The organism is Pararobbsia silviterrae, assembly GCF_003628125.1.
Classification (GTDB): domain Bacteria; phylum Pseudomonadota; class Gammaproteobacteria; order Burkholderiales; family Burkholderiaceae; genus Pararobbsia; species Pararobbsia silviterrae.
This window is the reverse complement of the sequence record NZ_RBZU01000008.1, coordinates 174,949-290,291: the sequence shown is the minus strand read 5'-3', so window position 1 is coordinate 290,291 and position 115,343 is coordinate 174,949. Positions and strand designations below refer to the sequence as shown.

The 115,343-nt window shown below is 64.8% G+C and carries 98 protein-coding genes (2 of these 98 only partly in view); 39 read left to right on the top strand and 59 right to left on the bottom strand.

Annotation, left to right across the window (positions count from 1 at the left end; all coding sequences use genetic code 11):
- Positions 1-121, bottom strand: partial view of a LysR family transcriptional regulator gene (locus D7S86_RS18615; protein WP_121088354.1) — the 5' portion only. 815 nt of this gene lie to the left of the window's left edge; the window shows 121 of its 936 coding nt (coding positions 1-121); the start codon lies at positions 119-121; its stop codon lies beyond the left edge, outside the window.
- Between the two features lie 123 nt (positions 122-244).
- Here D7S86_RS18615 and D7S86_RS18610 point away from each other — a divergent pair, with 123 nt between their 5' ends.
- Complete coding sequence (locus D7S86_RS18610) at positions 245-664, top strand: hypothetical protein (RefSeq protein ID WP_121088353.1); 420 nt, start codon at positions 245-247, stop codon at positions 662-664.
- A gap of 119 nt (positions 665-783) precedes the next feature.
- Here D7S86_RS18610 and D7S86_RS18605 read toward each other — a convergent pair whose 3' ends face one another.
- From D7S86_RS18605 to D7S86_RS18555, 12 genes are all read right to left on the bottom strand, one after another.
- Positions 784-1,242 (bottom strand): HU family DNA-binding protein, encoded by a 459-nt coding sequence (locus D7S86_RS18605; RefSeq protein ID WP_121088352.1) that lies wholly within the window; start codon positions 1,240-1,242, stop codon positions 784-786.
- Positions 1,243-1,951: 709 nt separating this feature from the next.
- A complete protein-coding gene (locus D7S86_RS18600) occupies positions 1,952-2,206 on the bottom strand; it encodes a hypothetical protein (RefSeq protein WP_240648271.1) in 255 nt (84 codons plus the stop codon).
- Between the two features lie 116 nt (positions 2,207-2,322).
- Complete coding sequence (locus D7S86_RS18595) at positions 2,323-3,057, bottom strand: winged helix-turn-helix domain-containing protein (protein ID WP_121088351.1); 735 nt, start codon at positions 3,055-3,057, stop codon at positions 2,323-2,325.
- A 112-nt stretch (positions 3,058-3,169) separates the two neighbouring features.
- Positions 3,170-4,600, bottom strand: coding sequence for a sensor histidine kinase (locus tag D7S86_RS18590; RefSeq protein ID WP_240648270.1), 1,431 nt, complete (start codon positions 4,598-4,600; stop codon positions 3,170-3,172).
- On the bottom strand, positions 4,593-5,270 hold the full coding sequence (locus D7S86_RS18585; RefSeq protein ID WP_121088350.1) for a response regulator transcription factor: 678 nt from the start codon (positions 5,268-5,270) through the stop codon (positions 4,593-4,595). Before D7S86_RS18585 ends, D7S86_RS18590 begins: the two co-directional genes overlap by 8 nt.
- Before the next feature lie 200 nt (positions 5,271-5,470).
- Complete coding sequence (locus D7S86_RS30445; RefSeq protein ID WP_276313466.1) at positions 5,471-5,593, bottom strand: hypothetical protein; 123 nt, start codon at positions 5,591-5,593, stop codon at positions 5,471-5,473.
- Positions 5,590-7,107, bottom strand: a complete 1,518-nt coding sequence (locus D7S86_RS18580) for an efflux transporter outer membrane subunit (RefSeq protein WP_121088390.1) — start codon at positions 7,105-7,107, stop codon at positions 5,590-5,592. Before D7S86_RS18580 ends, D7S86_RS30445 begins: the two co-directional genes overlap by 4 nt.
- Before the next feature lie 40 nt (positions 7,108-7,147).
- Positions 7,148-8,326, bottom strand: coding sequence for an efflux RND transporter periplasmic adaptor subunit (locus tag D7S86_RS18575; protein ID WP_121088349.1), 1,179 nt, complete (start codon positions 8,324-8,326; stop codon positions 7,148-7,150).
- Positions 8,307-11,603, bottom strand: coding sequence for an efflux RND transporter permease subunit (locus D7S86_RS18570; protein ID WP_121088348.1), 3,297 nt, complete (start codon positions 11,601-11,603; stop codon positions 8,307-8,309). The genes D7S86_RS18575 and D7S86_RS18570 overlap by 20 nt, the downstream gene beginning before the upstream one ends.
- A 273-nt stretch (positions 11,604-11,876) precedes the next feature.
- Positions 11,877-13,289 carry a sensor histidine kinase gene (locus D7S86_RS18565; RefSeq protein ID WP_121088347.1) on the bottom strand — a complete coding sequence of 471 codons (1,413 nt, stop codon included), beginning with the start codon at positions 13,287-13,289 and terminating at the stop codon, positions 11,877-11,879.
- Entirely contained in the window at positions 13,282-13,959 is a 678-nt protein-coding gene (locus tag D7S86_RS18560; RefSeq protein ID WP_121088346.1) for a response regulator transcription factor, read from the bottom strand. Before D7S86_RS18560 ends, D7S86_RS18565 begins: the two co-directional genes overlap by 8 nt.
- An 18-nt stretch (positions 13,960-13,977) precedes the next feature.
- On the bottom strand, positions 13,978-14,292 hold the full coding sequence (locus D7S86_RS18555) for a hypothetical protein (RefSeq protein WP_147432384.1): 315 nt from the start codon (positions 14,290-14,292) through the stop codon (positions 13,978-13,980).
- A gap of 269 nt (positions 14,293-14,561) precedes the next feature.
- Between D7S86_RS18555 and D7S86_RS18550 the strand changes: the two genes are divergently transcribed.
- The 3 genes from D7S86_RS18550 (at position 14,562) to D7S86_RS18540 (ending at position 18,147) form a co-directional block, all read left to right on the top strand.
- Entirely contained in the window at positions 14,562-14,954 is a 393-nt protein-coding gene (locus D7S86_RS18550) for a hypothetical protein (RefSeq protein ID WP_121088344.1), read from the top strand.
- 42 nt (positions 14,955-14,996) lie between these two features.
- A complete protein-coding gene (locus D7S86_RS18545; protein ID WP_121088343.1) occupies positions 14,997-16,166 on the top strand; it encodes a porin in 1,170 nt (389 codons plus the stop codon).
- Between the two features lie 706 nt (positions 16,167-16,872).
- Entirely contained in the window at positions 16,873-18,147 is a 1,275-nt protein-coding gene (locus D7S86_RS18540) for a porin (RefSeq protein WP_158602022.1), read from the top strand.
- Between the two features lie 331 nt (positions 18,148-18,478).
- Here the strand turns inward: D7S86_RS18540 and D7S86_RS18535 are convergent, their stop codons facing one another.
- Entirely contained in the window at positions 18,479-18,739 is a 261-nt protein-coding gene (locus tag D7S86_RS18535) for a DUF4148 domain-containing protein (RefSeq protein ID WP_158602021.1), read from the bottom strand.
- Positions 18,740-19,045: 306 nt separating this feature from the next.
- Here D7S86_RS18535 and D7S86_RS18530 point away from each other — a divergent pair, with 306 nt between their 5' ends.
- Positions 19,046-19,483, top strand: coding sequence for a CHRD domain-containing protein (locus D7S86_RS18530; RefSeq protein WP_121088340.1), 438 nt, complete (start codon positions 19,046-19,048; stop codon positions 19,481-19,483).
- A gap of 16 nt (positions 19,484-19,499) precedes the next feature.
- On the opposite strand, the gene D7S86_RS18525 is transcribed toward D7S86_RS18530, so the two are convergent.
- Positions 19,500-20,411: a bestrophin family protein gene (locus D7S86_RS18525; protein WP_121088339.1), complete on the bottom strand. Its 912-nt coding sequence runs from the start codon at positions 20,409-20,411 to the stop codon at positions 19,500-19,502.
- A gap of 19 nt (positions 20,412-20,430) precedes the next feature.
- Positions 20,431-20,715 carry a hypothetical protein gene (locus D7S86_RS18520; protein WP_121088338.1) on the bottom strand — a complete coding sequence of 95 codons (285 nt, stop codon included), beginning with the start codon at positions 20,713-20,715 and terminating at the stop codon, positions 20,431-20,433.
- Between the two features lie 225 nt (positions 20,716-20,940).
- Here D7S86_RS18520 and D7S86_RS18515 point away from each other — a divergent pair, with 225 nt between their 5' ends.
- On the top strand, positions 20,941-21,213 hold the full coding sequence (locus D7S86_RS18515) for a hypothetical protein (protein ID WP_121088337.1): 273 nt from the start codon (positions 20,941-20,943) through the stop codon (positions 21,211-21,213).
- A gap of 76 nt (positions 21,214-21,289) precedes the next feature.
- Here the strand turns inward: D7S86_RS18515 and D7S86_RS18510 are convergent, their stop codons facing one another.
- The 4 genes from D7S86_RS18510 to D7S86_RS18495 all read right to left on the bottom strand — a co-directional run bounded on the left by D7S86_RS18510 (position 21,290) and on the right by D7S86_RS18495 (position 28,561).
- Positions 21,290-22,219, bottom strand: coding sequence for a DNA/RNA non-specific endonuclease (locus D7S86_RS18510; RefSeq protein ID WP_158602020.1), 930 nt, complete (start codon positions 22,217-22,219; stop codon positions 21,290-21,292).
- Between the two features lie 466 nt (positions 22,220-22,685).
- Complete coding sequence (locus D7S86_RS18505; RefSeq protein WP_240648268.1) at positions 22,686-25,553, bottom strand: GH92 family glycosyl hydrolase; 2,868 nt, start codon at positions 25,551-25,553, stop codon at positions 22,686-22,688.
- A gap of 49 nt (positions 25,554-25,602) precedes the next feature.
- Positions 25,603-27,306, bottom strand: coding sequence for a phospholipase C (locus D7S86_RS18500; RefSeq protein ID WP_121088334.1), 1,704 nt, complete (start codon positions 27,304-27,306; stop codon positions 25,603-25,605).
- Positions 27,307-27,970: 664 nt separating this feature from the next.
- Entirely contained in the window at positions 27,971-28,561 is a 591-nt protein-coding gene (locus tag D7S86_RS18495) for a Fur family transcriptional regulator (RefSeq protein ID WP_420813258.1), read from the bottom strand.
- Positions 28,562-28,930: 369 nt separating this feature from the next.
- Between D7S86_RS18495 and D7S86_RS18490 the strand changes: the two genes are divergently transcribed.
- From D7S86_RS18490 to D7S86_RS18480, 3 genes are all read left to right on the top strand, one after another.
- The gene (locus D7S86_RS18490; RefSeq protein ID WP_121088333.1) at positions 28,931-31,327 is read left to right on the top strand and encodes a glycoside hydrolase family 3 N-terminal domain-containing protein; all 2,397 of its coding nucleotides are present in this window, start codon (positions 28,931-28,933) and stop codon (positions 31,325-31,327) included.
- A gap of 303 nt (positions 31,328-31,630) precedes the next feature.
- Complete coding sequence (locus D7S86_RS18485) at positions 31,631-32,842, top strand: metallophosphoesterase (protein WP_121088332.1); 1,212 nt, start codon at positions 31,631-31,633, stop codon at positions 32,840-32,842.
- A 152-nt stretch (positions 32,843-32,994) separates the two neighbouring features.
- Positions 32,995-35,184, top strand: coding sequence for an amylo-alpha-1,6-glucosidase (locus D7S86_RS18480; protein WP_121088331.1), 2,190 nt, complete (start codon positions 32,995-32,997; stop codon positions 35,182-35,184).
- A 57-nt stretch (positions 35,185-35,241) separates the two neighbouring features.
- Here the strand turns inward: D7S86_RS18480 and D7S86_RS18475 are convergent, their stop codons facing one another.
- The 3 genes from D7S86_RS18475 to wrbA form a co-directional block, all read right to left on the bottom strand.
- Positions 35,242-37,035 (bottom strand): ArnT family glycosyltransferase, encoded by a 1,794-nt coding sequence (locus tag D7S86_RS18475; RefSeq protein WP_240648267.1) that lies wholly within the window; start codon positions 37,033-37,035, stop codon positions 35,242-35,244.
- 700 nt (positions 37,036-37,735) lie between these two features.
- A complete protein-coding gene (locus D7S86_RS18470; protein ID WP_121088330.1) occupies positions 37,736-39,514 on the bottom strand; it encodes a dihydroxyacetone kinase family protein in 1,779 nt (592 codons plus the stop codon).
- A 4-nt stretch (positions 39,515-39,518) separates the two neighbouring features.
- Positions 39,519-40,121 (bottom strand): NAD(P)H:quinone oxidoreductase, encoded by a 603-nt coding sequence (gene wrbA / locus D7S86_RS18465; protein ID WP_121088329.1) that lies wholly within the window; start codon positions 40,119-40,121, stop codon positions 39,519-39,521.
- Positions 40,122-40,328: 207 nt separating this feature from the next.
- Between wrbA and D7S86_RS18460 the strand changes: the two genes are divergently transcribed.
- Positions 40,329-41,807 carry an MFS transporter gene (locus D7S86_RS18460; protein WP_121088328.1) on the top strand — a complete coding sequence of 493 codons (1,479 nt, stop codon included), beginning with the start codon at positions 40,329-40,331 and terminating at the stop codon, positions 41,805-41,807.
- 73 nt (positions 41,808-41,880) lie between these two features.
- Here D7S86_RS18460 and D7S86_RS18455 read toward each other — a convergent pair whose 3' ends face one another.
- The 6 genes from D7S86_RS18455 to D7S86_RS18430 all read right to left on the bottom strand — a co-directional run bounded on the left by D7S86_RS18455 (position 41,881) and on the right by D7S86_RS18430 (position 46,572).
- Positions 41,881-42,606 (bottom strand): 3-ketoacyl-ACP reductase FabG2, encoded by a 726-nt coding sequence (locus D7S86_RS18455; protein WP_121088327.1) that lies wholly within the window; start codon positions 42,604-42,606, stop codon positions 41,881-41,883.
- A 232-nt stretch (positions 42,607-42,838) separates the two neighbouring features.
- Complete coding sequence (gene pcaC, locus D7S86_RS18450) at positions 42,839-43,231, bottom strand: 4-carboxymuconolactone decarboxylase (RefSeq protein ID WP_121088387.1); 393 nt, start codon at positions 43,229-43,231, stop codon at positions 42,839-42,841.
- A complete protein-coding gene (gene pcaD / locus D7S86_RS18445) occupies positions 43,231-44,019 on the bottom strand; it encodes a 3-oxoadipate enol-lactonase (RefSeq protein ID WP_121088326.1) in 789 nt (262 codons plus the stop codon). Before pcaD ends, pcaC begins: the two co-directional genes overlap by 1 nt.
- Positions 44,020-44,032: 13 nt before the next feature.
- Positions 44,033-45,409: a 3-carboxy-cis,cis-muconate cycloisomerase gene (locus tag D7S86_RS18440; protein WP_276313444.1), complete on the bottom strand. Its 1,377-nt coding sequence runs from the start codon at positions 45,407-45,409 to the stop codon at positions 44,033-44,035.
- Between the two features lie 171 nt (positions 45,410-45,580).
- Positions 45,581-46,078, bottom strand: a complete 498-nt coding sequence (locus D7S86_RS18435) for a hypothetical protein (RefSeq protein ID WP_121088324.1) — start codon at positions 46,076-46,078, stop codon at positions 45,581-45,583.
- A complete protein-coding gene (locus D7S86_RS18430; protein ID WP_240648274.1) occupies positions 46,075-46,572 on the bottom strand; it encodes a hypothetical protein in 498 nt (165 codons plus the stop codon). The genes D7S86_RS18435 and D7S86_RS18430 overlap by 4 nt, the downstream gene beginning before the upstream one ends.
- Before the next feature lie 561 nt (positions 46,573-47,133).
- Between D7S86_RS18430 and D7S86_RS18425 the strand changes: the two genes are divergently transcribed.
- Complete coding sequence (locus tag D7S86_RS18425) at positions 47,134-47,370, top strand: DUF1272 domain-containing protein (protein WP_121088323.1); 237 nt, start codon at positions 47,134-47,136, stop codon at positions 47,368-47,370.
- Positions 47,371-47,552: 182 nt separating this feature from the next.
- Here D7S86_RS18425 and D7S86_RS18420 read toward each other — a convergent pair whose 3' ends face one another.
- On the bottom strand, positions 47,553-49,775 hold the full coding sequence (locus D7S86_RS18420; protein ID WP_121088322.1) for a hypothetical protein: 2,223 nt from the start codon (positions 49,773-49,775) through the stop codon (positions 47,553-47,555).
- Between the two features lie 235 nt (positions 49,776-50,010).
- A complete protein-coding gene (locus D7S86_RS18415; RefSeq protein ID WP_121088321.1) occupies positions 50,011-50,718 on the bottom strand; it encodes an aspartate/glutamate racemase family protein in 708 nt (235 codons plus the stop codon).
- Positions 50,719-50,966: 248 nt separating this feature from the next.
- Between D7S86_RS18415 and D7S86_RS29590 the strand changes: the two genes are divergently transcribed.
- Positions 50,967-51,140, top strand: coding sequence for a hypothetical protein (locus D7S86_RS29590; protein WP_158602019.1), 174 nt, complete (start codon positions 50,967-50,969; stop codon positions 51,138-51,140).
- Between the two features lie 336 nt (positions 51,141-51,476).
- Here D7S86_RS29590 and D7S86_RS18410 read toward each other — a convergent pair whose 3' ends face one another.
- Positions 51,477-52,718: an MFS transporter gene (locus D7S86_RS18410; RefSeq protein WP_121088320.1), complete on the bottom strand. Its 1,242-nt coding sequence runs from the start codon at positions 52,716-52,718 to the stop codon at positions 51,477-51,479.
- A gap of 159 nt (positions 52,719-52,877) precedes the next feature.
- On the opposite strand from D7S86_RS18410, the gene D7S86_RS18405 reads away from it, so the two are divergent.
- Positions 52,878-53,753 carry a LysR family transcriptional regulator gene (locus D7S86_RS18405; RefSeq protein WP_121088319.1) on the top strand — a complete coding sequence of 292 codons (876 nt, stop codon included), beginning with the start codon at positions 52,878-52,880 and terminating at the stop codon, positions 53,751-53,753.
- A gap of 4 nt (positions 53,754-53,757) precedes the next feature.
- Here D7S86_RS18405 and mmsB read toward each other — a convergent pair whose 3' ends face one another.
- The 5 genes from mmsB to D7S86_RS18380 form a co-directional block, all read right to left on the bottom strand.
- Positions 53,758-54,642 (bottom strand): 3-hydroxyisobutyrate dehydrogenase, encoded by an 885-nt coding sequence (gene mmsB / locus D7S86_RS18400; protein ID WP_121088386.1) that lies wholly within the window; start codon positions 54,640-54,642, stop codon positions 53,758-53,760.
- Positions 54,643-54,667: 25 nt separating this feature from the next.
- Positions 54,668-56,398, bottom strand: a complete 1,731-nt coding sequence (locus D7S86_RS18395) for an AMP-binding protein (protein ID WP_121088318.1) — start codon at positions 56,396-56,398, stop codon at positions 54,668-54,670.
- A gap of 64 nt (positions 56,399-56,462) precedes the next feature.
- Positions 56,463-57,596 carry an acyl-CoA dehydrogenase family protein gene (locus D7S86_RS18390; protein ID WP_121088317.1) on the bottom strand — a complete coding sequence of 378 codons (1,134 nt, stop codon included), beginning with the start codon at positions 57,594-57,596 and terminating at the stop codon, positions 56,463-56,465.
- Between the two features lie 260 nt (positions 57,597-57,856).
- Positions 57,857-58,393, bottom strand: a complete 537-nt coding sequence (locus D7S86_RS18385) for a carboxymuconolactone decarboxylase family protein (RefSeq protein WP_121088316.1) — start codon at positions 58,391-58,393, stop codon at positions 57,857-57,859.
- A gap of 186 nt (positions 58,394-58,579) precedes the next feature.
- Entirely contained in the window at positions 58,580-58,822 is a 243-nt protein-coding gene (locus tag D7S86_RS18380) for a hypothetical protein (protein WP_121088385.1), read from the bottom strand.
- Positions 58,823-59,310: 488 nt separating this feature from the next.
- Here D7S86_RS18380 and D7S86_RS18375 point away from each other — a divergent pair, with 488 nt between their 5' ends.
- On the top strand, positions 59,311-60,951 hold the full coding sequence (locus tag D7S86_RS18375; RefSeq protein ID WP_121088315.1) for an NADP-dependent glyceraldehyde-3-phosphate dehydrogenase: 1,641 nt from the start codon (positions 59,311-59,313) through the stop codon (positions 60,949-60,951).
- A 52-nt stretch (positions 60,952-61,003) separates the two neighbouring features.
- Here D7S86_RS18375 and D7S86_RS18370 read toward each other — a convergent pair whose 3' ends face one another.
- A complete protein-coding gene (locus D7S86_RS18370; RefSeq protein ID WP_121088314.1) occupies positions 61,004-62,608 on the bottom strand; it encodes an MFS transporter in 1,605 nt (534 codons plus the stop codon).
- Between the two features lie 294 nt (positions 62,609-62,902).
- On the opposite strand from D7S86_RS18370, the gene D7S86_RS18365 reads away from it, so the two are divergent.
- Positions 62,903-63,820: a LysR family transcriptional regulator gene (locus D7S86_RS18365; protein WP_121088313.1), complete on the top strand. Its 918-nt coding sequence runs from the start codon at positions 62,903-62,905 to the stop codon at positions 63,818-63,820.
- A 213-nt stretch (positions 63,821-64,033) separates the two neighbouring features.
- Entirely contained in the window at positions 64,034-65,749 is a 1,716-nt protein-coding gene (locus D7S86_RS18360) for a Na+/H+ antiporter (RefSeq protein ID WP_121088312.1), read from the top strand.
- Here the strand turns inward: D7S86_RS18360 and D7S86_RS18355 are convergent, their stop codons facing one another.
- Entirely contained in the window at positions 65,750-67,888 is a 2,139-nt protein-coding gene (locus D7S86_RS18355; protein ID WP_205962843.1) for a hybrid sensor histidine kinase/response regulator, read from the bottom strand.
- Between the two features lie 348 nt (positions 67,889-68,236).
- Between D7S86_RS18355 and D7S86_RS18350 the strand changes: the two genes are divergently transcribed.
- Complete coding sequence (locus D7S86_RS18350) at positions 68,237-68,674, top strand: carboxymuconolactone decarboxylase family protein (RefSeq protein ID WP_121088310.1); 438 nt, start codon at positions 68,237-68,239, stop codon at positions 68,672-68,674.
- A gap of 133 nt (positions 68,675-68,807) precedes the next feature.
- Here D7S86_RS18350 and D7S86_RS18345 read toward each other — a convergent pair whose 3' ends face one another.
- Both D7S86_RS18345 and D7S86_RS18340 read right to left on the bottom strand, forming a co-directional pair.
- Positions 68,808-70,892, bottom strand: coding sequence for a tetratricopeptide repeat-containing sulfotransferase family protein (locus D7S86_RS18345; protein ID WP_121088309.1), 2,085 nt, complete (start codon positions 70,890-70,892; stop codon positions 68,808-68,810).
- A 143-nt stretch (positions 70,893-71,035) separates the two neighbouring features.
- Entirely contained in the window at positions 71,036-71,650 is a 615-nt protein-coding gene (locus D7S86_RS18340; RefSeq protein WP_121088308.1) for a glutathione S-transferase family protein, read from the bottom strand.
- A 154-nt stretch (positions 71,651-71,804) separates the two neighbouring features.
- Between D7S86_RS18340 and D7S86_RS18335 the strand changes: the two genes are divergently transcribed.
- The 5 genes from D7S86_RS18335 (at position 71,805) to D7S86_RS18315 (ending at position 75,661) form a co-directional block, all read left to right on the top strand.
- Positions 71,805-72,713 (top strand): LysR substrate-binding domain-containing protein, encoded by a 909-nt coding sequence (locus D7S86_RS18335; RefSeq protein ID WP_121088307.1) that lies wholly within the window; start codon positions 71,805-71,807, stop codon positions 72,711-72,713.
- A gap of 55 nt (positions 72,714-72,768) precedes the next feature.
- On the top strand, positions 72,769-73,815 hold the full coding sequence (locus D7S86_RS18330; protein ID WP_240648264.1) for a LacI family DNA-binding transcriptional regulator: 1,047 nt from the start codon (positions 72,769-72,771) through the stop codon (positions 73,813-73,815).
- A 66-nt stretch (positions 73,816-73,881) separates the two neighbouring features.
- Positions 73,882-74,814, top strand: a complete 933-nt coding sequence (locus D7S86_RS18325) for an AEC family transporter (protein ID WP_121088305.1) — start codon at positions 73,882-73,884, stop codon at positions 74,812-74,814.
- A 103-nt stretch (positions 74,815-74,917) separates the two neighbouring features.
- Entirely contained in the window at positions 74,918-75,187 is a 270-nt protein-coding gene (locus tag D7S86_RS18320; protein ID WP_121088304.1) for a cupin domain-containing protein, read from the top strand.
- 60 nt (positions 75,188-75,247) lie between these two features.
- On the top strand, positions 75,248-75,661 hold the full coding sequence (locus D7S86_RS18315; protein ID WP_240648263.1) for a DUF3224 domain-containing protein: 414 nt from the start codon (positions 75,248-75,250) through the stop codon (positions 75,659-75,661).
- 76 nt (positions 75,662-75,737) lie between these two features.
- On the opposite strand, the gene D7S86_RS18310 is transcribed toward D7S86_RS18315, so the two are convergent.
- Together D7S86_RS18310 and D7S86_RS18305 are read right to left on the bottom strand one after the other, a co-directional pair.
- A complete protein-coding gene (locus D7S86_RS18310) occupies positions 75,738-76,529 on the bottom strand; it encodes an enoyl-CoA hydratase/isomerase family protein (RefSeq protein WP_121088302.1) in 792 nt (263 codons plus the stop codon).
- Between the two features lie 162 nt (positions 76,530-76,691).
- Positions 76,692-77,621 (bottom strand): SDR family NAD(P)-dependent oxidoreductase, encoded by a 930-nt coding sequence (locus D7S86_RS18305; protein ID WP_121088384.1) that lies wholly within the window; start codon positions 77,619-77,621, stop codon positions 76,692-76,694.
- 239 nt (positions 77,622-77,860) lie between these two features.
- Here D7S86_RS18305 and D7S86_RS18300 point away from each other — a divergent pair, with 239 nt between their 5' ends.
- Complete coding sequence (locus D7S86_RS18300) at positions 77,861-79,849, top strand: helix-turn-helix domain-containing protein (RefSeq protein WP_121088301.1); 1,989 nt, start codon at positions 77,861-77,863, stop codon at positions 79,847-79,849.
- 9 nt (positions 79,850-79,858) lie between these two features.
- Here D7S86_RS18300 and D7S86_RS18295 read toward each other — a convergent pair whose 3' ends face one another.
- From D7S86_RS18295 to D7S86_RS18255, 9 genes are all read right to left on the bottom strand, one after another.
- Positions 79,859-80,584, bottom strand: a complete 726-nt coding sequence (locus tag D7S86_RS18295) for an ABC transporter ATP-binding protein (RefSeq protein ID WP_420813257.1) — start codon at positions 80,582-80,584, stop codon at positions 79,859-79,861.
- A complete protein-coding gene (locus tag D7S86_RS18290) occupies positions 80,581-81,366 on the bottom strand; it encodes an ABC transporter ATP-binding protein (protein ID WP_121088300.1) in 786 nt (261 codons plus the stop codon). The genes D7S86_RS18295 and D7S86_RS18290 overlap by 4 nt, the downstream gene beginning before the upstream one ends.
- On the bottom strand, positions 81,363-82,325 hold the full coding sequence (locus D7S86_RS18285; RefSeq protein WP_121088299.1) for a branched-chain amino acid ABC transporter permease: 963 nt from the start codon (positions 82,323-82,325) through the stop codon (positions 81,363-81,365). Before D7S86_RS18285 ends, D7S86_RS18290 begins: the two co-directional genes overlap by 4 nt.
- Before the next feature lie 42 nt (positions 82,326-82,367).
- Entirely contained in the window at positions 82,368-83,225 is an 858-nt protein-coding gene (locus D7S86_RS18280; protein ID WP_121088382.1) for a branched-chain amino acid ABC transporter permease, read from the bottom strand.
- A 117-nt stretch (positions 83,226-83,342) separates the two neighbouring features.
- Complete coding sequence (locus D7S86_RS18275; protein WP_121088298.1) at positions 83,343-84,539, bottom strand: ABC transporter substrate-binding protein; 1,197 nt, start codon at positions 84,537-84,539, stop codon at positions 83,343-83,345.
- Positions 84,540-84,647: 108 nt separating this feature from the next.
- The gene (locus D7S86_RS18270) at positions 84,648-86,600 is read right to left on the bottom strand and encodes an AMP-binding protein (RefSeq protein WP_240648262.1); all 1,953 of its coding nucleotides are present in this window, start codon (positions 86,598-86,600) and stop codon (positions 84,648-84,650) included.
- A 361-nt stretch (positions 86,601-86,961) separates the two neighbouring features.
- Complete coding sequence (locus tag D7S86_RS18265) at positions 86,962-87,873, bottom strand: NAD-dependent epimerase/dehydratase family protein (protein WP_121088296.1); 912 nt, start codon at positions 87,871-87,873, stop codon at positions 86,962-86,964.
- Positions 87,874-87,976: 103 nt separating this feature from the next.
- The gene (locus D7S86_RS18260) at positions 87,977-89,221 is read right to left on the bottom strand and encodes a PepSY-associated TM helix domain-containing protein (protein ID WP_121088295.1); all 1,245 of its coding nucleotides are present in this window, start codon (positions 89,219-89,221) and stop codon (positions 87,977-87,979) included.
- A gap of 137 nt (positions 89,222-89,358) precedes the next feature.
- Positions 89,359-90,261 (bottom strand): LysR family transcriptional regulator, encoded by a 903-nt coding sequence (locus D7S86_RS18255; protein WP_121088294.1) that lies wholly within the window; start codon positions 90,259-90,261, stop codon positions 89,359-89,361.
- 144 nt (positions 90,262-90,405) lie between these two features.
- On the opposite strand from D7S86_RS18255, the gene D7S86_RS18250 reads away from it, so the two are divergent.
- The 12 genes from D7S86_RS18250 (at position 90,406) to D7S86_RS18190 (ending at position 103,740) form a co-directional block, all read left to right on the top strand.
- A complete protein-coding gene (locus D7S86_RS18250; protein ID WP_121088293.1) occupies positions 90,406-91,515 on the top strand; it encodes an alkene reductase in 1,110 nt (369 codons plus the stop codon).
- Between the two features lie 142 nt (positions 91,516-91,657).
- Positions 91,658-92,326 (top strand): type 1 glutamine amidotransferase domain-containing protein, encoded by a 669-nt coding sequence (locus D7S86_RS18245; RefSeq protein WP_121088292.1) that lies wholly within the window; start codon positions 91,658-91,660, stop codon positions 92,324-92,326.
- Positions 92,327-92,612: 286 nt separating this feature from the next.
- Positions 92,613-93,824, top strand: coding sequence for an ABC transporter substrate-binding protein (locus tag D7S86_RS18240; RefSeq protein WP_121088291.1), 1,212 nt, complete (start codon positions 92,613-92,615; stop codon positions 93,822-93,824).
- A gap of 221 nt (positions 93,825-94,045) precedes the next feature.
- Positions 94,046-94,918: a branched-chain amino acid ABC transporter permease gene (locus D7S86_RS18235; protein ID WP_121088381.1), complete on the top strand. Its 873-nt coding sequence runs from the start codon at positions 94,046-94,048 to the stop codon at positions 94,916-94,918.
- 10 nt (positions 94,919-94,928) lie between these two features.
- Positions 94,929-96,713 (top strand): branched-chain amino acid ABC transporter ATP-binding protein/permease, encoded by a 1,785-nt coding sequence (locus tag D7S86_RS18230; RefSeq protein WP_121088290.1) that lies wholly within the window; start codon positions 94,929-94,931, stop codon positions 96,711-96,713.
- Positions 96,697-97,401 (top strand): ABC transporter ATP-binding protein, encoded by a 705-nt coding sequence (locus D7S86_RS18225; protein WP_121088289.1) that lies wholly within the window; start codon positions 96,697-96,699, stop codon positions 97,399-97,401. The genes D7S86_RS18230 and D7S86_RS18225 overlap by 17 nt, the downstream gene beginning before the upstream one ends.
- Before the next feature lie 232 nt (positions 97,402-97,633).
- Entirely contained in the window at positions 97,634-98,200 is a 567-nt protein-coding gene (locus D7S86_RS18220) for a 2,4'-dihydroxyacetophenone dioxygenase family protein (RefSeq protein ID WP_121088380.1), read from the top strand.
- 201 nt (positions 98,201-98,401) lie between these two features.
- Positions 98,402-99,418 carry an NAD(P)H-quinone oxidoreductase gene (locus D7S86_RS18210; RefSeq protein ID WP_121088287.1) on the top strand — a complete coding sequence of 339 codons (1,017 nt, stop codon included), beginning with the start codon at positions 98,402-98,404 and terminating at the stop codon, positions 99,416-99,418.
- 1 nt (position 99,419) lies between these two features.
- Positions 99,420-100,181: an SDR family oxidoreductase gene (locus D7S86_RS18205; protein ID WP_240648261.1), complete on the top strand. Its 762-nt coding sequence runs from the start codon at positions 99,420-99,422 to the stop codon at positions 100,179-100,181.
- 234 nt (positions 100,182-100,415) lie between these two features.
- Positions 100,416-101,426 (top strand): LacI family DNA-binding transcriptional regulator, encoded by a 1,011-nt coding sequence (locus tag D7S86_RS18200; protein ID WP_121088285.1) that lies wholly within the window; start codon positions 100,416-100,418, stop codon positions 101,424-101,426.
- 415 nt (positions 101,427-101,841) lie between these two features.
- On the top strand, positions 101,842-102,819 hold the full coding sequence (locus D7S86_RS18195) for a sugar ABC transporter substrate-binding protein (protein ID WP_121088284.1): 978 nt from the start codon (positions 101,842-101,844) through the stop codon (positions 102,817-102,819).
- Positions 102,820-102,927: 108 nt separating this feature from the next.
- Positions 102,928-103,740 carry an aldo/keto reductase gene (locus D7S86_RS18190; protein ID WP_121088283.1) on the top strand — a complete coding sequence of 271 codons (813 nt, stop codon included), beginning with the start codon at positions 102,928-102,930 and terminating at the stop codon, positions 103,738-103,740.
- Positions 103,741-103,876: 136 nt separating this feature from the next.
- Here D7S86_RS18190 and D7S86_RS18185 read toward each other — a convergent pair whose 3' ends face one another.
- The 6 genes from D7S86_RS18185 to D7S86_RS18160 all read right to left on the bottom strand — a co-directional run bounded on the left by D7S86_RS18185 (position 103,877) and on the right by D7S86_RS18160 (position 109,662).
- On the bottom strand, positions 103,877-104,575 hold the full coding sequence (locus tag D7S86_RS18185; RefSeq protein ID WP_121088282.1) for an HAD family hydrolase: 699 nt from the start codon (positions 104,573-104,575) through the stop codon (positions 103,877-103,879).
- Positions 104,572-106,074, bottom strand: coding sequence for a xylulokinase (locus tag D7S86_RS18180; protein ID WP_121088281.1), 1,503 nt, complete (start codon positions 106,072-106,074; stop codon positions 104,572-104,574). Before D7S86_RS18180 ends, D7S86_RS18185 begins: the two co-directional genes overlap by 4 nt.
- Positions 106,075-106,231: 157 nt before the next feature.
- Entirely contained in the window at positions 106,232-107,203 is a 972-nt protein-coding gene (locus tag D7S86_RS18175; RefSeq protein WP_121088280.1) for an MBL fold metallo-hydrolase, read from the bottom strand.
- Between the two features lie 2 nt (positions 107,204-107,205).
- Complete coding sequence (locus D7S86_RS18170) at positions 107,206-107,979, bottom strand: SDR family NAD(P)-dependent oxidoreductase (protein ID WP_121088279.1); 774 nt, start codon at positions 107,977-107,979, stop codon at positions 107,206-107,208.
- 37 nt (positions 107,980-108,016) lie between these two features.
- The gene (locus D7S86_RS18165) at positions 108,017-109,018 is read right to left on the bottom strand and encodes a shikimate dehydrogenase family protein (RefSeq protein WP_121088278.1); all 1,002 of its coding nucleotides are present in this window, start codon (positions 109,016-109,018) and stop codon (positions 108,017-108,019) included.
- Positions 109,015-109,662: a glucose-6-phosphate isomerase gene (locus tag D7S86_RS18160; RefSeq protein WP_121088277.1), complete on the bottom strand. Its 648-nt coding sequence runs from the start codon at positions 109,660-109,662 to the stop codon at positions 109,015-109,017. Before D7S86_RS18160 ends, D7S86_RS18165 begins: the two co-directional genes overlap by 4 nt.
- 246 nt (positions 109,663-109,908) lie before the next feature.
- On the opposite strand from D7S86_RS18160, the gene D7S86_RS18155 reads away from it, so the two are divergent.
- From D7S86_RS18155 to D7S86_RS18140, 4 genes are all read left to right on the top strand, one after another.
- Positions 109,909-111,312, top strand: a complete 1,404-nt coding sequence (locus D7S86_RS18155; protein ID WP_121088276.1) for an FAD-binding oxidoreductase — start codon at positions 109,909-109,911, stop codon at positions 111,310-111,312.
- Positions 111,313-111,424: 112 nt separating this feature from the next.
- Entirely contained in the window at positions 111,425-112,930 is a 1,506-nt protein-coding gene (locus D7S86_RS18150) for a sugar ABC transporter ATP-binding protein (RefSeq protein ID WP_121088275.1), read from the top strand.
- Between the two features lie 20 nt (positions 112,931-112,950).
- On the top strand, positions 112,951-113,949 hold the full coding sequence (locus tag D7S86_RS18145; protein WP_121088274.1) for an ABC transporter permease: 999 nt from the start codon (positions 112,951-112,953) through the stop codon (positions 113,947-113,949).
- Between the two features lie 99 nt (positions 113,950-114,048).
- Positions 114,049-114,906: an SIS domain-containing protein gene (locus D7S86_RS18140; protein WP_121088273.1), complete on the top strand. Its 858-nt coding sequence runs from the start codon at positions 114,049-114,051 to the stop codon at positions 114,904-114,906.
- 68 nt (positions 114,907-114,974) lie between these two features.
- Here D7S86_RS18140 and D7S86_RS18135 read toward each other — a convergent pair whose 3' ends face one another.
- Positions 114,975-115,343, bottom strand: the end of a protein-coding gene (locus tag D7S86_RS18135; RefSeq protein WP_240648260.1) for an MFS transporter. Its footprint extends 942 nt past the window's final position; only the last 369 of its 1,311 coding nucleotides appear in the window; the start codon falls outside the window, past its right edge; it ends in the stop codon at positions 114,975-114,977.

The following is a 115,343-nucleotide window of genomic DNA, read 5'->3' as shown; positions in this document are numbered from 1 at the left end:
CAAGTTCGGTCACGACACGACTCACGACCGACGGCGAGACCGCGAGCTTGCGCGCGGCCGATGCGAAACCGCCGGTCTCGGCGACCGCCACGAACGTCGTCATCGCCTGCAATCGATCCATGCTGAGCCCTGTCGAAAACGCGAGTCCGCGCGCGCACGCGACCCGTACATCCTGTTACGCAAGCGCGGCGGCGCATGCGGGTAGAATCGCGGACTTATGTCTCGTCGTACGGAACACGCTCATATGGATATTCAGTCGCAACTCGACGAACTCGCACAGCGCGTCAGCGACCTCTCGTCCGACGGCAAGCCCGCCGATGCGTCGCCGCCGCCGTCGACCCCACCGACGCTCGAACTTGCGCGTCCGCAACAAAACGTCATCACGATGACGATCGGCGGCCAGACCATCGCGCTCGGACCGCACGACGTCTCGGCGCTCATCGATCAACTCGCGCAAGTGCGCGCGACGATGACGCCCGAGGTTCCGCATCAGGTCGCGCCGGGCAAGACGTTTGCGGCGACACAGGATCCGATCATCGCATCGCAGTCCGGTCCGAACGGCACCAAGCTCATGATGCTGCGCCATACGGGCTTCGGTTGGGTCCCGTTTACGTGCTCGCCGCAATGGCTCGTCGAGATGCTCGCGATCCTCTCGCGCAAATAAACCGACGGCTTCATCGCAGATGCAATAAAAATGGCCGCCGGATTCGATTCGTGAATCCGGCGGCCATTCCAGCCTTTTGCCGCTGACTTCGGGCTTGGGCCTGCGTTACATCATGGCACTCAGGCTGCCGAGTCCTTGAGCTTCTTCAGCGGACGGACCTTGACCTTGACGCTCGCGGGCTTCGCCGGGAACCAGCGCTCTTGGCCCGTGAACGGATCCTTGCCGAAGCGCTTCTTCTTGGCCGGCACTTGCTGAACCGTGACCTTCAGCAGACCCGGCAGCGTGAACTCGCCCGCACCCTTCTTATGCACCGCGCCGAGCACCGTCGCTTCGAGATGCGCGAGCACCAGCTTCACGACCTTCGGCTCAAGTTGCGTTTGCTCGACGAGGTGGCTCGTGAGGCTCGACTTGTTGAACACATCCTTGAGCGGCTTCGGTGCTGCCGGAGCTGCAGCGGCAGCCTTCGGAGCAGCCGCCTTCGGAGCAGCAGCCTTCTTAGCGGGCACTGCCTTCTTGGCCGGAGCGGCCTTCTTGGCAGGAGCCTTCTTTGCAGCAGTCGCAGTAGATTTGGTCGCCATATGGAAATGAATTTGATGAGTTGAACGAGCGCGCTGTGTCGCCGAACCCCGGCCACGCGTTGCGCTGGGCAAAATAATAGCGGAAACGCTGCGCCGCGCATCATCTCTTGACCCCGAGACGACGCTTTTTTTATTCAAAGTGGGGTACAGGGTCCCACTTTTCAGCGCATACCGATCAAAACAGCGCTTTTTGCAGCTTTTTTATCCGCTCTGTCGTACGACGCATGCATCGCAACCCGCAGGCGTTGAATGCATGCCTGAAGGTCCAAACTGTTAACGGCAACGCGTTTTCGAACTTGAAGGGCACGTCGGCACACGCCGATCCGACTCGCGGCATGCGCATCCGTATGCATATCGTATGCATGCAGAACACGTTCCGGATACGTTCTCCAGATACGTGCGCTAACGCGATTCGGTGAGTCTTTGCGGGGAATATAGGACAGACGACGCACGGTGGGACATCGCGCATCGCGCGACGGTGCGGCACCTCATCGAGGCAGGCGTGGTGTGCATCCGCGCGAACGCATCGCGTCGGATCGGTTCCAGTCGCTTCGCGTGCAAAGCGAACGATAGTGAAAGCGGAGGGGAAAAAAGGACTTCGGGCCGGTATCACCGGGATGCGTCGAACGAGGCCGACTCGCGATCCGGTGCACGGCAGGATCGGCGCGCGACACTCGGCCGGGAACAGTGTCCGGCCGGTGCGCGGCGCTCAATGGTGCGCGTAAATCGTCGAATTGAGCTGCTTGATCTGCCCGTCGTGTTCCGAATGCACGAGATCCTGATAGACCTGTGCGCGCGTTTCGGGTTGGGCGACGCCTGCGTCGGCCACCATCGAGACCTGCGTCGTCGGCGCCGTTGCGCTCTGCGCCGGTGCCGCGCCTTGCGTCGAATCAGCGGCCTGAGCCATGGTCTGGCCCGCGGCCAACATACCGAATGCGATGCACGCGATCGTCAAGGTTTTCATATCGAGTCCTCTGTCTTCTATCGATGCCGTCGTCGTCGAAATGACAGGCGATGCGGTCAGTGAACAGGTTAAGGACCCCCGGCTAGCAGCCCGGCATATTCAGCATGAAGGATTGTTTAGCACGCGCGCTGCATTGCGCGCGACGTCACGAGCCGGTAACCGACGCCCGCGACCGTCTCGATACGGACATCGAAGCAGGCGGCATCGAGCTTTTTGCGCAAGTGCGAAATCACAAGATTGACGCCGGCCGGGTTGATCTCGTCCTTGTCGGGCCATGCATACCGCGTCATTTCAGCGCGTTCCATCGTCGCTTCGCGCGCGCGCAGCAAGCATTCGAGCACCATGAATTCGTGGCGCGAGAGTGCCGCGCGTCGGTCGCCCTGTACGGCCGCGCGAGCGGATGCATCGAGTTTGAGGGTGTCGTCGGTCGTGTCGCGCGACGTCTCTCCGGGTGCGCGCGGCGCGCCGTCGCGCCGTTTGATGCGCAATGCGTCGAGACGCCGCAGGCGTTCATGGAGCTCCATGAACGAGAACTGGCGCGTAAAGCAGGCATCCACGCCAAGCCAGAGCAATTCGGATCGGACGGCGGGATCGGGCAGATCCGCGATGACGGCCAGCGTCGCGCCGCGCGTGTGGCCCGCGAGTTCGCGCACGCTCGACACGATGTCGGCATTCGCGATGTCCTCGAACGCGTTCGCATGCAGCACGACGGCGTCAAAACGCTCGCTCGATGCGACGAATATCGCGTCGCGCCATTCAGTCTGGCATTCGAGGCTATGCGCCGCCTCGGTCAGCGCCTTGCTCAGATAGCGTGTCTGCACGCTATCGGCTGCGATCAGCAGAATTCGCATCGATCGTGTCCGGGTCGAATATCGTCGAGCGCGCACACTCGGCGCGGCGCGCTCGCATGAATGGAGCGAGAAACAGTCAGGCGGGTGTCGCCATGCGTGTTCGGGCGTGTCCCTAGACGAGCGCGCGCTTCCAGCAATCGAGCCGGATCCGCGTGCCGGGGTTCGCCGATTCGATCGCGAGTCCGAAGTCGTGGAGCCCGACGACCGCGGACACGATCGACAGACCGAGACCCGAGCCCGCGATATGCCGGCTGCCTTCGGAGCGATAGAAGCGCTGGAGCACCGCGTCGCGTTCGGATTCCGCGATGCCGATGCCCGTATCGCGCACCTCGATGCGCGGGCCCGCCTGCGTCGCGGACAGCTCGAGCTTGACGCCGCCCTGCTTAGTAAACTTGATCGCGTTGTCGAGCAGATTGCTCAATGCTTCGAACAGCAAGGCGCGATCGCCATGAATGACGAGGTCGTCCGTTTCGCCGATATCGCTCGAAAATGCGATGCCCTTGTCCTCGGCCAGCGGCCGATAGAGGTCTTCGAGATCCGCAAGCAAGGGACGCAAGGCGAACTGGTCGAATTCGCCGCGGCGGCGCATCGACTCGATTTCGGAAATCCGCAGCATCGCGCGAAAACGTTCGAGCAACGCGTCGGTATTCGCTTCGGCGTATTGGATCAGACCCGTGAGTTCCGCATCGGGCGGGTCCGACAATTGCGCGGCGCGATGCTGCGCCTGCGACAGCGTCTTGCGCACGTGCGCGAGCGGCGTGCGCAGATCGTGCGCGACGCCGTCGCACGCGCCCTTGACCTCGGCCATCAGCCGCCCGATGCGTTCGAGCATGTGATTGACGAGATGCGCGAGCATGTCGAGCTCGTCGCGCCCGCCCGTCGGCAATCGGCGATCGAGATTGCCGTTGACGATCTGCTCGATCACGCGCTGGGTTTCATGAATCCGCCGGAACTGGCGCACGCTCATGACGTACCCGCCGCCCATGCCGGCGACCAGCGCGAGCAGCCCGGTCCAAACGAGCGTATCGCGGATCGCGTCATGAAACTCCTTGATCGGGCCGACATCGCGCGCGACGACGACGACCCGCGAGTCCGGCAGCCGCACCGCGAGCGCGCGCGTGCGGGGACTCGATGCGTCGCTGACGTCGAGGCCCGGATCGACGCGATGCCCGACGCCGTCGATGCGCAGATTCTGCGGGAACGTGCGAATGTCGCCCGCGAGATGCGCGCCATGCGCATCGAACACGCCGAAGAAGCTCGACCGGTAGTGCTCCTGCTGCTGCGCGACGCGCCGGTTGATCGCCGACTCGATGTCGGACGCGTTGAGCCTCACGTAGTAATGCGCTTCCCAATAGAGCGTGCGATCGATCTGATCGGACATGACCGCGGTCGCGCGCCACATGAACACGCCGAGAATCGCGACGACGGTCAGGGAAAACAGCAGGGAATACGCGGTCAGCAGCCGGAATGTCGACGTGTGCCAGCGCTGCGGGAGCGCCGCGTCCGACGATGGCGGCGCGGCGGGTAGAGTCAGGCTATTCAAGAATGTACCCCGATCCTCGAACGGTACGAATCAGCGGACGCGCGTCGGGCACGTCGATCTTGCGGCGCAGGCGCCCCAGGTGCACATCGATCAGATTGCTGCCCGGGTCGAAGTGATACCCCCAGACCGCTTCGAACACCATGCCGCGCGTCACGAGCTGCCCCGCGTTACGCATCAGGAATTCGAGCAGCCGGTATTCGGTCGGCAGCAAGTCGATCGCGACGCCCGCGCGCCGCGCGGTCCGCGCGGCGAGGTCGAGTTCGAGCGTATCGACGCTCAGCGTGCGCGACGGCTCGGCGTCGATCTCCGATTGGCGCCGCAACAGCACATGCAGCCGCGCCGCCATCTCTTCGACGTCGAACGGCTTGGTCAGATAATCGTCGCCGCCCGCGCGCAGGCCCCGCACGCGTTCGTCGACATCGCCGAGCGCGCTGAGCATCAGCACAGGCGTCTCGATGCCGAGGCTGCGCAATGTCGCCACGATCGTCAGGCCGTCGACGCCCGGCAACAGGCGATCGAGCGTGATCGCATCATAGCCGCCGGTCATCGCGCGCACCATGCCGTCGCGTCCGTTATCGACCCACTCGGTCGCGAAACCGTGGCTGCCGAGCGTCGTCAGAATTTCCTCGGCTACCGCCGCATCGTCTTCGATCGTAAGAACTTTGGCCATGACACCGACCTGCTTGGATAAATCGGAAACGTCAAAGGCGCATCGACGAAACGCGCGGACCGCGCGGCGTTTCCGTTCTACGCGAGCCCCAAGCACAGTGTAAGGTGCGGCCCGCCCAGAACGTCTTTCGGTTTCATGAAGAAGAATTTAGGTATCGATCCCTGTCCCCGCCTCCAAGCGGCACGGCGCGAGGCCGTCCATCAATTGCCATAGAGATTGCAAAACGACGGCGGGCCCATGCAATCCTGGTGATCGGGATGCAGCCCGGCGCACCCGCCGAGCAACAACGCGCAGGCCACGACAAACGCAGTCATCCATTTCATCGCTGACTCACCTCCATACCTGTTTGCCCCGCCGTCGCGACGTCGGCGTCGTGCGTCATGCCTTGCCGCGTATCGTTCGGACGCGGCGACTGCGCCGCCTCGGGCGTCGCCGACCATCCTCCGCCGAGCGCACGCACGAGACCGACGCTCGCGTGCAGATAGCGTGTGCGTACGTCGATCGCCGAACGCGCCGTGTCGAGCGCGGCCGTCTGCGCGTCGAAGACGTCGAGATAGCTGACCGCGCCGGCCTGATACTGATCGAGCGCGAGTTCGAGCGTGCGGCGCGCATTGCTGACCGCGAGATCCTGCGACCGCGCCTCGTCGCGCAGCTTGCCGAGCAGCGCGAGATTGTCCTCGACCTGCTGGAATGCATGAAGCACGGTCGCGCGATAGATGGCTGCCGACTCGTCGAGCTTCGCGCGCGCGGCGGTCAGCTTCGCTTCATGTGCCCCCGCATCGAACAAGGTCTGCGTCAGCGCCGGACCGATGGTCCAGAACAGATTCGGCGCCGTGAGCCAGCTCGATGCTCCCGTGCTCTGAAAGCCGATGATCGGCGAAATCGTCAGGTCCGGGAAAAACGCCGCGCGTGCAATGCCGATCGCCGCATTCGAGGCCGCCACGCGCCGCTCGGCCGCCGCGATATCGGGCCGGCGTTCGAGCAGCGTCGACGGAACGTCGACCGGGATCGCGTCGAAGTTCAACGGCGCCGGGTCCGGCGAAATCGAGAAGTTCGACGCGGGCACGCCAACCAGACTCGCGATCGCGTGCTCGTTGAGCGCGCGTTGCCCCTCGACGTCCGAGATTTGCGCGCGCACCGTATAGAGGCTCGTGCTCGCGCGCGTCATGTCTTCGGCGGGCGCGATGCCGCCCTGGAAGCGATGCGTCGCGATCGCGAGCGCGCGCGAATACGCCGCTTCGCTGTCGCGCAGCAAACGCAACTGCGCGTCGTCACCGCGCAACGAGAAATACGCATCGGCCAGCCTGGCATGCAGGCTCAAGCGCACCGACTCCATATCGTCGGCGCTCGCTTGCGCGAGATCCTTGCTCGCGACGACCTCGTTGCGGATCTTGCCCCAGAGGTCGAAGTCGTAGTCGAGTTCGACGCCGAGCGTATCCGCGCCGTATTCGGACGGCTGCGTGCTGCTGCGCAACGGACGCGTGTCCGATTGCCGGTTGTTCGTGACGCTCGCGCCGAGCCCGACGTTCGGATACTGCCTGGCCTGCGTCTGCGCGAGATACGCACTCGATTCGTCGTATCGCGCGAGCGCGGCCGCGAGATCGGGGTTGGCCTTGTCGACCTGCGCTTCGAGCCCCGAGAGCACCGCGTCGTGCGCGAGCGCCCACCAGTCGCCGCGCGAGAGACGATCGGCCGGAGCGGCCTTACCCCACGGCGCCTGCTCCTTGAACTGCGTCGGCACATTGACGACCGGCGCCTGGTAGACCGGCGCGAGCGAGCATCCCGCGAGCAACGAGACGAGCGACGCGGCGACCGGCACGGTGAGCGCCGCGCCCATCGTGCCCATCGCGCTCACAGCCCGTTCGACGATCCCGTGCTTAACCTTGCGCATCGGCGGCCCCTGCATGCGCGGCGCGCGCGATACGCACTGGGTCGCCCTGTTCGAGCGAATCCGGCGGATTGTCGACGACGCGATCCTGCGGTCCGATGCCCGCGCCGATCTCGACGACCTGACCGAGATCGCGCGAGATCGTGACGGGCTTCATGACGACGCGCCCGTCGGCGCCGATCGTCGCGACGCGCACGCCATGATCGCCGAGCATCAGCGCGCTCGACGGGATCTGCAGCGCGCGTGCGCCGCCGCCGTCAAGCGTCAGATGCACCTGCGTATAAGCGCCCGGAATCAATTGTCCCTTCGCGTTGTCGCAGAGCAGCTCGATCGTGACCGCGCCGGTCGCCGTATTGACGGCGCTCGCGCTGCTCACGTATTGCGCGTCGAAGACCTTGCCCGGCCGTTCGGGCACCGTCAGCGTCGCCTGCAGCTTCGAACCGATCGCGGCCGCATCGTTTTGCGGGACGTCGACATAGACGCGCAACTGCCGTTCATCGGCGACGCGGAACAACTCCGGTCCCTGACCGCCGCCCGCGTTGATGAGGTCGCCGATATCGGTGTGGCGTTCCGTGACGATGCCGTCGAACGGCGCGGTGATCGTCTTGTACGCCTCGAGTGCCGCAAGCCGCTGCACATTCGCGCGCGCGGCCTCGACCGCGGCCTGCTTGACCTGCGCGTCGCTCGTCTTTTCATCGACGGCCTGCTGCGAGACCGAATCCGTATCGAGCATCTGCTGCCAGCGCTTGGCCGTGCTCTGCGCGAGCTGCGCCGCCGCGTTCGCGTTCGCGAGATCGGCCTGCGCCTGCGAGAGCTGCGCATTCAGATCGGGCGTTTCGATCTCGGCGAGCACCTGACCTTTATGAACATGCGTGCCGATATCGACGTCCCATGTCTTCAGATAACCGCTGACGCGCGCATAGATCGGCGCATCGTAGTTCGCGGCCAGGCGGCCCGGCAACACGAGTTGCTGCGCGCCCTGCGTGAATGCGGGCTGCACGACGTTGACCGTCGCGATCGCCTGCTGTTGGGTCCAGGTTTCGAGCCCCGCGCGCGCGTGGGCGCGGCTCCAGACGCCTTCGCCGACGATCGCGCCGACGATCAGCACTGCAACGATTGCGATGACGTGACGGCGCGCGCGCGGGCCGTCATGCTTCCGATCGACCATCTGCTTCTCCGGAATGTGTGGGATGAGCGCCGTCGCGCCGATGCACGAGGCTGAAAATGACAGGAACGAACAACAGCGTCGCGCACGTCGCGGCAAGCAGACCGCCGATCACGGCGCGGCCGAGCGGCGCGTTCTGCTCGCCGCCGTCGCCGAGACCGAGCGCCATCGGCGCCATGCCGATGATCATCGCGAGCGCCGTCATCAGCACGGGACGGAAGCGCGTGAAGCCGGCCTCGACGGCGGCCTGCATCGCGTTGCCCGTGGCTGCGAGACGTTCGCGCGCGAAGCTCACGACGAGAATCGAGTTCGCGGTCGCGACGCCCATGCACATGATCGCGCCCGTGAGCGCGGGCACCGACAGCGTCGTATGCGTGACGAACAACATCCAGACGATGCCCGCGAGCGCCGTCGGCAGCGCCGTGATGATGACGAACGGGTCGAGCCACGAATGGAAGTTCACGACGATCAGCAGATAGATCAGCACGATCGCGCCCACGAGGCCGAACAACAGCCCCGCGAAAGCGGTGTTCATCGTCTGCACCTGACCTTCGAGGTGCACCGACACGCCGGTCGGCGCGTTGTCCGCGTTGGCTTTGACGATCCGGTTGATCGCGCTCGCGACGCCGCCGAGATCGCGACCCTGCGTCGTCGCATAGATATCGATGACCGGCTCGATCGACTCGTGCGAGACCACGGCGTCGCTGCGATGCCGCGAGATCGTCGCGAGCGCGCCGAGGATCTGCGGCGGCCGCCCCGCCGCACCCGTGACCGGCAGGTCTTCGAGATCGGAGATGTTGTCGATGCTGTATTGCGGCGTCTGGGCCGAAATCGCATACGACACGCCGTTGCGCGGATTGAGCCAGTACGAAGGCGCGACCTGCGAACTGCCCGCGAGTGCGACCGTCAACGCGTTCGTGACGTCGCGCTCGGTGATGCCGAGTTCGCTTGCGCGCGTCCGATCGACATCGACACGAAGCTGCGGACGCTGAAGCGACTGCTGGATCCGCGCGTCGGCGACGCCCGGAATCTCGCGGACCTGACGCAGCAGGCGCGTCGCATACGCGGCGTCCGTCTGCAGATTCCGGCCCCGGACCTGCAGATCGATCGGCGCGGGCGAACCGAAGTTCAGGATCTGGCTCGTGATGTCGGCGGGCAGGAACGCGAACGTCACACCCGGGAACGCCTGCGGCAAGACCGCCCGAAGCTGCTTGACGTAGCCGGCCGTCGGCGCGTGATGTTCGTCGAGGCTCACGAGCAGATCGCCGTCCTGTTCGCCGATCGTGCCGGTGTTGTTATAGGCGATATTGAGGCCGCTGACGGGCAGCCCGAGATTGTCGACCATGGTCGACAGATCGTTCGGCGGAATCGTGTCGCGGATCTTCTGCTCGATCCGATCGAACAACGCGGCCGTGTCCTCGATGCGCATGCCGACGGGCGCGCGCACGTGAATCGCGATCTGCCCCGCGTCGACATCCGGGAAGAAATTGCGGCCCAACGTCGGCACGAGCGCGAACGACAGCAGCGTCACGCCGAGAAAACCCGCGATAAAGACGCCGCGACGTTCGAGCGCGCGTATCAGGATCTGCCGATAACCCGCGCGAATCGCCGAGAAACGCCGTTCGAATCCGCGCTGGAACAGCTTGAACGGATTACGCGTCGGAGGCAGGGTGTCCGCATGCTCGGCGCCGTGCGCGCCGTGTGCATCGTGGCCGCCTTGGTGGCCTTGTCCGTCGTGCGCGCCGTGCGGCTGCATCATCATTTCGAGTTCGGTCGACGCATGCGCGGTTCCCGCCTGATGCGGACGCAGCAAGTACTTCGCGAGCGTCGGCACGAGCGTACGCGACAGGATGAACGACGCGATCATCGCGAAGATCACCGCCTCGGCCATCGGCACGAACAGATAGCGCGCGACGCCGTCGAGCAACAGCATCGGCACGAACACGATACAGATGCAGAGCAGCGAGACGAACGCCGGACCGACGATCTGCTTTGCGCCGTCCATGATCGCCTGCTCGACGCCCTTGCCCTGTTCGAGGTGCCAGTTGATGTTCTCGATCGTGACCGTCGCATCGTCGACGAGAATCCCGACCGCGAGCGCGAGACCGCCGAGCGTCATGATGTTGAGCGTCTCGCCGAGCGCGGACAGCGCCGTGATCGAGGCGAGCACGGCGAGCGGGATCGACGCCGTGATGATCAGCGTCGAGCGCCAGCTCGCGAGGAACAGCAGGATCATCAGACTCGTGAGCGCCGCGGCGATGACCCCTTCGCGCGCCACGCCGCTGATCGCCCCCTTGACGAACACCGACTGGTCGGTGATCACATTGAGTTCCATGCCCGGCGGCAGCGTCTTGCGGATCTCGGGCAGCATGTCGCGCACGCCGTTGACGATGTCGAGCGTGGACGCCGAGCCGCTCTTGAGCACCGTGAGCAATACGGACCGGCCGCCGTCGACGCGCACGACATTGGTCTGCGGCGGATAGCCGTCGCGCACGTGCGCGACGTCGCGAATCAGCACGGGCGTGCCGTCGATCGTCTTGATCGGCAGATCGTTGAGCGCGTCGATGACGTCCGGACTGTTGTTGAGCTTGACCTCGTATTCGTCGGGGCCGATTTTTTCGGTCCCGACAGGCGTGATCTGATTGCCCGACGCAAGCGCATCGTCGACGTCCTGCGGCGAGAGTCCCTTCGAGCGCAACGCTTGCGGATCGACGTCGACCTGAACTTCACGGACCTTGCCGCCGTACGGCTGCGCGATCGACGCTCCCGCGATGCTCGCGAGTTTCGGCCGGATAAAGCTGTTCGCGTAGTCGAACAAGCGCGATTCGCCGACCGTCTTGCTCGACAGCGTGAGCTGCATGATCGGCACGGTCGACGCGCTGTAGTTGATGATCAGCGGCGGTGTGATGCCGGCCGGATACGACTTGAGCACGGTCTGCGAGATCGACGTGACCTGCGCCGTCGCCGTGCGGATATCGACGTTCGGCTGGAAGAAGATCTTGACAATGCCGAAGCCCGGCAACGATGTCGACTGAATCGACTTGATGTCGTTGACGGTCGAGCTCAGCGTGCGTTCGTACGAGAAGATGATCCGGCCCGCCATATCGTCGGGCGACAAACCGTTATACGTCCAGATGACGCTGATGACCGGAATCTTGATGTCCGGAAAAATATCGGTCGGCGTACGCAACGCCGCCAACGGGCCCGCGAGCAGAATCAGCAGCGCAAGCACAATGAAGGTATAGGGCCGCACGAGGGCAAGCCGTACGATCTTTAACATCTAGTGAGGCTCCCGCTGCATCTGAACGTGCTCCATTCGATCGAATAGGTCCGGCCTCATGATGACGATCGACGCGTAAATAAGCGCGCATCGGCACATGAAACAAACTTGAAAATGGGGTCGTCGCGCGCGGAAGAACGCCGCGCGGATCGGATCGGCGCGCGCCGATCCGTGCATCGAGAGCCCGCGTGCCGAGCGCACGACGGGCTTGCCGCGTCGGACGTCGCGTCGTGAGGCGCGTGAGACGTGGCGTGGCGCAAGGACCGGCGCCGTCTAGACGGCGTTGCCGATCACCAGATTCGGGCGTTCGAGCGGCGGCGCGACATACGCGTCGCAATGAATCGAGATCCGCGTAAGGCCGTCGCTCGCACCGATTTCGAGCCGGAATTCATGAAGCCGCGCCACGGCCGCGACGATGCTGAGTCCAAGGCCGTGCCCTTGCTCCGACTGATTGCGCCGCCCGCGATAGAAGCGCTTCTGCACGGCCTCGTGCTCCTCCTCGGGAATCCCCGGACCGTTATCGCACACATCGATCGCGATGCAACCCGCGCGCAGCTTGCGCACGCCGAGCGCGACTTTTCCGCCCTGCGGCGCGAACTTGATCGCGTTGTCGACGAGATTGCTGATGGCTTCGAACAGCAGTCCGCGATCGCCGTGAATCGCCGCCGCATGACGCAGATCGAGCTCGAACTCGACCTGCTTCGCGTCGGCGAGCGGTGCGTAAAGCTCGTGGATGTCGGTCAGCAAACCATCGAGGTCGAGTTCGCTGAAGCCGCTGCGGCGCTGAAGCTGCTCGATCTCCGAGACGCGCAGCAACGCGGCGAAACGTCCGAGCAGCGTGTCGGTCTGATCGATCGCCTGTTGCACGGTGTGACGTCGAGGCTCGTCATCCTCGAAGGTCGATTCGAGCCCGTGCAGCAGCGTATGCAGGCGCGCGAGCGGCGTGCGCAAATCATGCGCGATCGCATCGCAGACGCTCTTGACCTCGCCGACGAGTCCCTCGATATCGCCGAGCATGTGATTGATGATGCCGGACATCATATCGAGCTCGTCGTGCTGGCCCGTGACCGGCATGCGCTGCTTGAGATCGCCGCGCACGACGCGCTGCGCGATCCGCTGGACTTCGAGAATGCGGCGAATCGGCCGCACGCTCCAGACGAATACGCCGCCGACGCCGACCACGAGCATGACGACCCCGCCCGCGGCGAGCGCCTTGAGCAAGCCGTCGGTGATCTCGACCCAATCGCCGGCGTCGTAGGCGACGAGCAGAATGCGGCCGTCCGCGAGTCGCGTCGCGAGCGCGCGCGCATCGGGCCGCGCCTGGCCGTCGGTCAAGTCGAGCGACGCGACCGAATACGGCACGCTATTCGCGTGCATCGCGGCAGGCATGGTCCGGATATCACCCACGACCGCGACGCGCTCGGGCGTGAAGATCGCATAGTGGCTGTGCCCGAGGTGGTCGCGCGCGACGCGGCTCTCGATATGACGATCGATCTCGCTGACGGGAAACGACACGAAATACCGCCGCGCCCAGTTCAGTTCATCGTCGATCTGACGATACATATAGGCGTTGATCTGCAATTGGACAAAGCAGATCAACGCGCCGATCGAAACGCAGAACACCAGCGCATAAAGCGCGACGAGACGAAACGTCGACGTGCGCCAGATCGATGGCGCCTTAACCAAGGATGTATCCCGATCCGCGTACGGTCTGCAGCAGTTTCGACGCGGCTTCGACGCCTTCGAGCTTCTTGCGCAGACGGCCGACGTGCACGTCGATCAGGTTCGAACCCGGATCGAAGCGATATCCCCAAACCGCCTCGAAGATCATCGTGCGCGTGAGGACCTGGCTCGGGTTGCGCATCATGAATTCGAGGACGCGGAATTCGGTCGGCAGCAAGGGAATCTCGACGCCCATGCACGATGCGCGCCGCGACACGAGGTCGAGATCGAGCGGACCGACGTGCAGCGCCGTCTCGCGTTTGCTGCCGCGTTGATGTCGGCGCAGCAAAATCTCGAGCCGGGCCGACATCTCCTGCGATGCGAACGGCTTGGTCAAATAATCGTCGCCGCCCGCGCGCAGGCCGCGCACGCGCTCGTCCGCGTCGCTCAGCGCGCTGAGCATCAGCACCGGAGTCTCCATCCCGACGCCGCGCATCGTGCGCAGGATCGTGAGACCGTCGATATCGGGCAGCATGCGGTCGAGCATGACGGCGTCGTAATTGCCGATCATGACCTTCGACATGCCCTCGCGCCCCGAACTCGCCCAGTCCACCTGGAAACCGCATTCGGTCAATTCGCGGATGATTTCCTTCGCGGTGATTTCGTCGTCTTCAATCGTCAGCACGGTCGCCATGACGCTCATCGTCCTCTATCAGGGATGCGAATAAATGTCCTGCAAGCCCGCAAGTTCGCTGTCATGCACGGTCTGTCGAAGCTGGCCGACGACTTCCGCGCGCAGCGTATCGCGGCGCGACGGCAGTGCGCCTGCGGGCGCGATCGTCTCCACGTGCCCGGCGAGCGCATCGTTCGAGGGATTGCCCGCATAGGAAATCAGCGTGGCCGGTTTGTGCGCCGCGTCATTGTTCGATTGCGCGTAGGCGCACGGCATGGCCACCGCGCATGCGAGCGCGGCAAGGTGCACGCACGGTATGACACGGACTCGGATGCGGCTCTTAGACAATTTCATGCGGTCCTCGATTGGGATGCGCCAAAGCGTGCGGCAAGCATGCAGGACCGTGAATAAATTAGGCCGCAATCGAAGATTAAGGATTTTTTACTGTTTCAAAACGCCTTCATATCGGCGCATCTGAAACCATGGGCAGGTATATGTATTCGCATCGGGTACGGCCTCGCCCGCACGCGAAGTCTTAAAAAATGCTTCATGCACCGGATATCACTTATTAAGTTCGAGACACGGCGTGCATGCGACGATCCGCACATCTTCGGAGACCGCACATGTCGACTCACGCGCCCGCCAAAGCCGCGCTGCATATTGAACCCGTCAACGCATACGGCGACAAAGGCGTGCGTCTGTCGCTCGATACGGGCAGCCTCATCCTCGATACGCCGACGGTCGATGCCTTGATCGAGGAACTCGGTCGCCTGCGCTCGGAAATGCAACCGTGCGTCGATATGGAAGTCGATTCGAAGAAACCCTTCCTCGTCGAAGTCGACCCGAGCTGGCATCTCCAAAGCAATCCGCTGTTCGACGGGACCGTCATGCTGATGCGGCATCCGGGTCTCGGCTGGACGTGCTACGCGATTCCGCGCCCGAGCCTTGAACGTCTCGTTCAATCGCTCAACGAACAACTCGAACGCAGTGTGCCCATAGAAGGCCTCGCAAACTAAATCCGGGGACAGCCCACCTTCGCACACTCACAGGGAGCGCAGATGAAATACAAGCTCATTGCCGCGGCATGTCTCGCAGGCGTCGCATCGCTCGCGCAAGCGCAGAACAGCGTCACGCTGTACGGCGCGCTCGATACGTCGCTCGCGTACTTCAGCAATCAGAAGGGCACGGACGGACAAAGCGGCCGCACATTCGAAATGATGTCCGGCAATATGTCGCCGAACAACTTTGGCCTCAAAGGCAATGAAGATCTCGGCGGCGGTCTGTCAGCCATCTTCAAGCTCGAAAGCGGCTTCAATATCGACAACGGCAAGCAAGGCCAGGGCGGCCGCCTCTTCGGACGTCAGGCATGGGTCGGCCTCGACAGCACGCAATACGGTTCGGTGACGCTTGGCCGTCAATACGATCCGTTGATCGATCTGATCCAGCCGCTGACCAACGACGGCGCGTTCGGCTCGACGTTCGCGACGCCGGGCGACATGGACAACTACGACAACAGCTACCGGACCGATAACTCGGTCAAGTACACGAGCCCGAATCTCTCCGGACTCCAGATGTCGGCGATGTACGCATTCGGCGGCCAGGCGGGCGCGACGGGCAGCGGGCAGACGTATGCGATCGCGGCGGCCTATAACAACGGCCCGTTCGGCTTCGGCGCGGGCTATTTCCATGCGAACAGCAACGGGACGTCGGGCACTTTCGACGGCCTGAATCCGAACGCGAGCTTCGCGAACGATTCGGATGCGATCACGGGCGGCTTCGTGACGGCGAACTCGCTGCAAATCATCCGCGCCGCGGGCGATTACGTATTCGGACCGTTCACGGTCGGCATCGCGTACAGCAACGTCGAATACGACAACTACGCGGGTCCGTCGGCGAGCGACAACAATACGCACTTCAACACGGGGCAGTTCTTCATGAACTACCAGCTCACGCCTGCCGCACTGCTCGGCGTCGGCTACAACTACACGAAGGGCGACGGCAACGGCGTCGACGCCATTTATAACCAGGTCAGCCTCGGCGCCGATTACTTCCTGTCCAAGCGCACGGATCTCTATGCGCTGGCGGGTTATCAACACGCGTCGGGCCAGACGATCAGCGGCGAAACGGGCGAGATCGTCGCGGCGACGGCCTCGTTCGCCGACTTCGGCAACGATTCGTCGTCGAACTCGCAGAAGATGTTTATGGTCGGCATTCGCCACCATTTTTAAGGAAGACAGGCAGTGGATCAAACGCGCGCTCGACATGCCGTGCGCGTTTGATCCGCATGCCATCCATCTAGAGATTTCGTCCGGATCGATGATCCGGACACCCCGGGTTTGAGCGGCCTTGAGTCGGCTGCTCGAACGCGTTGGTCGGTTTGCCGGGCTCCGGGCCAAGACATGCCGGTACGCGATGCCTCTGAATTTAGAGTCAGTCTCTCCGCGACCGCTTCGCTTGTCGGCAGGTTCACGTGCATCGGGTCATGGTCGCCAGCCTGATTCCGTGCACGGTCCTGATCCGGCGCCGACCAACGGATCTAAGGTGATTGGGCGCGCTTTCCTCACGGTCAGCGCGCCATTTTTTTGCCCGTCGATCGCAAGCGCGACCGGACGCCTCGCCCTCCCGCGTACGCTCGTTGCTCGCGTGCAACTTTTCAATTCGGAGATCGATGCATCGGCGTGCGCTTCGCACGCCGCGTTCGTTCGTCGTGCGCCGCCTTGATGCTTGTTTTATTTAGCGTTTTGTCAGGTTGACTCCGATTTTCTGGATTTCCTCTAACGCAATTAAATTCGCTTAAATAATCATTCATCGGAGAGGCCCTGTTTGAGCGAATCGAGTCACACATTCTGCTTAGTCTTCGCTTGCTCGCACTGCATGCGAAACGCTTTTCGTCATGCCCGCGCGACACATCTTTCCTTAACAGAATCTGTCGACATGAAAAAACATCTGATCGCCGCCGCCACAATTCTGAGCTCCGCCGTAGGCGTAGCGCACGCGGACGACGGCAGCTCCATCCAGCTCTACGGGATCCTCGACGTCGCAGTGGGCACGATCGAACACAGCGCGAACGGCAGCTCCGAATTTCCGTCCACGGTCAATCCGGTCAACAAGACGAGCGTGAAGGACGGCAACTCGGTCACGGGGATGTTCAACGGCGGTATTTCCGACTCGCGTTGGGGTATCAAGGGCACGGAAGACCTCGGCGGCGGCATGTCGGCGTTCTTCGGCCTCGAGTCGGGTATCAACGTGCAAAGCGGTACGCTGAACAACGCGGCGGCTTCGCTCGCGGGCACCAACAACACGATGGCCGCGGCATCGGCACTCGACGGTCAGCTGTTCAATCGCGGCGCATTCGTCGGCCTGCGCGACAGCCGCTTCGGCTCGATCGCATTCGGCCGCACGACGACGCTCGGCTACGACACGATCACGAACTACGATCCGATGCACGCCGCGCAGCTGTTCTCGCCGCTCGGCTTCTCGGGTTCGTATTCGGCGGGCGGCATCACGGAAGGCTCGCGTACGGATAACAACATCAAGTACACGAACCGCTTCGACAACGTCAACTTCGGCTTGTCGTACAGCTTCGGCGGTCAGGCAGGCGACTTCCGCGCGGGATCGACGTTCGGCGCGAACCTCGGCTATGAGTCGGGCACGTTCGGCGTGCAAGCCACGTACTACGAAGCGACCGACGTCCTGCACGCGGGCGGCCTCACGGGCGCGAATGCCGCGACGAGCACGGCCGTCGGCACGAACGTCGGCGCGCTGACGCTCAACGACGACGAAGACTTCATGATCGCCGCGAAGTACGGTTGGGGCCCGCTGACGTTCAAGGGCGGCTTCGAGCACTATGAACTCAAGGCGCCGTCGGATCCGATCGTCAACGGTTCGTCGGTCAACTACTACGGCTACACGGGCACCGTCACGAACACGGTCCACCCGTCGAAGACGAATCTGTACTTCGCGGGCGGCGACTACAAGATCACGCCGGTGCTCGACGTCTCGATCGGCTTCTACGACACGCAAACGCTGCAATCGACGGGTGTGGCAAGCGGCAATCAGCTCCAGTACTCGGCACTGGCCGACTACAACCTGAGCAAGCGCACCGACGTCTACCTCGGCTACATGTTCTCGCACTACAACGGCGATGCGTTCATCGGCGACGAGCGTGCGAACTACATCCTGGCCACGGGGATTCGTACGGCGTTCTAAGCGCGCGCATCGCGACCTTGCCGGCGATCGAACGATCGGCGGCAGGGTCGGATCAACGATGCCGCGAAACATGGCGTTCGCGGCATCGACACGCTTGAATGCCGCATGCATGCAAAAGCGCGCGGCATAAAACATCAAGGGCATGTCATCGAACGATGACATGCCCTTGATTGCATTCGCGCACACCCGTCTTCGGATACGCCGAGACGGTCACACGAATCCATCCCGGCTGGCTCGCCGCATATCGCCGCGCCGTTCGCGTACTCGACACAGCGAGTCCGGCGGCGCGGCGATACGCGGCTTGTTCGGCCGCTCGGTGTTTGCCTGACGTTTAGTTCTTGTACAGCGTCGCGTTCAGTTGGCTCACCTGACCGCTGCGTTCGGCGTCGACGAGCTCTTGATACACCTGAGCGCGCGTCTTCGGTCCCGAATTCATTTGTTGCGACGTTTGTTGAATCTGAACCGGCGGTTCCGAACCGGCAAGCACGTGCGTCGCCTGCACTTCCTCGGGGCTCAGACTCCCCGCGAATGCCGATGCCGACGCAGCGACCGTTGCACCCATCAAGACCACGCAGAACATTGCCTTTTTCATCATCGACTCCTTCCCCGGTTGGGTATCTGAACAGATCCAGCGAAGTGCCGAATCGTTGGAGTCAAGAATAGAGTTGTGGGGCTATCGGATCCGTGTCGCGTATATGAACGATTCTTTAGGTCCGCGCGAACACGTCAGGAGCGACCCACCTTGGATGCGGACGCATGGAATAAGAACGCCCCGTGCTACGTTCTCGTCGAGGTACCGTGGCGATCCGGGTCCAACCCTACCCCGGTCGCGGGACTGTGATAGTGTCGGCCACGTTGTCCGATGGCGTTGTCGAATGTTCCATCCCTGGAGACAAATATGAAACTGATACGCGTATTCGGTGCGGTTGCGGTGTCGTTGAGTTTGTGCGCACCCGCACTCGTCCTGGCCAAGACCGTGAATTTCACGAGCGAGCTGCTTCCGTCGAGCGAAGTCCCGCCGAACGATACGACGGGCAAGGGCCATCTCTACGCGACGTACGACACGTCGACGAAGAGCTTCGGCTACAAGGTCACCTATGACGGCCTGTCCGGCGCCGCGACCGCCGCGCATTTCCACGGACCGGCAGCCGAAGGTCAGAACGCCGGGCCCGTGATCCCGATCCCGAAGGACGCCCTCGCGAGCCCGATTCAGGGCAAGCAAACGCTCAACGATCAACAGGAAGCGGATCTGCTCGCGGGCAAGTGGTATTTCAACGTCCACACTGCCGCGCATCCGGGCGGCGAAATCCGCGGCCAGTTGACGCCGGGCATGTAAGGACGCCTATCGGCACTCAGATCAACACATAGTCGACCGGCTCGGGCTTCGGCCCGAGATCGCGTTCGCCGAGCATCTCGCGCAGCGTCGCCTCGATGCCCGACGAGATCGCGCCGAGCGCCAGATCGTTGGGCTCGACGCCGAACGGATGCTCGATTTCCGCGCCGAGCGCTTCGAGCGCAAAGAACGTGTACGAGAGAAACGCGACGATGACGGGCGTCATGCCGTGAATCGAATCGAGCAATCCGAAAGGTAAGAGAAAGCAATACAGATAGATCGTCCGGTGCAGAATGACCGCGTATGTAAACGGGATCGGCGTGCTCGCGATGCGTTCGCAGCCGCCGAGCGCGTCGCTCAGGCGGCCGAGCGGGATCTCCATCGCGGGCACGAGCACCGGGGCGATTTGGCCGCGCGTGCGCATCTCGCGCAGACGTTCGCCGGCGATCAGCAGCAATACCGCCGGCTTGAATTGCGCGCGGCCGACGCGTTCGATTTCGTGCGGTTCGAGCAGGCGGGCCAGATCGCCGGAAGGATCGCTGTCGCGCAACTGATGCCGGAGCGCATGCGTGAACGCGATCAGCACGCGCACGAACGGCGGCGCATCGGAGGCGTCGTCGGTCAGCGTGAGCGCCTGACGCGCGAGCGAGCGCGTCTCGTTGAGTATCGAACCCCAGAGCACGCGCGCCTCCCAATAACGGGCGTAACTCGTGCTGTTGCGAAAGCCGAGGAAGATCGCGAGCGTCAAACCGATCAGCGAGAACGGCACGAAGGTCAGCGGGATCTTCCAGGCAAACAGCCGTCCATGACAGAGCGTGACGACGAGCGCGAACGCCGTAGTCACGCCGAGTTGCGGCAGGATGCTCGGGAGCACCGACCCGCGCCAGACGAACATCATGCGAAGCCAGTGCAGATTGGGGCGAACGATCATAAGCGGGGATTCAACCGGGTTACTTCATGCAGCGCACTTGCGCGCTGCCCTGGATCTCGACACGGTTCAACGAACAGTCCTTGTTCACGGGAGCGACCCAGCCGTGCTCGGTCATGCGGCCGGTCTCGGGATCGCCGGGCCGCGGCGCGCCCCAGCCGTGATGCGGATTGTCGGGGTCGGGCGGCGCATGCCATCCGTGGATATTCGATGCCGGCGCATCGTCCGAGGTTTGTGCGATGGCCAGCGAGACAAGGCCCGCGACCGCAATGGCCCCGACGGCCCCGATGACATACAAGCTTTTCATGATCTTTCCGTGCGCGCTGGTCTCGACTGCAACGGCCCCGGCTCTTTGTCCGCGGCTCGAAGGCGGCGCGGCACCCGGCGCCGCGCGTCCCACAGTGTAGCGTGACGCGACGATGACGCGCCCTCAAGTTCGCGCGCGATAGGCCGTTAGCCCTGAAAACAGGGCAACGTGTGGCATCTAATGGCACACGTGCCGGTTGTTATTTCCGTATGACGGTGTCGAGCCATGTCCGCGAATCTGCCGTACCTGCCCACGCAACTCCGAGCGTCCGTGTCGCTCGAGCTTCCGCGCGACTCGCGCGGCACCGTGACGCTCGTGCATCTCGATCCGCCGTTCTATACGTTCGCGGTCAACGAGGCCGTCGTCTATACGGGACCCGCGACAGGCGTCGAATTTCAAGTCGAGTATTTCCGGCGCTTCGGCAAGCGCTCGCTCGCCGCCGCGCTCGGCTTTCAATGGCCTGACGGTTCGCTCGGCATGACGCCCGTGCACGGCTGAAGCGCGCCCCATCGCGTTCCTTTACCGCGTTTTCTTACCGCGCCCCCCGCACTGCACCCTCTTTCCGCGCTTTTCGTTACCGCAACGCATCGCGCCACGCGCGGTCGAGCCATTGCCAGAGCATCTGTCCGGTCTGTTCGATCGCCGATTCCAGCGTCGCGAGGATATCGATCGGCACCCAGGTCCGCCGCCCGAGCGGCGCCGATGCGCGATCTTCACCATCGTCATGCGCCGTCTCGCGCCGGCGACGCCGCCCCTCGCGCTTGACCGCGCCGACGCCCGCGCCGTCGCGCGACGACGCGACATCGACCGTCTCGCCGCGTCCGAGCAATGACGCCACCGCGACGCGAACGTCCGCGTCTTCGCCGCGATGCGGCGTCGGCGACGGCAATCCATAGGGCGTCTGCCGCATCGACGCAGCAAGCGACGGAAACGGATCGATGCCCGTGAGCCGTGTCATGTCCGCGATCGAGACGATCGCGTAATCACGGCCCGCGTCGTTGCGCACGAGATACGCGCCCGCGCCCTGGTGCGGCACATAGACGGCTTTCCAGACGAGATCGGGAATGCGCACGCGCCCGTTGAGCCAGCTCGGCTTCGCACTCGTATAGCCGGGCCCCGTCACGACGTAGACCTCACCCGCCGATTTCGCGAGCGTGCGCGTGCTGGCCTCGATGTGTTCCCAGAGCCGGCGGTTGTTGCGCGGCGCCTGCGGAATCATGTTCGCGAGCGAGAACGATTCGGCCTGCGACTCCGCATCGGGCATGTCGCCCGACGGTGTCATATGACCGCGGTCCCATCCCGAGCGCACATAGTCGCCGAGTTCCGCGCGGTCGCTCGGCGCGATCGCGTCCTCGGCATGGAATACGTTGTCGCGGCGCAGTTCGCGCGCGGCGAGCACGTGATCGCGCGTCAGCGCCTCGGCCGACCAGACCGCCGTGCGCGTCGTGCCGGACTCGAGCACCGTAAAGGATCGGAAACACAGCAGATGAACGTCATCGGTCACGCGTGCCGGTGACGCGGATGACGATTGCGGCGCCATGCGATCGGCAAAATGATCGTCGCAATCCGCGAATGCAGGGAATGGCAGTACCGCGCAGAGCAGCGCGACGCGTGATGGGGTTCGAACTGTCTTACCGAAACCACTGCGCCACGAAGAAAAAAGCCGCGCGCTCAAGGTCGCCGGCTCATATCGAGGAAGACCGAATGACCGTGCGTGCCATCAGGCGCATCGGGTCGAAACACGTGCCCGATCGGCATCGTCGTTGCTATCGCGCTCGATTGCGTTCGAGCATCGGCAAACTTATTCAGGATTGCGATCACTTGAATCGTGGAGTCATCGTCACCATCGGTGACCGTCAAGGTCCGCGCATCATACCTGATGAAAAAACACGGGCCCGGCGCAATGACTTTCGCGCCAGGCCCGCGCCGAGACTCCCACGAGTCTCGGCTGATCCCACTCGACTCGCTGCTTACTTCGTCGCCAACCCGAAGATGTGCATCTTGCCGGCCGAAATAATCGTCGGCAATTTCACGCTGGCAAGCGTTTCGCCGGCCGTGAGCGGAATTTCTTCGTAGTAGATGTAGGCCGTGGTCGTGTCCGTGCTGCCCGCCGGCGTCAACCGGTGAGCCGACGTCAGCGCGACCCGATCGGCCACGAGATTGGTTGCCGAGATCGCGGCGCCCCCGTTGGTCCAGTCGGGCAACGTCAGCGTGGCGGTCGACGAGGTGCCGTCGGTGTAGTTCAGCGTGATGGTGCCGGAACTCGGACCGTTGTTCGCGGCACCCAGCACCACGAGCGTCGTACCCGTCGCACTCGGCATGTCGACCGTCTGCCCCATCGAGATCGCGTTGTCGAGACCCGTCGTAGTGCTGCCCCACGTGAACGTGGTGCCGTCGACACTCAACACCTGACCGTCGGTCACGGCCATCGCCGTCGACGAATACGCCGACAACTGCCCGTCGAAGTCCGCTCCCGTGCCGTCGGTGTTCGACGATCCGTCCGGTGCGGCGCTATGCAGATTGAACGCGGCCGCCATGTTCGCGTAGACCGGCAGACCATACGACGGCGGCGCATCGGCCACATCCGTGCCCCACGACGAAGCCGATCCGCTCATTCCGAAGTTCAACGTACCGCCGTTCTGCACGGCGCTGAACGGAAGCCACGTGCTCGTCTGCGCCGTACCGTTGACGCTGAGGCTCGACACATACGGCGAGGTCGGCGCACCGCTTGCGTTGATCTGGATCGTCTTGCCGCTCTCGAGCGTGATCGTGATGGCCGAGAACTGCGGGCTCGCCAACTCGAAGCCGGCCACACCCGGAATCCCCGGATACATCCCGAGCGAAGCCCAGACATACCAGCTCGACGTCGCGCCCATGTCGTCGTTGCCCGGCAGACCGCCCGGCGTCGTACTGAACTGCGTCGTCACGATCTTCTGGATCAGCGCCTGCGACGACGCCGGGGCACCGACGTAGTCATAGATCCAAGGCGTACCGAAGCCCGGTTCATTGCCGATATAGAGGTAAGCCGCGCTCGGCCCCGCGTTCAGCTCGGAGAAGAACGTGCCCAGTCGCGTTTGCACCGTCGTATTGCCGCCCAGCGCCGTGACCAGCCCGGCCATATTGAACGGCACCATATACGTGTACTGCTCGGCGCTGCCCTGATCGTAGTCGCCCGTGCTCGTCTGCGTTTCAGTGTTGAACGCGCCGGCCGTGGTCCGCCCCGAGATCAGCGGCGGCGTCTCCGTGCCCACTTCGTTCTGCCAATACGCCGAACGCGCGCCGATGATCGTCTGCATCGTCGTATTGCCCAATGCCCCCGCGAATTGCGAGATCGCAAAATCGCTGCCCGTGTATTCGAGCGTCGACGAAGCAATACCCGTATCGCCCGACGTGATGTAGCCATACTTCAGATACGTCTGGCGTCCGCCGTTCGTCAAGGTGCCGTTACACGTGTTGCCGTACACATTGGCCTGCTTGATCATGTGCGTCAGCGCGTCGGCGGAGTTGAAGTTCGTAGCGCCGTACGCGTAAGCGCCCGCCACCATCAGCGAACCGGCATCGCCAGGCATCACGCCCGCTTCATAGTCGTCGTTGACCCAGTGCGGAATCCCGCCGCACTGATCGGCGTCGTTCACGAGCGATTGCGCCATGTCACTCGTTTCCGTCGGGAACAGGAACGCGCGGAACGGCATCTCCGATCGATACACATCCCATCCCGAGAAGCCCGAGTATTGCGCCGTCTGACCGGTCGCGAGCGTATGCACGCCCTGGTCGAAGCCCATGTACTGGCCGTTGACGTCGCTCCAGACGCTCGGCGCCCACAACGTGTGATAGAAGGCCGTGTAGAACTTGGTCAGCGCGGTCGTGTCCGTGGACGTCACGCGGATCCGGTCGAGGCGTTGTTCCCACGCCGCATCGGCCGCTTTCTCCGTCGCGCTGAAATCCCACGCGGCGTTCTCGGTCTGCAGATTGAGCTTCGCGTTGGCGATGCTCACGTACGAGATCCCGACGCGCATCTGCACGGTCGCGCCCGGATTGAACGCGAGATCCGCCACGCCGTTCGTGATCGTCGACGACGAGAGGAACGGCTGATCGAACTCCGCATACATGTAGACGGGCACCTTGGTGGCGTTGCCTTCGAAGCCCCCGCCCGTCGTGATGCCTTCGATCGCGGTGTTACCCACCGCCGCGATCGAACCCGTGACCGATGTGCTCGTATTGGTCCGCGTCGCGTTGACGACCACGAGCGCCGGCGCGCCTGCCGGATAGGTGAAGCGGCCGTAGCCGCTGCGTACGGTCGCGGTCAATTCGACCTTCACGCCGTTGTCGAGCGTCACGGCGTAGTAGCCCGGATGCGCGACTTCGTTGCTGTGCGAGAAGGTCGGCACCGACACCGCCGGCCCCACCGTCGGCAGGATCGGGAATTCGCCGTCGTTACCCGTACCGCCCGTACCGCTCATGTGCGTCAGGCTGAAATCCTGAATCACGTTGTAGTCGTAGTAGTAGCCCGCGGGCGCGCCCGGCTCCAGGCTCTCTGCCGACGTGCTCGTATTGCTCGAGTCGGGACCCCATTGCACCATGCCCGAAGGCAAGCCTGCTGCCGGCAAGGTATTGCCGCCCGCGCCGTGCGCGGTCGGATTCGGCGACAAGCCCGGCGCCGTGCCGATCAGCGGATTGACGTACGCGGTCAAGCCCGTCGCGACGCCGCCGACCGCAGCGCCGCTCGTGGCGGCCGGCGTATTGACGCTACCGTCGCTGCCGCCGCCGCCGCACGCGGCCAGCGCGAGCGCCGTCATTGTCAGGATGCTGGCTGTCAGCACCCTAGTCCTGTTCAACATAAGATTCCTCGTGACTGTGTTCTGTGTGGTCTGTTTTGTCGGGACGCGATCAGCTCACCGGCAAGGTCGGCAGTGCGGGCGGCACCGTAAGCACCGTGCCCTCGCTCTGATCGAGATAGAGCTTCGGCGTGCTGCCGCCGTTGGTGAAATCGAACAGACCCATCAGGCTGCCCGTCGTCGCGTCATGCGAACCGTTGCCGATGCGCTTGCCGCCCAACCAGTTGTCTTCGATGAATTGGACGACCGAGGCCTGCGTAATCAGCGTGTGGTCGACGTAGTTGGACCGTGCATACGGCGAAATCACCATCAACGGAATGCGCGTACCCGGACCGCAACGACCGTTCACGACGGTGCCCTGCACGCCGATGCCCTGCTGCGCGCCCGAGCTCGTGCACTGACCGGCTCCGTTGAGCTGATCCGCGGTCGCGTCGAACGACGACGATGTCGGCGCCGTGTATTGGTGGTCGTACCAACCATCCGAGTCGTCATACGTGATGATCACGGCGGTGTTCTTCCAATCGGGCTGCTGTTGGAGGAAGTTCACGACCGTCGTCACGAAACGCTGCTCGTCGAGCGGATCCGAGTTGCCCGGATGGCCGTCGTCGATCGACGGCGCCTTCAGATAACTGACCGACGGGAAATTGCCCGACGAGACAGCCGAAAAGAAGTCGTTGACGTCGTACTGGTGATGCACGGGGGTGCCGGTCGAGTCGAGCGGATCGGTATAGCCGATCGTTGCCGGGGAACTCGGGCGCGTGTGCGCGTAGTTCGCCGTGCTTGCGTAGTACTGGAACCAGTTGTGATGCGGAACGTAATCGTTAGGCGACGAGTTCAGCACGGTGGAAAGCGTCGTGCGACTGCAGCCGACGGTACCGTTGGGGTTGACCTGCGTCAGATCGAAGCCGCCCGTAAACCCGCCCCACGTAATACCGGCTTCGCTGAGCAGATTCCCGATGTTCTTGTTGCTCGACGACATCGTGCTCGTGGTGCCCGTCGCGCACGTGTCTCCCGTCGGGTCGGCATCGCCGATCTGCGTGTAACCACCGGCGCCGTCGGCCAGTATCTCGCCGCTGACCGCGGCCTCCGTGCTGGGTTGTGCGCCGTTGGTCTGACCGGACACCACCTCGATCGCGCCCGGCGTCGAGGGACCGTACGTGTCCGTGTACATGTTGTCGCTCATCGCGAAGTTCTGAGCGTAGTTCCAGTAGGCCGTGACCGTATTGCCGTCGAAATAGCCCATCACAAGACCCGGCGTGCCGAATGCGCCCGTCGAACTGACGGTGTTCGTGCCCGTGTACTCGGGAAACAGATCCATCGCGCCGTTGTCGTACGCTTCCTGTTCAGGCGTGTAGGTGTGCGTCTGATCCAGCGTGTCGGCCTCCGTGCGATCGAGGCGGAACGGACCCTTCTGGTTCGCGCCGTTGCCCGCGGCCGTGCTGTTCGGATTGCTGTCGATCAGCGCGGTCGTCAACCCGTTGACGGCCGGCGTCCCTGCCTTGGCGGTAAATGCAGGCTCGCCGGACAGATTCGCCGCAACCGGATACACGCCGAAGTAGTGGTCGAACGAATTGTTCTCGCCGTAGATGACCACGAGATGCTTGATCGGCGTCGCGGTCGAAACTGCATCCTGCACGCTTACATTTGACGCCGTACTGGCGCCCGCACTCGCCGATGGCGACGAGCTACTGCTTCCGCATGCGCTCAGCGCGAGCGCCGAGGCCATGCAGATGGGTAAAACGCGATTCCAAGACATGAGTGTGCAAACTCCGATTCCGATGGTGGCTTAGGGGCGACCACGTATTCGGACGATCGTCATTTTTTAGGGACGAGCAAGGTCGGTCGGCGTCGAGCGAGCGTCCTTGGGGGACTCGCCTATCGAGCTGACAATCGCTTTTTTCGAATTCGTGGGTAGTGTTCAGAACTGCGGGCGTGATTCGACCAAACGGAAATTTCGCGTCAATGACACCGTCCTTACCGTTAGCCAACGCCTGCGCTCTCGCAGGACGCATGCATGACGTCACGCGAATTTGCGAAATATCAATGCGTTAAACGCGCAGGCGTGACGGCGCGTCTAAAGCCATCAATAAATTCGAATAGTGGGAAAGCACGTGGCTCGCGTGCCGGTAATCGCACATACGTTCGATACAAACGAGCGTATGAATCGGCATGTCGACACACTCGATGTGACTGTGCCGTCGACAGTTACAATTCATTTCAAAGCGGATCGCGTGTCGAATCGCAGGCGTGACATCCCGCCCGATCGCATCGTCGAAATGAAACAGGGAGTGGCACGAAACCGTGCTAGTGAGTGGACATGCGTCTTGACCTGACGCGCGTCGTGTCGCGCGTCATATCGCACCTCGTGTCGCACGTCTCACGGGTCATGTCGCGCGACTCATGCGGACCGCATGAACTTCTTACGCGGACTGTGCGTCCGTCGTATCGCTGTGGGATTCCTTACCGCGCTTGGCGGGTTTGCCTTCGGCGCGCGCCTGGCAATCGGGGCACAGCCCCTTGAGTTCGATTTCTTCGCCGCTGAGCCGATACCCCGACTGCTTGACCTGCGCGATCAGCGTCTTGCGCAGTTTCGGCTCGTGAAGCTCCTCGACCCGGCCGCAATCCTGGCAGACCATCAGAATCCCGTGCTGGCAATGCGTGAGGTCGTGGCAGACCGAAAACGCATTGATCGTCTCGATCCGGTGGATCAGGTTCGCCGACAACAGGAAGTCGAGTGCGCGATAAACGGTCGGCGGCGCCGACCCCGGATGCATATCGCGCATTTGATCGAGCAGCGCGTAGGCCTTCGTCGCGCGGCCGCTCGCGAGCAGCAGCCCGAGCACCTTGCGGCGGATCGGCGTCAGACGTTCGCCGCGTGCCTGGCAATACTCGTCGGCGATATCGAGCGAACGCTCGATCTGCTCGGGTGAAGGCACCGCAGCATCGCCCTCGGCCAACGCGTGCCGGTGCGTGCTGTCGTGCGCATGCGCGTGGGGGGAATCGTGCGGCAAGATCGGATCGCTCGGAAGACGGGATATGGCGGAATTATAAGGGCTGCCGCGCCCGGCGGGGCCGACGCGCGAGCCGGACCGGATTTCGCCCGCCGCGCCCCGCGCCGCGCGGGTCCGGGCGCATCGGAAACGCGCGTACCCGATGCACGATGATGCAGTGCAATAGACGGCGCGTAACGCTCGCTTTAACGCAAAAGAATGCCCGCGCGGATCGTCAATTTCACAAACGCATGCCACGGGCTTTTGGATATGCTTGCCCGCAACTCGGACGGGAGAAGGCCCGTGCGCCGCGCCACGCGGCGCGCTCGACGCCCTCGACGCCCGTTCGCCCTTTCCGGGGTCGCCCCCTCCCTTGACTGCCGCCTTGCCATGAGCCACCCGTATCAAGACCCGTCACGCCCGATTCCCGAACGCGTCGCCGATTTGCTCGCCCGCATGACGATCGAAGAAAAGATCGCCCAGATGCACGCGTTCTGGCTGTTTCTGTCCCAAGACGGCCTGCACCGCACGCGCGGCGATGCATTCACGGGCGAAAGCGACCAGTCGCAACTGCAGGCGCGCCTGAAGCTCGGTCTCGGCCAGATCACGCGGCCGCTCGGCAGCCATAGCGTCGATGCGCGCGAAGGCGTGCGCGCGCTCAATGCGCTGCAAAAATTCCTCCGCGAAGAAACGCGCCTCGGCATTCCCGCGCTCTCGCATGAAGAATGTCTCGTCGGCCTCATGACGCGCGGCGCGACGCTGTTCCCGGCCGCGATCAACTACGGCACGACGTGGAACCCCGAACTCATCGAGCAGATCGCCGCCGCGATCGGCGACGAAGCGCGCAGCATCGGCTGCCATCAGGGCCTCGCGCCCGTGCTCGACGTCTCGCGTGACGTGCGCTGGGGCCGCACCGAAGAGACCTTCGGCGAAGACCCCTATCTGATCGGCGTGCTGGCGACGCGCTACGTGCGCGGCCTCCAGGGCAAGCATCGCGACCTCCTCGCGACGCTCAAGCACTATGTCGGCCACTCGTTCAGCGAAGGCGCGCGCAACCACGCCCCCGTGCACCTCGGACCGCGCGAACTCAGCGACATCTTCCTGCTGCCGTTCGAAATGGCCGTCAAGCAGGCCAACGCGGGCTCGGTCATGCCCGCCTACCATGACGTCGACAACGAACCCGCGCACAGCTCGCACTATCTGCTGACCGAAGTACTGCGCAACCAATGGGGCTTCGACGGCCTCGTCGTGGCCGACTACGTCGGCGTGAGCCTGCTCTATCAACACCACGGCGTGGCCGCCGATCCGGCCGAGGCCGCGGCTCAATCGTTCAACGCGGGCCTCGACGTCGAGCTGCCCGGCGACGATTGCGCCGCGCATCTGCGCCAGGCGCTCGAACGCGGCCAGATCACGACGGCCAAGATCGACGAGATCGTGAGCCGCGTGCTGACCGAGAAATTCCGTCTCGGCCTCTTCGAGAATCCGTACACCGACGAAAACAAGATCGACCTGCAGAACGCGAACGCCAAGGCGCTCGCCGAGCAAGCCGCCGAGCAGTCGCTCGTGCTGCTCGAAAACAACGGCATCCTGCCGATCGCGCCGAACGCGGGCAAGAGGATCGCCGTGATCGGGCCGACCGCGAACGATCCGCTCGCGATGCTTGGCGGCTACAGCTTCCCGGTCCACCTGATCATCAACGACATGACGTCCGACGCGTCGGACATCGTGACGCCGCTCGCGGGCCTGCAGGCCGTCTACGGCGATGCGGTCCGGTACGCGCCGGGCTGCGTGATCCTCGGCGAACGCAAGGCCGGCGCGCCCGTGTTTCCGGGCGACGTGACCGACGGCTCGACGCTGAGCCTCGAATCGCCGGTGTCGCGCGACACGAGCCTCATCGACGCCGCCGTGCAGACCGCGCGCGACAGCGATCTCGCGATCGTGTTCGTCGGCGATCTCGCGGGCCTGTTCCAGACGGGCACCGTCGGCGAAGGCTCCGATACCGATTCGCTGAACCTGCCCGGCGTCCAGCAGCAACTGCTCGAAGCCGTCGTCGCGACGGGCAAGCCGACGATCGCCGTGCTCACGGGCGGCCGTCCTTATCTGCTCAACGGCGTCGAACACCAGCTCGCCGCGCTCGCGATGGCATTCGCGCCGGGCCAGCAGGCCGGCGTCGCGCTCGCGAACCTGATCTCGGGCAAGGCCACGCCGTCGGGCCGTCTCGTCGTCTCGGTACCCAAGAGCGTCGGCGCGATGCCGTACTTCTATAACCACAAGCTCAAGAGCGCGGGCACGCCGATCGCCTTCCACTTCGGCAGCCGCTATCCGTTCGGACATGGCCTGACCTATACGACGTTCGACTACGCGAATCTCTCGATCGAGAAGGACACGCTCGATATCGAGACGGGCGAGGTCGTCGCGAGTTTCGATCTGACGAATACCGGCGCGCGTGACGGCGTCGAGGTCGTGCAGCTTTACGTGCGCGACGAACTCGCGTCGGCAGTGCGTCCGGTCAAGGAGCTCAAGGCGTTCGCGCGCGTGGCGCTCAAGGCCGGCGAGACCGCGCGCGTGACGCTGCGCGTGCCCGTCGACATGCTGAATCTGACCAATGCCGCGCTCAAGCGCGTCGTCGAGCCGGGTGTCTTCGACATCCAGGTCGGTCCGTCGAGCGCGAACGTGCCGCTGCATGCGAAGGTCAATGTGGTCGGCCAGGTCCGTGAACTCGGCCGCGTGTGGCGCATGGAAAGCACGAGCAGCGTCGCGCGTCAGGAAGCCCACGCGGGCGCCTGAGGCCCGCTCCGGCGTGTTCGCGCGTCTCGCGCGCGGACACGCTCGGCGCCGGGTCGTCTCGGTCGTCTCGGTCGTCTCGGTCGTGTTGGTCGTGTTGGTCGTCTCGGTCGTCTTGATCACATCGGTCGCATCAGCGGCATCGATCGTCTCGGGCCGCGTCATATCATCTCGGGCCGTATCGGGCCGATGCGCTCGGCCCGGCGGACTGCGCGGGCAGGCTCACGCGCCGTCCGCCGGCCCTGCGGCTTCGATCCGTCCCCACCGGCAGTACAATCGAGCGATCCCCGTCCTGGCGTATCGTTCATGCCCCTGTCCTTCATCGTCCGCGCCCTCGCGATCGGCCTGCTGCTGCATCTCTATGTCGGCTACCGGATCGTGCCCGCCCTGACCCCGTGGCCCGCCGCCGAAATCGGCATGATCGTCTGGCTCGCCGCGTCGTATGTCCTGATTCCGCTCGGCATGATGGCGCGTCGCGCGCGCCGCGACGACGCGTCGACGACCGCATGGGCCGGCTTGCTGACGATGGGTCTGTTTTCCTCGCTCCTCGTGCTGTGCCTGCTGCGCGACGTGGTGCTCGTCGTCGCATTGAGCGTGGCGTTGCTCGCGCATACATCGGTGCCGGTGCTCTGGCGCGACCTGTCGGGTGTCGCGGTGCCGGTCCTCGCGCTCGTGTTCTCGGTCGTCGGTTTCGTCAACGCACGCCGCCGCGCGCGCATCAAACACGTGGACGTGCCGATCGACGATCTGCCGAGCGCCCTCGACGGCTTCCGGATCGCGCAGATCTCCGATATTCACGTCGGTCCGACGATCCGGCAGAAGTACGTCGATGCGATCGTCGACGCGGTCAACGATCTGCACGCCGATGTCATCGCGATCACGGGCGACGTCGTGGACGGCGGCGTCGAACAGCTCTCGGCCCATACGCGGCCGCTCGGCCGCCTGCATGCCGAGCACGGCGTCTACCTCGTGACGGGCAACCACGAGTACTACTCGGGCGCACATGCGTGGGTCGAGGAATTCCGGCGCATCGGCCTCAACGTACTGCTCAACGAGCACGTCGTGATCCGACATGGCGGCGTTCCCGTCGTCATCGCGGGCGTCACCGATTATTCGGGCGGTCATTTCGACCCCGCCCACGAAAGCGATCCGACGGCCGCGCTCGCGGGCGCGCCCGCGGACGCCACGGTCCGCCTGCTGCTCGCGCACCAACCGCGCAGCGCGCATGCCGCGGCCGACGCGGGCTACACGCTGCAACTCTCGGGCCATACGCACGGCGGGCAGTTCTTCCCTTGGAATTTCTTCGTCCGCGTGCAGCAGCCGTTCACAGCCGGACTGAACAAGGTGCGGTCTCTCTGGGTCTACACGAGTCGCGGCACCGGCTACTGGGGCCCGCCCAAACGCCTGTTCGCGCCGTCGGAGATCACGCTCGTGCGGCTCGTGCACGGCGCGTCGCGCGCGCACGGGACACGCGGCCCGGCGCCGTCGCCCGAGGCGCGCGTGCGCTCCGCCGCCTAGGCGCGGTGAACGCGGCAAGTGCGGTAAGCGCGATAGACACGGCAGGCGCGGAAATGAGGGAAAAATCGCGCGCTGCTCGTTTCATCGCGCATCACAAAGGTTGGCTACCCTCGAACGCTGTATTCACGAATCGAACTGGAGGCTGAATCACCATGAAGCAGGTCGACGACCTCGCGACGTTTGCCGACGAGGCACTCGCCGTCACCGAACGCACCGAACCCGCGATGTCGCAGACGTTCGCGCTCAAGCACGAAGACACGTTCATGGTCGCGGATGCGTACGGCGACGTGTACGGCAGCAAGGACGGGCTGTTTCGCGACGACACGCGCGTGCTCTCGCACTTCCGGCTGACCTTCGGACCGCGTGCGCCGTCGCTGCTGTCCGCTTCGATGGGCCGCGACAACGTCGTCTTCACCGCGCACATGACGAACCATCCGCTGCCCGAGCTCGGCGGCGCGGTCGCGCCCGAGGGCGTGATCCACGTCGAGCGCAGCCGGTTCCTCTGGCGCACGCGGCTCTACGAGCGCATCACGTGCCACAACTTCGGCAACCAGCCCGTCACGATGCCGCTGACCGTGACGTTTCGCGCCGATTTCTGCGACATGTTCGAAGTCCGCGGCTCGACGCGCGCGCGCCGCGGCGAACTCTCCGCGCCGGCCGTCCATGCGTCGAGCGTGCGGCTCGCGTACTGGGGCCTCGACGGTCTCGAACGCACATCGACGGTCGCGTTCTCGGTCGCGCCCGAGCGTCTGGGTCCCGATCGCGCCGACTACATCGTCAAGCTGCCCTCGGGCGGCGTGTTCACGCTCTTTATCGAAGCCGGCCCCGACTCGGCCAACGAAGAAGCGCCCGACGCGCGACGCCATCGCCGCGCGCGCGCGCAAGCGCGGCTCGCGATGCGCGCGCACCGGCTCAACGGCGCGGCGCTGCACAGCGCGACGCCGCTGTTCGGACAATGGCTCGCTCAATCGCGCGCCGACCTCGCGCTGCTGACGAGCGATCTCGCGACCGGGCCGTATCCGTACGCGGGCATCCCATGGTTCTCGACGCCGTTCGGCCGCGACGGCATCGTGACCGCGCTCGAGACGCTCTGGCTCGATCCGGGCCTTGCACGCGGCGTGCTGCGTTTCCTCGCGAGCCGCCAGGCCACCGAGACCTCGACCTTCCGCGATTCGGCGCCCGGCAAGATCATGCACGAGACGCGCAAGGGCGAGATGTGCGCGCTCAAGGAACTGCCGTTCGCGCTCTATTACGGCGGCGTCGACAGCACGCCGATGTTCGTCGTGCTCGCGGGCGCCTATGCGGCGCGCACCGGCGACACCGCGCTCATCGACGAACTCTGGCCCGCGCTCGAACGCGCGATGGGATGGATCGAAGGCGTCATCGACAAGAGTCCGTTCGGGCTGCTCGACTACGCGCGCGGCGAGAAGTCGGGTCTGTCGAACCAGGGCTGGAAGGACAGCGAAGATTCCGTCTTCCATGCGGACGGGACGTTCCCGACGGGGCCGATCGCGCTCGTCGAAGTCCAGGGATACGCGTATCGCGCGTTCCTCACGATGAGCGACCTCGCCGCGCGGCGCGGCAATCCGTGGCAGTCCGACACGTGGGCCGCGCGCGCCCGCGCGATCGCCGAAGTCGTCGAGTCGCGCTTCTGGATGGAGGACAAGGGCTTCTACGGCATCGCGCTCGACGGCCAGGGCAAGCTTTGCGCGGTCGAGGCATCGAACGCGGGCCATTTGCTGTTCGTGGGCCTGCCGAGCCACGAGCGTGCGGAACGCGTGATCGACCGGCTCGGCAACAACGGCTTCCGTTCGGGATGGGGCATCCGCACGCTCGCGCAAAACCAGCCGCGCTTCAATCCGATGTCGTATCACAACGGCTCGGTCTGGCCGCACGACACGGCGCTCTGCGCGCTCGGCATGCGCCGCTACGGCGAGCTCAATGGTCCGAGCGAGATCCTCGAGGAACTCTTTGACGCGGCGTTCACGTTCGGCATGCGAATGCCCGAGCTGTTCTGCGGCTTCGCGCGCCGTCCGGGCCTGCCGCCGATCGGATATCCGGTCGCGTGTCTGCCGCAGGCGTGGTCGGCGGGGTCCGCGCTGCTGTTGCTCCAGTCGTGTCTCGGCATCACGATCGACGGCTGGACGCAGAGCGTGACGATCGATCGGCCGCGGCTGCCGGCCGGCGTGCAGAACCTCACGGTGCGACGCCTGACGTTCGGCCCGTACAAGGTCGATCTGACCTTCGAACGGCTCGCGGACGGTATCGCGACGCGCGTCGAAGGCAGCGCTGAAGCGGTCTCGCGCGTGCACGGCGACTGGATCCGCCGCATCAGCGACTGATCGAAGACGGCCGGACTCGATGGCGCCCCGCCGTCGAGCCCGGCGCGCCCGATCGACTTAGCCGCTTGCGCGCGATCCGCGCGTATACACGCGCAGCACCTGCCGATCGTCGCCCGGACGCGCGCCCTGCCAGACGGGCCGCCAGCCCATCACGGACGGTTCGGCTCCGCCGCGCTCGATCTGCACGATCAGCCAGCGGCACGCGGTCGGTGCACCCGGTGCGATCGGATGCTGCGCGATCCCCGCGAAATACTCGAACATCGGCGCTTCCGACTCGCCGAGTCCGACGCTCGCCATGCAATCCCCGGACGTCCAATCGGCGCCGATCGTGGCCGCGAGATCCTCGAATACGCTTCGATAGCTTTTCGAATAGTCGATCCACGGCAGCAGCAGCGTGAACACGAGCCCCCAGATCGCGGCGACGCCCGCCGCCCATGTCACAACGCCGCGCCACGCGCCCGCCGTCGCCGCAACGCGCAGCGCGGCGGCCCATGCGACCGTGATCGCGACCGCCAGCGCGAGCACGCCGCTCGGCGTATAGAGCGCATAGTCGAGCGGAAGCCAGCGCGACAAAACCGCAAGCCATGCGTGATGCTCGCTCGGCCCGATCATGACGAGCCACACGGCCCACACCGCCACGATGACCGAGGCAAAAACGATCCGGCACGCGTAATCCCACGCGATCCGCACGCGCGACGGCAAACGCGGCACGGCGTCGCTCGCCAGCAGCGCGAGCATCGGTGTGAAGGGCAATAGATAGAGTTGGCGCGCGGTCGCGGACATCGAGAGCACCGACATGCCGATCGCGACGAGCAGCACCGTAATCGCATAGGCCGGATCGCGGAGTCCTTGCGCGCGCCGCGCGAGGATCGAAACGAGCGCGAGCGGCCCCACGGGCAGCGCCGAGGTCATCCATGCGCGCAAGACAAAACCGTGCTGGTCGTTTTCGGCGCCGAGCCTGGCGACCGAGAAGCCGAAAAAACGGCCGATGTTGTTGTCCCAAAACCAGAGCTTGAAGAGCTCGGGCGAACGCGCATAAAGCGCGGCGGGCCAGATCGTCGCGAACGGCGCGAACACGACGCACGCGACGAGCGCCGCGAACGCATAGCGACGATTGCGGCACGCGGGCATCACGACCGGCACGGCGAGCGCCGCGAGTCCGAACACGAGCGGGACGAACACGCCCTTGGACATCATCGCGACCCCGACGCCCGCGCCGGTCCAGGCCGCCGCGCGCCGCCGCGCGCGGTTGAGCGCCTGCGTCCGATCGGCGGCCGGCGTGTCGGCCTCGAACGTCCGCACGCACGCGAGCAGGCCGTACCAGGCCATCGACGTGCCCGCGAGCAAGGCGACGTCGGTCATCAGGTCATGGACGTGCTTGATCACGACGAACGTCGACGCGAGCAGCGCAACGGTTCCCACGACGCGCGCGTCACGCCATGACGACGCACGATGGAACACGCGCGCCGCGCGTGCCGTGAACCCGAGCGTCAGCGCGGTAAAGAAGGCGCTGGCGAGCCGCGCCGCATCGTGAGCGGGAAGCCAGGCGCCGAAGACCGACTCGAACGCGGCGGCGACCCAATCGTAGAGCGGCGGCTTTTCCATGAACGGCTGGCCGGCATTGGTCGGCACGATCCAATCGTGCGTCGCGACCATATGCGAGACGATGCCGAACGTATAGGTCTCGTCCTGTTTCCACGGATCGTGCCCGAGCGTGCCGATCATCAGATAAGCGCCGATCAGCAGCCCCACCCCGAGCGCGACGAGCCAGGCGCCGCGCTGGGTCTGCGCGTTCGACGCGGCGCCGACGGCCGGCGCGCGGGAATGCGATCGGATCGGCGAGATCGACACACGATCCGCTTCTCCGATAGGTCCAAGATCCGTGGGTTCGGCTCGACGATGGCCTGCCGCGCGGTCCATCGCTTGACCCTGCGCGCTATCGGACACGATGCTCGGCCTGAGCCCCGCGATTCGACGCGAAATTCCATTCCATGCAGCAAACAGCGACATGCACCGCCCCGTCGGTTCGATCTGAGTGTTCGGATGCTGGGCACGGGACACGCGCCGCGCGCAAAGGCCATGCCTGTCAGGCCCATCCGGATTTGCGGCGAATGTTACCGTTTATGAATCACAGAATCACGGCATTTATAGCACTATGATCGTTATTTGATGTTTCTTACTAAAAGTTAGCGTTTTTTAATACTTCTGAAGGAATGTCGATATACATTTTGTAATACTTTTACAAATATCAACATTCGATCGCGACCTCGATGAAAACGGGTCGGCTCGCCTACACGCAGTGCGGATCGAGGCGGTGGGTTTCGATGGATCCTTGAGCCGCGCCCGGCGTTGTCCGACGGCGCGTCGATCGGCCGTTCATTCGTACGCATGCGTCATGCATGCACACCACGCAGCACACCGCGCGGCGCCTGCACACGCAGGCCGGCGGCGCCAACCCTCGCGGAACGAAGGGTGTCGCGGCGGCAATCGAAGAAAAGCGATACGCGGCAGCCCGCGTTGGATCGAGCATCGGAGGCGCGGCCCCGACGTCTTACCGTTCGCGCCCCCGCGCAAGTGCGCGCCGGATAGCATCGAGCCAGAGGCCGACCGCATGCGCGCCCGGATCGACGAAACCGAGCGCGCGCTCGCCGACATAGCTCGATCGCCCGCGCTTGGGCGTCATGTTCGCCGTCTCGGCCGCGCCGCGACGGGCCGCCTCGATCGCGGCTTCGAGCCCGGTTTCAGGGGAAGTTTGAGGGGCGATTCCAGGCACGACTGCATGCCGTGCCGGTCCATCGGACGGCGCGGCGTCCGATGCATCAAGCGCGCCGCGCAATGCGCGCGCGGCCGGGTCGAGCGCATCGACCATCGTCCGATCGCCCGGCCGCGCGCCGCCGAGTTCCATGACGCCCTCGACGGCCGCGCTGAAGGCATGCGACCACGCACGCGCGTCCGGCATGCGGCCGGTCTTGCCGAGTTCCGACGCGGCCCGCAGCAGCATCACCGCATAGAGCGGCCCCGACGTGCCGCCCATGACCCTGCGCACCGTCGCCGACAGCGCGCGCAGCACGTCGGCCGGCGCCGATTCGGGCGGACATGTGTCGATCGTCGAACGCACCGCGCGTGCGACGCGCGCCGCGCTCGTGCCGAAATCGCCGTCGCCGACATGGTGGTCCATCTGCGTGAGCGTCGCCTCCGCGGCAATCAGGTCGTCGCAGATCGCCTCGATCACATGCCGCAGCGTCGACTCGACCGACAACCCCGGGCCCGTCTGCGCGGTCTCGTCACGCACGGGCGCATGACGCGTCGCCTCCGACGGATGACCGCCCACGAGCGGCCACGCGCTCGTGCGGGTCGCCGCGTCGAGCCAGCCGAGACGCGCCTCGTCGACACGCAAGAGCGTCAACGAGACGCCGGCCATGTCGAGCGCGCTGAGGAAGGTGCCCGACCATGCCCGCTCGATACGGACATTGCGCGCGCGCAAATAGCGGATCGCGTCGCCCGCGACGATCGCGAGCTCGCTCGCGGGCGTGCCGCCGAGATTGTTGACGAGCAGCGCGACACGATCGTGCGTCGCGAGCTTGAGATCGTCGATGATCGTCGAGAGCAGCGTCTCGACGATCGCGCCGGCGGGCTCGAGTGCGCCGCGCCGTACACCGGGCTCGCCGTGAATGCCGAGGCCCCATTCGATTTCGTCGTCGCCGAGCGTGAAGCCCGGTCTGCCCGCGGCGGGTACCGTGCACGGCGTCAGGGCAACGCCCATCGTGCCGAGCGCCGCAGCGGCCTCGCGCGCGATCTGCGCAACCTCCTTGAGCGGACGCCGTTCCGCGGCGGCCGCGCCCGCGATCTTGTGAACGAGCACGGTCCCCGCGAGCCCGCGGCGTCCCGCATGCTCGCCCGACGCCGACAACGCGACATCGTCGGCCACGATGACCATCTCGACCGGGATGCCTTCACTGCGCGCGATTTCGGCGGCGAGTCCGAAATTGAACCGGTCGCCCGTGTAGTTCTTGACGATCAGCAGCACCCCGGCGGCCCCGGCAACCGCGCGAATCGCATCGAGCACCGCATCCGTCGACGGCGAGGTGAAGACTTCGCCCGCAACGGCGGCGCTGAGCATGCCGGGTCCGACATATCCGGCATGCGCGGGCTCGTGACCCGAGCCGCCGCCCGAAATCAACGCAACCTCACCCTGCGCCGCCGCGCTTTGCGCATCCGCGCGGATCACGACGCCGCTGTGCGGGAGCCACGTGAGTTCGGGATTCAGCGCAACGAGTCCGTCGAGCATGTCGGGCACGACGGACGCCGGATCGTTGAGGAGTTTCTTCATCCGCTCAGCGCGTGAGCTTCGCCGCGATCTCGGCGACGTGCTTGCCCTGGAATTTCGCGATATCGAGCTCGTTCGCCGACGGCTTGCGGCTGCCGTCCGCGCCCGCGAGCGTCGTCGCGCCGTAAGGCGTGCCGCCCGTGATCTCGCCCATATTGGTCAGGCCCGCGCATGAATACGGCACGCCGACGATGATCATCCCGTGATGCAGCAGCGTCGTATGAAACGACGTGATCGTCGTCTCCTGTCCGCCGTGCTGCGTCGCGCTCGACGAGAACACGCTGCCGATCTTGCCGATCAACGCGCCTTTGGCCCAAAGCCCGCCGGTCTGATCGAGAAACGTGCGCATTTGCCCGGCCATATTGCCGAAGCGCGTCGGCGTGCCGAACAGGATCGCGTCGTAGTTCGGCAGTTCGTCGACGGTCGCGATCGGCGCGGCCTGATCGAGCTTTGCGCCGAATTTCGCGGCGACCTCGGGCGGAATCGTGTCCGGTACGCGCTTGACCGTGACTTCGGTCCCCGCGACGGATTGCGCGCCTTCGGCAATGGCGCCCGACATCGTTTCAATATGACCGTACATCGAGTAATAGAGCACCAGCACCTTCGCCATGGAAACCTCCGTAGTTGGCCAAGACGTCGATCCGCGTTCGAACCCGGCATCGCGTGCCGCGATGGACGCCCAGTATAGACGCGCGTCACGGGGCTCCGCAGTGCGTGCGCGGGTCCGCGCGCCGCGCCGTCATTGCGAACAAACCCCGATTCCGCTGAGGGACCCGCGATGGCTAAATGCGGGACGCAAAACACTTACGTGCTGATAATGAATACCCCCGATTTGCGCGGCGCGCCGGACCTGCGCGGCGCGCATGCCCCCGCCGCGGACCGTCCCGAGGCGGATACGGCGCGGTCGAGCGCCGCTTCGATCGGCGCGCGGCTCGACCGCCTGCCCGCGACACGCACCGTCTGGTGGCTCGTCGCCGCGATCGCGATGGGCGGCTGGTTCGAGTTCTACGACCTGTTCTTTACCGCCTATGTCGGGCCAGGTCTCGTCAAGAGCGGCATCTACTCGACGACGACCGCGTCGTTCTTCGGTTTTTCGGGTCTCGGGGCCTTTGTCGCGGCGTCGTTCGCGGGCCTGTTCATCGGCACGCTCGTCTTCAGTCCGCTCGCGGACCGCATGGGACGCCGAAGCATCTTCACGTTCTCGCTGCTCTGGTACTCGATCGCAACGGTCATCATGGCGTGTCAGTCGAGCGCGAGCGCGATCAACGCATGGCGCGTGATCGCGGGGATCGGGATCGGCGTCGAACTCGTCACGATCGACGCCTATACGAGCGAACTCGTCCCCAAGCATCTGCGCGGGCGCGCGTTCGCGTTGCTGCACGCCGTGACGTTCGCGGCGGTGCCCGCCGCCGCCTTCTTCGCCTGGTGGCTCGTGCCGAACAAGCCGTTCGGCGTCGACGGCTGGCGCTGGGTCGTCTGGATCGGCGCGCTCGGCGCGGTGCTCGTCTGGGTGATCCGGCGCCGCGTGCCCGAGAGCCCGCGATGGCTCGCGCAGCAAGGGCGGTTCGACGAGGCCGAGCGCGCGATGTCGGCGCTCGAACACCGTGTCGCCGCCGAATACGGACGCCCATTGCCCGCGCCCGAAGTCCGCCCGGCCCCTGCGACGTCATCGGCGTCATCCGCCGCGTCCAATTCGGACAACGGCGTCTGGTCGTCAGCCTATCGCGGCCGCACGATCATGATGATGGTCTTCAACGCGTTCCAGTCGATCGGGTACTACGGCTTCGCTGCCTGGGTGCCGACCCTGCTGATCCACAAAGGCATCACGATCACGCAAAGCCTGCTCTATTCGTTCGTGATCGCGATTTCGAATCCGATCGGCCCGATCCTCGCGATCCGCGTCGCCGACAAGATCGAGCGCAAGACGATGATCATGCTGTCGGCCCTCGGGATCCTGGTCTTCGGCTTGCTGTTCGCGACGCAGACCTCGCCCGCGGCGCTGATGGTGCTCGGCGTGCTGATCACGACGAGCAGCGCCTTGCTTTCGGTCGGCTATCACGCGTACCAGGCCGAACTGTTCCCGACGCGGATACGCGCTCGCGCGGTCGGCCTCGTCTATTCGGTCTCGCGCGTCAGCGCGATGTTCTCGGGCTTCATGATCGCATTCGCGCTGCGCCAATTCGGCGTGCACGGCGTATTCGGCTTGATCGGCGTGTCGATGGTCATCGTGATCGGATCGGTCGGCCTGTTCGGGCCGCGCACGAACGGACGCGACCTCGACGACGTCTCGGCTTGACGAGGTCCTGAGCTACTGAGCTTGCCGGCTTGCGGATCGAACGCTCGCTAGCCTAAAGATTCGATACCGACGCTCAGATCATGCCGCCGTTGACGCCGATGACCTGACGCGTCACGTACGACGCCGCATCGCTCATGAGAAAACCGACGACCGCCGCGACTTCCTCGGGCTTGCCGACCCGGTTCATCGGCACGATCTTGAGGGCTTCGTCGAGCGGCACATCGTCAAGCATGGCCGTATCGACGAGCCCGGGTGCGACGCAGTTGACCGTGATCGCCCGGCTCGCGAGTTCGGTCGCGAGCGCCTTCGTCGCGCCGATCAGACCCGCCTTCGCGGCGCTGTAGTTGACCTGGCCGCGATTGCCGATCACCCCCGACACGGACGCGATCGTCACGATGCGTCCGCCGTGTCGCGCGCGGACCATCGGCATCGTCAGCGGATGCACGACGTTATAAAAGCTGTTGAGTCCCGTGTCGACGACGACATCCCAATCCTCGCCGGTCAGCGCGGGAAACGCCGCGTCCCGCGTGACGCCCGCATTGCAGACGATGCCGTAGTACGCGCCGTGCGCGTCGACGTCCGCTTCGAGCGCGGTCTGGCATGCGGCGCGATCGCGCACATCGAACTGGATCACGCTGGCCGTGCCGCCTTGCGCGACGATCGACGAGACGATCGCATCGGCCTCCGTGCGTCCCTGCCGGCAATGGACGGTCACCGCGAATCCATCGGCCGCCAGCCGGTTCGCGATCACGCGGCCGATCCCGCCGCTCGCTCCCGTCACCAATACGCGTCGCGTCATCGATCCAACCCCTCGTTGTGCTTCGGAAAATAAAAACCGCCGGCGCACGATGATACGCGTGTTGCGCGGGCCGTTTGCGGATGCGGATGCGGCTGCGGGGCCGCATGCGGTGTCGCGATGGGGCAATGGGGTGAGCCCGTCGAACGCGGGCTCGAAGCGTCAGTGGCGCGGCGCGGATTCGATGCGGCACGCACACGCATGCGTGCGCGTGCCGCATGATCGCCGGTCGAGCTCAGGCCCCAGTGTCCGCGTCCATTTCGTCGAACACTTTCTGCGCGAGGTGAAACGCCGAATTGGCCGCCGGCACGCCTGCATAGATGGCCGTCTGCATCAGCACTTCCTTGATTTCATCGCGCGTGACGCCGTTGTTCTTCGCGGCGCGCAAATGCAATGCGAGCTCCTCGGAGCGATTCAGCGACACCATCATCGCGATCGTCAACAGGCTGCGCGTGTGACGCGGCAGACCGGGCCGCGTCCAGATCTCGCCCCATGCGTAGCGCGTGATCAGGTTCTGGAATTCGTCGGTCAGCGCCGTGCGATTGTCGAGCGAGCGATTGACATGCTTGTCGCCGAGCACCGCGCGTCGCACTTCGAGGCCGGCGGCATAGCGTTCGTCTTCGGTCATCATGCCTCCGCGAGAAAATCGAGCACCGTCGCGTTGAATGCGTCGGGCAGTTCAATGTTCGAGATATGCGACGCGTCGAATTCGACGTACCGCGCGCCCGCGATCGACGCCGCGAGTTCCTGGCCCTGGGCGGGCGTCGCCGCGACGTCGTGCGTGCCCGCGATCACGAGCGCGCGCGCGCGAATGTTATGCGTTTCGCCGCGCAGATCCGCGATGCGCAACGCATCGCAATTCGACGCATAGCCTTCGTTGTCGGTATGCACGAACACGTCGCGGATATGTGCGTACATGAGCGGTTCGCGTTCGACGAACGCGGGCGTGAACCAGCGCGGGAGGACCGCGTCCGCGAGCGAAGCCATCCCGCCTTGACGCGCCTTGTCGGCACGCGGCCCCCAGACTTCGTCGGAGCCGATTTTCGCGGCCGTATTCGCGAGCACGACGCGATCGATGCGGTCCGGATACCGTGCGGCGAGCGCGACGCCCGTGAGACCGCCCATCGAAATCCCGCAGAAATGCGCGCGCGAAATCGACAGCGTGTCGAACAGACCGAGCACGTCGCCCGTCAGTTGTTCGATCGTATAGCTGCCCTTGGGCGCATCGGAATGACCGTGACCGCGCGTGTCGTAACGCAGCACGCGATAGCGCGACGCGAAGGCGGCGAGCTGGGGCGTCCACATCGAGACGTCGGCGCCCAGCGAGTTCGAGAATACGATCCACGGTGCATCGGTGTTCGCGGCGCCATCGATCCGGTAGTGGATCTCGACGCCCTTGATGCTGGCATACGGCATGATTGGGTTCTCTTTACGGCTCAAAAGCCTGGTGAAGGGCCAGCGCCGCATCGACCAGCGCGTGCGCCTGGCCGACGTAGTGCGCCGGATCGAGAAGGTCCTTGAGTTGCTGCGCGTCGAGATGACGCGTGACCTCCGGGTTTTCGGACAACAATTCGAACAGCGTGCGGCCGTCGCGTATCGCAGCCTTCGAGCACTGTTCGACGAGATGATGGGCATCGAGGCGGCCGATCGCGTCGCCGAGCGCGAGCATCACGGCCTCGCCGAGAATCAGCCCGCGCGTGATGTCGAGGTTCGACGCGAGCCGTGCGGTATCGACTTCAAGTCCGCCGACCATATCGCGGATCTGCGCGAGCGCGCCGCCCGCGAGCCGCGCGAGATCGGGCAGCGCCTCCCACTCGGCCTGCCATCCGCCGAGCGCGCGCTCGTGTTCCTGGACCATGCCCGCGAGCACCGTCGCGACGAGCGCGGGCGCGCGCGTCGCGGCCGTCAGCACGGCCGCGCATCCGACCGGATTGCGCTTGTGCGGCATCGTCGACGAGCCGCCCTTGCCCGCACCTGCGGGTTCGGCGAGTTCGCCGATTTCCGTCTGCATCTGCAGCGAGATATCGCGCGCGATCTTGCCGAGCGTGCCGATCAGCATGCCGAAAAACGTCGCCGCCTCCGCGATGCGATCGCGCTGCGTGTGCCACGGCAGCGCGGGCAGCCGCAGGCCGAGGTCGTCCGCGAGCGACTGCGCGACCGCGGGCGCGGCATCGCGCAGACTCGCGAGCGTGCCTGCCGCGCCGCCGAATTGAAGGACGAGCACGCGTTCGCGCAGTGCATGCAGGCGCTCGCGGTGACGCGTGAGCGCGTCAAGCCATTGCGCGAACTTGAGACCGAGCGTGATCGGCAGGGCCTGCTGGAGCCAGGTGCGGCCGATCATCGGCGTCGCGCGATGCGCGCGCGCCTGCGTCGCGAGCGCGTCGCACGCGAGTCGCAGATCGATGTCGAGCTGAACCAGCGTCGCCTGGAGCTGGAGCACGCACCCCGTGTCGATGATGTCCTGGCTCGTCGCACCCCAATGCACGTACTTGGCCGCTTCGGCGTCCGCCTTGCGAACATGCGCGGTCAGTTGCTTGACGAGCGGAATCGCGAGATTGCCGCCCTGCGCGGCCCCGGCCATCAACGCCGGCGCGTCGATATGGCGCGCGTCGCACGCGGCGACGATCGCGGGGACGGCACTGTGGGGAATCACGCCGTGTTCGGCAGACGCACGCGCGAGCGCCGCTTCGACATCGAGCATGCGCTGCACGGTCGCGCCAGGCGACCAGACCGCGTTCATCGGTCCAGTTCCGCAGATGAGGTCGGTCAGTCGACCGGTCGCTTCGAACGTTGAATCGGCACTCAAGGACACATGTCTCCGTGGGATGGCTTCGCGCGGAGACACACGATACGCATGATTCGCGCCCGACTCAACGATTGCGACATTTCGTACGCGATACGCACAGATGCATGCGAAATCCCGCGCATACATCGGTGTTCAGACACGGGCGGCTTAGCGGCCGACCTTAGCGGCCGATCATTGCAGATTGCCCCAGCGCGGCACGGCGGGTTCGGCCGAGGCCCATTTCCAGCCGTCTTGCTGCTTGCATGCCGACGCGATGAACCAGGCTTGCTTTGCATCGGGCGCGTCGCCGTCGGCGACCGAGAACGCGAATTCGCGGCATGTCGCGAGCGCGCTGTCGAATTCGCGCAGCACGCGTACTTCGCCATGACCGTTCTCGACCGGCAGCGTGTGCTTGACGCGCCACGGCTGCAGATCGCCGATCGATTCGGTGCTTGCAGCGAGCACGATCGCATTTTGCTGATCCGCATGAAGCGTGCGCATGACGTGCGCGACGACCTCGTCGGTGCCGGCCTGGACCGCGATGCCGACACCAATGCCGATCGCCGGGTTGGTCGTGACGACGCCCGTCGCGACACCCGCCGCGGCGCCCGCCGCCGCGCCGATCGATGCGCATCCGCTGACGAGGCTCGCGGCCGATACGGCGGCGAGCACGAGCGCAAGGCGGATCATTGGAGCGCGCCCCAACGCGGCGTCGCGGGTTCGGCCGACGCCCATTGCCATTTGTCGCCGTCGCGGCAAACGGCCGCGACATAGAACGCGCTTTGCGCGGGATGGTCCTGGGTCGCATCGTGGTCGACCGAGAACACGATTTCCTTGCAATCGAGCTTGCCCGCGCTGATGACGCGGCTGACCGTCACGCGTCCCTTCTCGTCGTCTTCGATCGGCACGCTGTGCACCGCCGCATACGATGCGACGCCGCCGACCGGCAAGGGTCCGGCCGCCGCCGCGATGGCGTCCTGCGTATGCGTATGCACGACACGCTCGGAGTACTGAACACCCGCTTTCGCCGCCGCGACCGCGCCGAGACCGATCCCCGTCGCGACCGCCGCGTTGCTCGTGACGCCGCCTGCAATCGCCGCGCCGACGACGCCTGCTCCGGCCGTCGCGCCTTCGCTATACACCGAGGTACATCCCGTCAGACTTGCCGATGCGCAAGCCCCCATGCCGATCGCGATCCATGCGATCACTGTCGAACGACGCAATACGACCATCCTGGACACCCTGTTTTCTTCGTTTTCAGGAACGCCCGCGATTCTGAAGCACGCGCTTCAACGTGAACGAATTAAATTGCAAGAAATTGAAAAACACGAGGACAACGACGGATTTCTTAGCTTGCGATTTGTCTCGACGTCAGCAATTTTCGTGCATCGCCGAGGCTCAGCGATTCCATCGATCCGGGGGAATGGGCGCTCAATGGTCTCAATGGCTTAGCGGGCTTGGCGAAAGTGACGGGCTTAGCGCGCTCGACAGGCTTAGGCCCATCCGAAAGCGCGCCTTTCGCCGTGTACATGTCGACGCACTTAAGCCTTGGATGCGGCGCATCAACGCGCGCTACGCTTGATGGCCCGGACCTTCGCGATGCGGCATTCGATGCCAGCTCAAAATCGAGCCATGTTTTCGGGCAAGTGGAATTGGCTTGAAAATCCGCCGATTTGGCAGGACACATGTCGGACTCGCCTTAAGATCGAATACCGATCCACGAGAAAACCCTCAGGAGACCGACGATGCTGACACTCAGACCGAACTGCGAATGTTGCAACAAGGATCTTCCGCCCGATGCGCTCGATGCGCGCATCTGCACGTACGAATGCACGTTTTGCGCGACGTGTGTCGAGACGGTCCTGAAAGGGGTTTGCCCGAACTGTTCGGGAGAACTCGTACGCCGGCCGATCCGTCCGGCAGCCGCATTGCTCAAGCACCCGGCATCGACGGAACGCGTGTTGAGAAAGGACTGCCCTTAAGCAGACGGTCGACATCGTGGCGGCGCGATGTCGCGCAGTCGAGCCTTCGGTCAAGGACTCGACTGCGCCAAGCCGTCAGCGCCGATAAGCGGCTTCGATAAACGGCTTCGATAAATGGCCTCAATAAGTGGCTTCAACAAGCGGCGTCGATAAGCGGCTTCGATGCACGATCGCCGCTTCGATTAATGATGCCGGCCCGGATGCGTCATCCGGTGCCATGCGTGGCGCATGGCCTCCTTCATGTGCTGCCAGTCGGACGACGTGCCCGCGCCCCGTGCGCGATGCATGTCTCGCGTGTCGACGAAAACATCGTCGGGACCGAAGTCGCTGGCGTCCTGCGTTGCATAGCGACGATCGTCGTCATCGACATGCGTCGACGTGCGCGGTGCGCCATCGTCAAATTCCGTGTGCCGAACGCCGCTTGCATGTGCGGCCGCGGCGGCATTCGCCGCACGCATTTCGGCGCGTTCATCCATCGACGCGTAGTCGTGCAGCGTCTCATCGCGCAACAATGCCTCGCGTCTCGCGAATTCGGCCGCGCGCGCACTCGCATCGTCGCCGGGTTCATCAGGCACATCGCGCCACGATGGACTCGAACCCAGAGCTTCGAGACGCGCGGCATCGCTGAGCGCCGCTTCACGCAAGGCCGCTTCGTGTCGCGCGAGTTCATCGGCGCCCGTCGGACGCGTCAGGCGATGCATCGCGCTTGCATCGCCCGCACCGTACAAGGCGTCCGCTCGAGCCCGATCGTCAGCGCCACGCATCGCGTCCGCGTCGAGCCGATCGCGCGCCGACGCGATTTCGCCCATCGGGTCCATGTCGCGCAAGATATCGCGCTCGTGGCGCGCCTGACGCTCGCGCAGATCGTTGGAGATGCGCATCGCATCCGCGTCGCCTAGCGCAGCCGCACCGCGCATCGCAGCCTCGTCGCCGAGCCGATCGGCTTCGAGTTCGTCAGGCCCTGGCGAACGCATGGCCGCTTGCGATGCCGCGCGCTCCTGCCAGTCCGCGGCCCAATCGCCCGAGGCGGGGTCGGGACGCATCATCGCGTCGCGCATCGCGACATCGCGTGCGGTCGGCTCATCGGCATGGGGCATGAACGACTCGGTCTCGCGACCGTCGTCGACATCGCGCGCACGCAGCGACGCATCGGTCATGCGCCGGTCGCGCGCGGCCATCGACGCGGCATCGCGCGACGCGGTGCGCAGCGACTGACGAATACGTTCATCGTCCGCGAGATGCGTCAAGCTGTCGTCGCGCGCGCACGCGTCGCGCTGCGCCAGCGGATCGTCCGCGCGTCGCGAATACACGCGTACGTGGCGCGAAATCCTGGTCGGCGCATCCTCCTGCATCGGCTGAACGCGCCCGCCATGGCGCGTACGCGCAAAACCGCAGTCGTCGAGAAACACTTCGGCGCCCGACGCAAGCAGATGACGCGCTTCGGTATCGGAAACGGTGGGGTCCGACGCTCCCGTATCGGCAACGGCGGGACTCGACGCACGTGATGCGGCCTCATGCGTTTGCATCGTCTGAGGCTGCACGCGCTCTTCACCATATTGGCCCGACGTCACCGCCGGCGCGCTGCCCATATCGCCGACATGGCCGAAATCGCCGGGTACGCCGAAGTCGCCCTGGAATCGATCCCATGACGCCATCCCGGCTCCCGCCTGCACGCGCCTCAGATCCTCTTGTCTGACCGCGGGACTTGCATCCGTCGAAACCCGCGATCGAGCGTCATCGGCCGCGAGCGTCGTGCGCATGGCGGGTGCGGTCTCGCCGGTCGTGAAATCGGTGCGCGTCGCGCGATATCCGGTCGGATCGGACGGATCCATGCTCGTGACGTTCCCAGGCTGCGCCGCCGTACGCGCGGGCCGTCCCGATACGGCAAGGTCGGGTCCGAGGTCTGCGACCTCTTCGGGCGGCTCGACATGTCGCGCCGCATGCGCCCACTGCACGACACGCTCTTCGAGATCGTATGCGCCGGCGCGCACGAGGATGTCCGATGCGAGCGACCGTTCGATCTCGTCGTCGACATCGACCGCGACCAGCGCGCCACCGCGACGCATTGCGGCCTCATACCGAAGCATTTCCTCGCGCGCCGATTCCGGCGCGAACAAATCTTTGAAGAAATCCGTCAGGCGATCGAGCATGCCGTCCTTCTGCATCGTATGCATGACCGCCGCATCGTCTGAAACCGCCGGGCCCCGCGACGGGCGTACCGCATCGGCGCCCAAAGGCGCGCGTACGCCCGCGAGCGGATAGGCCATGCCTTCGTCGACGCCACGCGATGCGGCGCCCGCGCTCACGCGCACGTGCGGCTCCTGAAAACCTGCTTCGAGCAAGACCGAATGCGCGCGACGCGCTTCTTCGGATGTCTCGAACACACCTACGACCGTCTGTTTCATGTCGTCCTCCGAAACGAGTGCGTGCGCAACACGCGCGCAAGTCGTGTTCCCGCAGGCTTGCGTGCGCCCGCCGACACGATCCGGCACTTCACTTCAGTATAGGAAGCCGACGCGCGAGGACACAGGCGCATCGGGCGGCGGAATGCCGGGCCGTGCAGCGCGTGCGGCCAATGCGGCCAATGCGGCCAATGCGGCATTCATATCGCGTGTCCGACGACGCGTCGCGACAAACGACTTAGTCGATCGACGGCGTATCGAGCGAAAAATCGACGGCCGCTTTTGCATGCAGCGTCGTCGTATCGAGCAGCGGCACCGGACTGTCCTGCGCGCTCACGAGCAGCGTGATCTCCGTGCAGCCGAGCACGATCGCTTCGGCGCCTTCTTGCGCGAGCGCGTGCATGATCTCCCGATACTTCGCGCGCGACGTTTCGCTGATCTTGCCGAGGCAGAGTTCGTTGTAGATGATCTCGTGCACGCCGGCCTGGTCGTCGGGAGGCGGCACGATCATCGATACGCCGTGTCGTTCGTGAAGCCGATCCGCGAAGAAGCGCTCGCGCATCGAGAAGGCCGTGCCGATGAAGCCGACTTTATGCAGACCCGCGGCACGCACCGCCTCGCCGACGGGATCGACGATATGAAGAAACGGGACCGAAATCGCGTCGACGATGGATTGCGCCACGAGATGCATCGTGTTCGTGCAGAGCAGAATGCATTCGGCGCCGCCCGCTTCGAGCTTGCGCGCGACGGCCGCGAGTTGCGCGCCGGCCTGATGCCAGTGCCCTTCGCGCTGGAATGTGGCGATCGGCGCGAAGTCGACGCTGTAGAGCAGAAGCTGCGCCGAACTCAGGCCGCCGAGCCGATCGCGAACTTCGTGGTTGAGCAGGCGGTAATAGACGGCTGTCGATTCCCAGCTCATCCCGCCGATCAATCCGATCGTGCGCACGGGAGGATCCTCCGTTGAAGCAAGCAGTCATTTCGACCGATAACGCGGTTCGCCATGCTGTCTGCGGATTCTAGGCGAGATCGCTGCGACGATCGCCTCGACAGACGTCGATTCGCCGAACGTTGACGCGCCACGCATTCGGATTTGAGGCGAATCCGTCCCGTTAGTCCCCGACGAATGACCCTCCAAGCGTTTCTTGTTCTCGCCCGCAAGCGGTGACTAAGCGGACGCAAACATTCAACGATGCAATGGCGGAAGCCCTTCTCGAGGCCGGCAAGAATCCATTCGTCGCACTGCGCAAGACGCGCGCCGAAGTCAAACGCGACCGTTTCACTCTGAGCGCCTTCCGGTCGACCTGGTGCACCATTCGCCCAAGCCGCCTTAGGTCACAAATCGGTACAAATGACCGCATCGAGTTGTGACAACTGCGGAAAAAAATAGGCAGAGGTAAAAATGGGCGTTGCGTGAATTTTGCATCGATTGTGGACGACTCACTGTGAACCCTTGCCGGACGGGCCCCCGCAAAAAAACTTATCCACAGTTTCTGTGCGCAAATCTGTGAATAAGTCGATCGCCAACTCGCCAATGCCTTGATGAGTAACGGACTTTTTCCCGGCCACCCCGTCACGAGCAAACTTTGCTCAGTCGAGTCAGCCGTCCATACAAAGGCCTAAAGTCGATCGACTGCGTGCCGTTAACGGCCCGTCCCCGATCACGCGGCGTCCGCCTCACGCCATCCGATCCGTGTCATCGATACCTCAATGCGCAACCGTCGCCGATGCAGATTGCTTGACGAGATACACCGCAAGCGCGAGGCATACGACAAGCAGCGCGGACGTAAACGCGATCAGATGCGGCCAGCCGCCGTTCTGCCAGAACCAACCGCCGCACGAGCCGAGGATGCTCGACCCGAGGTAATACGCGAGCAAATAGAGCGACGACGCATGTCCTTTCGCGCCGCTCGCCATCTGCCCGACCCATCCGCTTGCGACCGAGTGCGAGATAAAGAAGCCGATCGTGATCGCCGAAATCCCCGCGATCACCGATAGCAAAGGCATGCACATCGTCAACGCAAGCCCGAGCGCCGTGACGACGATGCCGCCGATCAACACCGGCCCGCGTCCGAGCCGATCCGCGAGCGCGCCCGCCCCCGACGACGCGACAATGCCGAAGATATAAGCACTGAAGATCAAACCCGTCTGCGACGCATTGAGGTGATACGGCGCGGCCATGAGCCGGAAGCCCGCATAGTTGTACACCGTCACGAAGATCCCCATGACGAGCCCGCCGATCGCGAACACGGCCGGCAACCGTCCATGCGCAAGGTGCCCGCGCCACAGACGCAGATGCTGCGCCACGCTGACGCCCGCGCGCGGCACGAAATTCCTCGACGCAGGCAACATCGCGACGAACGCGAACGCCACGCACAAGTCGATCACGCCGATCGTGATCATCGCCGTACGCCACGAAAAGAAATCCGCGAGAAAACTCATGCCGACGCGCCCGATCATCCCGCCGAACGCGGTGCCGCCGACGTACAGTCCCATCGACAGTCCCAGCCCTTTCGGATGAATCTCTTCAGCGAGATACGCCATCGCGACCGCGGGCACACCGCCCAGCGTAAAGCCTTCGAGGCAGCGCATGAGCAGAATCGCATGCCATCCCGGCACGACCGCGACGAGCAGATTGCAGACCGACGCCACGGCCATCGATGCGAACATCAGACTCTTGCGTCCCGCGCGCTCCGAGACGCCGACCGCGCATACGATCGCAATCGCGAGCGCGCCCGTCGACACCGACAGCGCAAGCGAACTTTGCGCGGCGCCCATGCCGAATTCGGCCGCGAACGCCGGCAACAGAGGCTGCACGCAATAGAGCAAGGAAAACGTGGCGAACCCTGCGAGAAACAACGCAATGCTGATGCGCAAATACGCCGGCGAATCGCGCGTGACCCAACGTGGCTCGGCCGCGGAAAATTCGGAGGCGACGGCGGATTTCATTCAACGACCTCGATGACTTCATTCATGACGATGGACGCCATTCTCTTGCGCACGTGATCTCGTGTCCAATATATATAATTGGTCTACGCCATATCTTTTAGCACTATCTGTCGCGCGCACCACCGTGCAATGCGACGCGAGCCCCTCTGGAGCGCACGATTGGAACTCCGGCATCTTCGCTATTTCCTCGCCGTCGCCGAAGAATGCAATTTCACGCGCGCGGCGTCGAAGCTCGGCATCGGTCAGCCGCCGTTGAGCCAGCAGATCAAACAGCTCGAACGCGAAATGGGCGTTGAGCTGTTTAGACGCACCGCGCACGGCGTCGTCCTGACCGAAGCCGGTGAAGCATTCCGGATCGAAGCGCGTACCGTCATCGACAACGCGCATACCGCCGTGCGGGCAGCGCAACGCGCCGCGCGCGGCGAGACCGGTCATCTTCGTCTGGGCTTCACCGGATCGGCTGCGTTCAACCCGATCGTGCCGAGCTTGATCCGCGCGTTTCGCGATCGATATGTACGCGTCGAACTCACACTTGAAGAAGCGAACACGACGCAGCTTCTCGAAGGCCTCGAACAGCGCCGGCTTGACGCAGCCTTTATCCGTCCCGCGGAGAACCTGCCCGAGGGACTGCGCGTGACGCGCGTCGCCGACGAAGCGATGAAGGTCGTCGTGCCGTCGCGACATCCGCTCGCGCAGTCGCGGCGCGTGACGATGGCCGCGCTCGCGGGCGAACCGTTCGTCATCGTGCCGCGCGCCGCCGGCTCGACCCTGTTCGACGACGTCTATCACGCGTGCCGGCGCGCGGGCTTCGAGCCCAAGGTCGGACAGCTCGCGCCGCAGATGTCGTCGATGGTCAATCTCGTGGCCGCCGAACTCGGCATCGCGATCGTGCCGGCCGCGATCACGCAGGTCAAAGTGCACGGCGTACGCTACCTCGACATCACGGGCGACGCGCCGCGCGCGCGCCTCGGCCTCGCGACGCGCGTCGACGAAACCTCGATCGTCGTCACGAACCTGCTCAAGCTGCTCGGATAGGACGCTAATCCTTGCGGTAGAGCTTGATGACGGCCGAGAAATCGAGCTTGCCGTCGCCGTTCGCGCTCATCGCCTGATAGAGCTGCTGCGCGAGCGCGCCGAGAAACACGGGCTGTCGCGCGAGTTTTGCGGCATCGGACGCCAGACCGAGATCCTTGAGCATCAAATCGGTGCCGAAGCCTCCCGTATACCCGCGCGACGAAGGCGCCGCATCGACCAGGCCCGGAAACGGGTTATACGCTTCCGAACTCCAGCATCGTCCCGTCGACGTATTGACGATCCCGGCCAGCACGGCGGGATCGATGCCGAGCCGCTCGCCGAGCGACATCGCCTCGGCGACGCCGGCCATCGTGATGCCGAGGATCAGGTTGTTGCAGATCTTCGCGACCTGCCCCGTGCCCGTCTCGCCGCAATGCACGATGTTCTTGCCCATCGCGGAGAGCACCGGCTTCACATGCGCATACGATTCGGCGCTCGCACCGACCATGAACGTCAACGTCCCCGCGGCCGCGCCGCCCGTTCCGCCCGAAACGGGCGCGTCGACGAACGTGACGCCGCGCTCGGCCGCGAGTCCTGCGAATGCCTTCGCGCTCGCGGGATCGATCGTGCTCGAATCGATGATCGTGATGCCGCGCGCGATGCCCTCGAATACCCCGTTGTCCGCCGCGAGCACCGTGCGCACATGCTGCGCGGCCGGCAGCATCGTCATGACCACATCGACGCCCTGCACCGCGACCTTCGGCGACAACGCAGGCGCCGCGCCGGCCTTCACGGCTTCACTGACCGCATGCGCATCGAGGTCGTGCACCGCGACGTCGTGTCCCGCCTTGAGCAGATTGCGGACCATCGGTCCACCCATATTGCCGAGCCCGATAAACGCGACCTTCATCGATTCGTCTCCTTGCATGCATGGATCAACGGGCCGGCTTCGGATCTTCGACAAGGCTGTCCTGCGCGAAGTCCTCTTCCCAGAACTCGAACGCCGCGCGATCGAACGGCTCGCTGCGCGCGAGTTCGCGTTTGCGCAATTCGACGCGACGGATCTTGCCCGATATCGTCTTCGGCAATTCGGCGAATTCGATGCGCCGGATCCGCTTGTACGGCGCGAGCTTTTCACGCGAAAACTGAAACACGCTGCGCGCAAGATCCGCGCTCGCCTCGTATCCCGCGCGCGTCGTCACAAACGCTTTGGGCACCGACAATCGAAGCGCATCGGGACTTGGCACGACGGCCGCTTCCGCGATCGCCTCATGTTCGATAAGCACGCTTTCGAGTTCGAACGGACTCAATCGATAATCGGACGACTTGAACACATCGTCGGCGCGGCCCACATACGTCAAGTATCCATGCTCGTCGCGCATCGCGACGTCGGACGTCCGGTAGTAGCCGTTGCGCATCGCATGCGCGGTCGCGGCCACGTTGTTCGCATAGCCCGTCATGAGCCCCAGCGGACGCGCCGCGCCGCGCGCGGCGAGCCGGATCGCGATCTCGCCCTCGTCCGATGCGACGTCGTCGAGATCGACGAGATCGATCGTGTAGCCCGGCATCGGGCGTCCCATCGAACCGGGCACGACACGTTGTCCCGGCGAATTCGCGATCATGCACGTCGTTTCGGTCTGTCCGTAGCCATCCCGGATCGTGATGCCCCACGCGTGCCGCACACGCTCGATGATCTCGGGATTCAGCGGCTCGCCCGCGCCGACGATTTCGCGCAACGCCACCGCATACGCGCCGAGCGGCTCCTGAACGAGCATGCGCCACACGGTCGGCGGCGCGCAGAGCGTCGAGACGCGGCAACGGACGAGCACCTCGAGCGCAAGCTTCGGCACGAACCGCGCGAAGTTATAGACGAATACGCAGGCCTGCGCATTCCACGGCGCAAAAACGCAGCTCCATGCGTGTTTGGCCCAGCCCGGCGAGCTGATGTTCCAGTGCACGTCGCCCGGCTCGAGTCCGATCCAGTACATCGTCGACAACGATCCGACCGGATAGCTCTGGTGCGTATGTTCGACGAGCTTCGGCTTCGACGTCGTCCCCGATGTGAAGTAGTAGAGCATCGGATCCATGGCATCGGTCACACCGTCGGGTACAAATACCTCCGATGCGCGATATCCGGCCTCGAAGTCGAGCCACCCATCGGCGCGCGCACCCACGGCGATTCGGATCGCGGGTCCGTCGAGCGTCGCGAACTTCGTGGTTTCCCCCGCATCGACGATCGCGCAGCGCGCGCCGCCGAGCTCGACGCGGTCGTGTATATCGGCCGCGGACAACAGCGTCGTCGCGGGCGAGACGATCGCGCCGAGCTTGATCAATGCGAGCATCGCGTCCCAGAGTTCGACACGATTGGGCAACATCAACAGGACGGGATCGCCGCGCCGCACGCCGGCGTCGCGCAGAAAGTTCGCAATGCGAGACGAACGCTCGGACATCTGCGCATACGAATACCGCGTGCCGTCCGATGCCGGATCGTCCACGATCCAGAGCGCGGGCGCATCGTTGCCGCGCGCGACGACATCGAAGTAATCGAGCGCCCAGTTGAATCGATCGAGCACCGGCCATCGAAACTCGGCATACGCGCGTTCGTAGTCGGTCCTGTATCGCCAGAGCACGTCGCGTGCTTCGAGAAAAGGCTGAGCTGCGTCCATCGTCGTCTCCTGGATGCGCGCTGCGGTTTTCTTCGGGCTCGCGACTCGGATCGGACATCGACCCTCAGACGTTGCGAGCAATCACCATGCGTTGAACTTCGCTCGTCCCTTCGTAGATCTGCGTGATGCGTGCGTCGCGATAGTGGCGCTCGACCGGATAGTCGGTCAGGAATCCATAGCCGCCGTGAATCTGAATCGCGTGCGAACAGACGGTCTCGGCCATCTCGGACGCAAACAGCTTGGCCTGCGAGGCTTCAGACAGGCACGGCTCGCCGACGCTGCGCAAGCGCGCCGCATGATGCACGAGCAAACGCGCCGCATTGAGTTGCGTTGCCATGTCGGCAAGCATGTTCGCGACGGACTGATGTTCGACGAGCGGCTTGCCGAACTGCATGCGTTCGCGCGCATAGGCGCGCGCCGCATCGAACGCCGCGCGCGCGATACCGACGGCTTGCGCGGCGATGCCGATACGTCCGCCTTCGAGATTCGACAGCGCGATCTTGAGCCCTTCGCCGCGTTGGCCCAGCGCATACGCTTCGGGAATCGCGCAAGCGTCAAGCGTCACCGGACACGTATCGGATGCGCGAATGCCGAGTTTCTTTTCGGGCGGGCCCACATGGAAGCCGCGTGTATCGGTCGGCACGATGAACGCCGACAGACCGCGCTTACCCGCATCGGGATCGGTCACCGCGAAGACGATCGCCAGATTCGCGCGCGCCGCGTTCGTCACGAACTGCTTGCTCCCGTCGAGCACCCACATGCCGTCGCGCAACACGGCCCGCGTGCGCAGATTATGGGCTTCCGAACCGGCCTGCGGCTCGGTCAAACAGAACGCGCCGATCGCCTTGCCGCTCGCGAGATCGGGCAGCCATTGCGCTTTCTGCGCATCGGTGCCGAAGCGAAGAATCGGACCGCAGCCGACCGAGTTGTGCACGCTCACGAGCGTCGCGCACGATGCGCAGCCCGCCGCGATTTCCTCGATCGCAAGCGCATACGCAATGTAATCGGAGTACGTGCCGCCCCATTCCTCGGGGACCATCATGCCGAGAAAACCGAGCGCGCCGAGCGCGCGAACGACGTCGGGCGGAATCGCCGCCTCGCGGTCCCATTCGGCGGCATGGGGGGCCAGGGATTGCGCGGAGAAGTCGCGTGCCGCATCGCGAATCATCCGCTGCTCGTCAGTCAGGAAATCTTCCATGCGGTCGCGCGAGAAGGTCGGGAGAGCCGCACGCGATCTCGTGGACCCCATGCGCCTGAGCGGCCCAACATACGCGCGTCACCGACGCGGTGCAATCGGGACATACGCGCCGCGCGAGCGCGCATCGCACCCATCGAACCGCGCCCCTTGCCTTGCGCCGCGTCGCAAACGCAAGACAAGAGGCGGTCTCGACGTGGCCACTGATACGTCGTCAATCGAGCACGCGCGCCCGCGACGATGGCCCGCGCCCGTGAAGCGCACTAGTGCACCGCAGGGAAATCGACCGTCGTGTCGTTGATCCGATTGAACACGTTCGTGAACGTGATGATCGCGATCGCGAGGCTGATCTCGACGAGTTGCGTTTCGCTGTACCCGGCCGCGACGATCGCGTCGAAATCGTCCTGGCTCACCGTGCCGCGCGACTGCACGATGCCGCGCACGAACCGCACGAGCGCATCGCGTTTCGCGTCGCCGGTCGCTTCGCCCGCGCGAATCTGCTTCATCGTGTCCGGCGCGAGGCCCGCGATCTTGCCGACGAGCGTATGCGCGGCGACACAGTAGTCACATGCGGCCGCTTCGCTGACCGCGAGCTTGATGGTTTCCTGATCCTGCTTGCTCAGCGAGCTCTTGGCGAGCGCCGCGTCGGCCTGCAGCAGCGCCTGAAGCGCCGCGATATTGTGCGAACCGATCGTCGCGTAGGCGTTCGGCACTTTGCCGACCGCTTTCTTGATTTGACCGAAAACGTCTGCCGTGACGCCCGTTGCGTCGTCGGCCTTGATCATCGAAATGCGTGACATGGTGGGGCTCCTGAAGTGTGTTGTGCCAACTGGCTGGCATGGACATCACTGTATGCGTCGGAGGCGAGTCGTTGAATACTCGAAAACATCGCGAATATGCTCGTTCGTCTCACGCAATCGAGCGAGACGCATCGACGCTCTCGTCACATCCCTGCCCCGGCGCCCCCGCTGCCGGACGGGAAGGTTTCAGTTGTGCTGCTCGCCGGGCAGTTCCGCGCCATGCGCCCGGATCGCGGCGATGAGTTCGGCCGCCGTGATCTCGTGACGGACGTCGCGATGAATGCCGGGTTTGCGGTGATGCACGTCGACGAGCACGACCGCCTTGCCGTCTTCGGTGGCCTCGAGCCGCACGAGGCGGACTTCTTCGCCGCTCGCTTCGTCGTGCTCGGTCATCAGGGTCATGCTGCCCCTCGCGCCATTGCTGCTCATATGCCGCTCCCGGTCCGTACGCTGTCGATGCCACGATTCTAACGGGACGCGGCCCATCGGTGCGATGCGGATCGGATCGATCCGCGCATGACGCCGCATCGACAGCCCGTGCGCATGCGCGATCTGCACGATTGCGCGATCGGGCGCAGGATCGCGCATGCCAACACATTGAAAGGCACGCCACTCAAGGAGGCCGATCATGTCGCTCCATTCCGCTTGCCGCGCCGCGATCCGAGCCCTGATTGCACTGGCGCTTCCCGTGTCGGCCGCCGCGTTGCTCAGCGCATGCGTCGTACCGGGGCCAGGTCCCGGTTATGGCCCGGGGCCCGGATACGATGGCCGACCGGGGCCGAACTACGACCGGTCGGACGTCAATTGCCAGTTCGGTTCGCCGTGCGGCAATGCGCGCGGCGTCAGGCCTTAGCGTCGCGCGGAATACATGAATCCTGGGGTACGATGCGATATCGCTCACCGCCTGGAGAACCGACATGCCGGCCAACGCCTTCGACCGCCTCAAGCAGTTGTTCCCGTCGTCCGACGACATTCCGCCTGAGGCGCGCCTGGGTGCTCCGATCCATCAACGCGTCTCGCTCGTCGGCGGCGAATTGGTGCCGTGGGACGGCCCGTGCAAGACCGTGCTGTCGCCCGTCTGCGTGCGCGGCGCCGATGGCGAGGCCGAGCAGGTCGAGATCGGCAGCTACCCCGTCATGGGCGAAGTCGAAAGCGACAACGCGCTGGCCGCCGCCGTGCGCGCCTATGATTCGGGCCGCGGCGAATGGCCGACGATGACGGTCGCGCAACGCATCGCCTGCATGCAGGACTTCATCAAGCAGATGGTCGCGCAGCGTGAACACATCGTGACGCTCATCATGTGGGAGATCGGCAAGAGCCATACCGACGCGGCCAAGGAGTTCGACCGGACCGTCACGTACATGCTGCAGACGATCGAAGCGCTCAAGGAGCTCGACAACAACAACTCGCGCTTCGTGATCGCCGAAGGCTCGATCGGTCAGATTCGCCGCACGCCGCTCGGGGTCGTGCTCTGCATGGGGCCGTACAACTATCCGCTCAACGAGACGTTCGCGACGCTGATTCCCGCGCTGCTCATGGGCAACGCGGTCGTGTTCAAACCGCCGCAATACGGCACGCTGCTGTTTCATCCGCTGCTCGAAGCATTTCGCACGGCGTTTCCGAAGGGGGTGATCAATACGATCTATGCGCCGGGTGCGATCGTCGTGCCGCATCTGCTCGCGAGCGGCAAGATCGATGTGCTCGCGCTGATCGGATCGAGCAAGGTCGCCGATCACCTCAAGAAGCAGCATCCGAAATCGAATCGTCTGCGCGCGGTGCTCGGGCTCGATGCGAAGAACGCGGCGATCGTGCTGCCCGACGCCGACCTCGAACTGACCGTCAAGGAATGTCTGCTCGGCGCGCTGTCGTTCAACGGACAGCGCTGCACGGCGCTCAAGATGCTGCTCGTGCATCGCTCGATCGTCGATGCGTTTCTCGCGCGCTTCGCCGAGGAACTTGAAAAGCTCAAGATCGGCATGCCCTGGGAAAAAGGCGTCAACATCACGCCGTTGCCCGGCATGCACCGGACGCAATACATGACTGCCGCGATCGACGACGCGAAGGCGCATGGCGCGCGCGTCGTCAACGAGGCGCAAGGGGGCGGCGTGTTCTACAAGACGCTGTTCCATCCGGCCGTCGTCTATCCCGTCAGCGAAGGGATGATGCTCTATCGCGAAGAGCAGTTCGGTCCGATCATTCCGGTCGCGCCGTTCGACGACGTGCAGACCGCGCTCGACTACGTGACGACGTCCGATCACGGCCAGCAGGTCAGCATCTTCGGCAAGGACCCCGTGCAGATCGGCAAGCTTGTCGATCCGCTCGTCAATCAGGTCTGCCGCGTGAACCTCAACTGTCAGTGTCAGCGCGGCCCCGACGTGTTCCCGTTCGCGGGCCGCAAGGACTCGGCTGAAGGCACGCTGTCGGTGACAGACGCGCTGCGCGCGTTCTCGATTCGATCGATGGTTGCGGCGAAGCAGACTGAAGACAGCAAGGCATTGCTCGAATCGATGATCAACGATCACACGTCGAAGTTCGTCAACACGGGATTTATTCTCTGAGCGGATGACGATGTCGATGTGGCGCGTGAGGCTGCCGACGCATCCAAGATGCTCACTCGCGCGCCGCAATCCCCCATAGACATGCGGCAAGCACCAGGGCAACCGTGCCCGCGGCCCCCATTGCGTCGGAAAAGCCGCTCGCGAAGCTGCTGCGCGCAAGCGTGCTCAGCATCGCGTGCACGTGATCGGGTGCGTGCATGACGGCGCCCGCCGCATCGCCCGCCAGCACGCGCGAAACAAACGGCGCGTCGACGTAGGCCGCGATCGCGGGCTTGCCTGCGACGGCCAGATCAAACGCATCGCGCGTCCTTGCCGCAAGCACGCCGCCAAGCACGCCGACCGACATGACGATCGCCGTAAAGCGCGTCGTCGTGCTGATGCCCGACGCCATCCCGGTGCGCGATGGCGCGACCCGCGCAACGATCGCCTTCTGCGTATTGCCGTTCATGATCCCCGCGCCTAAACCCGTGACGACCATTCCGCATGCCACCCAGAGGTAGCGGCCCATTGGCGCGACGCCCGCGGTCAGCATATTGCCGGCCCCGATCAGCACCAGGCCGATCAACAACACCCGATCGATCGAACGACGACGCAGCAACGCGGCGCCGATGAACGGTCCGACAATCATCGCAAGCGCGAACGGCAGCATGCCAAGACCCGCGGCGACCGCCGGCAATCCGAACGCGTTCTGAAGATAAAGCGGCAGGAACGTCATCATGACTTGCGCGCAGGCCGCATAGCCGAACATCGCGAGCACAGCGCCGACAAACCGCCGGTCACGAAACAGCGCGAGATCGATCATCGCGTGACGTGTCCGGCGTTCGATGCCGACAAACAATGCGAACAGCAACAAGCTGCCTGCCAATCGGGTCAGCGTGGTCGTGCTCGTCCACCCTTGAATCCCGGCATCGATCAGCGCCCAGATTCCGCATGCAAGCGCCAGCCCAAACGTCAAGCTGCCGGGTTTGTCGATCGCGACGGCATGCGGATTCTTCGATTCGCTCATCGAGCTGAACGCGCACGCGGCGAGCACCGCGCAGATCGGCAGATTCATCAGGAAGATCCAGCGCCATCCGACGAACTGAGTGATCGCCCCGCCGACGAGCGGCGCGATGGTTGTCGCGATGCCCATGCACATGCCCCAGAACGCCCAGGCTCGTGCGCGTTCGTGTTCGTCCTGAAACGTATGCGCGATGATCGCGAGCGACGATGGAATCAGCATGCCCGCGCCCACGCCCTTGACGGCACGCGCGATGTTCAGCCACAGGACCGATGGCGCAAGGCCGCAGCCGAGCGATGCGGCGGCGAACACGGCAAGGCCGATCAGCAGCAGGCGTTTGCGGCCGATGCGATCGGCCAGCCCGCCGGCGGCGAGCAAACATGCCGCGAACGCGACCATATATGCACTGACGACCCACTCGACGTCGGCAAAGTCGGCATGAAACGTTCGTGCGATCGACGGCAGTGAAACGGCGACGACATTCGTGTCGAGCACGATCAGGGCGCAGATCGCCGATGCGGTCGTGAGGATGAAGTTCGTCGAACGTCGAGTGGTCGCTGTCGGCGCTGCGTGCGACTGCGCGCCGCTGACGGTCTCGCGCGCGGCTGACGATTGAGTGCTCACACGTGACGCGAAAGAACGAGGAGTCGAAGGCATGTCGGTCGGATATCGAATGTCGAAAGACGCGGACGCGATCGGCGCGCGAATCGCAGGCGATCCGCAGCGGATCGATCCGCAATGCGATGCCAGATCGTAACGACCTGTGAATTGCGTGTCATTGACGGATAAACTCGAAACTATTGATAAAAATGTGAATACAGTGAGGTGTCCATGAACCGAACGACGACCCTACGTGATGTGACCGGTGCGAGCGCGACGCACGGTCTATCGTCAGCCCGGCCCCAAGCCGGGCGTCTCGACTACGGGGCTTCGCCCAAGGACTCGGTCGATATGCGTCACCTGCGCTGCATTCTCGCGGTGGCCGAGCATCTGCATTTCTCGAGGGCCGCCGATGCGCTCGATATCGCCGCGCCGTCGCTGACGCGTACGGTCCAGGAGGCTGAGCGGCTGATCGGCGCGCGGCTCTTCTATCGAACCAAGCGAACGGTCGAGCTCACGGCGGCGGGTGCGGCCTACGTCGATCAAGCGCGGATCGCGCTGGACCACCTCACACGTGCAAGCGAGGTGGCGCGCGCCGCCGAGCGCGGCGAACTCGGTCGGCTGGAAATCGGCTATGTGTCGTCGGCCGCGTATTCAGGCGTGCTGCAACAGACGATCGGCGATTTCCGCGCGGGCCATCCGCGCGTCGATATCGCCGTGCGCGAGGTACTGATGGAACGCGCCGGCGTGATGCTCGAAGACGCGCAACTCGACTTTGCGTTCTTCAGGCCGCCGATGCCGCTGCCGGAGTCGATCGTCAGCACGACCGTCGCAAAGGACACGTTCGTGCTCGCCGTGCCCGACGATTCGCCGCTTGCGTTGTTCGATGAAGTGAGTCCGGCCCAATTGCGCCACGAATCGTTCGTGCTGCCCGAGCAACCGTATGGCGCGATGGAGGTCGGACGCAGGGGGCGGTTCGTGCCCGACGTCGTAGGTCAGCCCGGCACGCTGACGTCCGTGCTCGCGCGCGTGTCGCTCGGCGGATGCGTGGCCGTCGTGCCTGGCGCGCTCTCGCGATGTGTCGCGTTACCGCGCGTGGTTTACAAAACAATCAGCGGACGGCCCATCGCGACGGAAATCGCGCTCGCGAGCCGCAAACACGACCGCGCGCCGGCAGTCCGTGCATTCCTTGCGTGGTTCAGTACGCGTGCTGCACGACAAACCGTGCAACGGGAAACACGGTCTCGCCGAAGCATCCGGCCAGACTGAACGGATGGGTAAGACCCTACCGTTCGAAACACCGCATCCGTTATGCTTACGCGAGACGCTCAACGCTAAACGCTCGCAAAATCACGTGGGCCGAACCGTCGGACGTCGACCTAGGGTTTTCGTCTAGACTTCTGACGATCGAGGCGCTTTGCGTGCATCGCGCGGCGCCGCCAATCTTCACTGCCCAGCCTCCAAACCTGCTTGCCACGCGCCATGGACACGGTATTCACGATCCTGATCCTGCTGGTCGCGGTCGCGGCGTCCGGCATCGACCTGCGCATCCGCGCGCTGCCGTTCCGCGTGCCGTTGCCGCTCATTCAGATCGCGATCGGCGCGCTGCTGTCGTGGCCCACGCTCGGCCTTCACGTCGTGTTCGAGCCGAGCCTCTTCATGCTGCTGTTCGTACCGCCGCTCCTGTTCGCCGACGGCTGGCGCATTCCGAAGCGCGAACTCTTCCAGTATCGCCATGCGGTCGGCATGCTCGCGCTCGGGCTCGTCCTCATGACCGTGCTCGTCGTCGGATATGTCGCGCACGCGATCGTGCCCTCGATGTCGCTGCCCGTTGCGTTCGCATTGGCCGCGGTGCTGTCGCCGACCGATGCGGTCGCGCTCAACGGCATCGTCGGCAAGCGCCGCATGCCCGCGCAACTCATGCATATCCTCGAAGGCGAAGCGCTGACCAACGATGCATCGGGACTCGTCGCGCTCAAGTTCGCGATCGTCGCGGCCGTCACGGGCGTGTTCTCGCTGCGCGATGCCGCGCTGAGCTTCGTCATCATATCGATCGGCGGCGTCGTGACGGGCATCGCGATCAGCGGACTCTTCAGCGTGCTGTCCGCGCGCGTGATCGACGCATCGCAGTCGACGGACCCCGCCCCGGGCGTCGTGATGACGGTCATGATCCCGTTCGCCGCCTATCTGTTCGCCGAGCATTTCGGCTGGTCGGGCATTCTCGCGGCCGTCGCGGCGGGCATGGCGATGAACTTCACGGGCATCGCGCGCGCGACGTCCGCAGCGGCGCGCGTGCGCGCCGCGAGCACCTGGTCGATGATCGAATTCGTATTCAACGGCATGGTGTTTATCCTGCTCGGCCTTCAGTTGCCGCACATCATCGTGCGCGCGATCGAAGAGGGCCGCGCGGCCGGACACGATCAGGCCGGCGTGCTGATCGCGGATGTATTCGCCGTGCTCGTCGTCCTGTATGCGGTGCGCTTCGGATGGGTCTGGCTGCTGCGCTCGTTCACCGCGCGCCGCAGCGCGCAGCACGGCATGGCGAACGCCGTCCCCGGCACGCGCTTCGTCGCGATCACGACGATCGCGGGCGTGCGCGGCGCGGTTACGCTGGCGGGCGTGCTCTCGCTGCCGGTCATCGATGCGAACGGCGCACCGCTCGCGGGCCGCCATATCGCGATCTTCATCGCGGCCGGGGTCATCCTGCTGTCGTTGCTCATCGCCGTGGCCGGCTTGCCGCTGCTGCTGCGCGGCGCGCGTCGCTTCTCGGACCCGCACGCCGACGAAGAGCGCCGCGCGCGCCGCATCGCGTCGCACGCCGCGATCGAAGCGATCGTGAACGAACAGCACCGCGCAAAAACAGATCCCGTGTTCGCGCAGCTCGCCGCCTTCGACGACATCGGCATACGCGTGCTCGGCATGTACGAGCGGCGGCTTGCCGTGCTCGAAGAACCGCCGAACGAGGCCGGCGACGCATCGCATGACGAAGCGCTCGAATTGCGCCTGCGCATCGCGGGCATGCAAGCCCAGCGTCGCGCGGTGCTCGATCTCCACGCACGGCAAAAGATCAACGACGCGACGCTGAACAAACTCGTGCGCGAATCCGATCTGCTCGAAACCGCCTTGATCGCACGCGCTCGACCGCACGCGGACGCGCGTCAGATCGGCGACTACGAAGTGCTCAAGGACTATCGGTAATCAAGCCGCCTCGGGAATCAACGCGCGCAGTTCGTCGATATCGAACGGCTTGGGCAACACAGGGACGTGCAGATGCTTCGCGCGGCCGAGTTCGTCGGCGTAGCCGGTCATCAACGCGATCTTCTGCAGCGGATAGGTCGCCCGCACGCGCTCGGCAAGATCGATGCCGTTGAGCCGGCCCGGCATCTGGATATCGGACAACACGAGATCGAATGTCGCGCCGGCTTGAAGCGTCTGCCATGCTTCATCGCCGCTTGCGACCGTCTGTACCCGACATCCGAACATATCGAGCACGGCCGTGACGGCCGCGGCCACTTCGGCATTGTCCTCGGCGACCAGCACCGAACACGAGGTCGCGGGCGCGTCGGACGCGCATCGATCCGGCTCGACCGGAGGGACGGCTTTGTCGGGACCGACATAGCGCGCCAAATAGAGCCGCACCGTCGTCCCCGCGCCCGGCGCGCTCTCGATGCGCGCCGTGCCGCCTGCCTGCTCGCATGCGGCGAGCACTTGCGTGAGTCCGAGCCCGGTGCCCGAGCCGACGACCTTCGTCGTGAACAACGGCTCGAACACGCGCAAGCGCACCTCCTCGCTCATACCCTCCCCGCTATCTGTCAGCGAGATACGCACATATTCGCCCGCCGCGAGATGGCCGTCGGCGGCGTCGAGACGCACGTTCTCGCAAACAATCGAGAAGCGGCCACCGGGCTGCAGGACATCGCGCGCGTTGACCGCGATATTGATCAACGCGAGTTCGAGCTCGGTCGGATCGGTAAATACGGGCCAGATATCCGCGGGCACGTCGACACGCATCTCGATGCTGTGTCCGACCGACGTATGCAGCAGGCCCGAAGCGGCGAGCAGCCACGTCGCGAGATCGAGCGGCGCGGGCTTGAGCGGCTGCTTGCGCGCGACGCTGAGCAGACGCCGCGCGACGGTTTCGGCATTCGCGGCCGCGCGTTCGACGGCGAGCACTTCGGGCTCGGCATTGCGAAAGCCCTTGTGCCGCACGAGCGACATGTTCGCGTCGACGACCATCAGCAGATTGTTGAAATCATGCGCGACGTTGGCGACGAGATTGCCGAGCGCGCCCATGCGTTGCAGATGGCGGCTCGCGGCTTCGGCCGACAGCCGCAGGCCGACTTCGGATTGCCATCGTTCCCATGCGCGCTGCTCCTCGCGCAGCCGCCGCAGCGAGAATGCGATGAGCAGCCAGACGGCGACGCACGGCAACGCGGTCAGGCTCGCGACGATCATCAAATGCGGCCACCACTGCGCAAAGATCGCCGCATGCGCATATCCGACCGACACATAGAGCGGGTAGTCGCCGACACGCCGATACGACAGATACCGCTCGACGCCGTCGATCGTCGAGCGCATGCGCAAATGCCCGGCCTGTTGCCCGCTGGCGAGCGCCGCCACGAACGCCGTGTTGGGCGCGGGATTCGTGCCGGGTCTGACTTCGGGATAGCGTGCCAGCAGTCCGCCGTCATCGCGATACAGGCCGATCAGCAACGCGTCGTTGTTCGACACGAGGTCGGCGTAGAACGACCGGAAGTAGTCCTGGCGCAATGCGATCATGACGGCGCCGAGAAACGCGCCGTTCGGCGCGCTGCGGCCCATGCCCGTGTCGAAGATCACGAGCCCCGTGAGGCGCCCGAGCATCGGCAACGAGAAATTGGGCTTGGGACGGCGCGCGCGAATCTCGCGAAAGTCCTCGCGCTGCTTGATCGATTCGTTCGGCGCAGGATAGAAGCGGCTGCTCGCGAGCAGATCGCCGTCGACGCCGAGCACCGAGATCGCGGCGACCTGCGGATATCCGCCGCCGATTTCGGTCATCGCATCGTGCAACGTGCGCTCGCGCGCGCGAATCGCGCGGTCGTCGCCGTTGCCGAGCAGATCGATGATGCGGGTTCCGATCGCCTCATTGAGGTCCATGACCTTGACCGCCTGCTCGACGCCGACGCGCGCGAGCCGGTCGATGACGTCGTTCGCATCCGCGACGCGCCGCTGGAAATCGAAATACCCGTAGCCGCACAAGCACATGAACGGCACGAGCACCGACGCCGCGAACACGATCAGCAGGATCCGATGGGTCGCGGCAAAATTCCTCGCGGGCAGAGGCAGGTCGGGGGTCATGGGACCGGAAGGCTGCACGCTGGTGAGGCTCCCTTTCTGATCTCCGTGAGGGCGGTCGGCCATCGCGCGGGCGGCTGCCGCGCGCAAATCGAAGGCGGACCGCCAACCGGCCTTGTATGCGATCCCGCGCGGAACATCGTCATGGATGGGACGTGCCTTAGTGTATCCCGGCTCTGAGCATGAACGATGCCCGGTCACCCAGTGGTTACCCGGAATCGTCTGAAATCGGTCATTTATGTGCGCCGCGGGGCCGTTTAATCTCAAGCCATCGCATCATCCGCTTCAAACATTGTGTCCATGCGATAGACGGTGCGTCGGCACCCTCTTCAAAATCGGAGAACCCATTCCATGTCACAGCGCCTCAATTTCTACAAAGCCAGTCCCGCCGCCATCCAGGCCATGCGCGAGCTTGAAGCCGCGATTGAAAAATCGACGATTGAAAAACCGCTCGCCGAACTCGTGCGGCTGCGCGCGTCGCAGATCAACGGCTGCGCGTTCTGTGTCGACATGCATACGAGCGACGCGCGCAAGGGCGGCGAAACCGATCGCCGTCTCGCGACGGTCGTCACGTGGCGGGAAACGCCGTTTTTTACGGATCGCGAGCGCGCGGCGCTCGAATGGACCGAGGCATTGACGCTCGTGGCGAGCACGCATGTGCCGGATTCGGTCTGGGAAGCGGTCAAGCCGCATTTGACGGAAACCGAGCTCGTCGATCTGACGTTGTTGATTTCGGCGATCAACGGCTGGAATCGCTTTGCCATCGGATTCCGCTTGATGCCCGCCTAAGACCCGGCGATCTTAAGGCAAAAAAAGGCGACGCATCGCGCGTCGCCGGTCGGTGTATTCGGTCGGTCTGTTCGGTCGACTTGGCTAACCGGTTTGTTTAGCGACGCGCGCGCAACGTACGCGATCCATGCGTTTAAGGCGCCATACCCAGCGCCGCCAGCAAATCGCCGAGTTGATCGGCATGCGCGCGCCATCGGCCCTTCGCGCTCCGATAAATCGGCTGACGCACCTGATTGACGCTGGCGGTGCGCACCACGCGCTGATTCTCGTGAAACTTCAGGCACGCATCATCCCAAGGCAAACCCAGAAACGCGATGAGCCGGCGCGCCTCGCCTTCAAGATCATCGACCACGGCCTCGTAGTCGACCTCGATAAATCGGTCGGCAGGCAACACCACGCGCCAGTGTGTCATCAGACGTTCATAGTGCCCGTAAAACGTGCCGAGTTCAGTCAGGTTGTACGCGAACGACTGATCGCCGCCGAAGAGCTTCGTATAGCACGACAGGCATGTATCGACGGCGTTGCGCCGCGTGTGGATGATCCGCGCGCCCGGCAACATGAGCGCAATGAGCCCCGCGTAAAAAAAGTTCGCCGGCATCTTGTCGACGAGATGCGGCCGGCCTTTCGCGAGCGGCGTGACGCGTCTCAGGTATTCGCCGCCGAGCGCCGCGAGACGCTCGGGCGTCAGTTGGCCCACGATGTCCGGGAACGTCCCGTTGGCTTCGATCACATGCGCGAGCGCGGAGAGCTCCCCCGCCCCCGTCACGCTCGGATGCGACGACACGATCTGCTCGATCAGCGTCGTGCCCGAGCGCGGCATGCCGAGCACGAACACAGGCATGTCCGATGCCACGCCCAAGCCCTGCCACTGCGCGAAGCGCTCGGCGGGAAACGCTTCCGCGACCCGCGCCATCCATTCGCCCGCGGCCGCCACATCGTAGGCGAACGTCGAACGCTTGAGGCGATTGCCCTCGTTCAGATGAACGAACGCGCGCGCCGAATCCTTCGTGTCGAGATACGCCTTGCCGAGCGCGAAATGCACGGCGATGCGATCGGGCAACCCGCGGCGCTCGCCTTCGCCGAGCACGGCTTCGAGCGCGGCAAAATCGGGATCGCCTTCATGGAAGAGGTGCGCTTCGGCGCGGCCCGCGAGAATCGGCGCCGAATCGGGAAACGCCTGCCGCGCGTGATCGAACGCGGCCAGCGCCTCGTCCTTGCGGCCCGCTTCGAGCAGCAGCGTCGCGCGGCCGAGCAGCGCGTCCGCGGCGACCGCGCCGGGTAGCTGCGCAGCCTTCGCAAATTCGGCGAGCGCCTCCTCGGTATGCCCGAGCGATTGCAACACGGTCGCGAGCGTGCAGTGGCCATCCGCGCTCTGCGGCATCAGCGCCACCGCCTGGCGCGCGAACGTCAGCGCTTCCTCGTTACGCTCGACATGCCGCAGCGCTTTCGCGCATGAAATCAGCGCGGCGGGGTGCTCCGGCGCGAACGCGCGCAGTTCGTCGAGCACACGCAAGGCGGCCTCGTAATGGCGGCGCGAAATCTCGACGTCGACGAGGTTGAGGTAGGCGTCGATGAACTTCGGGTTCAGTTCGATCGCACGTCGCGCGAGCGCCGCGGCGGCTTCGGCGTGGCCTTGTGTCGACAACAGGTACGCGAGATTGCTGTGCGCCACGGCATAGCTCGGATTGAGCGCGATCGCGCGGCGATAGTGCGACTCGGCCAGATCGAAGCGCTCCATGCGCCGGCACGTGTTCGCGAGATTGTTCCAGGCATCGTGCGAGTCGGGCTGAAGCGCGACGACGCGTTCAAGGCATTCGCGGCTCGCGTCGTATTTGCCGGCTTCCTGCAACACGATGCCGAGATTGTTCCAGGCCGATACGAGCGTCCCGTCCGTCGCGACCGCGCGCCGGCCCGCTTCTTCGGCGTCGGCGAGCCATCCTCTCTGACGCAGCATCTCGGCGAGATTGCTCAAATACATGGCCGGCGCGTTCGGCGCGATGCAGGCCTCGCGCAGATACGCGATCGCGAGATCGAGGTTGCCGAATCGGTGCGCCATCAGTCCGAGCAAATGCAGCGCGTCGGCCTGTCCCGGCAACGCGGCGAGCACGCGTTGGCAATACTGCTCCGCCTGAGCGGCCTGTCCGGCATTCCAGTGCGCTTGCGCGCGTTGCAGCGCCTCGACGACGCTCATCGACTGCGGAGGGAATGGGGTCGACATCGGAAATACCGCATTCGGGAAAATTGAGACCGCACAGTGTGCCAGATCGTTCGGCAAACGGGGGCGATGACAGCACGGCGTAAGGCACAACGAAAGGCACAACGAAACGGGCCAATGGCTTGCCGATGCGATTCGCGCCCGCCTTACTCCGCCGGCGTTGCGACGAACGTCGGCTGCTGCTCCGCAAAGGCCGAGAATGCGCGCAGCGTCGGATACGCATCGGCCGGCACCGCGTCCGCGACGAACTGCGCGACGAAATACCAGACGACCGCGACCGTGATGCCCGCTACGCCGAAACGCCGCTCATCGAGCGCAAACGGCTGCGCTTCGAGTTCGCGTTCGAGTTCGTCGAACGCGGCATGCAATTGCCCGCGCACCCGGTCGACCCACGGCGCATGCTGCTTTTCCTCAGGCCGCAAATTGCGTTCGTAGACGATCTGAATCGCCTTTTCGCTCGCGGCCAGGGCGAGCCCGATCACGCGATTCGCGCGGAAACGCTCGGCCGGCGCATGCGGCAGCATCACCGAATCGGGTTTTTTGACCGACAGCACATAGTCGAGAATCAACGACGAATCCATCAATGTGCGCCCATCGTCTTCGATCAGCGTCGGCGCCTTGACGACCGGATTGATCTTGCCGAACGCGTCGAAATGCCGAAACACCGACAACGACTGATGCTCGAACTCGATGCCGAGCAACTTGAGCGCAATCGCGACGCGACGCACATAGGGCGAATCCAGCATGCCGATCAATTTCATACAAGTCCCGTTAGAATCTCTATCGTTCATTCGATCGCTTAGCGCGCCGCACGCCAAGCATTTTTGCTAAAAAATCCATTGGGCAAACAGATTAAGCAGAATTGAACGTCATGAGTAGCGATTTATTCCGACCGGTCTCGTTAGAAAAACTAACATGGATTTGATCCCGCCCCTCGCGGCGCTACGCTGCTTCGAATCGGTCGCGCGACTCGGCGCGGTCACGCTGGCCGCGCGCGAACTGCACGTCACGCATTCGGCCGTGAGCCAGCAAATCCGCATTCTCGAAGACACGATGGGCATGCCGCTGTTCGTGCGCGAAGCGCGCGGATTGCGTCTGACCGAAGAAGGCCGGATCTATGCGCTCGAGATTCGCATGGCGCTGCGCGATATCGCGCAAGCCACGCGCATCGCGCAAACACGGCCGCAACCGAGCGAACTCATCGTCGCGACCTTGCCTTCATTTGCCTTACATTGGCTCGTACCGCGTCTCGCACGTTTTCGCGAACGGCATCCGTATTACGGCGTGCGGCTCCAGACGAGCCTCGAAGTCCTCGATATCCGCGAGGCCCGCGCCGATCTCGGCATTCGCATGGGGCAAGGCAACTGGCCCGGACTCGGGCATCAGCATCTGTTCGACGACGAACTCGTCGTGGTGGCGTCGCCGCGGTTGAACGGCGGCTGTCTGCCCGACACCCCCGAAGCCGTCGTCGCCAGCCCGATCATTCAATGTCACGACGCACCGTGGACCGAATGGTGCCGCGCGGCCCACGTCGAAGAACCCGCTCAGATGCCCGTGCTCTGCGTCGCCGATTCGAATATCGCGCTCGGCGCGGTATTGCGCGGCGAAGGCGTCGCGCTCGATCGCCGCAGCCTCGTGGCCGGGTACCTCGAAACGGGTGAGCTCGTGCAGCTCACGTCGATCGCCGTGCCCTATCCGTATGCATATTGGCTCTGCTGGCCTCAACGCGATGCGCTGAGCGTCAAGCAGACGCATTTCATCGAGTGGATCCGCGAGGAGGTCGAACGCTATCGAACGCCGCACGCCGCGCCGCTCGCAGTATAGTGAGCGCCATTCATAAGCGGACACACAGGGAGTTCAGGTGGCGACGATCCGGGATGTGGCGAAACTTGCGGGCGTGGGCGTCGGTACCGCGTCGCGGGTGATTTCGGGCCGCGGCTCCGTCTCGACCGAAGCCGCCGAGCGCGTGCGCGCCGCGATCCGCGAACTCGAATTCCGGCCGTCGTCGATCGCGCGCTCGTTGTCGGGCCAATCGCTCGGCGCGATCGGCCTGTTCGTCCAGACGCTGCGCGGCGACTTCTATCGGTCGATTCTCGAAGCCGTCGACGACGAATTGCGCGCGGTCCATCGCCATATGGTCGTCGTGAGCGGCAGCAATCACGGCTCCGACTACGATGAGTCGATCCGCGCGCTCGACTTCCTAATGCAACGCGACTGCGACGGCATCGTCATCATCGGCCACCAGTTGCACGACGCCGATATCCTGCGCCTGCGCGATCGCAATCCGCGGCTCGCGATTCTGAACCGGCGTCTCGAAGGCATGGAAGACGCGTGCTTCTCCGTCGATCATCATCGTGCGGGCGCGCTCGCCGCGCGCACGCTGCTCGACCATGGACATCGGCGTTTCGGTGTGATGGGCGGCCCGTCGAGCGCCCCCGACAATACCGATCGCGTCCAGGGCTTTCTCGATACGCTCGCGGCCGAAGACATCGACGCCGCCTCGGTCCCCGTCATCGAAAGCAACTTCGCGAAGGACGGCGGCTTGCGGACGATGGGCCAACTGCTCCAACGCGATCCGTCGATCACGGGCGTGTTTTGCGGCAACGACGATATGGCCGTCGGCGCGCTCACGTGGCTGCGCGATCACGATATCTCGGTGCCGCGCGATATGTCGGTCATCGGCTATGACGACGTCTACACGTCGGCACATACGTTTCCCGCGCTCACGTCGATCCACATTCCGATGTACGAGGTCGCCGCGAACGCCGTGCGCTGGCTGATCGAGCAGTGCTATGGCGTGTCGCAGCCGATCGAACGGCAATTTCCGGTCACCGTGTCGATGCGCGACTCGGTCGCGATGGCGCCGGCCCAGCCCCGCAAACCCCTCCGAGACACCCGCTACTCAGCGTCCCGACCGAAGCTGTGATATACCGTCAACCCTCTATTAAGCGTTGGCTTACCTGAATCAGCGCTTCGTCACCGGGTTGTGGGCATGTCTGCTTTGTTTTCGATTGTTCTACCGATCTTCGCGTTGATCTTCGCGGGCTGGGGCATGCGGCGCTCCGGCATCTCGGGCCCGACGGCCACGCGCGAACTCAACCGCTTCGTGGTCTTTCTCGCGTTGCCGGCCCTGCTGTTCCGGATCGTCGCGAACGCCCACATGCACGATCTCTGGCAACCCGGCTTTATCGCGGCATTCGGCCTCGGCTCGCTCGCGATCTTCGCGATCACGCTCGTCTGGCAATGCCGTCGCGGCGCGCATCTCGCCGATGCCAGCATCGACGGCTTGAACAGCGCGTATGCGAATACGGGCTTTATCGGTTTCCCGCTCTGCGCGGCCGCGTTCGGACATACGAGCCTCGGCCCCGCGACCGTCGCGACGATTCTGACCGTCTGCGTGCTGTTCGGCCTTGCGCTCGCGCTCGTCGAAATCGCCTTGCAGCCGCAAGCTTCGATCGCGCGCGCGATCGGGCGCGTCACGTGGTCGCTCGCGAAGAACCCGCTGCTGCTCGCCCCCGTGCTCGGCGCAGTCGCCGCCGCATGCGGCGTCGTGATGCCCGAGGGCATCGAACGCTTCCTGAACTTGCTCGCCGATGCCGCCAGCCCCTGCGCGCTCGTCGCGCTCGGACTCTTCGTCGCCGAGAAACGCGGCCGCCCCGATTGGTCGGTCCTCACGCCGCTCGTCGTGCTCAAGCTCGTTGTGCAGCCCGCGGTCACCTGGCTGCTCGCCGCCTACGTGTTCCGGATCACGCCGGGACTCACCGCGATCGCGGTATTGCAATCCGCGTTGCCCACGGGCACGGGCGCATTCATGCTTGCCGAATACTACGGCCGCAGCTCGGACACGACGGCCAACAACGTGCTGATTTCAACGATCGTATCGATGGCGACGATTTCGATCCTGCTGACGTTCTGGGGACATTGAGACGCGCGTGCCCGCGCTTTTCCACGCATGGCCGCGTCGAAAAGCGCGCGGCGTATAGTGCAATTCGTCGAGATCGTGCGAATTCACGACATAGGAGGACGCCATGAGACCCGATGAATTTGAAGCCCTGCTTGCCGACGAAGGTTTTCCGGCGGGCGTACGCGTCGAGCGCCCCGCGAACGACACGATGGACGAGCACAGTCACCCGTTCGAAGCGAAAGCGCTGATTCTCGCGGGCGAGATTCGCTTGATGACCGCGGACGGCGAGCGCGTTTATCACACGGGACAAATCTTCCATCTGCGCGCGAACGAGCGGCACACCGAAAACTACGGCCCCGACGGCGTCACCTATCTCGTGGGCCGCAAGGCCTGACCCCAAGTGCGCAAGCACCCCGTCCACTCCACTGAAGACTGAAGAGGTTCCATGAGCGTGATGGCATCAGACAAGGTATCGCGGGTCGCCGAAGGCGAATTCGACGTGAAGATCGCTGCGCCCGAGCAGATCGACGTGGCGTCGAATACCGCGTCCATCGGACGGCACGCGATCGAGAAGACCTATCACGGCGGATTGACGGGCCGCGCATTCGGACAGATGTTGAGCGCCGGTCAGCCGCAGAAGGGCGAAGCCTCATACGTGGCGATCGAATCGTTCGAAGGCGCGCTCGACGGTCAGTCCGGCGGCTTCGCGCTCGCGCACTTCGGCGAAATGGATGCGGGATCGGAGGCCTTGCAGATCGGCATCGTGCCCGGCTCGGGCAGCGGCGCTTTGGCGGGCATCCGCGGTCATCTGCAGATACGGCGCGGCGGCGGCAAGCACACGTATACGCTGACCTACTGGATCGCGTAACGAACGGACGGCGATGACGATGCAGCCATCGCCATCGCCATCGTCATCGCAACCGCCGCGGCGGCGCGCGCGACGACTACTTCCCCGTAAAGACAGGCTTTCTCTTTTCGGCGAACGCGCTCAGCCCTTCGGCAATATCGTCGCTGCGCGCGTAGGTCTTGAAGGCTTCGATCTCGGCGTTCGCGGCCTGTGCCGACGTCGATGCCATGCTCGTGCGCAACAGGTCCTTGATCACGCGCATCCCCAGCGGACTGTGTCGGGCAATCGAGGCCGACAACTTGGCCGCGGCCTCCAGCAATTCGCCGTCGGGCGTCACGCGATTGACCAAACCCCATTGTTCGAGCGTCGTCGCCGGCACGAGCTCGGCACTCAGCAGCATGTAGTTCGCACGATTCGCCGCGATCTTGCGCGGCAGCCTCGCCGAGGATCCGCCGCCCGGAATGATGCCGTAGCGTGCATGTCCATCGCCGATGCGCGCCGATTCCGCGGCGAGAATCATGTCGCAACAGAGGATGAGTTCAAGGCCGCCGGCGACGGCATAGCCGTTCACGGCGGCGATGACGGGCATCGGCAACGCCTCGATCTTGTCGAACACGTCCTGCGCGAATTTGAGTTTGGCGAGGAAACGCTCGGTCGTCGGCTGGGCGAGATCGTCCTTGAAACCCAGCAAATCGCCGCCCGCGCAAAAGGCCCGCCCCGCGCCCGTGATGACCACGCATCGCACGTCCGCATCGCCATGCAGGCCGTCGACGACGCGATCGAGCTCTTCGAGCATCGGCCCGGACAGCGCGTTCATGCTCGCCGGATTGTTCAGCGTCACCCACGCGACGTCATCGTTCTTCTCGTAGCCGATCCACTGCGTGTCCACGTTCCGCTCCCCGATTGTCACGCGCTCATGCGCGTTCAAAGATGACGGCACACCGCTGGCCGCCGCCGATGCGCATCGTCTTGCCGCGCTTCACATCGCATTTCGCGCCGCATTTCAAACCCCATTTCGCACCGCCGCACGACGATGTCCCAAGGCGTCCGTTCAGGCGGTCGGCGCCAGATCCCGACGCGCCGCGCGCGCCCGGAGAATCTCGCGCTTGGATTGCTCGAAACCCGTGCTCGGCACCTGCTCGTCGCGACGGTCGATCAGCGCGCCGGCATCGCGCAGCAAGGTCTCGGCGGCCGCGGGGCCGTCGCCGGCGTAGATGCCTTCGGTGAGCGTCACGTGCGAACTCGCGAACGCGCCCGCGCCCGCGCAGAGAATGGTCTTGGTCGGCGCTTCGGGCGACACGAGGTAGATCACGCCGGGCGTGACGCTTTGCGGCGTCAGCAGCGCGAGATCCTCGGCCGGGAACAGTTCCTCGGTCATGCGCGTGGCGGCCGACGGCGCGAGGCAATTGACGCGAATGCCGTACTTGAGTCCTTCGATGGCCAGCGTCTGCATGAGCCCGACCAGTCCCATCTTGGCGGCGCTGTAGTTGGCCTGACCGAAATTGCCGAACAAACCCGATGACGAGGTGGTGAAGACGATGCGGCCGTATTTCTGGCTGCGCATGATGTCCCAGACGGCCTTCGTGCAGCGGACCGCGCCCATCAGATGGACATCGACGATAGCCTCGAAATCGTCGAGGCTCATATTGCTGAAGCTCTTGTCGCGCAGAAAGCCGGCGTTGTTGACGAGGATGTCGATACGGCCCCAGCGCGCCAGCGTCTCTTCGACCATGTGCCGCACGCTCGCGGTATCGGTGACCGACGTCGCGTTCGCGACGGCTTCGCCGCCCAAGGCCTCGATCTCGCGCACGACGGCTTCGGCCGCGTCCGACGTCTGCGTCAGCCCGTCGCGCGTCACGCCGAGATCGTTGACGACGACCTTCGCGCCGCGCCGCGCCAACTCCAGCGCATGACAACGTCCGAGGCCGCCGCCCGCACCGGTCACGATGGCGACCTGACCATCGAGGCGGATCGGGGCCATCTCGGCCGCGGCAGAAGAGTGACCGGTATGGATTTGCGGTGAGGCGTTCTGGACCATGTTCGTAAGGAAAGTGGGTAGGCACAGCGGATCGATCGTCACAGGTCCGACTTTATTGAGCGCGATCGCCGACTACAATGTGCCTTCATCACAGTTGCATAAGCCGCATCTGGGTCATGTAAACAGGTCCGCCGCCTCCAATCACCGCTACGCTATGCCCGTCCTGTCGTGAACGGCTCGCCATGAATCCCCTTCCCGCCGCGGCGTCGCTGGCCGCGCTCACCCATGAAAAGCTCCTGGTCCTGCTCGATCAGGACGAAGAACAACATGCGGCGCTCACCGATCTGCTCCGCGACATCGAGCAGTTGGGCGACGATCACCCCGAGCGCGCGACGCTGCTGAGCGCGGTGCATCGCGCTTTGTCGATCGGCAAGCGATTGGAGCGACTCCGCCAGAACGAACTGAGCCTGCGCGGCGTATTCGAAAGCGCGCAGGCGCTGACCGAATTGAAAGCGCTGAGCCAGGTCCTCTTCGATATCGTCGAGCGCGGCCGGCGTCTGCTGGGCAGCGATCTCGCGTGGCTGGCCGGCATGAACGAGACGAGCAACACGCTGGGCGTGCTCGCCGTCAGCGGCGTCTATTCGAACGAAACCAAGAATACGCATACGCCGCTGAACACCGGCGTGGCCGGGCACGTGATGCGCACGCGCAGTCCGTTCGCCACGAGCCACTACATGGACGACACCCATTTCGAACACACGGCCGAGAACGACCAGATGATCCGTCGCGAGGGCCTGCGTTCGCTCGTGGCGGCTCCGTTGCTGGCCGGCGCCGAAGTGGTCGGCATCCTGATCGTCGGCGATCGCTATGCGCGCACCTATCATCCGCGCGAAATCTCCCTGCTCGCGACGCTCGCCGCGCACGCCTCGGTCGCGGTACGCAACGCGCGCGCCTACGAGCTCACGCGCATGGCGCTGACGGAGGCCGAACAAGCCAACCAGCGCCTGCAGCAACAGACCGCCGCGCTCGAACTGGCCGCCGACGCGCACGAACAATTGACCCGGCTCGTCGCGCGCGGCGCGCCGCTCAAGGATCTGATCCATGCCGTGGCCGACATCCTCGACGGCCGCGTCATGTATCTCGACGCGGCGGGCATCGAGGTCTGCGTGGCCACGCCTGCCGACTACGCCGCGTCCGAGGTCATCCATTCGTATGCGCGCTTCTCGGGCATCGATGCACGCATCCAGTCCGCAGTCAGCGAAAGCCGCGCGACCGGGCGCGCCGCGTCGGCGACATCGGGCACGGCCCATTGCCACGTGGCCGCGGTGACGAGCCGCGACGAATTGTTCGGCGCGCTCGTGATCCAGACGCGCGCGCCGTTGACCGATTCGGCCGTGCGCATCTTCGAACGCAGCGCGACGGTCACCGCGGTCATGCAGTTGTCGGCGGAAAAAAGCTCGGCGTCGCTCGACCAGGATATCCACCTGACGCTGCGCGCCCTGCTCGAACCGGGCCGTCACCATGACGACGGCCTTGCGGCGCGCCTCGCTCGCCATGGCGTCGACGTCACGAAACCGTGCATGCTCGCGATGATCGAGATCGAGAAGATCAAGCTCGGTTACGCGGTGCGCAAGCTCTCGAGCCGCCTGCGCCACCTGCCGCATCTGGCCACCGAGATCGACGGCCGCATCGTGATGGCGGTCAATCAGATCGACGGACTGCGTCTGGGCCAGGAACTCCGCGAGATTCTGTTCGAGGAGTTGTCGTTTCCGGGCATCGCGACCCTATCCGGCCCGCACGATACGCTCGCGGGTCTGGCCGGCGCGGACGTCCACCTCAAACGCGCGCTCGGACTGCTGCGGGCGCTGCGCCGCGAGAACTGCGTGGTCCACGAATCGGCGCTGCGCATGTACGCCGTGCTGTTTCAGAATCAGGACGCGCAGACGCTGGACGCCGCCATCGACAGCGTGATCGGCCCCCTCGTCGAGCACGATACGCGGCGCCATACGCAGTTGACCGACACCCTGCACGCCTATCTCGACAGTATGCAGAACGCCCGCACCGCGGCACGCGTGCTCAACATCCACGTCAACACCTTGCACAACCGCCTCGAAGCGATCTCGACGCTGCTCGGGCCCTGGGACACCGACGGCCGTGTCGCGGACATCCACGTGATGCTCCGCCTCAAGCGACTGCGCGACGATCCGCCGCCTTTCGGCGGCAAGCCTTAGGCGCATCGCCTAGGCCGCCACGTTCACGCCGAGGTAACGGTCCTTGGCCGCGTGATCGTCGACGAACGCGGCGTTGTCCGCCGTATAGACCACACGTCCCTGTTCGAGGATGTAATGCCGGTCGGCCAGTTGGCAGCAGACTTCGAGATTCTGCTCGACGAGCACGATCGGCATGCCCGTCGCGCTGACCTGCTTGAGCTGATCGACGATCTCTTCGACGATCACGGGCGCCAGCCCTTCGACGGGCTCGTCGAGCATCAGCAGTTTCGGATCGTTGAGCAGCGCGCGCGCGATCGCCAGCATCTGCTGCTCGCCGCCCGACAGGCGCGCGCCACCGTTCTTGCGGCGCTCCTTGAGACGCGGAAAGATCCGGTACACATCGGCCAGTTGCCATGGCGAGCGCTTGCGCATTGCGATCGTCAGATTCTCTTCGACGGACAACAGGCTGAAGATCCCGCGATGCTCGGGCACGAGACACAGGCCGCCCGCGGCGATCCGATAAGCCTCGCTTCGCGCGACGTCGCGGCCCTCGAAAATCACCTTACCCTGCGGCGGCGTCAGACTGCCCGCGATACTCCTGAGCGTCGTGGTCTTGCCCGCGCCGTTGCGGCCCAGAAGCGTCACGACTTCCCCCGCGCGAACCTCCATCGACACGCCCTGCAGCACGTGGCTCTTGCCGTAGTACGCGTGCAGGTCGTGTACCTCCAGTACGATGTCGCGACTCGCTGAGTTCACTGACGGCCCCCTGTGATCATGTTGCCGAGATAGGCGCGGCGCACGTGCGCGTCATTGCGGATCGCATCCGGCGCGCCCTCCGCGAGCACGCGGCCCGATTGCATGACGGTGATGGTGTCGGAGAGGCCCATCACGATGTCCATATTGTGTTCGACGAGCAGAATCGCGACGTTGTCCTGCTTCAGCGACGCGATCAACGCCTTGATGTCCGCGATATCGTCGACGCCCATGCCCGAGGTCGGCTCGTCGAGAAAGATCAGCTTGGGCTGCGCGGCCATCGCGAGGCCGATCTCAAGGCGGCGTTGCTGGCCATGCGAGAGCTGCGCGACCGGACGGTCGGCCAACGCCGTCAAGCTGAAGCGCGACAACATCGCGTCGGCCGTGACCTGTGCGGCATCGTCGTCGCGCGGTCTGCCCCATCCGAACAGCGCCTCGCGCGGGACACGTCCCTGCGCGGCGACGCGCAGGTTCTCGCGCACGCTCAGGTTCTGGAACAGGCTCGTGACCTGGAACGAGCGCGCCATGCCGCGCTGCACGCGCTTGTGGCCGGCCAGCCGGCTGACCTCTTCGCCTTGGATGCGGATGCTGCCGAGCGTGATCGGCACCGTGCCGGTCAGCGTATGGAAGAGCGTGGTCTTGCCCGCGCCGTTCGGCCCGATCACGGAATGGATGCTGCCGGGCATGACCGCGAGGTCGACACCGTCGACCGCCGTGAACGCGCCGTATCGCTTGGTCACGCCGCGTGCCAGCAGCAAGGGTTCGAGAACCGGCGTCGCGGTCATGCTTGCTCCTTGTGCGTGTCGATCCGTGCGCCGGGGCCTTCGCCGCCGCGCCGCAATGCGCGCGCCAGCCGGTCGAGCACACCCCAGATGCCCTGAGGCATATAAAGCGCGACAGCGATCAGCAACAGTCCGAGCAACAGCATCCAGCGCGGCCAGATCGACGACAGCCAGTCGGCCGCGAGCACATAGACGGCCGCGCCGATCACCGAGGCGAACAGCTTTCCGGAGCCGCCGATGATGGTCATCAGCAGGATGGTTTCGCTCACGTGATATTCGATGCTCGACAGCGGCGCGATGCCCGAGAGCAAGGCATGCAGCCCTCCGGCCAGGCCCGTCACGGCGCCCGACACGACGAACGCGGCGAGCTTGAACGCGCGGACGTCGTAACCGACGGCCGCCGCGCGCGCCTCGTTGTCGCGGATCGCGAGCAGCGTGCGGCCGAAGCGCGATTCGGACAGCCGCTGCATGAGCACGAACACCACGACGAAGATTGCCGCCACGAAACCGTAGTAATGCCAGGGCCGCGCGATATCGAACACCGTGGCGCCCATCATCGTCGGGTTGGGCCGCACGATATCGAGCAGACCGTTGTCGCCGCCCGTGATGTCGGGCAACGAATAGGCGAGGAAATAGAACATCTGCGAAAAGGCCAGCGTGAGCATCACGAAGTAAATGCCGCGTTGGCGGATCGCAAACCAGCCGACGCCGGCGGCAGCGAACGCACCGATCGCCATCGCGCCGGCCAGCGTGAGTAACAGCGGCGCTTTCAGATGCAGCACGAGCAGGCCGCTCGCGTAGCTGCCGAGACCATAGAAGATGCCCTGTCCGAAGGACATCAGTCCCGTATAGCCGAGCAACAAATTGCAGGCCATCGAGGCCAGCGCGAAGATCAGCAGTTCGGTCGCGAGCGAACCCGATGCGAGCACCATCGGCAGCGCGAGCACGAGGAGCACGGCCATGACGGTGAATCGGTGATGAGCGAGATGTTTCAAGTCATTCCCCTATGCGCGGCCAAGCAGACCGTTGGGCCGCAGCAGCAAGACGAGCGCCATGGCGACGTAGATCATGAGGTTGGCGCCCGATGGCCAGATCACGCTCATCAGGCTTTGCACGATCCCCACAAGCAGGCCGCCGGCAAGCGCCCCGGCGAAGCTCCCCATGCCGCCCACCACGACCACGACGAACGCGATGCCCAGCGCCTCGACACCCATGAACGGATCGACGCCGCGAATCGGCGCGGCGAGCACGCCGGCCAGCGCGGCCGTCGCTGCCCCGAGCGCGAACACCCACGAAAAGATTCGACGGATATTGAGCCCGAGCAGCGCGACCATCTCCGCCGATTCGCTTCCCGCGCGGACGATCGCGCCCAGCCGCGTGCCCTCCAGCACGGCGCCGAGCACGACCGCCATAAGCGCGCCGACGCCGATCACGAACAGGCGATAGGTCGGATAGATGAAATGGCCCCACACGACGACGCCTTGCAGCAACGCGGGCGGCGAGACGTTGTTGCCCGACGGGCCCCATACCGTGATGACCGCCTCCTGCAGCACGAGCGCGAGTCCGACCGTGATCAGGATGTGCAGCTCATGCGGCAGGTGATACACCTTGCGGAACAGCACGGCCTCCACGAGCCACGCGAGCGCGCCCACGATCAGCGGTCCCAGCACAAGCGTGAGCCAGAAGTTCAGGCCCATGTCGACGAGCTGGAAACACCCGTAGGCGCCGAGCAGGAAGAACGCCCCATGCGCGAAATTAACGAAGCGCAGCAAGCCGAAAATAATGCTGAGCCCCACCGCGAGGACGAAATAAAGCATCCCGAGGCCGATCCCGTTGACGAGTTGGAGCAGATAGACGTTCATCGAGGCAAATCCGTAGAGCAGCGTGATACGACGGCAGTCGCACGGCGCGAGGCGGCATGCGAGCCGGCCGCGGCCGACCTGGCACCGCGGCGGCACACCGCCTCGCGATGCGATCGCTCAGACCATCCGGCAACCGGCGGCTTCGGGCGACAGGAAGAAGCGGCCCGAGTGGATGATGTCGGCGTAGTCGTCCTTGTCGCGCATCTTGGCCTTGCTGTTGCCCTTGACCAGATAGAAGTCGCGCAGCACCTGATGGTCGGCCTTGCGGACTTCCTCGGTCCCCGTGAGCCCCTCGTACTGCATGCCTTCCATCGCGGCGATGACGGCCTTCGGGTCCGTGCTCTTCGCCTTGTTGATCGCTTCGATCAGCATGCGCGTGTTCGCATACGGCCCGGCCAGGCTGTAGTTCGGCGAGATGTTGAATTTCTCGCGGACCTGGCTCACGAAATTCTTGTTATAGGCCGTGTTGATCGTGTGCCAGTAGACCGCGCCGAAATAGACGTCTTCGCAGACGTCCGCGCCGAGCGCCTGGAATTGCTCAAGGCCGGAAGCCGCCGCGACGATGATCGTCATCTTCTGCTTCAAGCCGAAACTCACGGCCTGACGAAGCGCGTCGGAGGCCTGCGCGCCGTAGTTGAGCAGGAAGAGGACATCGGCCTGCGACGCCATCGCGTTGGTCAGATAACCGCTGAACTCGCGCTCGGTCAGCGAGTGATAGCTGTTGCCGACGTGCTCGATGCCCTTCTCCTTGAACAAGGCCTTCGCATTGCGCAGCAATCCCTCGCCGAACACGTATTGCGGCGTGATCGTGTACCAGCGCTTGGCCTTGGGCATCAGATCGATCAGCGGACGCGCGGACCCTTGGATCAGGCTATAGGTCGGCAATGCCCAACGGAACGTGCTGTGATTGCAGTCGCTGCCCGTGAGTTCGTCGGCGCCGCCGTTCGTGATCAACAGACCGCCGGCCTTGTCGATCTCCTTGCTCATCGCGAGCGATTCTGCCGACAGCAATGCGCCCGTGAAGAAGCGGATGTTCTGCTGTTCCATGGCCTCCTGCACGCGGCGCACGGCCGTCGCGGGTTGCGCCTCCGTATCGAGCATGCGGTAGCTGAGCTTCTTGCCCTGAACCGTGCCCTGCTGATCGACGGCGAGCTTCATGCCGAGGTCGGAATATTTGCCGATCGCTGAAAACGTCCCCGACATCGCGGTCGGGCACGCGAGCACGAGCTCCTCGCTCTGCGCGATGGAAAACAAAGGATGCGCGGCCAGGCCGGCGGCTGCCGATAACTTCAGGAAATCGCGTCGAGTTGTCATGATGTCTCCTTGATTGTTTTGAGTGCTTGTTTTTGAGTGCTTGTTCACGCGAGGAGGGACCGTGACTCCTTCACCCGCGGCGCGGCGGCGCGACCCGCCCGCGACGTGTCACGCTTCCACCCACTCCACCTTCACCGTGCTGCGCAAGGGGGCGAGCGCGGCCTTGAGCCGCGTATCGCACCGGCTCCGCGCTTCACGGCTGACGGCTTTGAGTTTCACGGCCGCTTCGGTGCCGTCCTTGCTTGCCGCGATATCGACAAGCTCGACCGCCTGCCCGAGTTCGGCGATTTCCATGCGCAGCTTGTAGACCAACGCCATGTCGCGTAACGCGGGCTTGTAGATCTTGCCCACGCCGGTCACCGGTATCGCGTCGAGCACGAACAGATGACGCGGTTTGGCGGGCGGCTCCGGAATCCGGTCGCCGATGAATTTCTGCAGTTCCGCGGTATCGACACTGTGTCCGGGCGCGAGCGCCACGAAGATCACGGGCAGCTCGCCCGCATACGCGTCGGGCATCCCGACGGCCGCGCTGACCGCCACGGCCGGATGCTGATTGGCGACTTCCTCGATGGCCTGCGGATCGATGTTGTGGCCGCTTCGGATGATGAGGTCCTTCTCGCGCCCCGTCAGATACAGATAGCCCGCCTCGTCGAGCCGTCCGAGATCGCCCGTGATCAAACCGCCGTCCGGCGTGAACGCGCCGCGATTGTGGTCGGCATTCAGATAGCCGTGCACGATCTGCGGACCGCGCGCGACGACCGAACCCACGGCGCCCACCGGACACGCGCTCCATTGGCCGTCGGGACCGCGCTGCATGATGTCGATCGCGGAAAAGGGCGCACGCAGACCGACGCTGCCTCGCACATGCCGCCCATGAAGCGGTGTGGCGGCGATCGCGGCCACGCTCTCGGTCATGCCGTACTGTTCGAGCAGGGGAATGCCCGTGCGCTGTTCGAAACGCTGTCCGACCGCGCTCGGCAGCGCCGCGCCGCCCGTGAACGCGAAGCGCACGGTCGACACATCGGATCCGTCGATCGGCACGTCGCTCATCGCGCCGATCGAGGTCGGCACGCCGCCGATGAACGTCGCGCGATAGCGCTCGACGAGACGCCAGATGTTGTTCACGATCATCGGATCGCGCAAGCCGGCCGGCGACAGCATGACGACATGACCGCCGGTGGCCAGCACCGACATGCCGATCGTCGACGTCCCGCCGACATGAAACAGCGGAAACCCATTGAGCGCGACGTCCTGCTCGGTCAGATCGAACATCTGGGCAAGCGACCAGGCCGCATGGATCTGGTTCAGATGCGTCTGCGGCACGAGCTTGGGGACGCCCGTGGTGCCCCCGGTATGAAACAGCGCGGCGATCGCGGAACGCTCGGCCACGGCGTCGAAGCACAGACGATCGCCGGGTTGGCGATCCATGATCGCGTCGAGGTCGTGCACGCGAGGATCGTCGAGGTCGGCCTGTCCGCCGAGCACGAGCACGGCGTGCAATCCCGCGACGCGCGGAATCACATCGCGCACCTTGGCCCAGAGCTCGGCATCGAGCGTCGGCCCCGCACACACGAGCACGCGCGCTCGCTCGGCGTCGAGTAGCGCGGCGATGACATCGGGCGCGAGCAGATAGTTGATGCAGCTCGCCGTACCGGCCGTCTCCGCCCCCCAGATCAGTGCCGGCACCTTCGCGTGGGTGCGCGCCAGGATCGCCGTCACGCCGTCCCCCGCGATGCCGAACTGCGCAAGCATATTGGCCGCGCGCGTGATCTCCGCGAGCAGTTGCGCATGCGTGTACGTGGTCGGCGGATCGTCGAGCGAAGCCGAGCGCAGCATCGTCAGCGCCGTGCGGTCTCCATAGAGCGACGCCGTGGCCTGAAAAACCTCGTACATCGTGCGCGCGGGGACGAGTTCGTCATAGGGACGCTGTTCGAGGCGTTCGATGTCCGCCATTCCCCGGATCCGCTGCTCGGAGCGCGTGGTGCGCGTGGTTCGCGTGAACGTACTGCCCTGGCCCGCGTGTCGATGCGGGCCCGCCGGAAAGTCTCGAAGCGGGTCCAAATGTCATTCCTTGTCGGTAGGGCTGCGCACCATGAGCGGCGGACTCAAACGCCGTGCCGCTCGCGGCCGCATCCGTCGTGCGTGTTGCGCGACGCGCACGAGCGCGTCTCGATGTGCGATCGAGTCTAGAAATTCGGGGGGCGGGCCACAATGTCTCGAAGACATAAGCCGACGCCCGGCGACTGTGACGAAATCACTCCGGCGTCTCGGGCATCGAGCGAGGGGTCGCGGGGAGACGAAGGGCGATGGAGGGAACGGACGGAGACGACGCTGCGAAACGCGCTACATCGTGAGCGCGTTCGCAGGGACTTTCGGATCAATCAAGGAAGACGCGGGCGCGAAAAACACGCGCGCGGCGATGTCAGCGCATCGTGCGAATCGCGTCGAGCACATTCGTATGGACAGGCGTCCATCCGAGCACCGCGCGCGCTTTATCGGCGCTGAGTCGGCAATTGGAGCCGAACGCGATATTCGCCATCATCTCGCCCCAGCATTCGGCCGCCTGCGCGGCGCTCAACGACTGTGCCTGACCGTCGAGGCCGAGCGTCGCGTGTATCGCGTCGGCGATCGCCTTGAACGACGCGATGCCGTTCTCGGCGAAGAAGGTCGTGCCGGGCCGTGCCTTCTCGAGCGCCGCGACATAGAGATCCGCGAGATCCTCGACATGCACATTGCTCCAGCAATGCGCGCCGCTGCCGACATACACGGCCGCGCCGCGCGCCTTCGCGGTCCGGAAAAGCTCGGGCAATTGCTTGCTGTGCGTATTGAGCAGCAGTCCGGCGCCGTACACCATGCTCGGCACGATCACGATCGAGCGAACGTTCAGCAGGGCCGCGCGTTGCACCGCGTTGTTGATCAACACGCGCTGCCCCATGAGCGTGCCCGTGTCGACCGGAAACTCCTCCGTGTAGACGAAGTCCGCGGTGTCGGGCCGGTCCCAGTTCGCGACGATGGCCGAGCCCGACGTATAGATGAACGTCTTGCCTGTGCCCTTGAGCAGCGAGACGAAGGTGTCCACGACCGCGGGATCGTCGGAGTCCGCCGTGTGAATCACCGCATCGGACGACGCGATCGCCGTTTCGAGCGCGCGATCGTCCTGCAGCGTGCCCTGAATGGATTCGAAGCCGCGCTCGGCAAGCCGCGCGATATCGGCATCCGTGCGCGCGAGCCCCACGACCGCGTAGCCGCGCTGCTTGAGACGGACCGCGATCGTGCCGCCGATGTAACCCGTGATGCCTGTGACGAAAACCGTCTTGATGTCGCTCGTATGCATGGGATGTCAATCGCGAATGGGACGACAGCACAGTAGCACCGCCGCGATTTTTCCTCTCGCTACGACAACAAGACTTCGCGACGCTGCTCGCCTCCCCGCTCGCTCAAGCGGCCGGATCGCCGGCGAGCACGCGCGCGTCGCTGCGCTTCTTCTTGCGCTTCGCCCCTTGCCGCGTCACGTACATCGTGCACCCGGAAGCGAACAGAATGGCCGGGCAGAGTCCCGTCAGGAACCAGATCGCCTTGATCGCGTAGAACGCCATACCGGGCCCCCACTGCCCGAAGTGCACGAACATCACCCAGTTTCCGATGCGTGTATCGAACGGTGTCGAAGCCGGCGATTGCACCTGTTCGATGCGACCGTCCAAGCCGCAGAGCGTCACGCTCGTCAAGCGAGGCGAAACGAAATGATCCGCCTGAACGCCGAGCAGCACGGTCGTCGTGTCGGGATCGATATCGATGCCTAACGCGGACAGCCCGGGTACCGCGGAACGCGCGCGCGCGACGCCGCGTTCATAGCGATCCGCTTCGACGTCTCGCGTACACCGTGCCGACGATGGCGTGGTCAATTCCGCGGTATCGGACGTCGGGCGATGCAGCCCTTTCGACACCGACAGAAAAATCGCTTCGGCCGGTCCGGGCCAGAAATGCAGCGTGGCCGTCGTGACAATCGCGAGCAACACGACGAACGCATAAAAGCCGGCCGTATTGTGCAGATCCACGACGATCCGTTTGAAGCTCGCGCCGAATTTGATGCGTGTGCGCGCTTTGAACTGCTTGCGAAAATGCGTGAGCGACGGCCACCAGAGCCACAACCCCGATACGACGAGCACGAACAGAATCAGCACCGCATACGTGTGGAACGCATAGCCGTAGCCTTCGAGCAGCAAGTGCGCATGCAGGTTATGCACGACGTAAAAGAACGTCCCGCCGACGAGATGATCGCCGAGCGTCCTGCCCGTATAAGGATCGATAAAGACTTCATGCCGATCGTGGCGTCCTTGCGAGACCATGGGTTCGACAGGCGAATACGGATTGATCGTGGGGCCGTGCCAATCGGGCGGCGTGGCCGGAATGTAATTGATGATCAGCGCATCGTCGGGCGACTGCGGCAAGCGCGCCGAAAAACTCGTGACACCCGGATGCGCACGTTGAAATCCGGCAAGCAGCGTATCGATGCGCTCACGCGTGGACGATGCAGGCACGGCGACTTCGTAGAGATCGGGCGCGAGCGCGCGTTCGATCTCCGTCTTGAAGACCAGCGTGCTGCCGGTCAACCCCAAAAAGGCGAAATAGACACCGAGAACAAGCCCGATCCAAAGATGCAACTGATAGACGACACGACGCATGAACGTTCACAAAGACATCGAAAGTTCACAGAGCCTACGTGATCGTCTCCAACCGCCAGATGGCGCGTAGCTGTCAGGATTGCCAGAATACGGACGCGGTAGTCCAAGCCGTGAAGACGAAACCCGCGGTCCGGCGCTCATGCGCGCAACGCCGGTTCGAGCATTTCGACGAGAAAATCGATGAACACGCGCACACGCGCCGTCATATGGCGCTGGCTGCTGAAGATCACATGGATATCCTCGATATCGCCCGGATTGAATGCGGGCAGCAGTTCGACCAGCCGCCCTGACGCGAGATCGTCCTTGATGTGGAACAAGCCGAGGCGGCTGATGCCGAGTCCCGCGAGCGTCAACTGGCGCATCGTCGCGCCGTTGTTCGTCAACACATCGCCTCGCACGGGAAAATGAAACGTCCGCCCGTCGATCCGGAACGGCCATTCATCCATCGATCGACGGAAATTGAAGTTGAAACACCGGTGCTTGACGAGATCCTCGGGCGTCTGCGGTACGCCGTGCGCGTCGAGATAACTCGGCGCGGCCACCACCGCGCGGCCCGTCGACCCCAGTTTGCGCGCGCGAAAACTCGCGTCCGATAGCGGCCCCGTGCGAACCGCGACATCGACGTTTTCGCGCTGCAGATCGACGACGGCGTCGGTCAGCGACAAATCGACGCGAATTCCCGGATAGCGCGCCGTGAACGTCGGAATCAGCGGCACGATGTAATGCGTGCCCATCGGGATCGACACGTTGATGCGCAACGCGCCGTGCGGCGTGGACGTATCGTCGGAAATGCCCTGCTCGGCCTCGTCGATATCGTCGAGAATGCGCACGCAACTGTCATAGAACAGCCGGCCTTCGGCCGTCACCGCGAGATGCCGCGTCGAGCGCTGAAACAGCAATACGCCGAGCCGCTCCTCAAGCCGGCTGATGACCTTGCTGACGGCCGACGGCGTCAAACGCATCGCCTTGCCCGCCGCCGAAAAGCTGCCGGATTCGACCACCCGCGTAAAGACGCGCATCTCGCCGCTTCGACTGTCCATGCTCGCCGGGATTCCTGAAATTGATTCACAGATGATATTCCATTGTACGGGCTAGGAAGCACAATCCCCCGGCGTCAAAATCGAAGTCTAAAAGCGGCGTCTGCGTGATCGGCGCTGCGGCAATCGCATAGGACAGGACGCGACATGACGACATTGTTTGACGCATACGACCTCTCGGGCCGCCCCTTGAGAAACCGCGTGGTGATGGCCCCGATGACGCGCGCACGCGCGCCGGGCAACATCCCCACCGAAGACACCATGCGCTACTACGCGCAACGCGCGAGCGCGGGCCTGATCGTCACGGAAGGCACGCCGATCAGCCCCGAAGGCAACGGCTTCGTCGATTGCCCGGGTCTGTGGAACGACGCGCAAGTATCGGCATGGCGTCATGTCACCGATGCGGTCCACGACGCGGGCGGCACGATCTTTACGCAGATCTGGCACGTCGGCCGCATGAGTCACGTATCGCTTCAGCCGGGCGGCGGCGCACCGGTCAGCTCGACGTCGAAGCAAGCGGCCCACAGTGCCGCGTTCGGCTACGACGAAGCGGGCCAGCCCGCCTTCGTGACTGCAAGCACGCCGCGCGCACTCGCGCTCGATGAGATTCCGCGCGTCGTCGGCGACTTCGCCAATGCTGCGCGACGTGCCGTCGACGCGGGCTTCGACGGCGTCGAAATTCACGGCGCGAACGGCTATCTGGTCGAGCAGTTCATCAATGGCGCGGTCAACGACCGAACCGATCGCTATGGCGGCAACACGGTCGAGCATCGCGCGCGCTTCGCACTCGACGTCGTCGATGCATGCATCGCGGCGATCGGTCGCGAGCGGGTCGGCATTCGGCTCTCGCCGTTCGGCCGGCTTCACGAACTCGGCGACTTCGACGGAGAGGCCGACACGTTTCTCTATCTCGCGCGTGAACTCGGCGCGCGCAAGATTGCGTACGTGCACATCATGGATCAAGCGAGCCGCGGCGCCCCCGCGATGCCCGAAGGCTTTCTCGAACGATTCCGCGAGGCCTATCGCGGTACGCTGATTCTGGCCGGCGGGCTCGACTTCGACAAAGCCACGCAACTCGTCGAACGCGGCACGATCGATCTCGCCGCGTTCGGCGCGCCCTATATCGCGAATCCCGATCTCGTCGAGCGTCTGCGGCACGGCTGGCCCATCGCCGAAGTCGACCCGGCCACGTACTACGGCGGCGACGCGCGCGGGTATCTCGACTACCCGCATTACACGGGCCAAGCCGCGGCCTGAACAGCGACCTGAACAGCAACTCGATCCGACACACATCGGCCGGGACCCGCGCCGCGCGAACGCACCGCTCAATCCAGACCGTTCGCGCTTCGTCGCACCCCGTGTGTGTTCCACGCTCCCTTTTTCTCACGACGCCATCACCATGAAACCTGTTCTCTTCGTCATGACCAGTCACGGCACAAAGGGCGCAAGCGGCAAGCCGACGGGCTTCTATCTGTCCGAAGTCACGCATCCGCTCGCGGTGCTCGACGCAGCCGGCATTCGCGTCGAGTTCGCGTCGATCCAGGGCGGCGAACCGCCCGTCGACGGCCTCGATCTCGACGATCCGATCAACGCGCGCTATTGGAACGACGCGTCGTTCCGCGCATCGATCGCGCAATCGAAGGCACTGGCCGACATCGATTCGAGCGCGTACTCCGCGATCTTTTTCGCGGGCGGTCACGGCGCGATGTGGGACTTCCCGACGAGCGCGGCCGTCAATGAGAAAACCCGCGAGGTCTGGGAAGCGGGCGGCATCGTGGGCGCCGTGTGTCACGGCCCCGCCGCGTTGGTCAACGTGACGTTGAGCGACGGCACCTACCTCGTCAAGGGACGCAAGGTCGCCGCGTTCACCGACTCGGAAGAAGAGGCCGTCGGCCTCACGCAGATCGTGCCGTTTCTGCTGTCGAGCACGCTCGCGCAGCGCGGCGCCGCTATGCAGCCCGGCGCGGACTGGACACGCGCGGTCTCGGTCGATGGTCATCTCGTGACCGGCCAGAATCCGCAATCGGCCACCGGCGTGGGCGAAGCCATCCGTGACCTGCTTCAGTAACAGAAGGCATCGAGGCGGGTCGCATCGGTCGATGACGACGCGCGCAAGCGGGCGGTCGACAGGCCGTACCGCGCACGGCATTGTCGTCGCGCCCTGTCTCGACACCGCAGAAACCCTAGGTTGACCATCACCCGATGTTCGACCTACATTTGAAGCGCTTCAAAACAGAGAAGTACCGCACTATTACAGTTGAAAGATGGATTTTTCGCTTCTTTTTACATACAAAATGAAACGCTTCAAATCCTTCCCCAATTGAAGACGGCACTAAAAACTAGGAGACAACCCCATGTCATGGACTGCCAGACGCGCGCTGCTCGCGCTCGCGTGCCTTTCCGCATTCACAGTGAATGCCGCGCACGCGGCCGATCTGAAGATCGGTGCGCTGTTCCCGTTCAGCGGAGGACTCGCGCTACTCGGCGATGAGAGCTATCGCGGCGTCGAACTCGCCGTCGAAGAACGCAACGCAGCAGGCGGCGTCAATGGCGACAAAGTCGTCCTCGTGAAAGCCGATGCCGTCGACGCGAATCAGGCCGTCGGCGAAGCACGCCGATTGACGTCGGTCGAAAACGTCGCGGCCGTGTTCGGCTCGTATTCGTCGGCCATCGCGACGGGCGGCACCCAGGTCACGGAACTCGCGGGCGTGCCCTTCTTCGAACTCGGCGCGGTCGCGGACACGATCACGAGCCGCGGCTTCAAGTACGTATTCCGCAGCAACGCCACCGCAAAGAATTTCGCTGAACGATCGCTCGACGCCGTCGTTCACATCGTCGCGCCCGAGCTCAAGGTCGATCCGAAGTCGCTGAAAATCGCGATCATCTCCGAAGACGGTCCCTACGGGACGCTCGTGAGCGGCTTCCAGAAAGAAGGCGCGCAGAAGCTCGGCTTGAACGTCGTGCAAGTGCTGCCGTACTCGGCCAAGAGCGTCGATCTGTCCGCGCTGATCCTGCGGCTCAAGGGCGCCGACGTCGACGTCGTGCTGCAGACCGCCTATCAGAACGATGCGATCCTGTTCTTCCGGCAAGCGGCGCAGGCCGGGTTCAAGCCGAAGGCCGTAATCGGCGCGGGCGGCGGTTACTCGCTCGCGGACACGGCCAAGGCAATCGGCCCGGCCATGAACGGCACCTTCGATATCGACTTCCCGCAAACGTCGATGAACGACAAGGGCGCACCGGGTCTGTCCGCCTTCGTCGCCGCATACGAGAAGAAATACGGCAACGCGCCGCGTTCGGGCCATAGCCTGGCTGCCTACGTCGGCGTGAAGGCGTTCCTCGACATCCTCGCGAACGCGCACTCGACCGACAAGGACAAGGTCCGCGCCGCGGTGCTCGCCTATCAGAAGCCCGAAGGTTCGACCGCGACAGGTTGGGGCTTCAAGTTCGCCGACAACGGACAGAACGAGCTCGCGACGACCAACGTCATGCAGTGGCAGGACGGCAAGCTCGTCACGATCTATCCCGATGCGCTCGCCACGGCCAAAGCCATCGCGCCCGCGCATTGACGCTTGACGGCGCCGCTTCCCCGACGTCGTGAAGTCGTGAAGTCGTTTGGCGCGTGAACATCGATCGTCGGCCGACGACGTCGACGATCGATTCGCGCGAACGCAGGCAACACGGCGGATGCGCGTCGATTTCTCACGCCGCACGGTGCGAGATCGATGCCCAATCGCCCCGCCCTGCACGCATCTCGACGTCGGCACACGTCAAAGACAGGATTCCTCACATGTCGATTGCCCTGCAGCTACTCATCAACGGCCTCTTGCTCGGTGGCGCCTACGCGATCATCAGCATCGGGCTCACGATGATTTTCGGAGTGGTACGCGTCGTCAATTTCGCGCATGGCGAGCTGCTGATGGTCGGCTTGTACGCGACATGGATGCTGTCGTCCCATCTCGGTCTGCACCCGTATCTGTCCGCGCTTCCCGTCGCATTGCTGCTCTTCGCGATCGGCGCCTTGATCCAGCGCTTCGTCATCCAGCGCTTGCTGCAGGCCGATGCCCATATTCAGATCTTCGCCACGGTCGGCATATCGACCGCGTTGATGAACCTCGCGTTGATGATCTTCGGCGCCGACGTGCATCCGATCGATGTGAGCGTCGGCACCGAACACCTTCAGTTCGGCGGCATCAACGTCGTGAGCGGCCAGCTCGTCACGTTCGTCACGGCCCTCGTCGTCGCGGGCGGCTTTCACCTGTTCGTCCACCACACGTATGCGGGGCGCGCGTTTCGCGCGGTGTCCCAACATCGTTATGCGGCATCGCTGATGGGCGTCAACGTGAACAACACCTACGTGCTCGCGTTCGGCCTCGGATCCGCGCTCGTGGGGATCGCCGCCTGTCTGCTCGCCGTGCAATACCCGGTGTTTCCCACGGTCGGACAGTATTTCGTGCTGACGGCCTTCGTGATCGTCGTGCTCGGCGGTCTCGGCAGCCTCGCCGGCGCGCTCGTCGGCTCCGCGATCATCGGCCTGATCGACAGTTTCGCCGGCTATTACATTTCTCCCGATCTCAAGGAAGTCGTGTACTTCGCGCTCTTCCTGCTGATCCTCATGCTGCGTCCGACCGGCTTGTTCGGTCTGGGTCGCGGATCGGAATAGGAGCGGCGCCATGTTGCCGAACCTCACACACCCGCGCGGTTATGTCGGCCTGCTCGCCTTGCTCGCGCTGATCGTCGTACCGTTCGCGTTTCAATCGTCATTCGTCTATCACCTCGCGGTCGAGGTCTGCGTGTTCGGCGCGCTGGCCACCGCATGGAACATCGTAGGGGGCTTCGCGGGCCAGCTTTCGCTCGGGCATGCCGTGTTCTACGGCATCGGCGGCTACGTCGCGACGTTGCTGGTCGCGCAGTTCGGCATTTCGCCGTGGATCGGCATGTTTGCGGGCGCGGCCGTGTCCGCGGTGGCGGCGATCATCATCGCCTATCCGACGCTGCGCCTGCGCGGACCGTTCTTCGCACTCGCCACGATCGCGTTTCTCGAAGTCTGCCGCCTACTGACGATCCATGAAGAGAGCTGGACCGGCGGTTCGTCTGGGCAGAACGTGCCGCTCAATATCGGGCTCAAGTGGATGATCATGCGCGAGAAGTGGGCCTATATGCTCGTGGCTTTCGGCTTTCTCGTGTTCACGCTCTGGATCTCGTGGCTGATCCGCCGCTCGCGCTTCGGTTTCTATCTGATCGCCGTGCGCGAGCGCGAAGATGCCGCGCGCGCCGTCGGCGTCAACGCGGTCGCGGTCAAGATCGCGGCGGCGATCGTGTCCGCCATGCTCACGAGCCTGATCGGTTCGTTCCACGCGATGTACCTGACCTTCATCGATCCGTCGTCCGCGTTCTCGCTCGATTTGTCGATCCAGGTCGCGATGTTCGCGTTGATCGGCGGCCTCGGCAGCGTCGCGGGGCCGATCGCGGGCACGGTGCTCGTGTTGCCCGCCGCCGAACTCGCGCGCGGCTGGCTCAGCGCGTTCGGCAACGGCACACATGGCTTCGTCTATGGCGTCGTGCTCGTGCTCGTCGTGCTGTTCATCCCGCGCGGTCTCGTCGGCCACCTCGGCGCGGCCGTGGTGCGCATCATCGATCGTCTGCCCGGCGCGCGACGCGAGGCGCCCGCCGTCGCCGACATCGCCCTGAAGGCCGTGCCCGTCGAACGCGGCACGCCGATCCTCGTCGCCGAGCATCTGCACAAGCGTTTCGGCGGACTCGTGGCGACCGACGATGTATCGCTGACGCTGCATGCCGGCGAGATTCTCGGCGTGATCGGCCCGAACGGCGCGGGCAAGACGACCGTCTTCAATCAGTTGTCGGGCTTCATTCACCCGGACACGGGCGCCGTCAAGGTCAGGCTCGCCGACGGCTCGTGGGCCCTCCCGCATCGGCCCGATGAATTCGCGCGGCACGGCGTCGGGCGAACGTTTCAGATCGCCCAGCCGTTCGCGGGTCTCTCGGTCCTCGAAAACATCATGCTAGGCGCCTTCATGCATACGGCCTCGCGTGAGCAGGCCGAAGCGGTCGCGCGCGAAGTCGCGGTACTCACGGACCTCACCGCCCTGCTCGACGTCGAAGCGCGAAGCCTGACGGTGGGCGGCATGAAGCGGCTCGAAGTCGCGCGCGCCCTCGCAACGCGCCCGACCGTCTTGCTGCTCGACGAAGTCATGGCCGGCCTCAACCCCGCGGATATCGCGCGCGCCATCGAGATGGTGCGCCGCATCCGCGACGCGGGCGTCGCGGTCCTGATGATCGAACACATGATGCAAGCGACGATGGCGCTCTCGGATCGAATCATCGTCATCAACGCGGGGCGCATGCTGCGCGACGGTACGCCGTCCGACGTGGTCAACGATCCGCAAGTCATCGAAGCCTATCTCGGCACGGGGTATCGCGATGCTCAAGCTGCGTAACGTATCGGCCGGCTACGGCAAAAGCGAAGTCTTGCGCGACGTGTCGCTCGACGTCGGCGAAGGCGAAATCGTCACGGTCATCGGCGCGAACGGCGCGGGCAAGACCACGACGCTCAAGACGCTCTGCGGCATCGTGCGCGCGCGTGACGGCAGCATCGAATTCGACGGCGAACCCATCGCGAATCTCGCGCCCCACGCGATCGTGGCGCGCGGCATCACGATGATTCCCGAAGGACGCCAGCTCTTTCCATTCCTCACCGTCGAGGAAAACCTGCTTATGGGTGCGTTCAAGCACAGCGCGCGTGCGCAACGGCGCGAGCGTCTCGAAGACGTGCTCACGCTGTTTCCGCGCGTGCGCGAACGCCTCGCCCAGCGCGCGGGCTCGCTGTCGGGCGGCGAACAGCAGATGGTCGCGATCGCGCGCGGCATGATGTCCGCGCCCCGGCTGCTGATCTTCGACGAGCCTTCGCTGGGCCTGTCTCCGTTGCTCGTCGAGCAGATGTTCGACGTCGTGCGGCGCGTGGCGCAGAGCGGCGTCACCGTGCTGCTCGTCGAACAGAACGTGTTCCATACGCTGAAGCTCGCCGATCGCGGATATGTCCTCGAGAACGGCACCGTGACGCTGAGCGGCACGGGCGCGGAATTGCTCGACAGTCCGCATGTGCGCCGCGCGTATCTGGGCCACTAGGCAAGCGGCATGAACGACACGAACCGGTCCCGCGACGTTCGACGTGCATCGGACGCGTACGTCGAACGCAAGCACGAGACACACGCGCTGCGCACCTGCGCCTCACGCATCGACCGCGTCCGCTCATCGATTTCAAACACTGCGCCGGATAGCGGCATCGCGACGGAGGCGACCTTGTCCCCCACGCAACCGCTCCGGCACTGACTCACTCACTCTTTTCAGGGAGATGTTCATGCAAGCGACCACCACGCCGTCCTCTTCGCGCGAATCGGCCGTGCGACCCGACGAACAGGCCGTGCCTTATCAATTGCCGCAGGTGCCCTTCATGTCGAAGGACATCGTGCATCCCGGCGTGATGTCGGACTGGCTCGCGGACGACGCGTTGTGGGTCCCGGCGACGGCGAACGTATCGTTCAAGCCCTTGATCCTCAGCGCAAGCCAGGGCTACTACGTGAATCTGCTGCGCGTGCGCAAGAGCGGCGTCATTTCGCGGCATCGTCATACGGGCGCCGTGCATGCGATGGTGCTCAAGGGCCGCTGGTACTACCTCGAACACGACTGGGTCGCCGAGCAAGGCAGCTATGCCTTCGAGCCCGCAGGCGAGACGCACACGCTGTACGTGCCGGAAGACGTCGAGGAGATGATCACGTGGTTCTACGTCACGGGCGGCTATACGTATGTCGATCCGCACGGTGTCGCGCAAGGCTACGAAGACGTGTTCACGAAGATCGAGGCGACACGCAAGCACTATGAGTCGATCGGCCTGCCGCGCGATCGCCTCGAAGCGCTGGTCCGATGATTCGATGAACGCGGGCGCGCTCGATATGCGGCCCGAAGGCGCAATCACGCGATCGCGCCCTCGGTCCGAGGTCGGCCATGCTCGCACGACCACGCGCGTGCGCATGCCGGATCTCGGATTCGTGCATGCGATACGCGGACAATTTTTCACCTCTCGCACACGACCGTGTCCGGTCGGTGCGTCGCTTACCCAATCGAACTCATGAACGATAGCGCACTCGCCCATTCGACGACGGCCTTCATCGACCACGGCACCGGCGGTTCGCCCGACTGCATGCACCTCGCATCGCGCGCTCGGCCGACGCCCGGGCCCGGCGAAGTGCTGATCGAAGTCGCCTACGCCGGCGTCAACCGTCCCGACGTGCTTCAGCGCAGCGGATCGTATCCGCCGCCGCCCGGCGCCTCGCCGTATCTCGGCCTCGAAGTCTCGGGCCATATCGTCGCGCTCGGCGAAGGCGCGACACGCTGGCGCGTCGGCGACGCCGTCTGCGCGCTCGTGCCCGGCGGCGGCTATGCGCAGTATTGCGTCACGCATGCGACGCATTGCCTGCCCGTTCCCAACGGGATGTCGCTGCTCGAAGCCGCGGCCCTGCCCGAGACCTATTTCACGGTCTGGACCAATGTGTTCGAACGCGGCCGTCTGCAGGCCGGAGAAACGTTTCTCGTGCACGGCGGATCGAGCGGAATCGGTCTGACCGCGATCCAGCTCGCGCACGAACTCGGCGCGCGCGTCTTCACGACCGTGGGCAATCACGAGAAGGCACAGGCATGTCTCGCCGCGGGCGCCGAACGCGCGATCCACTATCGCGACGAGGACTTCGTCGCGGCGGTCAAGTCGCTGACGAACAACGAAGGCGTCAACCTGATTCTCGATATGGTCGGCGGCAGCTATATGCCCCGCAATATCCAGTCGCTCGCGCTCGAAGGACGCCTCGTGCAGATCGCGTTCCTCGAAGGCAGCCGCCTCGATATCGATGCGACGCCGATCATGCTGCGCCGCTTGACGATCACGGGCTCGACGCTGCGCGCGCGCTCGACCGAGCAGAAAGCCGCGATTGCCGCCTCGCTCGAACACACCGTGTGGCCCTGGCTCGAAGCCGGCCGTGCGCGGCCCGTCATTCACCGCGTGCTGCCGCTCGCGGAGGTCCGCGCCGCGCATGCGCTCATGGAGTCGAGCGCGCATATCGGCAAGATCGTCCTCAACGTCGGAGAACTCTAACGTGCAACACGAACAACGCGTCGTCGTGGTAACGGGGGGCAGCGGCGGGATCGGCGCCGCGATCGTCGAGCGGTACGCGCGCGACGGCGCGCGCGTGGGCATCGTCGATCTGAATGCCGACACGAGCGCGGCGCTCGCCAAGCGGTTGTCCGATGCGGGCCTCCAGGTGTGCGCCGCGCCGGCGGACGTCAGCGACTATGCCGCATCGGAAGCCGCGTGCCGCGCCGTCGAGGCGCGCTTCGGTCCGATCGATACGCTGATCAACAACGCGGGCATCTCGCCCAAACACGCGGGCAAGCCCAAGCCGATCTGGCAGATGGACGAAAGCGAATGGCGCCACGTCGTCGACGTGAATCTGCATAGCGCATTCAACTTCTGCCGCATTCTGACGCCCGGCATGGTCGAGCGCCGCTTCGGCCGCATCGTGTCGATGTCGTCGGTCGCGGGCAAGGCCTACCTCGATATCGTCGCGGCGCACTACAGCGCGACGAAAGCGGCGCTCATCGGCTTCACCCGGCATCTCGCGGGCGAGCTGGGACCATACGGCATCACGGTCAACGCGCTCGCGCCGGGTCGTATCGATACGCCCTTGATGCGCGGCGCGCCGCCCGCCGCCAATGCGAAGGTCGTCGACGAAACGCCGTTGCGGCGTCTCGGCGATCCCGACGAAGTGGCCACCGCGTGCGTGTTCCTGACGTCGCAAGCGGCATCGTTCGTGACCGGGCAAGTCGTGGACGTGGCCGGCGGATGGCTCATGACCTGAACGGCGCGCCCCGAGCGGCACGGTACGACGCCGCGCGGTCCCGCGCGCGCTTCGTCACGGCGTGCTCGGGGCTCGGCGAGCCGGCGGACCGCCGGCCGGCGCGAGGCTTGTACAATAACGCGCAAAACAGACTGCGTTCGCCGAGATGGAACCCTTGAAGAGTTTGCCGATCGCCGTCGATCTTCGTGATGAGCCGAGACGGTTCCGCACGTCCCACGCTCCGGCGGGATCCCGATGAAAGCCGCACGCGCCACGCTTGCCGATGTCGCGCGTCTCGCGGGCGTTTCGCTCGGCAGCGCTTCGCGCGCGCTGTCCGTGCCGGACCAGGTCAAACCGCAGACACTCGAAAGCGTCCAGCGCGCCGTCGAACAACTCGGCTATGTCCGAAACGGCGCGGCGCAGGCGCTCGCCTCGCGCAAGACGCGCACGATCGCGGCCCTCTATCCGACGCTGAACAACCCGATTTACGCGGACTCGATCCAGGCCCTGCAGCAGACGCTCTGGGCCCATGGATACCAATTGCTGATCGCGAGCCACGAATACAAGGCCGACCGCGAAATCGACGCCGCGCGCGCGATCGTCGAGCGCGGCGTCGACGGGCTCATTCTCGTCGGCACCGATCATCCGCCGGCCGTGCTCGACCTCGTTCACCAATATGCGTTGCCCTATGTGCTGACCTGGTCCGTCGACAACACGCACTATCCCCATTGCGTCGGCTTTTCGAATTTCGATGCGGCCTATCGTCTCGCCAAGCGCGTGGTCGAACACGGCCATACCGACATTGCGCTGTGCGGCGGCGCGATGGAAGGCAACGAGCGAGCACGCGCACGGGTCGCGGGAACACGTAAGGCGCTCGCCGAATCGGGCATCGCATTGCGTCCCGAATGGATGCTCGAAGTGCCGTTCTCGTTCGAAGGCGGACGTCATGCGCTGCGCACGCTGCTCGAACGCGGCGCGCGGCCGAGCGTCGTCATCTGCGGCACCGATCTGCAGGCGATCGGCGTGCTCGACGAATGCCGCACGCAAGGCATCGACGTGCCCGGCCAGTTATCGGTAACGGGCTTCGACGACATCGAGCTCGCGAACATCACGCATCCGCCATTGACCACGGTCCACGTGCCCTCGTTCGAAATCGGCGCGCGATCGGCGCGTCACGTGCTGGCGCTCGTCGAAGCGCGGCCCGCGCAAGACGAAATGGTCCTCGATGCGCCGGTCGTCATGCGCGACAGTCTCGGTCGTCTCTGATCCTCATTCGATGCGTGTCGTCGACGATCGATCGACTCCATACGTTACCGCGTTGATCACAGTTCCCTGAAGATCGAAGGCGCGCGATCGCGCGCCGCCCTCCCCTCCGATGCCCTGAACCCGCACTTCGAATGCGTTGCGAATCAACGCGTTGCGGTCGATACGCCACGCGTGTTTTTTTATACGGCTAACGTTTACTTTAACAACGTTAATTGCCGACTGACGCGAGGAATCCCGGATTTTTTTGCGAGTAAACACCTATAAAGCAATAGTAAAACTAACGATACGATGCGTGCATGCTTTACGAATATGGTGAGCACCGACCGATCGGCGCCCGCCCTTGCCCCGGTCGCGATATCCCGATCGCCGCCGGTCTCTTGCCCCGTCACCGGGCCATAACAAATACGGAACCATCATGGCGCGTCAAACCTGGAAGTCGGTCATCACGTTCACCCTCGTCGCCGCGAGCGTCGTCGCCTCGGGCGCCGCGTTCGCACAGGAAAAGATCAAGGTCGGCATTTCGATGAAGGTGCTCAACGCGCCGTATTTCTCGGCCGCCATGGAATCCGCGAAGCAGCGCGTCATCGAACTCGGCGGCGAACCGATCGTCGCCGACGCGCAGGGCAAGATGCAGAAGCAGATCTCCGACGTCGAAGACCTCGTCACGCGCGGCATCAAGGTGCTCGTCATCGATCCCGCCGATCCCGAAGGCCTCGTCGCATCGGTCAACGCCGCGACGGCCGCGGGCGTGAAGGTCGTGGTCATGGACGCGTCGCTCGATCAGAAGGCCAAGTACCTGACGCTCGTGCAGTCGTCGAACCGCGACAACGGCGCGCTCGTCGGCCAATGGCTCGTCGATCAGATGGGCGACAAGCCGCTGAAGATCGCGCTGATCTCGGGCGACAAGGGCAATCCGGTGGGCAAGGAACGTCGTGACGGCGTGCTCGAAGGGATCATGGAAACGCAGCTCGCGAAGACCGGCAAGATCAACGTCCAGGTCGTCGGCCAGGGCTGGGGCGGCTGGACCGACGAAGGCGGTCTGAAGGCCATGGAAGACCTGCTCGTCGCGAACAAGGACATCAACGTCGTGCTCGGCGAAAACGACAGCATGGTGCTCGGCGCACGGCGTGCGATCGAGAGCGCGAACCGTCAAGGCATCACGCTCATCGCGGCGGCCGACGGTCAGAAGGAAGCGCTTGCGCTGATCAAGGACGGCAAGTACGGCGCGACCGCGCTGAACAATCCGGCGCTCGTCGCGCGCACGGCCGTCGATATCGGCTTCAAGGCCGCGCAAGGCCAGGCGCAAACGCTGCCGAAGATCACGTACACGCCGCCGTCGGTCATCAACAAGAGCAACGTCGACCAGTTCTACAACCCGAAGGCGATTTTCTAAAGCGCACGGCACGCGGCTTCATGCCGCGTGCCTTCGCTTTTCACGCATGAAACGCCGTGGCGGCGCACCGATCCGTCGCGGCACACGAAGCAATCGAGGAGTTGAATCTTGAAGCAAGTCATTCCGTCCCTGGGTCTCGGGACTTTTCGCGTTGCGCCCGACGTCACGACGGCGTCGGTCAAGTCGGCGCTCGAACTCGGCTATCGGCACATCGATACGGCGACGCACTACGACAACGAAGCCGCCGTCGGCGCGGGCATTCGCGCGAGCGGTGTCGCGCGCGACGAAATCTGCCTGGTGACCAAGGTGTGGTTCGACTGTCTGCGCCATGACGAGGTGCTCGCCAGCCTCACGCAAAGTCATGCGCGGCTCGACGTCGGCACCATCGACGTCGCCCTGATCCATTGGCCTTCGCCCGATGGCGTGCCCGTGCGCGAAACGATCGGCGCGCTTCAGGAAGCCGTCGAGCGCGGCCTGATTCGTCACTACGGGGTGTCGAACTTCACGGCGCCGTTGCTCGAAGAGGCGATGTCGGTACCCGGCGGCGATGCGATCGTCACGAATCAGATCGAGGTCAATCCGTTCTTCGCGAATCGCGCCGATGTCGAAGCCACGCACGAACTCGGCGTCAAGGTCACGGCGTATATGCCGCTCGCCGAAGGGCGCGTGCATGACGATCCGACCATCCGGCGCATCGCGGACCATCACCGCGTGAGCCCCGCGCAGATCGCCTGCGCGTGGCTGCTCGCGCGCGGCATCATCGTGCTCACGGCGTCGCGCAGCCGCGACCATCAACGCGCGAATCTCAACGCGTTGAACGTCCAGCTCAGCGAAGCCGAACTCGCCGCGATCGATGCGCTCGATTGCGGCGCGCGTAATGCGAATCCGCCGTTCGCTCCGTGGAATTGGGCGCGCGTCTGAGCGCGCTGCTTCCTGTCGTGTCACACGGCCCGTGACGCCTTCGGATCACCGAGGGTCTCACGGGCCGCTTGTTTGAATGATGAGCCCACGTGACGACGCCACGTGACGACCCTGCATGACGATCACAGGGGGACGATCACAAGCGGCGCAACGACGTCGATTCACGAGACCGGATGTCGAGACCCAGCGCGTGCGCAAGCGCGGCGGCCGAATACACGACATGGGCCGACGCGTCGAACGACGCGGCATCCGTCCCGTCGGGCGCCCATGCGATCACGCGCATGCCCGCGGCGACGGCCGCCTGCACGCCGGTCGGACTGTCCTCGACCACGACGACCTCGCGCGCGTCGACGCCGAGCAGCCATGCGGCGCGCACATAGGGCTCGGGGTCCGGCTTGCCTCGGCGCACGTCGTTCACGCTGACGCTGACGAGTTGCGGATCCTCGATGCCGAGCGCGCGCAGATTCGCTTCGAGCAGCATGCGCGACGCATTGGACACGATAGCCTGACGCAGACCGGCTTCGCGCGCCGCGCCATACACGTCGAGTGCGCCCTCGCGCGGCACGAGCGATCGCGACGCGACGAGATAACAGCGCGCGCGAAAGCGCGCCCACTCCGCATAGTCGACGCGTATGCCGAAGCGCTCGCGGCACAGCGCATGCACCTCGCGTCCCGTCTTGCCGAGAATCAACGGATGCAAGGTCTCGTCCGCTTCGATGCCGTGATGCGCAAGCGCATCGATCAGCGAGCGCAGATGCAAGGGTTCGCTATCGGCAAGCGTGCCGTCCATATCCCAGAAGATAGCCCCGACATTCGTGAACGGAATCGATGTCATGAGGTCTGCGCGGCGAGCCGGTCGAGATCGTCGTAGAACTGCTGCGCGCTCACGTAGAGTCGTTCGAACAGCGGCATCATGCGGTCGTAGACGTCGCTCGCATAGGGATCGGGCTGCACCTCGCGTTCGAATCGAACGAATGCGTTGACCGCGTCGCCGAGCCGCGCGAATTGTCCCATCGCCGTGGCCGCAAGCACCGCACACCCGATGACGCCGCACTCGACTTCGGCCGGCACCAGGATCGGCGTGCGATACATGCTGGCCTTGATATCGAGCCAGAGCGCGGCCTTTGCGCCGCCGCTCGCGGCCACGAGGCGCTCGATGCGCGCGCCGTCGTCGATCAGCGCGATATGGCGGCGCACGCCGAACGCGACGCCTTCGAGCACCGCGCGATGCAGATGGCCGACGCCGTGCTGAGCCGTGATGCCGAAAAACTGCGCGCGCGAGTTCGTGTGTTCGCCGAGCCGTTCACCCGTCAAATAAGGCAGAAAAAACAATCCCGCCGAGCCGACCGGCGCGGTCGCCGCCTTCTGCGCGACCGCATCGTACGAGACCGCGTTCTCATGGAACGCGCGCCGCGCCCACCGCATGGCGTCGCCGCCCGAATCGAGCAGCATGAAGCGGCCCCAATGACCTTCGCAGGTCGCGAGATTCGAGACCTCGGGGTGCAGCATCGGCGTATCGGCGATCACGGTGATGATCGACGACGTCCCCGTGATATCCGACGCGAGCCCCGGCGCATAAACGCCCGAACCGAGCACCGAGACGGGATAATCCGCGCCGCCGACGAGCACCGGCGTCCCCTCGCGTAGCCCCGTCTCCGCCGCCGCGCGAGCGGTCACGCTGCCGAGCACGTCGAGCGGCGCGCGGATCTCGGGCAGTTTGCGGCCGTCGAGGTCGAGCAAGTCGAGCATCGCGTTCGACCACGACCGCGTGGCCGGATCCATCAGGAACGATGTCGATGCGTCGTTCCAGTCGCATGCGCGCGCGCCCGTGAGCCGGAAGTTCACATAGTCCTTCGGCATGAACACCGTCGTCGCGCGCGCATAAGCATCGGGATCGTGCTCGCGGATCCATTGAAGCTTGAAGCCGGGCCATGCCGGCGTCGCGGGATTCGCGGTCTTGTCGAGATACGACTCGGGCGCGTGCCGCGCGCGAAACGTCTCGACCTGCGCGAACGTGCGTTTGTCGTTCCAGAGCGGCGCCGTGTCGCGCGTCAGTCTGCCGTCGGCATCGACGAGGACCGTGCCGTGCATTTGACCGCATGCGCATATCGCGGCAATGCGCGCGGCCGCATCGGGGACGCGATCGAGCACCTCGCGAATCGCGGCGACCGCGCCGTCCCACCAGTCGGCCGGACGTTGCTCCGACCAGCCGTAACGCGGCACGATCTGCTCGTGCTCGCGCGCGGCGATCCCGCGAATCGCCCCCTTCGTATCGACGAGCGCGGCACGCACGCTGCCCGTGCCGACATCGATCGCCAGATAGTACGTCTCCATGTTTGTCATCGTTTTGCTTCGTTGCGAGGTAAGCGGAACACCGATGCTCCGAGCACGATGCCGCGTGCGAACGACGGCGTCAATCGGCACACGCCGTACCGGCGTGGTTCACATCGTCGACGTCATCCATGTCGTGTTCGACGGCGGCGACGCGCGGTCAGCGCGACGCCCCGGCCCGCACGGCACGCCATGCGACCTGTGTCTGCGCGCGATACAGATGCAGCGCGCCGCGTTCGGCGGCGATGCGATCGTCGATGATCTCGGGCTCGACGGTATTGAAATCGAACAGTCCGTAGTGGTGCGCGATCATATTGGGCACCCGCGCATCGCGCGCGAGCGAAACGGCCTCGTCGAGCGTGAAATTGCCCGGCACGCCGTTTCCGCTGCGCGCTGCGTCGCGGCCGTTGACGGGCAGCAACGCGATATCGGGCCGCCGCGCCGCGACCGCCTCGGCAAGCGCCGGATAAGGAATCCCGTCGCCCGAGTGATAGATCCGTACGCCGCCCGTTTCGATCACATAGCCGAGCCACGGATAACGGCCTTGCGCATCGCAGTCGAGCGTTTCATGGGCCGACGCGATCGGCGACACGACACAGCCGTCGATCACCTCGACGCATTCGCCCGCATTGACCGCGACGAGACGATCGATGCCCACGCCGCATCGCGCGATCGCCTCGTCGATCGTCGCGGCGGGCACGACGAACCGCAGCGCGGGAAAACGCTCGGCAAGCGGCTGCAAGGTGCCCGGGTCCATGTGGTCGGTATGTCGATGCGTGCACAACACGAGATCGAGACGATCGAGATCCCGCGGCGCGAGCGGCGCGCCCATCATGCGTGTGTGCGGATAGTGCGTGCCGCGATACTTGTGCGCGAGCGTATCGGACAGATACGGGTCCACGAGCATGCGCAGCGGGCCGCTGTCGATCACGAAGCCCGCTTGTCCGAGCCAGTAGAGCCGGACCGCGCCGGTACTCGCGTCGGTGCCCACATCGGCATCCGCGTCCGTACCCGCGTCAGCTTCCACGCGTGCGGACCGGCGCGCGAGCCGTGTCGCGAGGGGTTCGTCGAACGACTCGACATCGAGCCGCACGCCGACGCCCTCGCTCGATTCGGAGGCCACGGTCGCCATGATCACCAGCAGACGTAGCCGCCGTCGACGAGCACGATCGAGCCCGTCATGAGGCTCGCGGCGTCGCTCGCGAGAAACAGCGCGACCGAGGCGACCTCATCGACCCGGCCCAGCCGGTTCATCGGCGTTCCGCCGACCCAGTGCCGGTACATCTCGGCATTCTCGTAGACGTAACGGTTCATCTCGGTGTCGATATAGGTCGGCGCGACGGCGTTGACGCGCACGCCGCGCGCGCCCCACTCGGCCGCGAGCGAGCGCGTCAGGTGATGAACGCCGGCCTTCGACGCGTTGTAGTTGGCCTGCTCCTGCGGGCGGTTGACGATCAATCCCGACATCGAGCCGACATTGACGATGCTGCCCGCACCGCGCTCGAGCATTCCCTTGCCGAACGCACGGCATGCCCAAAACACGCCGTTGAGGTTCACATCGACGACCTTGTTCCAAACTTCGTCGGACATCGTCTCGGCCGGATGATTCGAGATCGCGATGCCCGCGTTATTGACGAGCACGTCGACGCGCCCATGCCGCGCGACGACCGCATCATTGACGCGTTGCGCGGCGCTCGAATCGGTGACGTCGAGCAATGCCCCCTCGACGCGCGCACCGCTCGCCGCGAGCTTCGCCACGGCTTCGTCGAGCCACGTCTGATTCATATCGGTCAGCACGACGCGCGCGCCGGCCTCGGCGAGCGCCTCGGCGATCGCATATCCGATGCCGCGCGCCGCGCCCGTGACCACGGCGACCTTGTTGTCGAGCCTGAAACGTTCTAGATACATCGCTGCGTCCTTCAGTCGTAAGGGGTTCGGGTCGACGTCAAGCGTTCGTACGCGCCGGCGCGGGTTTGCCCGCCTCGGCGGCGATCTCGCAGATCCGGTCGAAGGCCGCGCCGCGCGACGGAATATCGACGTGGAACACCTCGGCGATCACGCGCGTCCAGCCATAGATGAAATAGGTCCAGCCGTCTTCGATCTGCAAACGCCGCGCGGCCTGCTGCACGCGCGCCTGATCGAGGAACACGAGGTCGCCGCGATAGTTGAGATCCCAGACGATCGCCTTTTCGGGGAACACGGCCGCATCGCTGAGCGGCGAACCCGGCGCGTCCTTGCCGAGACCCGTCGCATTGATCACGACCGCGCCCGGCGACAGGCGCGCGAGCACCGCGTCGTTGTCTTCCGCGCGCGGCGCGATCACATATTCACACGGCACGCCGAGATCGAGCTCGCGATGAATGCGCTCGATTTCCTCGAGACGCGCGGCCGACCGATTCGACACGATGATCTTCGACGGACGGTTCGCACCGCGGCTTTTCTGCATCAGATGCCACGACAATGCGATCGTCGAGCCGCCCGCGCCCATCGAGAACACTTCGGCGCCCGTGCGCGCGAAATGATCGTCGGGTAGAAAGCCGTCGAGCGCGAGTCCCGATGTGATCGGGTCCTTTGCATGGCAGACGAACTTGCCCTGATCCTTCGACAGGCAACTCGTTTCGCCCATCACGCGCGCATGCGAGTCGATGACGTCGAACAGATCGCGGCACGCGCCGTACAGATCGATCTTGTGGGTGGTCACGAGCGCGCCGAGCGACAACGGGTCGTCGCGCAGGAATCGCACGACTTCGCGATAGTCTTCAGCGGGCGAATGCGGCTTGAAGTCGATGCCCTTGATCTCGACGTCGCCAAGACCGAGATGCCGCGCCCATGCCGGAAAGACGCGCATGATCGAGCTTTGCGCGGTGGTCACGCCGATGAAGTAGAACGTGGGGCGCTGAGCCGCCGCGTAGCGTGTGCCATGCGTGGAATGCGTGTTCTGCGTCATGGTGCGACACCCTCCACCCGCCCGGCCGAAGCGAGCAACGCGTCGACATCCGCGCGCGAGCGCGCGATATACGCCGGGTTTTCAACGCTGCGCCATCCGCCGTTGCCGTCGTCGAGGATCCGCAGTTTCATGCCGTTCGACTTCTCGATGATCGCGTAGTCCTGCCCCGAGTCCGCGGGATAACAGAACAGCATCACGAAGTCGCCGTTGCCGAGATTGACCGAGCGATGGATCCAGCGCGGCGGCACATAGCAGACCGTATTCGCGCGGATCTCGACGATGCGCGTCTCGCCGTCGGGCGCTTCCATGACCATCAGCCCGTTGCCCTTGAGCCCGAAATAGAGCTCCGGCCGGTCGATGTTCGCGTGGATATGGCCGCGCGTCATGAAGTATTCGTCGCCGATCTTGCCCGGGCTCATCCGCGTCACGCCCGTGATCAGATCGCCGGGCGCGCTGCTCGGCCGATGATCCGTCACGTCGTAGACCACGTCCTGGCCCGACGTTGCCACGCGCGCGCGAAACGCAGTGCTGTCCGCATAGAGGCCGTCGAGATCCTCGAGACGCTTTTGATAACGGGTCTGCGTGCCGGTCATGAGCCCGGTTCCGAGGTCCACGTCGAACGAGCAGGGTTCAGGCCATTTCATGAAACTTGATCTCCGGTTTCGATTGAATGGACCGATACTAACGTTAACTTAGATAACGTTCTAGTCGATTGACTCGCAGTCATTGTGCGGGTTTTCACGGGGATAGCTCGAATACATCTCACAACAATGATAGTGTTACTATCGTTTTAGAGATACACACTAACGATAGCGGCTGAGCCGTGTCATGCGTCGCACCGCATCGCGGACGCATTGCCGCGGACATCGAGCAAGATCTGGAGACGAATCATGCAGGACACATTCACGCACGCGGTCGTGCGGGCGTTGCGCGAGTCGCTCGGCGCCGACGTGGTCGCGCTGCCTGCCGAGTTCGAGGGTCGGAAGCACGCGGACTGGAGCCGTACGCCGAGCGCCGACCCGATCGCGCTCGTGCGCCCGCGCACGACCGAGCACGTCGCGACGGCGCTGCGCATCTGTGATGAACACAACCAGCCCGTCGTCGCGCAAGGCGGCCTGACCGGCCTTGCGGGTGGCGCATGCATGCTCGGCGGCGAAGTCGCGCTGAGCCTCGAACGCATGACCGGCATCGAAGAACTCGACACGGTCAGCGCCACGATGACCGTGCGCGCGGGGACGCCGCTGCAGATCGTGCAGGAAGCCGCCGACGCGGCCGGATTCATGTTTCCGCTCGATCTCGGCGCGCGCGGCAGCGCGACGATCGGCGGCAATCTCGCGACGAACGCGGGCGGCAATCGCGTGATCAAGTACGGCATGATGCGCGACCAGGTCCTCGACGTCGAAGCCGTGCTCGCCGACGGCAGCGTGGTCGGCGGGCTGCGCAAGATGATCAAGAACAACACGGGCTACGACCTGCGCGACTTGCTGATCGGCAGCGAAGGCACGCTCGCGATCATCACGCGCGTCGTGCTGCGTCTGCGCCCGAAGCCGCGCGTCGTGTCGACGGCATGGTGCGGCGTCGGCCGCTACGAAGACGTGACGACGCTGCTTCATGAAGCCCAGGCCCGTCTGCCGGCAGGCGTGTCCGCGTTCGAAGTCATGTGGCCCGGCTATTACGACTTCGTGCTCGAACGCCTGCCCGAATTGCGCGCGCCGCTCGAAGACCGGCATGCGTTCTACGTGCTGCTCGAAAGCAGCGGCGCCGACCCCGAAAGCCAGAACGAGGCGTTCGAAAACTTCCTCGCCGAGATGCTCGAACGCGGCGTGCTCGTCGACGCGGCGCTCGCCGCATCCGATGCCGACGCGGCCGCGTTCTGGGCGATCCGCGACGCGCCCGGCGAATATCCGCGCCTGATCCCCGGACGCGTGTCGTTCGACGTCAGCTTCTCGATCGCGGACGTCGGCGAGGCCGCGATACGCTGCGAGGCCAAGCTGCGCGAACGCTGGCCCAACGCGACGATTCTCGTCTATGGCCATCTCGGCGACGGCAATCTGCACATCGTGGTCCAGGAGCCCGATTGGGCGCCCACGGTCGCGCCCGAGGTCCAGCGCGTCGTCTATGACGTGACCGCCGAAATGGGCGGCTCGGTCTCGGCCGAGCACGGCATCGGACTCAAGAAGCTCAAGGTGCTCGCGCTGTCGCGCTCCGCGACGGAACTCGCGGCCATGCGCGCCATCAAGAACGCGCTCGATCCGAAGCACCTCTTGAACCCGGGCAAGGTGCTGAGCCGATGAGCCGCGCGCTGCCGATCCGTTCCATCTCCCCGTGCGGCGCCGCTCGCTGCGCCACGGGAACCATGAAGCCTGCGCGCGCCTGCGTGCGCGCGACGGCTCGGGAGACGATTCAATGAATCCGTTCATCGCGCTCGCGGGTATCAGCAAGCGCTTCGGTGGCGTCCATGCGATCGAGGGGATCGACTTCGACGTATTCGCCGGCGAAGTCCACGCGCTCGTCGGTGAAAACGGCGCGGGCAAATCGACGCTGATGCGTGTGATCGGCGGCGGTCATCAGCCTGACGAAGGCACGATCCATATCGAAGGCCGCGACATCGTGTTCCGCAACCCGCATGCGTCGCTCGCCGAAGGCATCGCGGTGATCCACCAGGAAACCGCACTCGCGCCCGACTTGTCGGTCGCCGAGAACGTCTTCCTCGGCGCGATGCCGCCGGTGCTCGACTGGAGCGCGCTGCGCAAGAAGGCGCAGGCGCTGATATCGAGCCTCGGCTTCGATATCGATCCGGCCGCGCTCGTCGAAACGTTGTCGGCCGCGCAGTGCCAGGTCGTCGAAATCGCCAAGGCGTTGAGCGGTTCGCTCAAGCTGCTTGTCCTCGACGAACCGACCGCGGCGCTCGCGCCGTCCGATGCCTACCGGTTGCTCGATATCGTGCGCGGTCTGCGCGCGCGCGGCGTCGGCATCGTCTATATCTCGCACCGGCTCGAAGAAGTCTTCGCGATCGCCGACCGCATCACGGTGCTCAAGGACGGCAAGCAGGTCGACACGGTCAAGCCGACGGACATCACGCGCGACGATCTCATTCGAAAGATGGTCGGACGTCCGCTGTCCGTGCTGTTTCCCGAGCGTCGTGCGAAGGTCGGCGAGGTCGTGCTCAAGGTCGACAATCTGTCGCGCGGCCGTGACGTGCAGAACGTATCGCTGAGCCTGCGGGCCGGTGAAGTCGTCGGCCTCGGCGGACTCATCGGTTCGGGACGCACCGAAGTCGCGCGGCTTATCTTCGGCGCCGATCAACGCGACAGCGGCACGATCGCGCTGCGCGACAAGGTCCTCAATCTCCGCTCTCCGATCGGCGCGGTTCGCGCGGGCATCGGATTCGTACCCGAGGATCGCAAGGGCCAGGGCGCCGTGCTGTCGATGCCGATTCGCGTCAATGCGACGCTCGCGGCACTGAAGTCCGTCACGGGGCCGTTCGGCTTTCTCGCGTTCCGGCGCGAACGCGCCTATGTCACGCGGCTCATGGAGTCGCTGCGCATCAAGGCGCGTTCGATGGACGCCGACGTCTCGACGCTCTCGGGCGGCAACCAGCAAAAGGTCGTGCTCGCCAAGTGGTTTCACGCCGACGGCGAACTGATCATCCTCGACGAACCGACGCGCGGCGTCGACGTCGGCGCGAAGGTCGAGATCTACACGCTGATCAATCAGCTTGCCGAACGCGGCAAGGCCGTGCTCGTGATTTCGTCGGATCACCAGGAACTCATGGGGCTATGCGATCGCATTCTCGTCATGGGCGAAGGTCGCATCCGAGGCCAGCTCGAACCCGATGACTACAGCGAAGAGCGGATCCTGTCGCTCTCCCTGCAACGCGATGCGGACGAAGCCTCGACGCGCGCGCACTGATATCCCCGGAGCCATCCACTATGAACCCCACCGCTGTCTCACAGGACTCCAACCGGTCCGCCAAACATCGCGCGGCCGCGCATCCGTGGTGGACGCTCGCACGGCGCTTCAACACCGTCGCGATCTTCATCGTATTGATCATCGCGGCATCGTTCGTCTCGTCGGACTTCCTGACCGTACCCAATATCGCGAACATTTCGCGGCAGGTGGCCGGCTACGGCGTCATGGCCGTCGGCATGCTGCTCGTCGTGCTGACCGGCGGCATCGATCTGTCCGTCGGCTCGGTGGCCGCGCTCGGCAGCGTGCTGTCGGCCATGCTGATCCCCGACCACGGCATCCTGTTCGCGCTGATCGCGGCCTTGCTCGTCGGCGCGCTGTGCGGCCTCGTCTCCGGCGTGCTCGTCGCCTTCTTCCGGCTCACGCCGTTCGTCGTCACGCTTGCGATGATGACCGTCGCGCGCGGCATCGCGATGATCGTCTCCAACGGCTCGCCGATTCTCGTCGACGATCCGGGCCAGGCCCTGCTCGATTTCGGACGCCATGCGTATTTCGGCATTCCGGGGCCGACGCTCGTCATGCTGATCGTTTTCGCGCTCGGCGGCATCGCGTTGAATCGCATGCGCGCGGGCCGCATCGTGCGCGCGATCGGCTCGAACGAAGAAGCCGTGCGGCTGTCGGGCGTGCCCGTCGCGCGTCACATTCTGGGCACCTACGTCGCATCGGGCCTGCTGGCCTCGCTGGCCGGCATCATTTCGACGTCGCGCGCCGCGGTGGGCGCGCCGACGGTCGGCGTCGGCGACGAGCTCACGGTCATCGCCGCCGTCGTGATCGGCGGCGCGAGTCTGGCCGGCGGCAAGGGCGGCGCGCTCAACACGCTGATGGGCGTGCTGATTCTCGGCGTCATCGGCAACATCATGAATCTGGCCAGCGTGCCCGGGTATCACCAGCAAGTCGTGATGGGCGTCATCATCGTGGCGGCCGTTTTGTCACAGCGCGGCGCACGCTTCTGGCGCCGCTGACCGGGGGCGCGAGCGGTTCCGATACACTATTCCGTCTTGAGCACCATGGGCTCGGGCGCGTGAAAGCGCGCCCGGCGCATTCCAACGAAGGAACCGGGCGTGTCCGACTACAACGTTCTCGAACTGATTGACCGCGCGCGGCCGACGCTGCGGCGCGGCAGCCGGCAGGTCGCCGAGTACATCCTCGCGCATCTCGACACGATCGCCGATATCAGCCTCGCCGAGCTCGCGCGGCTCGCCCAGGTCAGCGAACCGACCGTCCTGCGCTTTTGCGCGTCGATCGGATGCAATGGTTTTCGGGACTTCAAGATCCGCGTCGTGCAGAGTCTCGCACTCGGCGCGCCGTCCGCGCACTCGGTGCTCGCCAACGACGACACGCCCGAAACGATCGCGACGAAGATCTTCGACTACACGATCACGAGCCTCGACTGGGCACGCAAGAAACTCGATTTCGTGGCCATCGCCAAGGCCGTCGAATTGCTGGCCCGCGCGAATCGCATCGACTTCTTCGGGTTCGGCGCGTCGGGCATCGTCGCCCAGGACGCCCAGCAGAAATTTCCCTTATTCGGCGTGCCGTGCGTCGCGCACCAGGATTCCCATCAGCAATTCATCGCCGCATCGATGTTGAAGCCCGGCGACGCGGTCGTCGCGATCTCGAACACAGGCACGACACGCGGTTTGATCGAAATGGCGCGCACCGCGAAGGAACGCGGCGCGAGCGTCGTCGTGATCACGGGCTCGCAAAGCCCGATCACGCGCTATGCGGACGTGTCCGTCATCGCCGAGACGCTTGAGAACACCGATGTCTATACGCCGACGACCTCGCGTCTGGCCGCGCTCGTCATCATCGACATTCTGTCGACGAGCGTCGCGCTGCGCCGGGGCGAAAACCACACGCGCGACGTCGTGCACATGAAAAAACGCCTGTCGGACCTTCGTTCGACAGGCGTGATCTGATGTCGCTTGAATCGGGCTTGATTCCGAATACGCCCTGAAACGGGCAGCGGCACGCTGCCCGCCCAGGCTTATCGCGTCGGATGATCGAGCGACATATCGCCCGACGACGCGCCGGCCGGTCCGCGCGCGAACAGCGTGACCACGACCGCGGCGATCGCCGCCCCCGCAAGCACGGCCATGCCGACCGAGTGACCCGAGGTCGTCGAACGCAGATACCCGAGCAGATAAGGCCCCGCGAATCCGCCGAGATTGCCGATCGAGTTCACGAGCGCGATCCCCGCGGCGGCGGCCGTCCCGCTCAGGAACGCCGTGGGCAAGGCCCAGAACGCCGGCAATGCGCAGTAACCGCCGATGGCCGCGATCACGAGTCCGGCGAAGATCGGCACGAACGTCGACGACGATGCGGCGATGATGAGGCCCACCGCGATGATCGCGCA

Bases quoted from the DNA above. Each gene is read 5' to 3' on its own strand.
- D7S86_RS18610 (WP_121088353.1), top strand. From the start codon at position 245: ATGGATATTCAGTCGCAACTCGACGAACTCGCACAGCGCGTCAGCGAC.
- D7S86_RS18605 (WP_121088352.1), bottom strand. From the start codon at position 1,242: ATGGCGACCAAATCTACTGCGACTGCTGCAAAGAAGGCTCCTGCCAAG.
- D7S86_RS18600 (WP_240648271.1), bottom strand. From the start codon at position 2,206: ATGAAAACCTTGACGATCGCGTGCATCGCATTCGGTATGTTGGCCGCG.
- D7S86_RS18595 (WP_121088351.1), bottom strand. From the start codon at position 3,057: ATGCGAATTCTGCTGATCGCAGCCGATAGCGTGCAGACACGCTATCTG.
- D7S86_RS18585 (WP_121088350.1), bottom strand. From the start codon at position 5,270: ATGGCCAAAGTTCTTACGATCGAAGACGATGCGGCGGTAGCCGAGGAA.
- D7S86_RS30445 (WP_276313466.1), bottom strand. From the start codon at position 5,593: ATGAAATGGATGACTGCGTTTGTCGTGGCCTGCGCGTTGTTGCTCGGC.
- D7S86_RS18580 (WP_121088390.1), bottom strand. From the start codon at position 7,107: ATGGGCGCGGCGCTCACCGTGCCGGTCGCCGCGTCGCTCGTCTCGTTG.
- D7S86_RS18575 (WP_121088349.1), bottom strand. From the start codon at position 8,326: ATGGTCGATCGGAAGCATGACGGCCCGCGCGCGCGCCGTCACGTCATC.
- D7S86_RS18570 (WP_121088348.1), bottom strand. From the start codon at position 11,603: ATGTTAAAGATCGTACGGCTTGCCCTCGTGCGGCCCTATACCTTCATT.
- D7S86_RS18560 (WP_121088346.1), bottom strand. From the start codon at position 13,959: ATGGCGACCGTGCTGACGATTGAAGACGACGAAATCACCGCGAAGGAA.
- D7S86_RS18555 (WP_147432384.1), bottom strand. From the start codon at position 14,292: ATGAAATTGTCTAAGAGCCGCATCCGAGTCCGTGTCATACCGTGCGTG.
- D7S86_RS18550 (WP_121088344.1), top strand. From the start codon at position 14,562: ATGTCGACTCACGCGCCCGCCAAAGCCGCGCTGCATATTGAACCCGTC.
- D7S86_RS18545 (WP_121088343.1), top strand. From the start codon at position 14,997: ATGAAATACAAGCTCATTGCCGCGGCATGTCTCGCAGGCGTCGCATCG.
- D7S86_RS18540 (WP_158602022.1), top strand. From the start codon at position 16,873: ATGAAAAAACATCTGATCGCCGCCGCCACAATTCTGAGCTCCGCCGTA.
- D7S86_RS18535 (WP_158602021.1), bottom strand. From the start codon at position 18,739: ATGAAAAAGGCAATGTTCTGCGTGGTCTTGATGGGTGCAACGGTCGCT.
- D7S86_RS18530 (WP_121088340.1), top strand. From the start codon at position 19,046: ATGAAACTGATACGCGTATTCGGTGCGGTTGCGGTGTCGTTGAGTTTG.
- D7S86_RS18525 (WP_121088339.1), bottom strand. From the start codon at position 20,411: ATGATCGTTCGCCCCAATCTGCACTGGCTTCGCATGATGTTCGTCTGG.
- D7S86_RS18520 (WP_121088338.1), bottom strand. From the start codon at position 20,715: ATGAAAAGCTTGTATGTCATCGGGGCCGTCGGGGCCATTGCGGTCGCG.
- D7S86_RS18515 (WP_121088337.1), top strand. From the start codon at position 20,941: ATGTCCGCGAATCTGCCGTACCTGCCCACGCAACTCCGAGCGTCCGTG.
- D7S86_RS18505 (WP_240648268.1), bottom strand. From the start codon at position 25,553: ATGTTGAACAGGACTAGGGTGCTGACAGCCAGCATCCTGACAATGACG.
- D7S86_RS18500 (WP_121088334.1), bottom strand. From the start codon at position 27,306: ATGTCTTGGAATCGCGTTTTACCCATCTGCATGGCCTCGGCGCTCGCG.
- D7S86_RS18490 (WP_121088333.1), top strand. From the start codon at position 28,931: ATGAGCCACCCGTATCAAGACCCGTCACGCCCGATTCCCGAACGCGTC.
- D7S86_RS18485 (WP_121088332.1), top strand. From the start codon at position 31,631: ATGCCCCTGTCCTTCATCGTCCGCGCCCTCGCGATCGGCCTGCTGCTG.
- D7S86_RS18480 (WP_121088331.1), top strand. From the start codon at position 32,995: ATGAAGCAGGTCGACGACCTCGCGACGTTTGCCGACGAGGCACTCGCC.
- D7S86_RS18470 (WP_121088330.1), bottom strand. From the start codon at position 39,514: ATGAAGAAACTCCTCAACGATCCGGCGTCCGTCGTGCCCGACATGCTC.
- wrbA (WP_121088329.1), bottom strand. From the start codon at position 40,121: ATGGCGAAGGTGCTGGTGCTCTATTACTCGATGTACGGTCATATTGAA.
- D7S86_RS18460 (WP_121088328.1), top strand. From the start codon at position 40,329: ATGAATACCCCCGATTTGCGCGGCGCGCCGGACCTGCGCGGCGCGCAT.
- D7S86_RS18455 (WP_121088327.1), bottom strand. From the start codon at position 42,606: ATGACGCGACGCGTATTGGTGACGGGAGCGAGCGGCGGGATCGGCCGC.
- pcaC (WP_121088387.1), bottom strand. From the start codon at position 43,231: ATGACCGAAGACGAACGCTATGCCGCCGGCCTCGAAGTGCGACGCGCG.
- pcaD (WP_121088326.1), bottom strand. From the start codon at position 44,019: ATGCCGTATGCCAGCATCAAGGGCGTCGAGATCCACTACCGGATCGAT.
- D7S86_RS18435 (WP_121088324.1), bottom strand. From the start codon at position 46,078: ATGATCCGCCTTGCGCTCGTGCTCGCCGCCGTATCGGCCGCGAGCCTC.
- D7S86_RS18430 (WP_240648274.1), bottom strand. From the start codon at position 46,572: ATGGGGGCTTGCGCATCGGCAAGTCTGACGGGATGTACCTCGGTGTAT.
- D7S86_RS18425 (WP_121088323.1), top strand. From the start codon at position 47,134: ATGCTGACACTCAGACCGAACTGCGAATGTTGCAACAAGGATCTTCCG.
- D7S86_RS18420 (WP_121088322.1), bottom strand. From the start codon at position 49,775: ATGAAACAGACGGTCGTAGGTGTGTTCGAGACATCCGAAGAAGCGCGT.
- D7S86_RS29590 (WP_158602019.1), top strand. From the start codon at position 50,967: ATGGCGGAAGCCCTTCTCGAGGCCGGCAAGAATCCATTCGTCGCACTG.
- D7S86_RS18410 (WP_121088320.1), bottom strand. From the start codon at position 52,718: ATGAAATCCGCCGTCGCCTCCGAATTTTCCGCGGCCGAGCCACGTTGG.
- mmsB (WP_121088386.1), bottom strand. From the start codon at position 54,642: ATGAAGGTCGCGTTTATCGGGCTCGGCAATATGGGTGGACCGATGGTC.
- D7S86_RS18395 (WP_121088318.1), bottom strand. From the start codon at position 56,398: ATGGACGCAGCTCAGCCTTTTCTCGAAGCACGCGACGTGCTCTGGCGA.
- D7S86_RS18390 (WP_121088317.1), bottom strand. From the start codon at position 57,596: ATGGAAGATTTCCTGACTGACGAGCAGCGGATGATTCGCGATGCGGCA.
- D7S86_RS18385 (WP_121088316.1), bottom strand. From the start codon at position 58,393: ATGTCACGCATTTCGATGATCAAGGCCGACGACGCAACGGGCGTCACG.
- D7S86_RS18380 (WP_121088385.1), bottom strand. From the start codon at position 58,822: ATGAGCAGCAATGGCGCGAGGGGCAGCATGACCCTGATGACCGAGCAC.
- D7S86_RS18375 (WP_121088315.1), top strand. From the start codon at position 59,311: ATGCCGGCCAACGCCTTCGACCGCCTCAAGCAGTTGTTCCCGTCGTCC.
- D7S86_RS18370 (WP_121088314.1), bottom strand. From the start codon at position 62,608: ATGCCTTCGACTCCTCGTTCTTTCGCGTCACGTGTGAGCACTCAATCG.
- D7S86_RS18365 (WP_121088313.1), top strand. From the start codon at position 62,903: ATGCGTCACCTGCGCTGCATTCTCGCGGTGGCCGAGCATCTGCATTTC.
- D7S86_RS18360 (WP_121088312.1), top strand. From the start codon at position 64,034: ATGGACACGGTATTCACGATCCTGATCCTGCTGGTCGCGGTCGCGGCG.
- D7S86_RS18355 (WP_205962843.1), bottom strand. From the start codon at position 67,888: ATGACCCCCGACCTGCCTCTGCCCGCGAGGAATTTTGCCGCGACCCAT.
- D7S86_RS18350 (WP_121088310.1), top strand. From the start codon at position 68,237: ATGTCACAGCGCCTCAATTTCTACAAAGCCAGTCCCGCCGCCATCCAG.
- D7S86_RS18345 (WP_121088309.1), bottom strand. From the start codon at position 70,892: ATGTCGACCCCATTCCCTCCGCAGTCGATGAGCGTCGTCGAGGCGCTG.
- D7S86_RS18340 (WP_121088308.1), bottom strand. From the start codon at position 71,650: ATGAAATTGATCGGCATGCTGGATTCGCCCTATGTGCGTCGCGTCGCG.
- D7S86_RS18335 (WP_121088307.1), top strand. From the start codon at position 71,805: ATGGATTTGATCCCGCCCCTCGCGGCGCTACGCTGCTTCGAATCGGTC.
- D7S86_RS18325 (WP_121088305.1), top strand. From the start codon at position 73,882: ATGTCTGCTTTGTTTTCGATTGTTCTACCGATCTTCGCGTTGATCTTC.
- D7S86_RS18320 (WP_121088304.1), top strand. From the start codon at position 74,918: ATGAGACCCGATGAATTTGAAGCCCTGCTTGCCGACGAAGGTTTTCCG.
- D7S86_RS18315 (WP_240648263.1), top strand. From the start codon at position 75,248: ATGGCATCAGACAAGGTATCGCGGGTCGCCGAAGGCGAATTCGACGTG.
- D7S86_RS18305 (WP_121088384.1), bottom strand. From the start codon at position 77,621: ATGGCCCCGATCCGCCTCGATGGTCAGGTCGCCATCGTGACCGGTGCG.
- D7S86_RS18300 (WP_121088301.1), top strand. From the start codon at position 77,861: ATGAATCCCCTTCCCGCCGCGGCGTCGCTGGCCGCGCTCACCCATGAA.
- D7S86_RS18290 (WP_121088300.1), bottom strand. From the start codon at position 81,366: ATGACCGCGACGCCGGTTCTCGAACCCTTGCTGCTGGCACGCGGCGTG.
- D7S86_RS18285 (WP_121088299.1), bottom strand. From the start codon at position 82,325: ATGGCCGTGCTCCTCGTGCTCGCGCTGCCGATGGTGCTCGCATCGGGT.
- D7S86_RS18280 (WP_121088382.1), bottom strand. From the start codon at position 83,225: ATGAACGTCTATCTGCTCCAACTCGTCAACGGGATCGGCCTCGGGATG.
- D7S86_RS18275 (WP_121088298.1), bottom strand. From the start codon at position 84,539: ATGACAACTCGACGCGATTTCCTGAAGTTATCGGCAGCCGCCGGCCTG.
- D7S86_RS18265 (WP_121088296.1), bottom strand. From the start codon at position 87,873: ATGCATACGAGCGACATCAAGACGGTTTTCGTCACAGGCATCACGGGT.
- D7S86_RS18260 (WP_121088295.1), bottom strand. From the start codon at position 89,221: ATGCGTCGTGTCGTCTATCAGTTGCATCTTTGGATCGGGCTTGTTCTC.
- D7S86_RS18255 (WP_121088294.1), bottom strand. From the start codon at position 90,261: ATGGACAGTCGAAGCGGCGAGATGCGCGTCTTTACGCGGGTGGTCGAA.
- D7S86_RS18250 (WP_121088293.1), top strand. From the start codon at position 90,406: ATGACGACATTGTTTGACGCATACGACCTCTCGGGCCGCCCCTTGAGA.
- D7S86_RS18245 (WP_121088292.1), top strand. From the start codon at position 91,658: ATGAAACCTGTTCTCTTCGTCATGACCAGTCACGGCACAAAGGGCGCA.
- D7S86_RS18240 (WP_121088291.1), top strand. From the start codon at position 92,613: ATGTCATGGACTGCCAGACGCGCGCTGCTCGCGCTCGCGTGCCTTTCC.
- D7S86_RS18235 (WP_121088381.1), top strand. From the start codon at position 94,046: ATGTCGATTGCCCTGCAGCTACTCATCAACGGCCTCTTGCTCGGTGGC.
- D7S86_RS18230 (WP_121088290.1), top strand. From the start codon at position 94,929: ATGTTGCCGAACCTCACACACCCGCGCGGTTATGTCGGCCTGCTCGCC.
- D7S86_RS18225 (WP_121088289.1), top strand. From the start codon at position 96,697: ATGCTCAAGCTGCGTAACGTATCGGCCGGCTACGGCAAAAGCGAAGTC.
- D7S86_RS18220 (WP_121088380.1), top strand. From the start codon at position 97,634: ATGCAAGCGACCACCACGCCGTCCTCTTCGCGCGAATCGGCCGTGCGA.
- D7S86_RS18210 (WP_121088287.1), top strand. From the start codon at position 98,402: ATGAACGATAGCGCACTCGCCCATTCGACGACGGCCTTCATCGACCAC.
- D7S86_RS18200 (WP_121088285.1), top strand. From the start codon at position 100,416: ATGAAAGCCGCACGCGCCACGCTTGCCGATGTCGCGCGTCTCGCGGGC.
- D7S86_RS18195 (WP_121088284.1), top strand. From the start codon at position 101,842: ATGGCGCGTCAAACCTGGAAGTCGGTCATCACGTTCACCCTCGTCGCC.
- D7S86_RS18185 (WP_121088282.1), bottom strand. From the start codon at position 104,575: ATGACATCGATTCCGTTCACGAATGTCGGGGCTATCTTCTGGGATATG.
- D7S86_RS18180 (WP_121088281.1), bottom strand. From the start codon at position 106,074: ATGGAGACGTACTATCTGGCGATCGATGTCGGCACGGGCAGCGTGCGT.
- D7S86_RS18175 (WP_121088280.1), bottom strand. From the start codon at position 107,203: ATGGCGACCGTGGCCTCCGAATCGAGCGAGGGCGTCGGCGTGCGGCTC.
- D7S86_RS18170 (WP_121088279.1), bottom strand. From the start codon at position 107,979: ATGTATCTAGAACGTTTCAGGCTCGACAACAAGGTCGCCGTGGTCACG.
- D7S86_RS18165 (WP_121088278.1), bottom strand. From the start codon at position 109,018: ATGACGCAGAACACGCATTCCACGCATGGCACACGCTACGCGGCGGCT.
- D7S86_RS18160 (WP_121088277.1), bottom strand. From the start codon at position 109,662: ATGAAATGGCCTGAACCCTGCTCGTTCGACGTGGACCTCGGAACCGGG.
- D7S86_RS18155 (WP_121088276.1), top strand. From the start codon at position 109,909: ATGCAGGACACATTCACGCACGCGGTCGTGCGGGCGTTGCGCGAGTCG.
- D7S86_RS18150 (WP_121088275.1), top strand. From the start codon at position 111,425: ATGAATCCGTTCATCGCGCTCGCGGGTATCAGCAAGCGCTTCGGTGGC.
- D7S86_RS18145 (WP_121088274.1), top strand. From the start codon at position 112,951: ATGAACCCCACCGCTGTCTCACAGGACTCCAACCGGTCCGCCAAACAT.